The organism is Hymenobacter sediminis, from assembly GCF_003231285.1.
Lineage (GTDB): Bacteria > Bacteroidota > Bacteroidia > Cytophagales > Hymenobacteraceae > Hymenobacter > Hymenobacter sediminis.
This window is the reverse complement of the sequence record NZ_QKNS01000001.1, coordinates 455,280-569,841: the sequence shown is the minus strand read 5'-3', so window position 1 is coordinate 569,841 and position 114,562 is coordinate 455,280. Positions and strand designations below refer to the sequence as shown.

Below are 114,562 nucleotides of genomic sequence, written 5' to 3'. Positions count from 1 at the left end.
AGCAAAACACCCGCTTAAAAACCGGGCGCTTGCTGGGAAAGAAGGCTAGGTTACATAGTCGCGGTTGATCAGCAAGGGTATGAAATCCCGGATGTCTTTTTGACCGAGGGGGAACTGGGCTATGCGGGACATGCCTACGCTAGCACCTAAGTGTAGCCCCACTTCGTGCACTTTGTAGAAGTTGAGGTACCAATTGAAGTCTTCTAGCTTCAATTCCCGACCCAGTAGGCCTTCTAGCATCGACGGCTTCAGCAACTTGTCGGCGTTGACCGCGTGCTCAGTTAAACCAGTCGACTCGCCAGCCAGGGGCAACAGCAAGTCGAAAGAGTCCACCATGCAGGTGGCGGCAAGAACGGCAGCTACCATCTGGTGGGCGAAGGTGGTGTCGTTCATGGCGTTTACCAGTATGGGGGTAAAGGATTAGAAAATGCGTGAGTGGGCGCCAGTTTTGCCTATGCCTATCGAAATAGAAGGGCACAAAAAAACCGCTTCGAAAACCGAAGCGGCGAACGGGCTAAAAACCAAAAAAACGAAAGAACCAACGGAGAAAACAACCTTGCGGTCATCTCGCAGGACACCTTTATAAAAGGTCCCACGCTTCATCAGATTATGTTGTTTAGAGTGAAGCACGTCGCAAAAGTACTACTCTATTCAGGCCTAACAAGAGGCACAAGATTAACTTTATGTTACCAAAATGTTACCCCTACTTAAGTATAACGCTCAACTCATACTCTTTTTATTAATGACTATGATGCTGTTTTTCAATCTATTGCGATGTAATAAAATAGTACAGCAACTAGGCTAAATGAGCTGTTACCTTTGTCCTTTTAAATAAATTTACTTTTGCATCATAATGACTCAGAAAGTACCATTATTGGAAATATACAATTATCGGAACTATTACCTTATATATAGTGTCTTCAGCCCGACAGAAGCCTAATATTATTCTTCGGACAAAAACTTTTTTACTCTAAAAAGCTGCTTGCAGGCAATGCTTGATGCAAGTAGCCCTGTCTTAACAAAATTATAATCTATAATTCTCCCTCCTGACTTATAAACAGGCATTATCTTTGTCTCGCAGAACCTTTTTTCCTTTGAATTCTCATTTTCTTCTCTTTCTTCTATGAAAAAAGTGCTACTAGGTTTGTTGGTAAGTGGGATGTTGGCACTAGCACCCGGAGCTCAGGCACAAACAGATGCCCCAGCCCCCATAGAGTATAGCGAGCGAGTGTCTGCGGAGGGTGCTGGCAAGACTGCTCTGTACCGTCGGGCCCTGGAATGGACCCAAAATAAGTTTGCTTACGGGCCTAAGTCGGGCTTTAAAGCAGAAGAGGGGGTAGGCACCGTGCGGGTTACTGGCACGGGCAAAGCCAAGAAACTTGACGCAAAAGGCAAAGATCAGGAAGTCAGCGTTTTATTTGATTTTGTATTCCGTGCTAATGATAACGGCTATGAATATAGCGTGGGCTCTTTCCGGGTTATTCCTAACCCAGCCCAGCCCACGCAGATAGTTTCTTTCGACGACTACCGGACTGAGTTACGTGCCGACAAAAGCAACAGCCGGACTAATAACGACCGTCGTCTGACAGCGCAGATTACGTCACTGGCGAGCGAAGCAGCCATGGCCTTCCGCTCTTATATGAATAGTGCCCCAACCGATGACCATGTTGGCGTAGCAGGCAGCGAAAATTAGGCTTACAACCCTTCTATAGCAACCGGCTCCATACCTACAGGTATGGAGCCGGTTGCTCTTTAGGCTGATCTATTAAAGCTCTGCTGCTTCTAATGCGCATTGACTTCCAAGATCTTACATGAAGATACAGGATAAATAAACTGTATGCCTGCAGACAGCTTATAGATGCGAAAAGCCGCGTTGCAGCGCGGCTTTTCAATTTCTCTACCCCTCTATCCTACCTTAAGTCATTCACTCATTACAAAAGTACGCGGAATACTTAGCGCCTATCTCCTGATTTAGACTAATAACCTAAACATAAAGATGGATGGGTATTTTCACCAGGCGGGCAACCCAATAGACCGTTTCCCCTGCTGATAGGATAAAGCAGGGTTTGCTACTCAGCTGGTCGGGCCGTTATCCACGCGGGCCTCAATTACGCTTTGCACCGAGGTTGAAACCGCAGAAAGCAGGTCATAGCCAGTGGCAGCCTCAATGGCATCAACGGTAGTACGGTAAGAGCCCCAGGTAGTGCTTAGGGAGTTGTCGTTGGGGGTGTTGATGGCAATAACACGTGTGCTGCTTGTCACGCGAGAGGCATCTCCAGAGCCGTTTGGTAGTACCACAATTACTTTCCATACCCGCGCTGGCACGGTTACGCGGCCAGCATCAAGGGTAGTGGCATAGCCGTTGGAGCCGGTACCACCTTTGCCATAGCTTCCACAAATAATGTACAACTCGTTACCAGCATTGATGAGGGTGCGGCAGTAGTTTTCCAGATTCGCCCAGGTGCGTTGGTTGTTATTGGGAGCCTGCGGAATCATGTTGCTCATCAGGAAGGTAGCCGAGTTATCGGCCACGGAGCCGGTACGGTCAGCGGAAGGGCACTGGTGCCCCCGGTCGAAGCCGGATCCTGTGTAGCTGGTGCTCGTTACGCGGTACCATCCTGAGGGCAGCGAATTATCGGGAGCAAAGTTGTCTTGTCGGGCAGTGCTGCCTACCCACGCGCTGCTCAGGTGCCAACTTACCCAGTTGGGCGTGCCCCGGTCGCGGTGGTAGGACATAGCGTATTGCGGCTTCGACACTAAGTAGTTCCAGTAATTGGCTGTATTGGCAGTAGCACCGCTGGGGTTTCCCATTACTAAGTGGCTGTCGCGGGTAGCTGTTGCATCAGTGGTTTCGGAGGTAGCAGCAGGGGTAGGAGTTGGATCTACCTGCTCCTTTGAGCAGGATACAACACAGCTCGTGAGTAGAGCCAGAGCCAGTACGCGGGAAAGGGGACGGTACATGTAGACGGTGTTTGGTGGAAGGAGAGAAGGAGAAACGGAACTTCAATGCAACAAAAGTGGTGGGTGGCTGCTGCTCTAAGGTTATCGTAGTGTTATCATTATACTCGTTTTGGCATTGTATGACTCTTAGCCCGATGCAATAAATATTCCTACTATTCATCTATGCAGAATGGCCTAAAAAGAGCGAAGCCCCACTGACCTGCAACAGTGGGGCTCCTTCTCCGGTAGCAATAGAACAACAAAGGATAGAGTAGGGATAAAAAAGCGTTTAGCGACTGCTTATCACTAGGCGCTGGGTAGCGACGCGCTGCCCGTCGGCCTTGGCTAATACCACCTGATACAGGCCTGCACTCAGGCGCAGGCTAGAAAGTACTGCCGAATGCTGCGTTACTGGGAACTGGCCTACCAGCCCTCCCTGCATGTTGTACACAGCTAGGTGGTAATAGCCCTCGGGCAGGCTTGGCAGCATAGCCCGTATGTCATCGTTGGCAGTAGCGGGGTTGGGATACACAGCAAAGCTGCCAGGGGCCACGTTGAAGTTCACGACCACAACAGGCGAGAGGCTTTCGGTGCCATCCTGATCTACCTGCCGTAACCGGTAATAAAGGGTAGGAGCGGCGACGGAGCCGGCGCTGGCATCCTGCAAAGTGTAGCGCTGCACAGCAGAGGTAGTACCAGCGGCTTTTACTTGCCCGATGGGCTGAAAGCCCCCAGTGCCCTGCACTGAGCGCTCTACCACAAAATGGCTGCTATTCAGCTCGGCCGAAGTTTGCCAAACCAGTTGTACACCGCCCCCGACGGGCCGGCCAGTAAAAGAGGCCAGTTGTACCGGTAGAGGTCTGGGCACCGTGATAGAAGTAGGAAAGCCTACAGGTCGGTCTTCGGCGAAGGCACGGTAGATGCGGGTATTATCCAGCGCCGATACACCGCTGGCTATTTCAATTTCTACCCAATCAAAGTCGCGCGTGGTGAGGAAGGATACTTCGCGCTGCCCGTTGGCTAACACTTCCAGATTCAGCAACGCATTAGCTGAAGCACTTTCCACTAGCTGAGCGCCATCAGTACCGCCGTTTGTACTAGGGGTTCCGGTATAGGTATTGACCCGGATGTTAGAGAGCAGGTTAGCATCGAGCAGGCCAGTGCCTAACCCCAGGATAGCGCCGGCCACATTGCCGGCCCGGCCTGGCCCATCGAGCCGCAGCTTTAACCGGGTAGTGCCGCCAATGCCCAGCAGGCTATTCACCGTAGCATAGCTGCCTTCCGCATCCTTGTCAGCAGCGTTCTGAGGGTTGGCAATGTTGCCACTCGCTTGGTAGTTGTTGGTAGGACTTGTGAATTGGGAGAGTCGAGGAGCCTGGTCGCGGAATACCCGCGGCTCCAGGCCAAACCCATAGTACACCCGCAGGTCATTCAACGCGGTCAGCGCGGCCGTTTGGCGAATTTCTACGCGGTCGAATGACTTAGTAGTTGGGAAGCTTACGTTGTACTGGCCATTGCCCAGTAGCTCCAGATTGAGCAAGCTACTACCTGCCGCCGATTCTTGCGCTACCCCGCCTAAATAGGTAGTAACTCGCAAGCCGTCCAGAGCTTTTACATCCAGCACACTTCCACTACCTATTACAAAGCCAGCTTGGTAGCCAACCGGAGAAGTGCCTTCCAACTGAGTTTGCAAGGTAGTAGGACAGCTAACATCTACCAACGAGCCCATAGTAGCGTAGTTGTCGAGCGATGCATCTACTGCGTTCTGGGGGTTACTTACGTTGGAGTTCACGCACACACTAATACCGTTCGTGACGACCTGAGTGCTGTAAGACGCACTTGAAGGTTTCTCAAATCGGGAAACATAGCCATTAGCCGTGGTTACCACGTTAGCGTCAATGGCATAGGCATAATACACATTCAATATGTAGCCCAAGTTCAGCAAGGAGGCAGCCTCCAGTTCAACCTGGTCAAAAGGCTTGGTGGCAATAAACTCTAGGCGAGTCTTTCCCGTGTTTTGACCCAGGATGGCACCTGCCACGCTGGCATCTACAGGCAGTTGCTCCTGCATAGTGGAGCCATTAGCCGACTTGAGATACGTGCGTACAACAAGGACATTAGCTAAGTTTAAAGACAACAGGTTCAGCACGTTACTACCCCGCTCAACCACTACGCCCGCCCGGTAATTGGCCGGAGCTGGCTGCTTTAGGTCCATTCGTAACCGCAAACCACCACCTACTGCCGTTATCTGCATAGCGGCCGCGCTGTTGAAATCATCGTCGGTGGCTTGGCCAGGATTGGCAACACTACTTCCTACACAGAGCGCGCAGATCCGGCTAGTGGTAGCTCCTTGATTGCCTGTGTTCGAGTAGATAGGTGCACCAGCGGCCCAACCGTATTGTAGCCCTGCCCAGGCCCATGCTAGCGTTACCAGCAGAGACTTAGTAAAAGAAGGGAGACGAAATGGTATCATAGCAGAGACAATTAGTTGATAGTCACCGTCGTTATCAGGTGCTTATCCCTGTACCAATTCATCTGCCAATCATACCATTTTTGTTCAAAATTTTGATTATCAATAACTTAATACAAAGCCAAAAATGCTATATTGTCCCATTCCGGGATTACATTTCCTAAAATTAGATTTTTTGGTATCCCCACATTTCCCCGCTATACTCGCGTAATTCCGCGTTTTTGACCACTTCCGAGCTACTGAAAACCCACCCGCAAGAATTGAACATTCCTAATGCGTCCTCTTTCTCAAAAAAGGAGTATGTATGAGGGACAGTTCCTGTGCTTTTCCCTCCTACCCCATGAGCGTACCCTTACCTGTTTCTATCTTCATTGTCGAGGACAATGCTTGGTATGGTGAGCTACTTGAATACAAGCTGGCTCAGAACCCTGATTATACTATTCGCCGGTTTACCACCGCGCAAGCCTGCTTAGATAACTTAGGCGACAAGCCAGATATTATTACGCTGGACTACTCCTTACCCGATGGCAAAGGCGACCAAGTGCTGCGGCAGATTAAGGAGCGCCTGCCCGAGGTAGCAGTAATTGCTATTTCAGGGCAAGAAGATGTCCGTACAGCCATTGGTCTGCTACGACAGGGTGCTTTCGACTACCTGGTAAAGGATGAGGAAACTGCCGACCGCCTCTGGAACACCGTAGGCAACATCCGGAAGCAGTTAGAATTGCGCCTGGAAAACACCCGTCTGAAGGAGCAGATTGGGCAGAAATATGACCCGCAGCGGGCTATTCTGGGCGAAAGCGCCCCGATCAAGCAGTTGTATTCTCTGATTGATAAAGCAGCCCGCACCAACATCACCGTTTCTATCAGCGGAGAAACTGGCACCGGTAAGGAGCTGGTAGCTAAAGCTATTCATTTCCGCTCGGACCGCCGCGATGGAGCGTTTGTGGCCGTAAACGTGGCCGCCATTCCGCGCGACCTGCTGGAAAGCGAACTGTTTGGTCATGAAAAGGGGGCCTTCACAGGAGCCATTGTGCGTCGCATTGGGCGCTTTGAAGAAGCCCACAACGGCACTCTATTCCTCGATGAAATTTCTGAAATGGACCTAGGGCTGCAGGCCAAACTGCTGCGGATATTACAGGAAAGAGAAGTAACCCGGGTTGGTGGCAACGCCCGTATTCCCTTTGACGCCCGCCTGATGGTTGCCACCCATCGAGACCTAGCCCAGGAGGTAAAGGAAGGACGTTTCCGCGAGGACCTATATTACCGCCTGCTGGGGCTGCCCATCATGCTTTCACCGTTGCGGGAGCGGGGTGAGGACATTCTTTTACTGGCCGACGCGTTTCTGAAGGATTTCTGCAACCAGAACAACATGGCGGCCTGCTCACTCTCAAGCGCGGCCCAGCAGAAACTGTTGCACTACAACTTCCCCGGCAACGTGCGGGAGCTGAAAGCGGTAGTAGAACTGGCGGCCGTACTGGCAGAAAACGAGCAGATTCAGCCCCAGGACCTACCTCTGCGCCACGGCCCAACCGATGCTACTACCCCCGGCACTATGCCCAACGAATCGTTGCGCACCCAAATGGCCGCCATTGTGCAGCGCTACCTGGATGCTCACAACGGAAATATTTTGCAGGTAGCCGCGAAATTGCAAATCGGGAAGTCCACTATTTATCGTATGGTCCAGAACAACGAGGTCCGCATTCGCTGAGACGTCAGGAGGTAGCTGCCATACATTATGAGTCCTATTAGTACTCGTCACTTACAGCGCCAGCTGCGCCAGGCCCAGCGGGCCTGGCGGCAGGCGCAAACTGAGTGTGATGATTTCCGTCGCCAGGTAATTGAGTTGAAAGCCCGCAGTCAGGCTGCCGCCGAGCAGGCAACGGCTTTGCTGGAAACGATGAGCACGGCTATTCTGGCCGAAGATCAGAACCGGGTCATCACCCTGATTAACCAGCGCTTGTGCGACCTGTTTGGGTTGCGGAATCCACCCCGCTACTACCTGGGCACGCGCACCGAAAGCCTAGTTCAGGAAGGTCGCACTCAAGTCATCAACGAACAGGTTATGCAAGCCCGCAACCACCAGCTCCGGGAGGGCAAAGTGCGCGTGAGTGGCGAGATTCTGCAGTTGGAAAGCGGCATCATTCTGCAGCAAGACTACCTGCCGGTGGTGCAGAACGGCGTGACCATGCTGCACGTCTGGAGCTTTGAGGATGTTACGGTGCACCAGCAGGCTCAGCGGCGGGTGCAGGAGCTTTCCCGCCTGGCCGAGCAGAGTCCGCAGCCCATCATCCGGTTTAATCGCGACGCCGAGGCTCAGTATGCCAACCCTGCCGCCAGCAAGGCTCTAGAGGCCCTCTCTCAGCCAGCTGGCCTCGATAACGTGCGAGTGCTGCGTCAGGAAATTGCCTTGGCTCTTAGTACAGGCCAGCCCCGTACCGTGGAAAAGCGTCTGGGCGAGGAGTTCTACCTCTGGACAGTTGCGCCCTTGCTCCAAGAGCAGGAAGCTAACGTTTACCTCACCTCTATCACGGAGCGCCGCAGAGCCGAGGCCGAACTGGTACGCAGCCAGCTTTTTACAGCTCGCATCAACGACACAGTGCCCAACATCGTGTTTCTCTACGACATGGATGCGCGGGCCGTACTGTACAGCAACCGGCAAACGGAGCAGATGCTGGGCTATACCGAAGATGAGATTCGGCAGATGGGTTCCCAGGTGGCTCAGCTCCTGGTTCATCCCGACGATCTGGTGGCCATGGTGCACAAGCAGGAAATGCTGCATAAGCTGCAAGAGGGCCAGGTTTCTACCCTTGAGTACCGGTTTCAGCACCGCAACGGCCAATGGCGGTGGCTGAGCCTGAAAAGCACCTGCTTTACCCGCCACCCCGATGGTAGGGTGTGGCAGATGGTAGGCTCGGCAACCGACGTAACAGAGCGCCGGGCCACCGAGGAAGAACTGAGGCAGAGTCGGCTTTTTGTGGAGCGCATTACTAACACCAAGCCCAACCTGATCTACATCTATGATCTGCAGTTGGAGTCGAATGTGTACTGTAACCGCTTCGTTGAGCCCATGCTGGGCTACTCGCAGACCGAAATACAAAACATGGGGCGGGCCATGTTCACCCGAATCATGCCAGAGTCGGAGGGCCAGCGCCTGCACCAGCACTTCGAGGAAGCAGGGGGCATAGCCGATGGGCAGATTCTATACCTGGAGTTTTTCCTTTATCACCGCAACGGCTCCATTCGCTGGCTGCGTATTGGCAGCACTCCCTTTGAGCGCGACGAGCAGGGTAAGGTTCTGCGCATTGTGGGTTCGGCGGAAGATATAACCCGTTGGAAGATTGCCGACGAGCAACGACGCTCAGCCAACCGGCGGCTGGCTGAGCAAAACCGCTTGTTCCGTCAGGTAATAGACACCGTACCGAACCTGATTTACTTAAAGGACGGTAACGGCAACTACATTCTGGCCAACCAGGCCACGGCTCAGCTTTACGGGCTGAGCAATGATGCGCTGCTGCAAACACCGGCCTCGCAGCTGCAGGAAGGCTTCCCCGACCTGATCCGCCACCGCGCTCAGGATGACTTGGTTATTGAGGACAAGCAGGAGGTAGCACAGGAAGACACTTTCCTGGATGCGGAGGGGCAGGTGCGCTGGTTTCATACCATCAAGCGCCCATTTATCCTCGCCGATGGCACGGTGCAAGTGTTGGGGGTTGATAACGACATTACGGAACTGAAGCGCACGGGCCAAGCCCTGCAGCAAGCCAAGGAAGTGGCCGAGCAGAATGCCCAGGCCCGGCAAACCTTCCTGACCAACATGAGCCACGAAATCCGCACGCCCATGAACGGTATTATGGGCTTGGCGGAGCTGATGGCCAAAACTACCCTGGACCAAGAGCAACAGCAGTACCTGCACCACATCCGCCACTCGGCTGAGCATTTGCTGATTGTCATCAACGATATTCTGGATATGGCCCAGCTAGGAGCGGGCCGGGTACGCCTCGATTCGGTGCCGTTTGAGTTGACGGAAGTGCTGAAAGCCAGCTGCCAAGCCCTAATGCCAAAGGCCGCTGAGAAAGGCATCAGTTTGCGCCTGCAGCTCCCCCCAGAGCCCACTCCTATTTGGGTACAAGGCGACCCGTACCGCCTCCGGCAGGTGCTGCTGAATCTGCTCAGCAACGCCATCAAATTCACTGACAAAGGCCACGTTCTGCTGACTTGCCGCCGCATCAGTCTGCCAGCGGCCGAGCCGGAATATCAGTTTGCCGTGTTAGATACAGGCATTGGCATTTCGGAAGGGCAGCTGCAGCAGCTATTCGAGCCTTTCACCCAGGCCGAGGCCAGCACCGCCCGTGAGTACGGCGGCTCCGGGCTGGGCCTGAGCATTTCGCGCGGGTTGGTGGAGCTGCTGGGCGGAGAACTCACGGCCGAAAGCCGCCTGCATCAAGGTAGTACCTTCCGGTTCGCGCTGCGGTTTGGGGCGGCCGCGCCTCCCTCGGCCGCGCCTACCCCTACCCCCGATTTCCAACGCCTGCGGGGTAAGCGCGTGCTCCTCACCGAAGACAACCGCGTAAACCAATTACTGGTGCAGGTAATGCTACGAGGCTGGGGTATGGAGGTTGATACGGCCTCCTCGGGCCCCGAGGCCCTAGCCTTGTTTCGCCAGCACCGCTACGATGTGGTACTGATGGACATTCAGATGCCGGGCATGGATGGGGTGGCCGCTACCCGTCTGCTGCGCGAGCACCCTGACGCTGAACGAGCTGCTACCCCAGTGGTGGCCCTCACGGCGCACGCCATGTACGGCGAGGCAGAGCGCTACCAGGCCGCTGGCCTCGATGCCTACCTCTCCAAGCCCTTCAAGGAGGAAGCCTTGTTCCAGACTATAGCCGACCTGCTGCACCTGGACTACACTACGACGCCTCCTGCGGCGGCAGCCCCCCCGGAGGCCGAAGAGCCAGCCACGCCAGCTCCTACCCCCTTGCCAGCCGGCAAGCTCTACGACCTGAGCCGACTTCGGCACATGTCGAACAACGATGAAGCGTTTATCCGGCGTTTGGTCAATCTGTTCATCAGTACCACTCCTCCCATTGTTGAGGAGTTGGAAACAGCTCTGCAAGCGCGCGATCTTACCAAGCTCGGTGCTACGGCCCACCACCTGAAAAGCTCTGTTGATGGGCTGCAGATTCACGCGGTACGTAGCATCCTGCGCGACCTGGAAATGGCAGCCGAGTTGCCAGAAGCAGCTGAGTGGCCAGTGCTGACGCAGGGCGTGCAGCAGGTTCGGCAGTTGGTGGATGAAGTAATTCAGCAGCTTCGGCAAGAGTTTCCCGGCTAACAGCCACGCTCGGCCTCATTTAAGGTAGGCGTTGTATTATGCGCCATGATTTCCTCTGACGCCTTCTCTCCTACCCCCTGCCAAGCGGTGCAAACCGTGGTGGTGGGGGCTGGCCAGGCGGGCTTAGCCGCGGCCTACTACCTACGCCAGGCCGGGGCACCGTTTGTGGTGCTGGAAAGCCGGCAAGGAATAGGAGACGTCTGGGCTAACCGCTACGACTCCCTGCGCTTATTTTCTCCGGCCTGGGCCAGCAACTTACCGGGTTTTCCCTGGCCAGGGCCGCCAACCCGCTACCCCACCAAAGCTGAGGCCGCCGCTTATCTAAGTCAGTACGCCGCGCATTTTAAGTTTCCGGTTGAGACCGGGCAGCAAGTAGTGAGCGTGCAGCCAGTTTCCGGAGGCTTTCGGGTGCTTGCCGCCACGGGCCGCTGCTGGCAGGCTGAAAACGTGGTGGTGTGCACGGGTCCTTTCACTGCTCCTCGAGTGCCACCCTTTAGCCAACGCTTGCCAGCGGCAGTGCAGCAGCTTCACAGCAGCGCCTACCTACGACCAACTCAGATCCAGGGGCCCGGACCGGTTGGGGTGGTTGGCAGTGGCAACTCAGCCCTCCAAATAGCCACCGACCTGGCTTCCAGTGGCCGGTCCGTGTACCTGGCTTTTGATGAGAAAACCCCGGCCATGCCCAACAACACGGCTATGTGGGCGCTACTGCTCGGCACCCACATTATGCAGGCCAGCCGTACTTCCTGGGTTGGGCGCCTGATGCGCCGCCGACCTGAACCCGTAGTCAGCGCCGATTTGCGCCGGGTGCGCCAGTTACCAAATGTGCATCTGATAGGTCGGGCGCAGAAAGCAACAGCGGCCGCTACCCTCATCGGGCAACGGAGCGCTACCCCACCCCTGGAAGCCATTATTTGGGCCACCGGCTTCGGTCCCGATTATGAGTGGCTGCAAGTGCCCGGCGCACTTGGGCCCGATGGGCAGCCCCTACATGAGCGGGGGTTGAGCCCTGTGCAGGGGGTAGCGTTTCTGGGTTTGCCCTGGCTACACAGTCGACGCTCGGCTCTCATGGGTGGAGCCGGGCCCGATGCAGAGTACGTAATAGCCCGTCTCTTGAAAAAGACATAATTATACTGCAACTACCAAGGCTACTTTCTGGTTATACTTGTATTAACTCAGCCACAGATACTTGTTGGTAAACCTGCGGGAAGCTGAGTTTTCATTTCTCCTAATTCCTTTTTTTATGACGTTGCTGATTTTCTTCGGGATTGCGCTGGCAACTGCGTTGCTCGCCCTCGACACGGTAAACAAAGTGAAAGACATGCTGAAGCCGGTTCCGGTGCGCGCCAACAACGGCCGCTAAGCCTCCTGCTTTCGCCTTTCTATACCAAGCGCCTCTGCCTACCGCGGAGGCGCTTTTTTGTGCCTTTACCCCTACCCCTTCCCAGCAGTTCAACTATAGAGCGTTCCTAGCCTAAATGCAAAAAGCAGCCTGAGAGGCTGCTTTTGCGCAAACTAGCAGAATAGTACTAGTGGGCTGTTGCGTTAGCGAATTACGAGCTTGCGCATTTCGCTGGCGTTATCGGCCTCAAGCTTTACGTAGTAGAGGCCATTGGCAAACTTGGTCAGGTCGAGGGTTCGGGTGGCGCGGTCGTTGAGCTCGCTCAGCACCTCGCGGTACATCACTGTTCCGATAACGTTGAGCACGCGCAGTTCAACCTTGCGGCCCTCAAACCCATTAATGGCAATGTGTACAATGCCCGTGCTGGGGTTGGGGTATACCAGCAGCGCCTTTTCCTCGGAAGCGGCTGGCCGTGCGGGCGCAGGGGTTGCTGCGGGCCGGGCTGGCGCCGGCTGGGCCGTAGCGGCCGGCAGGCTGCTGCGAAGCCCGAAAGACAGTAAAACGAATAAGCCTAAATAGCGTAAGGGTTGCATCATACAGAGTGGTGGGAGCGGACAGATAGCGCCTGAGCGTGATGGTTACTAACGACAGGCGCGAGTTTAGGTTTACAAAAGTAACAGGGGTTTTTGCTACTTGGGCCAGAATATAACTCATCTTCGATAAATCCCCCGCTTCTATCTTCGTTCTCACCCTTTTACCCGATGAAATAAGTTGGACGTTGTCATTATTGGCGGAGGGCTAGGGGGCCTGTGCGCGGCCCTCGATTTGCGAGGCCGAGGCCACGCAGTAACGCTGGTGGAGCGCCGGCAGTACCCCTTCCACCGGGTGTGCGGCGAGTACGTTTCCAACGAAGTGCTACCCTACCTGCGCCGCCTGGGCGTTGACCCGGCCCCACTAGGTCCAGCCCAGATTAGCCAGTTCCAGGTCAGCTCCCCCAACGGGAGCCTGCTCACGGCCCCACTTGATTTGGGTGGGTTTGGCATCAGCCGCTACCGGCTGGATGAGTTTCTGTATGAAGCTGCGGTAGCGGCTGGGGTTGTGGTGCACCAGCAAACTACCGTCGTGGACGTTGCTTTTGATGACGCCACTGACCAGCACACCGTGCAGCTAGCAGGAGGAAGGCAATTGCAGGCGCGGGTAGTGCTGGGCACTTACGGCAAGCGCAGCAGCCTAGACCGGCAGTTGCAGCGGCCATTTTTCACGCAACGCTCGCCTTACTTGGGCGTGAAATACCACTTGCGCTACCCCTCCATGCCCCGCAACCTGATTGCGCTGCACAATTTTGCCGACGGATACGCGGGAATTTCGGCAGTGGAGGACGATACGTATTGCTTTTGCTACCTCACCACCCGCCGTAACCTGAAAGCTCAAGGCACCATTCCGCAGCTGGAGGAGCAGGTTTTGGCCCGCAACCCACATCTGCGGCATATTCTGCAGCACGCCGAGGTACTTTACCCACAGCCCGAGGTCATCAACGAAATTTCCTTCGCCCCCAAAACCTGCCTTGAAAACCACATGCTGCTGAGCGGCGACGCGGCCGGCCTGATTACGCCGCTGTGCGGCAATGGCATGGCCATGGCTATGCACGGAGCTTATCTGGCCTCCGTCCGCATTGATACTTTTCTGCGGGGTAGGCTTTCCCGCTCGGCTATGGAGGCGGCCTACCAGCACGATTGGCGCCGGCACTTTGGGCCACGGCTGGGGGTAGGGCGTGCGGTGCAACACTTATTTGGGCGGCCGCTGCTAAGCGAAGTGGCAGTAGCAGGTTTACGCCTGTGGCCGGGCGCGCTGCGGGCCCTGATGCAACGCACCCACGGGCAGCCATTTTAGTTTGGGCAGGCTACCAGCCAACCGTACAGCTCAGGTTCTGCGTACACCCCCTCAGGCCTACCCCAAAATAACGAACAGCACGGGGGAGGTATTTTGCGTAAACTGCACTGATGAGTAGCTACCTGTGTGCCATTGGCACGGCCAACCCGCCCCACCGTATTCCTCAACTTCAGATTGCCGACTTCATGGCCAGCGCGTTGCAGCTGGACGAGGCCGGCACGCGCAAACTGAGGGCACTGTACCGGGTTTCGGGCATAGGGCAGCGCTACACTGTGCTTCCTGATTACGGCCGGACCAACGGTAGCTTTGAGTTCTTCCCGAATACGCTAGGGTTGGAGCCTTTCCCCTCGGTAGGGCAGCGCATGGCCGAGTACCGGCGTCATGCCCTGCCGCTGTCAGTGCAGGCCGTGCAGGACTGCTTGGGCCAGCTGCCCGAGGTAGCCGTCAATAGCATCACCCACCTGATTACCGTCAGTTGCACGGGTATGTATGCGCCGGGGTTGGATATTGAACTGGTGGCAGCCCTGGGCCTACCCAGCCATGTGCAGCGCACCTGCGTGAACTTTATGGGCTGCTACGCGGCCGTAAATGCGCTTAAGCTCGCCGATGCCTTTTGCCGGGCCACGCCGGAGGCACGGGTGCTGGTGGTCTGCACTGAGCTGTGCACCCTGCATTTTCAGAAAAGCACTGAAGAAGACCACCTCGTTTCCAATGCATTGTTTGGAGATGGGGCCGCTGCTGTACTGGTTCAGGGAAGCCCCCGGGCAACCGGCTCCAGCCTGGCCCTCACCGCTTTTCACTGCGGATTGGAGCCCGATGGGCAGACCGACATGGCTTGGCACATCAACAACTTTGGCTTTGAGATGACGCTGTCGTCCTACGTGCCGCGCATGATTCAGCAGGGCATTGGGCAGCTCACGGCGCGGCTGCTGGCCGATTTGCCGGTGCAGCTGGCTGACATCCGAGCCTTCGCTATTCATCCGGGCGGCCGCAAAATTCTGGAGTCGATTGAGCAGGTACTGGGCCTTACTACTCATGATAACCGCTTCGCCTACCAAGTGCTGCGCGACTACGGCAACATGTCGTCGGCTACGGTGCTGTTTGTGATGCGGGAGCTGCTACGCACCCTGACCCCGGCCGATACGGGCGCACCGGTGCTTAGTTTTGCTTTCGGGCCGGGCCTTACCTTGGAAGCCATGCTCCTGACGGTAGCCTGGGGGGCGGAGCCAGTAACCAGCACGCACACATTGGCAGATCTGGAGCAGACGGCTGAAATTGTGCCTGCGTGAGCTGCTGAAGTCTGTTTCCCTACCCCCTCTGCCGCCCCAAACCATGCCTGATTTCCGCGTCCGTGCCACGGAGGAAGAGCTGATGGACGACCTCAGCTTGGCTTCCGATGAGCTGCGGCAAAACCTGGATGAACTGGAAACCATCAATACATGGCTGGGTGGCTACGCGCCCGTGCTCCATGCTTTGGACCGCCTGCGCCCGCACTTCCCGGCAGGCCGCCCCCTGCGGCTGGCCGACCTGGGCAGCGGCGGCGGCGACACGCTCCGCCAGGTGGCGCGCTGGGCACGGCGGCGGGGGGTAGCCGTAGAGCTTATTGGCATTGATGCCAACCGCTTCATGCTGGATTACGCCGCCGCGCGCAGCACTGCCTACCCCGAAATCAGCTACCAACAGGCCGATATCTTCTCCCCAGAGTTTCAGCAGCAGTCTTTTGATGTTCTGACGGCCAGTCTGTTCTGCCACCACTTCCCCGACGAGCAGCTCACGCACTTGCTGAAACAGTGGCACACCCAGGCTACCCAGGCCGTCATCATCAACGACCTGCACCGCCACCCCCTTGCTTACCACAGCATCCGGTGGCTGACGCGCCTGCTGGGTGGCTCCCGCCTGGTTCAGAATGACGCGCCGCTTTCGGTAGCCCGCGCCTTCACGCGCCGTGAGTGGCAACACTTGCTGGCCACCGCCGGCATTTCCCGCTACCAACTCCGCTGGCGCTGGGCCTTCCGCTGGCAAGTAATACTTGATAAATAGCGAAGACCTCAAACTCGCTGTTTCACTACTCCCTACCCCCACAAGTCGGCAGCAACGCGGAACGTATTGACGTGAGCATCTACGATGTCGGCGATGCGAGGGGAGTAGCCGCCGCCCATGCACACCACTACCGGCAAACCGTGCTGGCGGCAGAGGCCCAGCACATACTCGTCGCGGAGGCGGCAACCGTCGCGGCTAAGGGCCAGGTGGCCGAGTTTGTCGGTAGCCAGTACATCGACGCCGCTGAGGTAGAACACGAAATCGGGCTGGTGCTCCTCGAGAAGGCGCGGCAGGGTTTCGCGCAGCAGCGCCAGGTAGGCAGCATCTTCGGTACCATCGGGCAGGGCCAAGTCCAGGTCAGAGCGCTCTTTGCGATGGGGGTAGTTGCGGGCCCCGTGCATTGAGAAAGTAAATACGCGCGGCTCGTGCTCAAAAATGCTGGCCGTGCCGTTGCCTTGGTGCACATCCAGGTCCACAATGAGCACGCGCCGCACTCTAAGTTGCGGCTGACTTAGGAGGTAGGCAGCTGCGGCGGCTTGGTCGTTGAGCAGGCAAAACCCTTCGCCCCGATTACGGAAAGCGTGATGGGTACCACCCGCAATGTTCAGAGCTACTCCGTGTTGCAGGGCCCGGCGGGCACACTCCAGCGTACCGCCCAGAATGGTGGTTTCGCGCGCAATCAACTCGGGGCTCCACGGAAAACCGGTGGCGCGTTCTTCGGCGCGGGTTAGCTGGCCGGTACAAAGGCGCTGGTAGTACTCAGCGGCGTGCACCCACAGCACGTCTTCGTCGGGCGGAGACTGGGGTAGGAAGAAGGCGCTTTCCGGCACTACCCCCTCGCGTAGTAGCTGCTCGGGCAGCAACTCATACTTGAGCATAGGGAAGCGGTGGTTGGCCGGCAACGGGTGGGCATATAGCGGAGCCCAGGCAATGGATATCATACGCCCCGAACCTACGCAGCCAGCGCCACAATAGCCGCTGCCATGCCGGCCAGACACAAAAATAACCGCCTTCGCAAGCGGTTATCTCTGGATTCGGGGGCTTTGTCGTGGGGCGTACTGGGCTCGAACCAGTGACCCCTACCTTGTCGAGGTAGTGCTCTAAACCAACTGAGCTAACACCCCGGCAAAACCTATTGGCGGCGGCCGTAAAGGGCCAAAGGTAGGTTTTTGCAAAAGATAATCTACCTCTGAAACGTACAAAATTTTCGCTTCAGCTATCCGGGGGCTGTAACCTTCTGGGCTTTCGTAAGTATAGCGGCTTACTGATGCTTGCCAAGGCCACAGGCCGCCAGCACTTTTACTGCTAACTTCCTCTCTCCTCCCCATGAAACACCTTGCACTCCTGCTAGCCGGCTGCGCCCTGAGCGCCACCGCTATGGCCCAGACGCCTACCGAAGCTCCCCGCGTAAGCGGCCTGCGCTCCTCTACCGACTACGGCACTAACACAGGCAGCAACTCGCGCAACAATGGCTTCGGCATCAAGGGCGGCTTCACGGCGTCCAACTTCCGCGGCGACGATAAGAAGAACTTCGGCGACGAAGGCATCTACAACACCTTCCACGCGGGGGTATATGCCCAGTTTGGCTTCAACGACAAGTTTTCCCTTCAGCCCGAAGTGCTGTATAGCCGTCAGGGTTTCCAGGGCAGCAATCCCGCTAACACTGCCCAAACCGGTACCTACGATACCCGCCTCGACTACATTCAGGTGCCCGTACTGCTGGTATATAACTTCCTTGACAACGTGAGCGTGCACGTAGGACCCCAGGTTTCCTTGCTCACGAAGGTGAAGGAAGGCGACCGGGAGCGGAAAATTGCCGACGATAACAACGTGTACGGCTACAGCTATAACAGCCTCGACTACGGCCTAGCTGCTGGCGTAGAAGCCCGCGTAGGACCCGCCCGCGTGGGTGGCCGCTACACTGCTGGCTTCGCTGATATCATTCAGGACCAAGATTTGTCTAAGACCGGCGCCAAGACTGTGAGCGACATTAAGAACGGCATGTTCCAAGTGTATGTGGGCATTGGCATTTCCAACTAGCCTTACCCCTACCCTGTTGCTTTGTAAAAAAGGAAGTCTGCCAAGGCTTCCTTTTTTTGTTGCTGGAATACCGCTGACTTATCACCTTCTTCCCATGACGCCCCCTGCACTTGAAACTGCGCTGCCCGCCATCAATTACGCCCGCGAGCTGCTGGCCGAACGCGGCATGGCAGTGCTGGGGGTTTGGGCCCTACTGAACCTGATTGGCAGCGGCTACTACGTGGCCCGCACCGATGTACGCTCGGAAACCCACCATTTTCATCTGATGAACGTGGGCTGGAATGTGGTAAACGCCTTGCTAGCCGTATGGGGCATTCTGCAGGCCCACCCACAGCAGGTAGCTGGCCTTACCCTCGCCGAAAGCATAAGCGCCCAATTTTCCTTCGAGAAGATTCTGTTACTGAATGTGGGTTTGGATGTGGCCTACTTCTGCATTGGTAGCTGGTTGCGGGCCCGCGCCGCCGACCCCGCCGCAGCCCGCCCGGAACGGTTGGCGGGGTTTGGGCGCTCGTTGTGGGTACAGGGTGGCTTTTTACTACTGTTTGACGCTGCTTTCTATTTCATCTATCATCAGAAAGCCACGGAATTGCTAAACCTGCTGCCCTAAGATTAAAGGGTAGCAGGCAAGAACATTTCCTACCCCCTTCCTACCCCGGTAACTGTTGTGAAGCGAATGGAATTCAAAAGCCCCGTCAGCTACTAAGGCTGACGGGGCTTTTGAATTCTAGGAAAGGTAGAGCCGGCTACTGTTTCCCGACTAGGGCTTCCTTAATCTTGTCGTTGAAATTAGGAATATCCTGGGGGTTACGGCTGGTAATGAGGTTGCCATCTACTACCACGGTTTCATCAACCCAGTTACCGCCGGCATTTTTTACGTCGGTTTTCAGGCTCGGCCAGCTGGTAATTTGCTTGCCGCGTACGGCGTCGGCCTCAATTAGGGTCCAGGGGCCGTGGCAGATGGCGGCTACGGGCTTACCAGAGCGCACAAACTCGCCCACAAAGCTTACTACCTCCGGCTTGGTGCGCAGCACATCGGGGTTTATCTGGCCACCGGGAAGTACCAGGGCATCGTAGTCGGCTACCTTCACATCACCGATAACCTTGTCCACGTCCACGCTGTCGCCCCAGTCTTTCTCATCCCAGCCCTTAATCGAGCCGCTTTTCAGGGAAATAACGTGGGTTTCGGCGCCTTCGCCTTCCAGAAACTTCTTGGGCTTTTCCAGCTCCGATTGTTCGAATCCGTCGGTGGCGACAATAGCTATTTTCTTGCCTTTGAGGTCGTTGCTACCAAAAATACTCATTGCAGGTGCAGGTTTAGATGTAAAACAAAAGCCGGTGCTACGCAGGGTAGCTCCGGCTTTTGTTTAACGCGCTCCTAGCAGGGGCGTTGACACATCATTTTGGCATTACGGCTCAGTCATGCTCGTTTCGCTCGCGCTTGAGCTGCTTACGCAGGCGGCGCACCCGGTCATCGAAGCCGTCGGGGTCGTAGCTCACATCCTCTACATCCAGCTCTTCCAGCATATCCATCAGGTCGTTCGAGTGCTCGGTGCGGGTACCGCCGGGCACCTTCACAAAGGCCATTTCCGACCACAAAACCGATTTCAGCCGCTGGCCGTCTTCGCTCAGCATCTGCATTTCCACCACCAGGTTGGAGTTGTCGAAATGGATAAGCTGAGTGCGAATGCGAACTAGCTCGGCATGGTTGGCGGGGCGCAGGTAGGCTATGCAGTGCTTGGTAATAACCCAGCTGGCGCCGAGCTCACGCGCTACCTGCCCCAGGTTCAGGGCGTAGTGCTGCATGGTGTGCTCTTCGCGGGCATTAAGAAAATAGTCGAGGTAGCGGGCGTTGTTGAGGTGGCCCAGCATATCACAATCCTGAAACCGAATGCGGTGGGTGGTTTCAGGTGTTTTAACCAAAGAAGAAGCCATGAGGGGAAGCAAGCAGGTTTAGAAGCGCAAGGTAGGTAGCTGGGCAGTAAGATGCAGGTATACTGTTCAGCTAGCCTTGTCCGGCAGCTTCATTCCATCGGCTACCACTACATGCGAAGCTGGTTTGCGGGCATCTGTGGGGCTGTCAAATACAATCAGCACATGTTCATCATCGAGCAAGGCCATACCCTCGGCTTTGTCCTGGCCAGCGGTGGGCCCGAAGCCGTGGGGTACGTCGAACAGGCGCTCCAGCTTATCAGAGCCGATGAGGCTATCCTGCGGGCAGCGCAGAGCATCGGCCCAGCGGTACACCGCAATAGTACCGTCCAGGTACATGGTGGGGCCAGCCAGCAGAAGCAAGTCGGCACCTACCTGCCGCAGTTCGCGCACACCCATGCCGCCCAGGTCCAGAAAATGCTTTTTGTAGTACGTTTCGGTGGCCCCCGGTAGTTTGCTCAACCGTAAGCGGCTTGGCTTATCTTCCTGAGGTAGCAGCTCCAACACCATGGCCCACCCACGCAGTACCGGTCCGCGCAGGCCCACAAATACGCGCCCATCGGGTGCAACCGACAGACCCTCAATATCGAACCCATTGTCTTTACCCGGAATATTCAGGAAAGGCTTCAGGTGCGGATCTTCCGCGAGCAGGTCGCGCAGGTCGTTGCCGGAGTCGGTGAAGCGAAGCTGGGCCGAGCGCAGGGTCTGGGTAGGATCGGTAGGATGGGGAGCTTCGTGGTGCAGCTCGTAGTCGCCGGTTTTGGGGTTGAGCAGCAGAGGCACGCGCGCCAGCAGGTAGCGGTTTGCCTCCGTCTTTACTTGGGTAAGGCGGGCAATTTCCTTGGCTTGATCTTTACCATCGGGGTCGGGCTTTTTGCGAGCCAGACTATGGGAACCCACAATCCAGAGATAATGCTCGCTTTCGGCCAGCCCTTCAATGTCAATTTCCTCGGTTTTGTCGGAAGGCAGCTCCAGCAGTTCCGTCAGCTCGTAAGAGCAGTGCTCACCAAACTCATGGGGGGCGGTTAGGCGCAGCCGCTCAATGGAAGTGCGCTCATCGCAGCTCACCCACAGGTTGTTGCCGGTGCGCAACGTGGAGGAAAGTCCGTCGCGGACGTGCTTGCCGGAGGTGTTCAGGCTAAGCCTGGGGTTGAAATGGAGTGTGTAAGGCTGGCGGCGCGACATACGGAGCGGTTAAGGGCAGAAGTTTGTGGCAAACGCACCCGGCCGCGTAAGGTTAAGGCCAGCGCTATCCGCCGCACCGATGGCGCACCTGCTCCAGCTGCCGCACAATGTCACGGGCCACGGCTTCATCGGTGGTGTAGAGAGGTAGCTCGAGGGTAGTGCTGTTGGTACCAGAGCCGTCTTTGGTGGCATGCTCCCGCTTGATTTTCACCTCGTAATACCGCTGATTAGTTTTCTCGTCGTAAGTGGGAGCGTAGGTCAGGGAGGTTACCTGGCTCCACTCTACCCCTATTTTCAGCTCAAACTCCACTTTGTCGTCTGATTTCACGGCCCAGTCGGCGCCATTTTTCTGGTGGCTTACCTGAAAAGCCGTAGCCTCCTCTTTCTTTCCCTCGGGGCGGTATTTGCGGATAACCTGCGTGAAGTGGCAGCCATCCAGCACCGCACGCACTTCTGTTTCCGGCTCTTTAGGGTCGCGCATCAGCTGGTTCAGCCGCTTGGCGAGGTTAGCGTTTGACGATGTTGTTTGGGCCGAGGCTACCGAAGCCGTCAGCAGGGCAGCAGCTAGAAGAAACGTTTTCATCAGGAACCAGAAGTAAGAAAACAAACTACCCACTGACCTTCAGCAGGCTCTTACCCAACCAGATGCAGCCTGCCGCCAAAGGGTTGTCTGGCGTTGAGATGATAAGCTGGTGAGTTGGTGCGTTCACTTTGCTATCAGGGCGAAGAAGTCCAGCCGAACGTCAACCTCACTGGTTCACCAACCTCCCATTTCCCTACCCCCTGAAACAGCACAAGCCCTTGACGAATGCCATTCGTCAAGGGCTTGTTGGTTTATCAGGTTAGCTATAAGGAGAGGAAGGGCAGCATCACTATGCCTCCTCGCCATCCAAGATAGTTGACCTCTATTGCGCTTTGCGAGCTTGCATCTGGGCTTGCACCTGGCGCTGTTTAGCTTTGAGCTGCTTGTACTGCGTGACGGTAAGAATAGTCTGCAGCTCTTGGTCGGAGGCGGTATTGATGCGCTTGAGCTCCGTGAGCAGAGCCGGGCGGTTGGTACCCAGGCGCTCCTTGGCAGCATTGGCCTGCTCCGCCGTATTCGTGAAAACGGCCCGCACCTTCCGGCGCTGGTCGCCGGTCAGGTTCAGTTCTTCCGTGAGCACGTCGGTTAGGTCGCGGGCGGCGCTGGAGGCTACCACCGGAGCGGGCGCCGGGGCTACTGGCGTGGCCTTAGCGGTGGGAATATTGGCTTTGTTGCGCCGGGCGCAACCGGCCAGCAGGCTAGCTGCCAGCGCAAGAGCAAGGGGGAGACGGGAGGCGTACATACTGCGCATAGGAAAGGCGTGTGCTCTCCCTACGCGAAAAATGTGCCGATGGCTATATTCCTTCTCCTTACCCTAACGCTACCGCTTGGCGCATAGCCATTTCCGACTGTAAGCTAACCTTTAGATGCTGAGCTGTATGGTGGGCCAGGGCCATAATGGTCAGCATGGGATTTACGCCGCTGCACGCCGGAAACGCTGAGGCATCGGCCACAAACAGGTGCTGCACCTCATGTAGCTCTCCGCTCGGGCGGGTGGGGTGGGTAGCCGCATTGCCCCCCATGCGGCAGGTGCTCATCTGGTGGGCACTGTACAGACCAAATTGGTTGGATTTCCAGTTCAGCTGGGGTAGTCCGGCCAGCACCTCGGGGTTTTGCAGGTGGCCGTTTTGGGCGTAAAGGGTAGGTAGGGAGCCGTGGGGCAGCAGTACGGTGTGGGCGCCGGCCGCTACGTGCACCTCGGCAGCGGCGCGTACGCCTTGCAGCAGGTGGTGGCGGTCATATTCGCTGAGGCTGTAGCTGATGAGGGGCGCGCCGTGTTTGTCTACGGTTACCCGGCCGCCGTCCCGGTCACGCGTCAGCACGATAAAAGAGCCCAGGTGTGCGGCCTGCTGCATCAGTTCCTTATGCTGGCGGCCCGAGCGCCAGGGCAGAACCATGGCCATCAGGCCTGGGTGCGCGGGTGGCGTTTCCAGCTTCACCCCAAAGTTGCTACCCTCCATGCGGGTGAAAGCGTCGTTCACCACCGACATCATGGGACCATGCCAGGGCTCGATGCGCTGCTGGTACAAGCCAGCCACCACCACGGTAGGGTGCAAGTGCAGATGCTGCCCCAGATGAGGGTGGCGCAGACCGCTACGCAGCAGCAAAGCCGGCGTCTGGATGGAGCCACCAGCCACTACCACGCGCTTGGCCCGCACCGTTACTTGAATGGTGTGGCCATCGGGGGTAGTATGGGTCGCTTCGGCGCCCGTGGCCCGGCCATGAGCCATGGTTACGCGCGTTACGGAGGTAGTGCACAGCAAGCGGGCGCCATGCTCGAAGGCTGTTTGCAAGTAAGTATTGAGAGTACCCTGCTTGATGCCGTGCCGGTCGCCGAGGCCGCTGTAACCCAGGCCACAGAAGTGCTGTTCAGAGTCAGTAAGTCCCTTTTCGTTGCGTGGAATCAGCTTTACGTCCTGGCCCAGGGCGCGGGAACCATCCCACAAGGCTTGGTTTTGGCCGTTGTGCCGGGGGTAGTTGGTGTTCACGCTCAGGGCCTGGCTTACGGCATCCAGGCTGTGGGTAAAATCAGCACTGGTGAAGTGGGGCGCCTGGTGTTCCCGGGCCCATTCTTCCCGCACATAATCAGGAGTGCGAAAGGCCCCGGCCCAGTTCACGGTAGTCCCCCCGCCCAGGCAGGATCCGGCCAGCAGCGCAATGCCACCATCCTGGGTACTCAGCCCTCCCCGGCCCTCATACAGTGCCCCTAGCATATCTACTTCGCGCTGGGTGAAGTCAGAGCCATGGAAGTAAGGACCTTTTTCCAGCACCAGCACATCGTAGCCAGCCGCTGCCATCTCACCGGCCACTACTCCGCCACCAGCTCCGCTCCCAATTACCAACACCTCACAATCGTAGTGCACATTCTGGGTCGGTTGCAGAAGTCGGATGGGCTTTTCGGCGGCCACGGCTGGGTCCGGCGCCTGGGGGCCGGGGTAGCCGATGTGCTCCCACACAAAGTTGCCTTGCTCCGGAGTGGAGCCGCCGTAAAACAGAAACATAAACAGCTTCCGTAACGCCTGAAAACCCTTCCGCAGCTGGGGCACGTTGCTAGTAGCCCACCCTTGCAGCAGCTTCTCGCGCTGCGTTGGCGCCAAGCGCACAAACGGCCTCATCGGCCCAAACGAGGTCAGGCCCAGGGCGGGCGTATCCAGCAGTTGCAGTAGCTGCAGAAATTCCTGCCGCGCGCTTGCCGGTTGGGCCTCCAGAAGCGCCGCTGCTTTTGCTAAATCAATGCCCTCGGAGCCGCTCCGGGCCCAGTAAGCGGGTTTTGAGGCCGCATCGGGGGTAGGCAGACTGGGAATGAACGCATCGGCGAGGGCGCGGAGGATAGCGCACTGGGCTTCGGTGAACTGCATGAGAGGGTGGGAATAAACAGGTCAGGACGGCAGCTGCAGTGGGAGATAACACGGCCCTAAAAGTTCGGCATTATTTCCCAGAAATACTCGGCTTGCATACGAACTGACACTCTGCTGCTGCTATATTCTACGGCAACAGAACGGCTAATACACTATTTCACTTGCCTAGCCACTTCACCACCCTACAGCCACCTCAACAGCCAGTTTACCAACTTCTTTACCTGCGGGGTGTAGGGTGGGTAGATGGGTTTGAGGCCAGTGCGGCCCACGCGCTGCTGCAGTACCGATTTTTCGTTGCTGAAGGCTTGAAAGCCCGCCAGACCATGAGCTCGGCCCAGGCCGCTGTTGCCCAGGCCACCAAACGGCAGCTCGGGGTGGGCCAGGTGCAGAATAGTTTCGTTGACGCAGGCCCCGCCGGCCGGAATGTTCTGGAGCAGGTAGCGCTGATTTTCCTTGCGCTGAGAGAATACATATAGGGCCAGCGGGTGCGGACGCGAGTTTACTTCCGCAGCGGCTTGCTCCAGGGTCCGGAAGGTACGGATGGGGAGCAGCGGCCCGAAGATTTCCTCCTGCATGATGCGGCTTTCGGCCGGCACATCTACCAGCACCGTTGGCTCAATGAAGCGTTGCCCGGCGTCAAGCTGTCCGCCCAACACTATGGTAGCTCCCTGCTGTTGCGCCTCTGTCAGAAGGCCCGCTACCCGGGCGTAATGATGGTCGTTTACGATGCGGGCAAAGGACTTGGATGCTGCTACCCCTTCCCCCTCGGGGTTATAGTAACGCTGTACTACCCCTCTGATTTCTGCCACCAACTGCTCGCGGATGGCTTCGTGCACCAGCAGGTAATCGGGAGCCACGCAGGTTTGGCCGGCGTTGATGCCTTTGCCCCACACAATTTTCTCGGCAGTGTCACGCAAGTCGGCGGTTTCATCCACCACGGCGGGGCTTTTCCCACCCAGTTCCAGCGTCACGCTGCTCAAATGCTCAGCCGCGGCGCGCATCACCACTTTTCCTACCTGCGGACTGCCCGTGAAAAAGATGTGGTTGAAGGGCAGGGTCAGCAGTTGAGTAGCCACTTCCTTGTCGCCTTCAACCACGGTTACTTCTGTTGGGTCAAACAGCTCTTGACACATGCGACTAAGCAGCGCGGCCACCGTGGGCGTCATCTCAGAGGGCTTGATAATGCAGCAGTTACCGGCCGCCAGTGCCGACACCAGCGGGTCGAGGGCGAGGTAGAATGGGTAGTTCCAGGGAGCCATAATCAGACACACCCCCTTAGGCTCATACTGCACCCAGCCACGCGTGCCCACCAGCGAGAGGGGCGTACCTACCCGGCGCGGTTTCGCCCACTGCCGCAGGTGGCGTAGCGTGTGCTTTATTTCCGTTTGTGAAGGCCAGATTTCCGTGACATCCGTTTCGAGGATGGGCTTGCGAAAGTCAGCATATAAGGCCTGCTGAATAGCAGCCCGATTTTCCGTTATCCAGGCGCTCAACCGACGCAGACGGGTGGCACGAGCTTCCAGCTTCTCCTGCCGAAGCACCTCAGCGCGGACCTGCTGACGAGCAAACAAAGTAGCCAACGATGAAGGCTCCGTTGGTACCGCCGGGGCAGCCGACGAGGGAAAATGAGCGGAAGATGTCATGGGTGGGGCAGGTAGCAGGTGAAAGCAGGAAAGTACTAACGGGCTGAATGATTTTTCTCAACTAAAGCCTCACGGGTCCGCAAACTATCCAGGTCAAGATAAGCTGATGAGCACAGGGCGGTGCCCGGCGCTTTTCCCTTGGTTGCCGACATGGTTTTAGCCAGCTACCACCCCGGAGCTTGCCAGATGTGGAAGAAGAAAGGCACTTTTTTACGCAGAACCGACGTTAGCGGAGCTTGCCTTTCCTGCTTTCAATGTTTTTAGTACCCGCTTACCCTTCCGGCCTAACCAAGCGCTTGCGCTGGTTGCTGGCTGTCTTTTCCCTACCTCTCCTTTCGGCCCAAGCCCTTCCTCCCCGACCAGCCCTACCCCCGCTGCGGGTGAAAGCCGTGGCTCCTGATGTATTCGTGCACACATCGTACCGGCGGCTGCCTGGCTCAGCCGCGCCCGTGCCTGCCAACGGCCTGATAGTGCGCACTGCCAAAGGTGCCCTGCTGATTGATACCACCTGGGACCCCGAGCAAACCCAGCAGCTCCTGCAATGGATTGCCGATAGTCTGCACCAGCGCGTACAACTGGCCATCATCACCCACGCGCACGAAGACCGGGCCGGCGGCTTGGCGGTGCTGCAGGCCCAACGCATCAAGGTATACAGCACCCCACTCACGGCACAACGGTTTGGGATGCTTTTCCCCCGAGCCACGCCGCCTACCCCCGCTCTCAAGCCCTACACCTTAATTCGTGCCGGACGGACGCGGCTGGAGCTTTTCTTCCCCGGCGCAGCCCACGCCCCCGACAATGTGGTAGCCTGGCTGCCCCGGCAAAAGGTGCTTTTTGGCGGCTGCCTGGTGCGCGAACAGTCTGCCCCTACCCTCGGCAACCTCGATGATGCCAACCTTTCTTTGTGGCCGGCCTCGCTCCGAACCGTAACGGACCGCTACCCCCGCGCGCAGGTGGTAGTGCCCGGGCACGGCCAATGGGGCGGCCCCACCCTGCTAACGCACACGGCAGAACTGCTACGCGAAGCCAACCGGCGCAAGCCACCTACCGCCCTGCGTGAGCCGCAAGCAAACAGGTAGCACAACGCGTATTATGAGATGAATGCCCCAATAAGGGGTAGGCCAGTTGTTAAGCCGGCGACATGAGCCGGGCCGGGCACTGACGCCGGCGCACCCGTAACACCATGGGCTGCTGCTGCCGTAGGGGCCAGTCGCGGCTGGAGGTGGCCACTTCAGAATCGGTGAGCCATTCCAGGGCAGCGGGCAGCTCCGTGAAGTACTGCACCTCGTAAGGCAAATGCTCTTGCACCGAGGCCCAAAGCATACTCTCTACCACTATCATATTGTACGTGTTAGTAGGCAAGAGCAGGGCCAGGCGGCGCAGCCCACAATTACGCAAACGAGGCAGCCAGCTATTCTGCAGCCACTTCTGCATAGTTTCGTCAACGGTAGGCATTTGGCTCATGTCCAGCAGCAATTGCTGAGCTTGGTAGCGGCGGATTGTCTTTAGAACACTAATGAGCAGGGGCTGCATTTGATCCAGTAGGGCGTTTTCGGGCCACCAGAAACGCAGCATACTCAACCGGAAATTGTAGCGGAATACCAGCCGGGAGGCTTGGGCATATACCATAATGGGCAATCTAGGTGTGTTGGCAGAAGGTCGGTTTAGGGAAGATACGAAACTCTCCTACTGTCCCGATTTACCCTTTCGCCGACTTGGCCCATTTTCCCGATAAAGCCCCTACCCCTTGTCTATCAGCAAGGTCGTTTGCTCGACTAATTCCGCTACCGCTTGGCCTTGCTTGTTTTCTCCCCATTCTGAGAATCTGCTCCCACAACTGGCTTTTTCTTTTTGAGGTAAGCCCGCGCCTCGTTATATGCTTCCGATTTGCGCTCAGCTTTTTGCTGCACCTCTTTGTAGTAGCGAGTAGCCGCGGCGGCATCGTTCTGCTTGCTAGCAATGCGGCCCAGGTTCAGTAAGGCGTAGAGGTAGAACCCCTGCTTGGTGTCGTTGGTGCTTTCCGCAAAAACCACGCAGCGTTGGTAATACTCCTTGGCTTTGTTCAGGTCCTTGTACTGATTTTGCATCAGGCTGCCCAGGAAATACGTGGCATAGCGGCCACTGATGCCCTCATAACCAGGCATGCCGCGGTTAATCTTGTCCAGAATGTCGCGGCTGACCCGCTCGCACTCGTTCAGGTCGCCTACCTGGTAGCTCATTAGGGCGTAAAAACGCTGGAAATAGCCGTTATCGGGGTAAGTAGTAGCCATAATACGAGCCAGGGCCAGGGCTTCGTCGGGCTTGTTTTCCTGATTTTGTAGAATCTTCATCAAGAATACCCGTGCCTCCGGAGCGGTGTAGAAGCCGTTGGCGGCCACACTGCGCAACTGCGAGAGGCCTAGCTGCTTGTTGCCTTTGGGGAAGAACAGCAGCACCGGCCGCAGCAGCGGGTAGGTGTCCGAAATCCAAGGGGCGTAGTAATTAATCAGGGCCTGCCCGAACAGGAACTCCGGGCTGAGACCGTTGGCTTCCTGGCTTTTTTCGAGGTAGTTGAGGGCGTTCTTACTGTGCACGGTGGCCTTGCGCCAGTTGTGCCGCTCGGCGTTCAGGCGGGCTGAAAACCCATAAGCAGCCGACAGAAAAAAGCAGGCTTCGTAGTTTTTCTTGTCGCGCTTGTACAGATCCTCCCCCCGGGTAATGGCCGTATCCATGTAAGCCAGAAATACTTTGTCGTACTGCTGGGAGGTGATATTGGAGGGCATGATTTTCCACCACGTCGTCAGGCCCAGCAGGAAGTAGGGCATGGGGTGGTTGGGGTAGCGGCGGCGCAGGCTGCGGAACTGCCGCTCGGCCCTATCGTGCTTGAAGTTGTAGATGTTCTGCACAGCCCCTTCCAGCTCAGTCTGGATGTCTTTATCCAGCAGCAGCCAACCCGAAATATCCACGGCGTTAGGGGCCACATCTACGTTGGCAAGGTTAATCTGGCCGGCCGGGCGGGCCGTATCGGGCCGCTGCGCCCACGCCCCGAGGGAGAGTAGCAGCAGGCAGCCAAGCAAGTATAGGCGCATAAAGGACAACTTGGAATCCTAAAGTATAGGAAAAAGACCGGACCCGTAGTGCTGAGTGGCCGCTTCCGGCAACCTCATACGTGCATAAGCAAAAAAAAGAGGCTGAAGCTCCCACAGCCTCAACCTCTTTTTGCGTTTACCGGGCTCCAAAGGTGCCTGGGAAACGGCCAGCGGCTAAAATTCCCACCCAAAGCCGCTGGATGTCTGTGCCGCCGGACCCGAGGGTCGCTTGCGGGCTGGGGCCTACGCTCCAGCTTTATTTTTCCACTGCTAGGCACATATAATCCAAGCAGCTTGAATTTCAGATGATTAGTCCTGCGCCCCTGCCGGGCTACAGGCCCTACGCTAAACTCCGCAGGGATAATTATGCTTATAGCCTTGGCTTAAGCAAGTCACAAAATTACTGCCAATTTATTTTCTAACCACGCTTTATTATGCGCTGGCGGCGTTTTTATTTATCGCCGCGAAACTTGGTAATGCAATTTCAGCATTAAATTCCGCATGAAGCTACTGCTTCATTAACGCCTTTTGATGCTATGTTGACTAAGTGCATTAATTTTACATTACCACCCAGCCACTAGAGCACCATTCCGCCGTGAAGTTACAGTTTGAACCCATTCATCCAACCGTTGACAGCTCTTTTACCTTGCTGCACTACACCGAAGTAGGCAAGGCCGAGCTGCTCTGGCACTACCACCCTGAGTACGAACTGGTTTATATCCCCCAAGGGCATGGCCGGCGCCATATTGGGCAACACATTTCCCGGTTTGAGGACGGAGAACTGGTGCTTATTGGCCCCGATTTGCCCCACCTTACCTTCAGCTACGGCCACCCAGCGGGCACGCCGTTCGAGGAAATTGTGGTGCAGCTGCGCGGCGACTTTCTGGGTACCGATTTTTGGGATAAGCCTGAAATGGCGGCTATCCGACAACTGCTGGCCCGCTCCCACGAAGGGCTTTCGTTTGGGGGTAGTACCCGCACCGCGGTTGGGCCTGTGCTGCGCCAGCTGCTTAATGCACCACCCTTTATGCGCCTGTTGCTGTTGCTGCAGGTGCTGCAGCAGCTGGCTCAAGCCCCTTCTAACGACTGCCTACCTCTGCATGCCGGAGCCGGTGGCCAAGGCCTAAGCGGTAAGGAGCAGCAGCGCCTGAGCCGGGTGTATCAGTTTGTGGAGCAACACTACCAGCGCGCTAGCCTCTCAGTGCAAGAGGTAGCCGATGTGGCCCACCTTTCGGTGCCGGCTTTCTGCCGCTACTTCAAGAAGATGACCCGCCACACCCTCACCGATTTCCTGCAGGAATACCGCGTAGGCCAAGCCTGCCGCCTGCTGCTCGACGATGACCTGGCCGTAACGGAAGTGTGCTACGCCTGCGGCTTCAACAACCTCTCCCACTTCAACAAAACCTTCCGCAAATACACCGGCCAAAGCCCCACTGAGTACCGCCGCCAACGCATGGGAAAATAGGTTAGATAGCGAGACGGTGAAATGCTGTGTTGGATGCTCTACTGGTTCCGACGAATAGACCTAATGGGTCTTTAGGCCAGCCGGACGACAAAGTCATTATTTCACCATCCCACTATCTCACATCCGGGAACGGGCAAGGGGTAGGAAATGTCTGGCAGATGAATGTCTGCTATGATGAAAGCCTTGTATTTCCGCCGGGCTAGCTGGGGATTCTGGTGGGGGCTGTTGCTCTCCGGACTGCTGATGGCAGCCGGACGGCCTGCAGCTGAACAACCCCTTATCCTACAGCCTGCTACCCCTGCTTTTACCTCCAACCTATTTACCATTAAGCAAGTGCGCGATGAGCGGCCCGGCCGCCCGGCCGTAGCGTGGCTGCTGCCTACCCCTCCGGCTGCGGCCAACGTTGCGCGGGCGGTGGAGCTGCAGGGCGGTACTGAGGCTGCTCTGCGCCAGTTTGTGACGCGCACTTTGCCGGCCCGGCCGGCTCGCTACGGCGTAACCATGCGGGTGCGCGAGTGTCGGGTGCAGGAAACGGCCGCCGCAAACGGTCAGGCGGCCGGCCAGATTACGGTGCAGCTGGCTTTCGACTGGGTGAATACGGAAGGCCGCACAATCACCCTTACCGAGTATCGCGGCGGGGCCCGCTACCTGCGCCCCCTCGCCAACCGCGCCGTAGTAGAGCCCACGCTTCGGCAGGCGTTGCTGGGCGGGCTTACGTACTTTAATACCTGGCTGGCGCGGGCGGCTGCCCACGATGTGCGCTTGGCTACGGCCGTGCACCCCACCTTCCGCTACCATACCGCTCAAACCGAAGCTGACACAGTATTCTACGACCCGGCCCGGCCCTTGGTGTGGTCTGATTTTACGGGTCAGCCCCGGCCTAAAGGGGGCCGCTACGCGGCGGCCGTGTTCCCCAGCTTTGCTTACCAGGGCCGCCCCCGCGTAGTAAACGGGGTAGTGGAACTGGAGATGATTATGAAGGTTTTTGTAGTGCGCAGCTCATCCTGGGTTGATCCTGGCCAACAAACCGCCGAGCACCTCAACCACGAGCAGCGCCACTTCGACATCGTGCGGCTGGTGGCCGAACGGTTTCGCCGCAAAGCCACCCCCGACAGCCTAACGGTGGAAGACTACAATAGCATTCTGCAGTTGCAGTACCTGAAGTCGTTTACTGAGATGAACCACCTGCAGGAACAATACGATGCCGAAACCCACGGCAGCCCCCTGGCCCAGGAACGTTGGAACCACCGCATCGACGAGGAGCTGCGCCAGTACGGCATCAAGAAGTAATCCTCATCATCTGCCACAAAAAAGCCCGCTTCCGGTTCAGGAAGCGGGCTTTTTTGCGTGCAAAGGGGTAGGCGCTTAGCGCTTTACTTTTACTTCCCCATCATCGGCGTCGCGCTTTACTTTGGTGCCGTTGGGGTATTCTACTTTGGTGTCGCCGTCCTTGTCGCGCTTCACGACTTTGCCGTTGGCGTACACGATTTTCAGTTCGCCGTTTTTCTTTTTCTCGTATTTCACCACGGCCGGGCCACGGCGGGCCGGGCGGGCGGGCTCACGCACCACCACTACCGTGTAGGGGGTGCCTTCGTAGTACGAGCCGCGGTTGGCGGTGTAGGTATTGTATTGCGGCTCCGTCACGATGGTTTTCACGGAACGGTCCGTCTCGTCATTCACGGAACGTAGGGCAGCATAGCGGCCCGTGGTATCGGTGGTGTAGCGGCTGTTTACCTGGTTGAGGCGGCGGCCCCGGCTATAGTACGTCTGGCCGATGCGGCTCACAGTGGTGGTGTCGGTCAGCTCCAGGTCGTTGGTGATGCGGTTTACCACTTCATCAGCATCAGAGCGGTAGGCCAGTGTGTCGGAGGTAGCATCGGCGTTGGCCATGCTGGCGTCGTTCACGACTACGGCCGTATCGGCTGAAGGTGTGGTGGCGGCCTCGGTAGCAGCCTTCTGATCCTGATTGCAGGCAGCAACGGCCAAGGTGGAGGCCGCCGAGAGTAAGAGCAAGGACTTATTCATGATGGAGAGAGTTCGGTCAGAGAAATACCCCAGTGGTACCCGGGGATGGTGGCGCTTACGCAGCCCAGCGTCCCGATGTTTCCGGCCCGTTACGGGCAAGTTGGTGCGCCAGAACGGGGTAGCAGATCAGTATATTTCTGATATTGAGAGAAAAGCAGAAGCCTGGGCAACGGTTTGGGCTGGCTCTGCATCTGACCTGCTGCCTACCCTCTTTCTTCACCTTAACCCCACAAGCCATGGAAACGACTACTTTCTTCCGGACCCTAGCTACGGCCGCCATCCTGGGGGCCAGCGCCCTAACCGCCGCCGCTCAGCAAACCCGCACGGTTAGCTCTTTTCAGACTATAAAAGCCAGCGGGGCTATCAATCTGTTCCTGAAGCAGGGCGCCACTACCGAAGTGAAGGTCGATGCTCCGGCCGACGTGCTGGCACGCGTCAAAACCGAAGTGCAAGGCAATACCCTGGCCATCTACCGTGAGAAGGGCTCCATGCTGTCCTGGGGCAATGAGAAAGTGAATGTGTACATCACCTGCCCTACCCTCACGGGCTTGGAGGTAAGCGGAGCTTCCGACGTGAAAAGCGACACGCCCTTCACGGCTGATGCCTTCACTATCCGGGCCAGCGGTGCTTCGGATGTAACAATGGCCCTGAACGCTAAGAGCCTGACCGCCCATGCCTCCGGAGCCAGCGACGTGCGTCTGACCGGCCGTGTAGAGCGCCAGCAGGTGCATATCAGCGGCAGCAGCGACTACCAAGCCTACAACCTGCAGAGCCGCACCGCCGCCGTAGAAGCCAGCGGCGCCTCCGATGCCTATGTGGCCGTCAGCGAGGAACTATCGTCGCGCACCAGCGGCTCCAGCGACATTCACTACAAAGGCAAGCCGCGGGTAACGAAGTAAGAGTAACAGGCTACATACCTATAAAGTAAGCGGCGTCAGCTCCCGGAAGCTGACGCCGCTTGTATGATTCACGAAGAATAAAGCACTTCGATAGGACACCTAAATAAGAGGTTGGCTTAGCGCAGCGGGGTAGCAGCCGTGCCCTGGCGCACGAAGAGCATGGCATCGTAGGTGACTCCGAGTTGGGTGTCGGCGTAGTAGTCCTCGCCTCCAACTGTTTGGCCCACTAAGCGGTGCGGGCGTTTCAGGTCCTGGGCTCCCAGCTGGTGGGTATCGAAGAAGAAGAGCGGGCTGCTCACCTGGCTCATAGCGGCTTCCCAGGAGCCAGCTTTGGGCGCCGAGAGAGGGTAGGACCCCATAAGGCTGGCCGGAGAAATGAACACATCCTTGGTGGCCGCGAAGGTACCGGCGCCGGTAGCCGTAGCCAGCACGAAATATTGGCCGGGGAACATGCGCTCAATGTAGTCGCCGGTACCGCCGCCGTTGCTGCGGTCGTCGGCAGCGGCCACAGTGCGGCCCACGTGGGCGTCGTGGGCCCAGATAATCACTTTGTGGTTGCCGCTGGCAATGAACTTGGTCATTTCGGCAAAGGCGCTGTCGCGGGAGGAGTTGCGCTTGAATTTCTCGTACTGGTAGAAGACATCGAAGCCCAGGTGGGCGTTTTTGGCGGCGCCGGCCAGCACTTCCCGCTGCTTGCGGGGGAGCTTGGTAGTGGGCAGGAGCTGCACTAGCTTCTCGGCGGCCAGGTAGCCCGCGTAGCCGCTGCTGAGCCACTCGGCGCGGTTGCGCTTGAACGTCTTGTCGCTCATCTTATAGTAATAGTTATCGTTGTACTGGGCGCTTTTCAGGAGTTGCACTACCGCGGTCTGCACTTCGGGGTTTTTCGCCTTGGCTAGGCCCTGCAGCAGCAGCTGCGCGTCGGCGGTGGCAAACATGATGTCGATGCCTGTGAGCTCAACTTGGCGGCGCTGGGTGCGGTTGCGGGCTTGCATCCAGGTGAGCAGCTCCTCCATCTCTCGGTTTTGCCACATACTGATCAGGTGTTTCTGCATCAGGGGTTTGAGGTCGGTAGCGGTGGTGCGCTGCTGCAGGGCCTGGTTGAGCAGGTAGGTGTCGCCGTAGGTGTTTTCTAGGGCCAGGCGGTCGAAGCCGTACTCTTCCATCAGGATGCGCGTCAGCCAGAACCGCAGCTTGTAGAACTCCGCAGTACCGTGGGTGCCTTCCCCCATGGCCACCACCTTTTTGCCGGCCATCTGCTTTACCAGGGGCTGCACGGCGGTGCGGAAGGCCTCGAAGCTCTGCATACTCACAGGGTTGATCAGGCGAGGGTCCAGCGTGATGCGAGCCGTATCGGCAGCGGCAGTAGCGGGGGCGCTGGGTTGGGCCTGGACCGTGAGGGTAGCAGTGGTGAACAGGGCCGAGGCGAGCAGGGAGCGGAAGAAGGTTTTCATGGGAAAGAGGGGGTAGGGAGTGTCAGAGGAAAGCCGGCCGTTCAGCGACTGGCAACGACACAAAGGAATGGCCCTCAGAAGCTGGAATGAAGCTTTATTAGACCAAGCCCGCCCCGCATCCGACCAAACCGGAGGCCCCGTTTTTTGGTCGAAAAAACACCCCGCTTAGTCGAAATAGCCGCTGGCCGGAGCACCAGCCCGCCGGGAAATCTGCCAACTTGCCCCCATGCAACACAACGCCCCCGACCGGCCCAGCCGCTTCCCCCTCATCTTCGAAATCTTGGTTTGGGGCCTGTACGTGGGCATGTACAAGTACGCCGTGTACATGGAGAGCGTGCCCGTGCAGCCTACTGGCGGGGCCAATTTTCCCTATCCGCAGCTAATCCTGTTTGCCTTGGCGGCTACCCTCTACATCATCCCGTACTACCGTTGGCTGGTGCCCACGCTGCTACGCCGCCGGCGCTACGCACTGCTGGGGGTAGCCTCAGTGCTGTACTTGTGGTGGGGCATTAAGGTGAATGTGGCCGCCGCGCACTGGGCCTTTCAGGGGGTAGCAAGTCCGCCCCTGCTGCGCGGGTTTTACCAGCAGGGGTTTGCCGAGGCGGCGGCTCAGGTGCTGGCTTTACGCAACACCTACATCAGTTTACTGTTCACCGATTTGCTGGCCTTTAGCTGCGTGGCCTTTGTGCGCTATGCCTTCGAGAATGAGTACCGGCGGCGCCACCTAGAGAAGGACCATTTGGCCCTGCAGCTGGAGCAGCTCAAAAGCCAGCTGCAGCCCCACTTCCTGTTTAACACGCTCAACAGCATTTACGGCCTAAGCCTGGCGGGCTCGCCGGAAACGCCGCGCTTTATTCTGCTGCTCTCGGAGCTGATGCGCTACGTGCTCTACGACAGCGGCAAGGAGTACATTGGCCTGCCCGAGGAGGTAGCGTTTCTGGAAAACTACTTCGAGATGGAGCAACGCAAGTACCCCGGCGCCCAGATTCAGCTCACCACCCAGGGCCCAACGGCCGGGGTGCAGGTGCCTCCGCTACTGCTGCTGCCCCTGGTAGAAAACAGCTTCAAGCACGGCCGCCACCACTTCTCTGACCAGGCCAGCGTGCAGGCTACCCTCAGCAGCCAGCCCGGCCGCCTGCACTTCCGCATCGAAAACGACATGCTGCCCGAAGCGCCGACTCCGGCCACTAAACGCAGCGGCGGCATCGGGCTGGTCAACATCCGGCAGCGCCTGCAGCTCTACTACCCCGGCGCCCACGAGCTACACCTCATGGAGCACAATGGCCGCTACCGCGCCGAGCTGACGCTTACCCTGTAATACTTCCCGCTACCTATCTTCCTACCCCTATTCCTTTCGCTGATGACTACTACCCCTGCTCCGGTCCGGTGCCTGATTGTGGACGATGAGCCGCTGGCCCACCAAGTACTCACGCAGTTTATCGGCCAGACGCCCGGCCTCACCCTCACGGGCAAGTGCCGCAACGCCATGGAAGCCTACGAGCACTTGGCCCAGCAGCCGGTGGATTTGCTGTTTCTGGATATTGAAATGCCCCTGATGACGGGCCTCGATTTCTTGCGCAACCTGCGCCAGCCGCCCAAAACCGTCCTGACCACGGCCTACCGCGAGTACGCCTACGAAGGCTACGAGCTGGATGTGCTCGACTACCTGCTCAAGCCGTTTTCCTACGAGCGGTTCATGAAGGCCATCAGCCGCTTGCCCGCCCTGCAGCCGGCCCCGCCCGCCGAGGAAACCGCGGAAAAATACCTACTGGTGAAGGAGCGCCAGGGCCTGCTGAAAGTCCCGCACCGCGACATTATTTATGTGGAAGGCTGCAAGGACTACGTGAAGCTGATGACGGCCACCAAAACCTACCTGCTCCACCAAACCATGAAGGAAATGGTGGAAATTCTGGGTCCCAGCTACCTGCGCGTGCACCGCTCGTTCATCGTGGCCGCCGCCCACATCAAGCTCCTGCAGCCCGACACAGTGCAACTGCTGGATGCTACCCTAATTCCCATCGGCAACTCCTACAAAGCCGACCTGCTGGCCTTTTTCAAGAAGTAGCCGCATTACGGAGCAAGCGCCCCCGTTTTCGTCTCAAGTCGGTCAGTGAGTTATAGCGTAGCTCAGCCCCTACCCCCGTCAGCTCAACATAACCCTACCCCACTAGGCGGCCGTAGCTCCCCGTAGTTGCGGCCGTTTTGGCGCCTGAAGGTTCAGGGCCGGTTGTAGCTTTGGCCCAAACCAAGGGGTAGCAGCAACACATGATACAGGTAGTAGAGGAAGACGTTACGCCCCGACAGGCGCGGTGGGCCATTGCGCTGTTTTTCTTTGTCTCGGGGTTTGGGTTTTCCACCTGGGCTTCGCGCATTCCCACTATTCAGCAGCAGCTACACCTAAGCGAGGCCGAGCTGGGCGGGGTGCTGTTTGCCCTACCGGCGGGCCTGATGCTCACGTTGCCCGTCACGGGGTGGCTTTTGCAGCGCTTCAGCAGCCGGCAGGTGATGCTGGTGGGCGCCATTCTGTATAACCTGGCCCTGGCTTTGTTGGGACTGGTGGAGCACACCTGGCAGCTGGTGGGGCTGCTGTTTTGCTTTGGCTCCTCGCGCAACCTGCTCAATATCTCCATGAATGCGCAGTCGGTGGGGGTACAGGCGCGCTACGAGCAGTCCATTATTGCCAGCTTTCATGGGGTGTGGAGCGTGGCGGGCTTCGCGGCCGCAGCTGTGGGCACCCTACTGATTGGGCAGCGCGTGCCTACCTCCACCCACTTTGCCGCAGTAGCGGTGGTGCTTACTGGGGTAGCGCTCTACAACTACTGTCACAGCCTGGTGCTGCCGCCCGCGCCCGAAGCCAAACGCAGCGGTTTCCGCTGGCCCGATAAAGCCCTGCTGAAGTTCGGTCTGATTGCCTTTGCCTCCATGGCCTGCGAGGGCACTATGTACGATTGGAGCGCTATTTACTTCCAAAAAGCCGTGCTGGTGCCCAAGGAAACCGCCGCTCTGGGCTTCACGGTGTACATGGTAGCCATGACGGCCGGGCGCTTCAGTGGCGACCCGCTGGCCAACCGCTTCGGCGTGAAGCCTATTTTGCACTACAGCGGCGTGCTGCTGCTGGCGGGCTTGCTGCTGGCTGCGCTGTTTCCGGTGCCGCTACTGGCGGGGCTGGGATTTGTGCTGGTGGGGCTGGGCGTGTCGTGCGTGATACCCATGGTGTTTGGCATGGTGGGGCGCACGGCAGCGCTCAGCTCCGGCTCGGCTATTGCGGCGGTTTCTACGGTGGGTTACTTCGGGTTTCTGCTGGTGCCACCGGTAGTGGGCTTTATTGCCGAGGCGGCTAGCCTGCAGTGGTCGTTCGGGCTGATGGCGCTGCTGGGCGGGGTAGTAGTACTGTTGGTGCGCCGGCTGCCGGAGTAGAGAACTGGCGGCAGGGGTAGAAACGCAAGGTGGCGTTATAGGTATAATCCAGATTCCAGTGTTGGCCGGAATAGCAGACCATCCGCTTGATTTACCAGCGTATGCAACTCAATTTCACCGGCATTCTGCGTACCTTAGAGGTTCGGCGGCCGGGCCCGGGTGGGCCCAACGCATAGCCGAACCTGTTGATGAAATACATTCTTGTGCTGTTGGCCTGGTGCTTGCCTTTGCTGCTGCGCGCCGCCGTGCCGCTGCAGCCCCTGCAGATTGCCGAGCAGTTTGTAGCCAAAACCGGCTGGCCCAACATGCGCGACTACCTCAGCGGGGAAGCCGCCGGCCAGGCCCGCCGCCAAAGCTTAGGCCAGCAGATTCCGGCTACCCTGCAGCGTCATTGCCAACTGTTGCACCAGGGCACTGCCACGGCTGTGGTAACCGTAGAGCTGCGCGACTCGGTGAGCCGCAGCGACATTTACCTGCACTTTCGTCGCGACTCCGCTACTGCTACCACTCCCTGGAAGCTGGCCGCGGTGCGCAGCCTGGCCATGACCCAGCTCGGGCCACCTATGCTGAAGATCTTGGCCGACATGCCTCCGGCTGAAATCACGCAGTACAACCAGAAACACCCCGAGGCCAGCCATGCCTTTATGCTCGGCAACATCCGCCTCTGGATTGGCTCCGATGCGGAAATTGTAGAACACTTCAACCGCCATCAGCCCCAGTTTCAACAAGCGGTGCGCCTGATTCAGAGTCGCCAGTTTTTCACCGCTCCCCTCGACTCAACCCTGTCCGGCGAGCAGGCCGCCAACGCCGATGCGGAGGTTCTGGCGCTGCTGCGGCCCTTGTACATCAGTCGGGTTACGCAGCGAACTTTGGGCTCGCCCGCCGGGCTGGAGTTTATCATTGGAGGCGTTACTAACAACACCGTGGGCCTGCTCTACCAGCCAGATGTTACGCAAGTACCGCCCATGAGCCCCGACCGCGTAATCGTAATGAAACCGCTGGGCCACGGTTGGTATCTGTATAAAACCACGTAGTGGCTTCCGCAGCGCCGTTTTACGGCTCTTTTCTTTCTCACGCAAACTCAAGGTGTCTGCCCCATTTCGGGGACCAGTAACGGAAGCTTCGCGTTAGTGCCTAGCTTTGCACCCAGTTTCCTGCCCCCTACCCCGCCTACATGCCCCAACGCCACTTCCTGCTCTACAAACCCTACGGCTACCTTAGCCAGTTTACCAGCGAGTTTGAGCGGGAGCAGCGGAAGAAGCGTTTTTTGGGCGAGCTGCACGATTTTCCAGTAGGCACCATGGCCATAGGCCGCCTCGATGAGCACAGCGAAGGTTTGCTCCTGCTCACCACCGATGGCCAGACCAGCGCTCAGGTGCGCAGCAAAGACATCGAGAAGGAGTACTACGCGCAGGTAGATGGCCTGATTACTGACGAGGCAGTGGCCCAACTGCAGGAAGGCGTGGAAATCGGCCTGCGGGACGTGCGCTACCAGACTTTGCCTTGCCAAGTACGTCGCCTCGTGGAAGCACCGGCCCTACCCCCTCGGGGCCGCAGCATCCGCTCTGACCGCCACGGGCCTACCAGTTGGGTGTCTATTATCGTGACGGAGGGGAAGTTTCGGCAGGTGCGCAAAATGACGGCCGCCGCGGGTTTCCCCACCCTACGCCTAGTACGCGTCCGCATCGGTGAAATCACCCTGTCCGATTTGCAGCCCGGCGAGGTGCGGGAAGTCTCCGAGCTACTACCCGCAGCTGCATTAGCAGAGTAGCCTTGTTCAGCCGCTTTTAGCGGTATCCGCTGCTTAGCATTTGAGAGGCCGTATACCCGTCAAACAGACCCGCGGCGGCTGATCCTCTTATGTTTCAACGGCTTATCCTATCTCATTGAGTCGTATATCCAGAATTACCTATACCTTTTCTTACAACATGAAATTTATTAGTCGCGCTGCTAGTTATTAGTTGCTACCCCATGTCCCGGCACCGGGTAGCTGCGTCGCTATTTCTATCTGATACTACCGTACGCACTGCATCACTGAATACTTCATCCCTAACGATAAATAGGCCATGGCCAGATCACAAGCCACTTTTGGAAAGAAAGAAAATGAGAAGAAGCGCCTGAAAAAGCGCATGGATAAGGCTGAGCGCAAAGAAGAGCGCCAAGCCAACGCGAAGAATGGCGGCAACCTCGACGAGATGCTTGCCTACGTAGATGAGGATGGCAACATCACCTCTACCCCGCCCGATCCATCGCGCAAGAAGAAAGAAATCAAGATAGAGGACATTACGCTGGGCGCCCGCAAGCAGGAAGAGGAAGATCCCGCCGACCTGATCCGCCAAGGCACTGTGTCATTCTTCAACGAGTCGAAGGGCTACGGCTTCATCAAAGACCAGAAAACCGGCGAAAGCATCTTCGTGCACGCCAACGGCCTCATCAATCAGGTAAAGGAGAACAACAAAGTGACCTTTGAGATTGAGATGGGCCAGAAAGGACCCAACGCCGTGCGCGTGCGCTTGGCCGTGTAACTACAACCGCGCCCGGATGCAGCTACCGGTACATACTTTGCCTGCCGCAAGCCCTGCTTAAGCGCTTTGCAGAGGTAGGCTTTCCTGATAGGCACATGCTAAACGCCCAGCGCCAGCGCTTCCATTCCAGAAGCTGCTGCCGCTGGGCGTTGCCGTATCCGAAGGGGGTAGGGAGACGTTGAAATACTACGATATCTCCCTACCCCTGATGCCTAGGCCAGCTTGGTATAATGCTCTACTCTTTGGCTAGAGCAGCAGCACATCAATGCGGTGGGCGTGTACCATTTGCAGCGTCACCGACCAGGCAAACAAGGTAAAGAAGCCATCCTGTGAGGCCACCAGGGCCAGGGCGTCGCGCTGATCGTGCACGAACTGCGCGGCAGCCAAGTGGCGGGTGCCGCCATTTTGAGCTGGGTGCAGGTAGCGAGCAGGGCTATCCACAACGGGCTCGGTTAGCACCATTTTATCAACGGGTACGCTGGACTCGGCCCGGGCTACCTTGGCCCCGAAGGCCAGCAGGTGGTAGTCGCGGGTGATAATAGTCGCCCCATCTACGGCCGTGAAGCCGCCCACAATGCCAATGCTGCGCTGAATTTCCTCCAGCCACTTCCGCTTCGAGAGGCCCTGCTGCACCTGCGCAATGCCGGTGTAGGCTGGGTGCACGGGGTAGGTCATGGGCTGCACAATAGATTCCTGCCAGGCCGTGGAGCCGGGCGGCACCACCAGCACCAGTCCGCCGCGGCCGTGGGCCCGCATAGAAGCGGCCAACTCTACCAGCACATTGTCTATTTCGCCAGTGCCGGTAGGCAAGGATTCGCTGGGCAGAAATAGTTGCAGGGCTGGGCAGTCGTTCACGGCGGCATTTTCGGCATCTACCAGCTGGAGCTGGTCGCCGCGCAGAATGGCTACGTTTACAAATTTGCCGAAGCCATCGGCCCGGCGGTGTTTCACTACCAACAAGCCGGGCTCCACTACCTCCAGCACAAAGCACAGAGGCGGAATTTCGGTAGCTGTGCCCCACACGTATAGTCCTTCCTCATCGTACCACACGCCCAGATGAATACCAGGCTGCTCCACGGCCGGGGCCAGTTTCAGGAGATTATAGGGCGTAAGGCGGCGCTTGCCGAATACTACTGGCTGGCCGGCCTGCTCAGGCCGTAGCAACGTCAGGGAAATGCGTGGCGGGTGCCCTTCTTCCCGCCGCAGACTAGCCCAGAAGGCAGCATCCACAATAACCTCTACCCACTGCATGGGTGGAGGCTCGGCCAAGCCGGTGAGGGCCTGCGCGGCGGCTGCGGCATGATGGCGGGCAAAGTGCGTTTCTATCATGGGGGCTACCATGCGGGCCGCCAGGTAGGTGGGTTCGGAAAGCATAGGGGTAAGTACGGAGCTTTTAAAATAGAATGCCAACGGGCGGCACACGGCGGGGCGAAGCTTACTACAGCCGCAAACCGCCGTGCTAGGCCGGCACAACAGCCCAAAGGCCCTAGCGGTTTGCGGAGAGCCTTCGCCGAGGACTCCGTATTTCGTACCAGTTGGCTTCCGTATAAATGCTGAATAAGCGGCAAAAGCTGGGCTTGGAGTAGCCAGAGGCTAATCGGGGCCGTAAGGACAGCCAAGTGCTTTGTGCGCTTTTGCCCTACCTCTTTCTACTACCCCACTATGAAACAACTACTTACCACTGGCCTGGCCGCGCTTCTGCTACTAGGCGGCTGCACCAGCAACGACGACGACGATGTAGCCGCGCCGACCCTGACCAACCTCAACCTGGCCCTGGCCCCCGTGGCTACCTCCACCGTGCAATGGACAGGTGTAGCCGTGACCCAACAGGGGCGGGTGTTTGCCAACTTTCCGCGCATGGAAACCGACACCATTCCGTATTCGGTGGCGGAGGTGAGCGGCACCCAGGCTACCCCCTTCCCCGACGCCGAGTGGAACACCTGGAACCGGACGCTGCCGCCCCAGAACCGCTTTGTGTGCGTGCAGAGTGTCTATGTTGATGCCAATAACTTTTTGTGGGTGCTCGATGCCGCTTCGCCTAAAATGCAGGGGGTAGTGCCCGGCGGGGCGAAGCTGCTCAAGTTCGATCCGACCACCCGCCAGCTGGTGCAGCGCTTCGATTTCGATGAAACGGTGGCCTTCCCCACCAGCTACCTCAACGATGTGCGCGTGGATACCCAAAACAACTTTGCCTATATCACCGACTCTGGAGCGGGGGCGCTGATTGTGGTGAACCTGGCCACGAAAAAGGCCCGCCGCCTGCTAGGCAACCACCCGTCCACTAAATCGGAAAACCTGATTCTGACGGTAGAAGGCCGGGTGTGGCGCAACGCCAGCGGCGAGCTGCCTTCCATTGATTCCGATGGTATTGCCCTGTCGCCCGACCGCGCCTACCTCTACTACCACGCCCTAACCGGCCGGCCCCTATACCGCATTGCTACTCAGTACCTGCGCGACGAGAATCTGCCGCCAACCCAACTGCCCCAGCGCATTGAGTTGCTCGGCAATACCAACCCGCCCGATGGCATGATCTTCGACCCGGCCGGCAACCTCTACCTCACCGATATCCAGAATAACGCCGTTACGCGCATTACTCCCTCCGGCGAGTTGCAGCTGGTAGCCCAGGACAACCAGCTCAAGTGGCCCGACAGCTTCTCGGTAGGCCCCGACAACTCGCTCTACGTCACTACCTCGCAGCTTCACATTCCGCGCAAGGAGCGCACCGAGCCTTACCGGATTTTGAAAATGACGTTGCCGCAGCCATAGCCCGGCTTGGCTTTCCTACCCTCTCTTGCATTACGAAACCCCTTGGCTGAAACTCTATTGAAGAGTTTCGACCAAGGGGTTTGTTGTTCTTGGCCCGCTAAGCCGAACGAGTAACGTTATAATAAACAGAGGATGATGGTACTTATATCAGGTTACCGCTATATTGCCTCGGGGAACGATGCGGGCACCGGTACGCAGGCTTCAAGAAGCCGCGCCACGCTGCATCGGGCCTTGGTGGAGCCCAGAACCCACCGAAAAAAACGGGGCGTAGCCGAAAAGCCTCACGAGTAGGGAGCTTTCAACCTCAATAGTGCATGAATTACTTTTTACACGTACTACGAAACTACGCCGTATTTCAGGGCCGTGCCCGGCGCAAGGAGTACTGGATGTTTGTGTTGTTTAATATCATCTTCGCCGTGGCCATCCTGATGGTGGATGGCGCGATAATGGCTACCGGGCTCCTGAGCTTCAGCCCTCTCTACATTCTTTATACTCTGGCTATTATAGTACCCAGCCTGTCGGTAGTGGTGCGCCGCCTCCACGACCAGAACAAAACCGGCTGGTGGTTCTTAATCGGTTTTGTGCCGGTAGTAGGCGGTATTTGGCTGCTGGTGCTGCTGTGCACCGAGGGCACTGCCGGCCCCAACCAATATGGCCCCGACCCCAAGGCTGAGCCTGCCTTGGCTTACTAAGTTGTCGCGTCATGTTCAGGGGAAGGGCAGCCAAGCTTGGCTGCCCTTTTTCTATGCCCGCTGCCTACCCCTCCGCCTGCCGCCGGCGCTGGGCATGCCGCCGCTTCCACATCCGCAGGGCCAGCCGAAACACCACCAGCCCAAACACCACCATCAGCAACAGCCCCACTACCAGCACTACATCCAGGGGGAAGGCAACGGGAGCCAGCCCCAGCCGCTGCCCCAGCCCCACGGCTACGCGCAGAATGCGAAAGGAAGTGAACTGCATATATGCCAGGAAGGCTACGCACAGCCCGAAAGCGGTTAGCACTACCCCCCGCCGCCGCACAAACATGGCGGCCAGCACCATCAGAATGCCATAGAGCCCAGCACCCACCAGTACGCCTCCCAGCCCCCCTACTAGCAGGAACACGTACTTTTCTTCCTGCTCGCCGGCATAGGCAAGCATAGGCAAGCAAAGTCCTGCCCCGAGCAGCGTACCGCGCATCAGCTTCTTCATTAGCGAAAGATAAAACCGCCCACAAGCCGCATCCAAGCTGCGCAGGGCCTTTTCTGTACAGAACTCCTACCCCCTCTGGTTTCTCAAACCCTTTGCGCGGCCGCTTCTGCTGCACCAGGGGCCGTGGGGTATATATCAGAGCCGTGAACAGGCAAGGGTTTTCAGAGACTACCCTATTATCCGGAGCAAATTTCAGCCTCTATGCAGAGTGTCTGTTGGGTGCGATGAGCTTCAAAAACGGCCATGAGCACTTGCTGATACGTTTTTGGCTTTTGCGCTTATCACCTAGTGAGTGCTCCCCTAGCCCTATGGTTTATGCGTCCTCTATTAAGCTAGGCAGGCATTCTGCATAGTCGGCATATTACTAGACACTTAAGACAAAAAATAGTTATCCGTCTTTATAGGAAAATTCTTTTATTTGCTTCTGTTCCCCGCATACCTTCCTGCTAGCGCAGCCTGCACTTTCCCCAGAAGTCGGCTGCTTTATTCAGCATCGGTTTGGACTCTCTGAGCCTGCCAGCGCCACGCTTTCCTGGTGGTAGCGGCTGGCTTGGTAGTTCATTTCCTGCTGTTCTTCTAGGTAAGCCTAATCTGGTTTGCATACTCCCCAGGTACGCGCCCAGCCTTGCCTACCTCTCTGCCCGCCGCAAGCCGGCCTGGGCCCATTTGCTCCTGTGCCTCTACCAATTCCCACATTTATGCTCCTACTTCTACTTTCCTTATCCGCCGCCCCAACCCCAAACGCCGCCATGCCCTCCGGAGGAAATTTTCCGGCCGTGGCGGCAGCTCCTGCTAGCCGCCCAATTGCTACTATGGTAGCGGGCCGCGTAACCACCGATGCCGGCGTGCCCTTGCCGGGCGTGGTAGTGGGTGTGCAGGGCTCTACTCAAGCTACCAGCACCAACTCTTCCGGCGAGTTTCTGCTGCAGCTCACCAACGACAAATCAGTGCTGCTTTTCCGCTACCAGGGCTACCGCGACCAAAACCTGGAAGTAGTGGCCGGCGAGCCGCTGATGGTGAAAATGTACCCCGTCACCAGCTCCCTCTCCACCGCTACCTCCTCAGTCCAGCCGGAAGTGCTGAACCACTCCGAGGAGCTACCTGCCTTCCCCGGCGGCGACGCGGCCTACAGTGCCTTCATCAGGCAGAACGCAGTGTTTCCCAAAGAAGCCCTAGCCCGGCGTATATCGGGTACCGTGTACGTAAGCTTCGTGGTGGATGAGCAGGGCCGCATCACCGATGCCCGCGTGATAAAAGGCTGCGGCGGTGGCCTCGACGAAGAAGCCCTCCGCCTGGTCCGGATTATGCCCTGGTGGACTCCGGGCAAAGAAGGTGGCAAACCCGTGCGGGTGGCCCGCACTATTCCGGTTCCGTTCCTCTACAAGCAATAGGCCCCTCGCGTTAAGAACAGGCTGGGTAAGCACTCCCCTGCTCGACTCGTAGCCCGTTACTTCTGCTACCATCTGCATACCCGGCTGAAGCTCTTGGACCTGATAGCTTCAGCCGGGTATATTTTGTGCTATTGGAAGCTCCTGGGGGTAACTCATTTAGCCGCCTTTAACAGCTCCAGCGCTTTTTCCAAGGTAATATCCCTGCTCTCTTCTGATAGGGGAATGCGCTGAGCAGGCACAAAATTCTCGCGAGGCGTGCCGTTTATGTGATAGAGACGCTCGAAGGGAATAGCAAAGCCGATACCTGAGTTTGGCAGCTTATAGGAACCAATACCACCGTTAAGGCGCGCCATTTCAGTGCCCATAATGGTAGCCCACTGCAAGGCATCAAATCCAACGGTAGTTCCTTCGCCCATGCTACTAGTCCAGCGGCCTACCAGTATCACCAGCGGCCGGGTGTAGGGCCGTGGCCGCGGCGATACCAGCTCGACCCAGCTGCGCTTAATGCCATACCGCTGCTCTTCGGCTGTTAGCTCGTGGCGTTGGTAGAACTGCTCTTTAGTAGTGAACCGGCCGAGGATAGCGCGTCCCACCGTGGAGTTGCCGCCGTTGGGCGTTTCGCGCAGATCCAAGATTAGGCCAGAGGTAGCAGACAGAGCATCGAGGGTGCTGTCGAAGGCTGCTATAAGGCCGTTATTTCCTAGGCTGTTATTAATTCGGATATAGCCAATGGTGCCCAACTGCCGGCTTTCCAGCAGGCGCGGGTAGCGAATGTTCTCGAGCTGCGCAGTTGGCTTGTCAGGGTAGAAAGTTAGCGTGCGGCCCTGGCTCCGCACTGTTAGCTTGCGCGAAGTATTGTGGGTGCCGGCCAGGGCCTGGTTGAGGGCGACTTCTCGAGCTGCCTCGTCTGGAGTTTTTAGGGTTAGGGGTAGCAGCGGGGGTAGGGCCTGGGCAATGGGCACTTCATTCACCGCCACGATTTCCATTCCCGGCCGCACCCCTACCCGCTCGGCCCCGAAACCGGCCCGAACTGCTACCACCACTGGTTTGCCCTGCTGGAACTGCGCCCACACATCGGAGCCAGAAGGGAGCAGGCGGCGCGAATCGGGGAGGTTGGTAGAGAGGGAAGCGTGGTTGTCGTAGAGTTCATTAAGGGCATTTTCCAGCAGGCGGATGAACTGCGCCTTGGTAGTGATGCCTGGCAGCTGGGCCGCGTAGAGGGTGCGCACCTTGGCCCAATCCGTCTGCTTCTTATCAAAGTAGCAGTAGTTTTCACTGATGGTCGTCCAGAAATACGTGAAATCCTGCTCGTACTGAACTGGGGTTAGTGGGGTTTGGGCACGGAGGGTAGCAGGCTGAAGCAGCAGTAAGCCGATATAGGCCGCGCGGCGGCAGGCAAAGTGTAGCACAGGATCAGATGGGGCCTAGAGGTATGATGGCGTAGCTAGTTACAAAAAGCCAGGCAGGCAACTTTATATAGCAGCCCCTTCTGTAGGCCTAAGAGGCCGCGAAGACCAAAGCACTCAGGCAATAATTCTGCTGGCTGCGCTTTCGGCCTCTGCTTTAAACACCCATTCCTAGCATTCTAAGTCAGGTAAAAATTCGAGTTCTGTCGTGTAGCTTTAGCCGTAGGTACTTTAACTCGATGTATGCGCTTTACTATTCTCTTTCTGCTCGCTCTGCTGCTAGCCGCTACCAGTCAGGCCCAGACCAAGCCCGCTGATTTGCTGCTGATTGGCACTTTCCACTTCGACAATCCTGGCCTCGACGTATCCAAGATTAACACCATGGATGTGCAGGCCCCCAAAGTGCAGGCCGAACTGGAAACCATGGCCACCCGCATAGCCGCCTTTCAGCCAGATAAAGTTTTTGTGGAATGGGAGGCCGCTGACCAAAAAGGCCTCGACGACCTCTATGCGGCCTACCTCGGCCCCGACTACGCCGGGTACGTGCAAACCAAGTTCTCTCAGCGGACCCATGGCTTTTACACCCGCAGTGAAATCGTTCAGCTGGCGTTTCGGGCGGCCAAGAAGGCTAAGCTTACCAAGGTGTACGCCATGGATTACCGAAAAACCCAGTTCCCCTACGACAGCGTGATGAGCGCCATGAAGAGCGCCCACCAGGATGATCTGCTGCAAGGAATACAAGCCTACGTGAAATCGTACGAGGAAAACATGAACAAGAAGCTGGCAACCAACTCCATCACCCAGCTCCTGCTCGACGAAAACACCAAAACCAACCTCGATTTCAACAAGGGCTTCTACCTCAACAGAGTCAACCGGGCAGGTACCACCACCAATTTCAGCGGCCCCTTCCTGGTGTCGGAGTGGTACCGCCGCAACCTCTACATGTACTCCATCATTCAGAAAACCGTGGCCCCTACCGACGATAAAGTGGTGGTGCTGGTAGGCTCGGGCCACGCCGCCATGATGCGCGAGTTCCTCAGCTTCGACAGCGGCTTCCGCCTGAAGGAACTGAAGGACGTGCTGAAAAAGTAAGCCCAGGCAGCTCTGCCCTGGAGCCAAAGCGTAGGGTTCAGCCTTCCGGCGGGGGTAGGCAAGCTGCTTTGTACTACCCCGATAGTAGGCCTTTGGCTTGCCTAGCGGCGGGCACATTTCGGAGGCTGGTCCGTAGTAACTGTTCCGTTCATCCATCCTTATCCTACTTTATATGACCGAGCAAGAGCACGATTCAGAACAGGAAATGTCGCCATCCGGGGCGCCGGTGTACCGCTATGATGGCGTAGAGCCCGCCGAGTTCAGCCTGGCCTCCGGCGACGACGAGACTATTGAGGCCATATCCAACCACATTGAGCGCCACATTGGCCCGGTGAGCGGGGTATTCCACGAAATCATTTCCGATAAGGTGCACATTGATGTGCATTTCGTGGAGCCTAGCGCCGATTTTCCGTTCAAGGTGCTGGTCACCTCCGGCATGAGCGACCTACCCATGACGGTGCCCGAAGGTGCCGAGGAGTGGCGCTACGCCGAGCTGTGCATCTTACTGCCCAGCACTTGGGAGTTCCCACAGCTGGGTCCCGAGGCTAACCACGAGGACGAGGATATCGAAGATCAGTACTGGCCCATCCGGTGGCTGAAATACCTGGCCCGCTTCCCCCACGAGTACCGCACCTGGCTGGGCTCCGGCCACACCATCCCGAACGGGGAAAATGCCGAGCCTTTCGCCTCCAATACCAAGCTGGGCTGCATGATGCTGCTGCCCTCTTTCAGTTTGCCGGAAGAGTTCATGGAGCTAAAAATCAGCGAGGGGAAAACCATCTATTTCTACTCCCTCTACGCCATTTACAAGGAAGAAATGGACTTGAAGATGCGCAAAGGCGTGGAGGCCCTCATCGACAAGTTCGAGGAGCACGGCATCACCGACGTAGTAGACCTGGACCGCCCCAACGTAGCCGCCAAAAAAGGCTTCCTGGGTTTATGGTAGCCAAAACAGCAAGGTGCTACCCCGCAAAAGCGGCTGAAGCTCTGGTAGCTTCAGCCGCTTTTGCGTTGCTGAATTCTGCATCAATAAGTAGCCTAACGCCTACAGGCAGCAGCTATACCCACTTACTCTACTATGCTATGCTGCTGTAAATCGAATAGAAGAACGGTCATGTCGAGCGCAGTCGAGACATCCCGCGTGCTGACGTTGCCAGAGTAACCCAACGATTCGAGCAAGATGTCTCGACCAGCTCGACATGACCGTTTTTACAGCACCTATTTTCCTACCCCTTCTACTTAAACGAGTGCACATCCGAGCAAACCCGTATTTTGCACTCTCTTGTGTTTGCTATCTTATTACATGTCCTGCGTATCATTTCGGGCTTTTCTCTGTGGCATTATTCTGTTGCTGGCCACCAGCGCTGCGCGTGCCCAATCTCCTACCCCTGAGGCGGAGCTGAACACCTTCTACGACCAGCTGAACGCCTACCGCACCGAGCGGTACTACCCCCTGCCAGAGCTGGAAGCCCTGCGGCTGCCCTCTACCTTTTCCGGCGCCGACTTACGCGCCCTGCACCTGCAGGACCGCCACATCGTGCGCGTTGATTTGGTGTACACCGCTTTCCGCCTGAACCCGGCCTTCAATCAGCGCCAACTCAACCTCAGCCGCATCCGCAACCTGGCGGCGGGCGTGCCGGGCTTGCTCCAGGATGAGTCCGTGACCTGGACCCTAGTAGAGCAAACCGGCTGCAACAGCCCCGCCGAGTGCCAGCCGTTTTTCCATGGGTTTGTGGTGTACGTGGCCCGACACGCCACTGCCGCTACCAGCCGCGCCGACCTCGACAGCCTCACGCGCAAGCTGCGCATCCTGGAAAAGAAGCGGCCCAAAGCCGCCAAGAAAACCCAGGGCCGGCAGGTAGCCTGCAACCTACCTTCCAGCCGGTTCAGCAGCCGGGATATGGCCCGCAACCTGCGCCGAAACTACAAATGCCCTCAGCGGGAGCCCCAAATCGTGCGGTTTCAGCTGACGGTAGATGCCCGCGGCACTACCCAAAGCGTGCAGGTGCGGCCCACCGGCAAGGCCCTCTGCACCGCAGAACTGGAGGAGGCCATCCGGAAAAGCGTGGTGTTCAACTCGGGCTTTCCCGTTGACCGCCGCATGTTTCCGTTTATCGTGAAGGGGGCCGTGCGCCTGCCGCTGGGGCCGCTGCAGCTGGTGGGCAAGCCCGATCTGGCCCTCACCAGCTTCGCCCTCCCCGATTCGGTGGCCCGGCTCTACCGCGTTTTCCTGAAAAAGAAGAACGCCCAGCACAAGCACGACTACTGCGAGGCGCGCATCACCAAGAAAGGCGAGCTGCTGGCCGCGGCCGATACTACCACCGAAACCCTACCTCTCCCGCCCGATGCCAATGTGGTAACCCGCGTGATGCAGCGCCACCCCGAGTGGAGCAAGGAGGTAGTAGTGACGGACGCCACCGGCAGCATGTTCCCCTACACCTACGACCTGCTGGCCTGGCTGCAGCTCAGCGCCCTCGAAGACCCCAAAACCTTTGTGTTCTTCAACGACGGCAACGACCAGCCCGACAAAGACAAGCGCGTGGGCAAAACCGGCGGCTTCCACCACGTAAAAACCGACAGCTACGAGGCCATTAAAAACAAGCTGATTGAAACCATGAAGGCCGGCGGCGGCGGCGACGCGCCCGAAAACGACGCCGAAGCCTTGCTCTACGCCCAGCAGCTCGCCGGCCCCGACGCCTCCCCCGACCTCATCCTGATTGCCGACAACTACACCTTCCCCCGCGACGCCAAGCTCCTCAAAAACACCACGGCCCAGGTCCGCATCATCCTCTGCGGGGTGCGCGACTACATAAACCCCAAGTACCTCGCCCTGGCCCGCCAGCACGGCTTCACCCTACACACCATCGAGGGCGACATCGAGAACCTAAGCAAGCTGCTGGAAGGCGAAACCATTACCATCCAGGGCCAGCAGTACCAAGTGACAAAGGACGGGTTTAAGCTGGTGCAGAAAACGTAGAGTCTAGACTATCTTTCTACTGTTTCGCACCAAAAACAGCATTGATAAGATACTCTTTACTTCAACAAGAAATTTATTCAACTTCATATTAACCTACATACCCCAGAAGAATATGAGTGAAATGTCAAAAAAATGGAAAGCGCGGTTACTCTCATCAAGTCTCCCTTTAGAACATGAGGTATCCAAGATACTTTCCAAGTACAATTTTTTTACATCTTATGACTATAGCTATTCAAGAAAAGAAAACGCAACTAATAAAGACTTTTCCGTCGATATACTTGGATCAGCATATGCCCCATTTAATAACTCCAACAAACTAATAGCCAGTTTAAACGTTCTTGCCGAATGCAAATTCAGAGAAGAAGGTAAAATATGGGCTTTTTTACCTGCATTACCTGATGCAAATGATGTTGAATTTACATTAGGAGCAACTATTAAGTCTCTTAACCATTTCTCTACAAGAAAAGTAGATGCAGAAGACATTTATGACTTTGAATCACTATTCCCTTTCTCTCTAAAGGGCACAGAAATCAGTATATCGTCAGGTGAAGTTTTCGACAAGGATATACGACATGGAATTTTGCAATTGAAATATGCATTACCATACTTAATTAAAGATTCAATAGAAAGTAATTGCTATGGCCATTTAGAAGACACGGAACCTGATTTTATTGTTCCTGTATTGATCACTAATGCTGATTTATACATATTCAATCAGGAATTTTCTATTGATAATGTTAAAGAAGCAAACAATATCGATGACATTGCAATAAAAACACCCTACTTAATATTAAAAAACACCTCAAGTCCAGATTTTATTCAACACCATAAAACCGTATTCAAAAATTTTAGCAAAATACGATCTTCTACTAACATAAACGAATTCGAAGCAAAACAAAGACTGTTCAAGGATAAAAAATACAACATTTATGAATCACCTTTAAAGGAAGTAGAAGACTTAGAAAGATCCCCTACATATATTTCTAACAAATACTATTCTCAGTTTTTTATATGCCATTTGAACAGCTTCGATGAATTTATAAACACGCTCCAGATAACAATAAATAAATCGCTAAAAAGAAAATTAAACAAAAAAACACAATAACTATTTTCATCATTTACATAACAAAAAAGAGGCTGCAACTCCTGGGAGCTGCAGCCTCTTTTACTTTTAAACCGCAAGCGCAGAATTACATGTGAATAGCCCGATTCTCGGTGGCGGCGAGGCAGGCTTCCTTCATGGCTTCGGCGTAGGTGGGGTGGGCGTGGCTCATGCGGGCTACATCCTCAGCGGAGGCGCGGAACTCCATGGCCGTTACGGCTTCGGCAATCAGGCACATATGCCTCAGAGTTCTATCTGCTTTGAGTGGTATCTTCTATATTGAGAGGCTTTTACATGTTATCCTGATTTTTATTCAACTTCTATGGCGACTACGCCTGAGCTGGTTTCCTGGATCTTTAATGGGCGCACGTATAAGGTGCTATAAGGACATTACGGCTTTCACCAAGGCATTGACTATGTAGGACGACCCAGCACCACGGTTCGGCCGCAGGTGGTTACGCTTACCCTCGACGCCTCCGACGAGGACGCCCGTCTGAGCTGCTACATGCTTGACCCCTATCAGCGAGCTAGCAGCCACTTAGAGCAGTATCGCCCCGATGGGTCCCGGCTACACCGCCTGCACATTCAGGCGGCACACTGCGTAGGGTTGCGCAGCTACTTCGCGCCCGGGGACCCAGCAGGCTGGCCCGGCGAAACCATTACGCTCCGCCTGACGGCCGCTGCCCTAACCTTGGATGGTATGACTATCGAATCGCACAGTGTGCTGCCCTGGGATGCACCAGAAGAGGTGCGCCGCCGCGCCCGCATCCTCGGCGACGAAACCAACCTTGCTGCCGCTCGCGCCTTGGCTAAACCTACCGGCCAACTGGCCAAAGTGCAGGCTCCAACGCTAAGCAACGTACCCAGGCTGACTGACAATTCGGAAAAGGGTGTGTATGGGGAGCACATTTCCGATACATACATGCGTGGGCAGGGCCATATCAAGCTTAATGATGGCGGCTTAGTAACGCCCCCTCCACCCGGTGGCACGGCCCGCGGCAACGGCATCGACGGGGTGTGGAAGCACGGTAATCCACCGCCCGACTACATTATAACGGAAGCCAAGTTTGGTAAGAGCCGCCTGGGCAAGACCCAGGACGGACCGCAAATGAGTGACCAATGGATTCGCGGAAGTGGACGACTGGAGAAAGCAACAAATAAAAGAGAGGCCGCTGCTATCAGACGCGCACTGTTCACCGGTAACGTAGAAAAACGACTCCATAAAGTTGACTCGACGGGTCAGCTTGAAGAAACTATTTTGCTCTAACACCCTCCTACCATGCAAAAAAGAGAGCCACTACTTACAGAATACTTTTTTGATGAAACAATCAATATAAATCAGGAAGAAGTAGCTTTTTATGAAACCGCTCTGCTTCACCCTGAAGAGGATATGAAAATCGAGCTAGGCTACTCTATTCTGTTTGGGTTGCGTTATGAGAACGCCTCTCTAAAATACTCTCGTGGCTACCCCGTCGAAGAAGTAAAACAGGAGATGTTGGCTGCCATCGATGCCTTGATCCTCTACATGCAGCATCCGAAGGCGGAAAACTTTTTTTTCAACGGGGAGCAGGACGAGTATATGCAGGCCGTAGGATTAGTGTCTCTGGCCCTACTGCTGCATGTTGACATAGATGTGTTCCTTCGCCTGGCAGACGCCATCGGGGCTAAGGACCAATACTACGTGCTGGGATGGCTTATCAGCCGCCGTCTGCCTGAGCGTCAGCCTACCACTACGCAACTGCTCTTCCCTAAGACTTACGCCCGCCTGCGCGATGCTATCCAAGCCCCACCGGACCTGCAGACGCAGCTTTTGCGCAGCTTCCTGGCTAGTTGGTACGAGAGCCTCAATACAACCTGGTACAACATCCACGCCCACCGCCTTGATGCCGCCGGCTTCACGGGATACTGGTGTTGGGAAGCAGCGGCCGCGGCCTATAGCTTGGGCTTGGATGACTTAGAGCTGCAAACCATGCGCTACTATCCCAAAGACCTAGCAGACTACGCCTTCAGCCGTAAGCCAACTCTAGCCTAACGTAAAGCACACGAGCCCCCTCTGCGAAAGAGGGGGCTCGTGTGCTTTACCGCAAATGCGAAAGTAGAAATTACATATGAATAGCCCGGTTCTCGGTGGCGGCGAGGCAGGCTTCCTTCATGGCTTCGGCGTAGGTAGGGTGGGCGTGGCTCATGCGGGCTACGTCCTCGGCGGAGGCGCGGAACTCCATGGCCGTTACGGCTTCGGCAATGAGGTCGGCGATGCGCGGGCCGATCATGTGCACACCCAGGATTTCGTCGGTTTCCTTGTCGGCCAGCACTTTCACGAAGCCGTCGAGGTCCATGGAGGCGCGGGCGCGGCCCGAGGCACGGAAGGGGAACGAGCCGGTTTTGTAAGCCTTGCCCTGCTCCTTCAGCTGCTCTTCGGTGTAGCCTACCCCAGCCACTTCCGGCCAGGTGTACACCACGCCGGGGATGAGCAGGTAGTTTACGTGCGGCTTCTGGCCTACAATGGTTTCGGCCACAAACACGCCTTCTTCCTCGGCCTTGTGCGCCAGCATAGCCCCCCGCACCACGTCGCCGATGGCGTAGATGCCGGGCACGTTGGTTTGCAGGTGCTCATCTACCTTAATGCGGCCGCGCTCTTCCATTTCTACGCCGGCGGCTTCCAGGTTCAGACCCGCGGTGTAGGGCACGCGGCCCACGGCTACCAGGCAGTAGTCGCCTTCAAACTTCACTTCCTCGCCCTTGGGGTTGGTAGCGGTTACGGTCACGGCGTCGCCCTCGCGGGTAGCGCCGGTTACTTTGTGGCTCAGGAAGAACTCGATGCCAATTTTGCCCAGGATGCGCTTTAGCTCTTTGCCCAGAGCGCGGTCCATGGTGGGGATGAGCGAGTCCATGAACTCAATCACCGATACTTTCGCGCCAAGGCGAGCGTACACCGAGGCCATTTCCAGCCCGATTACGCCGCCGCCAATCACAATCATGTGCTTGGGCACCTCCCGGATATTCAGGGCCTCGGTGCTGGTGATGATGCGCTGCTTGTCCTGCTGAATGAAGGGCAGCACGGTGGGCTTGGAGCCAGTCGCAATGATGACGTTTTTCGTCTCGATCTGCTGCTCCTCACCGCCCGCGGTGGGCTGAATTTTGATGTGATTTTTATCCACGAACGAACCGACGCCGTGCAGCACGTCGATTTTGTTCTTCTTCATCAGGAACTGGATGCCGTCGGTATTGGCCTTCACCACCCCGTTCTTCCGGTCGATGAGCTGGTTCATGTTGATCTGCAAGTCGCTCAGCTCAATGCCGTGCTCCTTGAAGGTGTGGCCGGCATTGTGGAAGTGCTCCGTCGAGTCGAGGAGGGCTTTGCTGGGGATGCAGCCTACATTGAGGCAGGTGCCGCCCAGGGTGTCGTACTTCTCAATCAGGGCAGTTTTGAGGCCTAGCTGGGAGCAGCGGATGGCCGCCACATAACCGCCCGGCCCGGAGCCGATGACGGTAACGTCGTATTGGTTCATATTCAACGAGTGAATTCGGTGGAAATCAACAGGGCAAAGGTAGGCAAGCCGAAGTTGTGAGGTAGGGAAATTGTGAGGTGATGCATTCCTAGTAGCCGTTTCATATGTTTAGCCGATTTCAACCGTTATAACACTGTTACCATGGGAATGGACTATTACCTCATACCAGACCAGGAAACCGACTGCGAAAATGAGTTTCCCGAGAGGCTTTCAAACTTTTTTGAACAGGTTGGAGGCTATGATGAACACGCAGAGGTATCCCAAGTAAGCCGCATCCTGCAAATTGACCTTTCCATATTTCAGCAGGTAAGCTGGGAAGACGACGGTTTAGAAGACGGAGAGGGAGCCGACGAACCAAGCACTATATGGCACAACCTCGACACAGTTACAGCTGTTGTAGACAGCTTTATTGCCAAGATACAGCAGCACCCTGACTACTTTACGCAGGTGGTACACAACCCAAACCGGGAAAATGACCTCAATAGGCTGCACCATATCCTCTCCAACGCCCCGGATGAGGCTGCTGCTATTAAGGACGCTGAGGAAGTTATAACCCAGCCTTTCTACCTATATCCCCCTGATCGCGGTTACTTAAGCCAAGGTGGATTGAGAGAAGATTTGCATACCCTGCGGCATACACTGCAGCGCTACAAGAATTGTGGCATAGCCAGAGTTCAGTTTCTATATATGTAAGCAGGCAAGCTAATTTATTAGCTATTGATAGAACTAGTACCTGACGCGTTGTAGAGGACATGCAAACGCTAAGGGGCCCTGCTACAACTTCGGAGCAGGGCCCCTTAGCGTTTGTAAACTGCAATAAGCACTTACCTGGCTGCAGGTTGCAGCTTCCCTACGCCGACCATGACGGTGAGTAGCAAAATAGTCATAGTTATAAGGCGCAGTTATTTCCTGACTCTACCGAAGATGAGTCGGCGGCAGTTACTGCAGCCTCACAGCTGCTGGTCCATTCGCTGAGGCTTTTGAGGATGGGTAGCAGCCGCAATCCGTTTTCAGTGAGGGAATAGTCTACGCGGGGAGGCACCTCATTGAAGGCTTCGCGCCGGATCAGGCCAGATTCTTCCAGCTCCTTGAGCTGCTCGGCCAGAACTTTACGTGATATCAACGGTATATGCGCCGCCAGTTGCCCGAACCGGATGCGGCGCTGGCCTATGCCCCAAATAATGAGAGGCTTCCATTTCCCGCCAAGCAGACCCATGGTGCGCGTCATGGAGCAGGATGAGCTTAGCATCTGGTCATTTTTCATGATAGTTACCTTGAGGTTACTAGTAACGTGCTTGTAACTAGTTTCTTCGCAAACTTACTATCCATTAGTAACTAATACACACTATCAGCAGTTCCTTTGCGTAACAAACGCACTCAAGCTGCTAGCAACCCCTGCTCTGTTTGCCGCAGAAAGCCGACCTGATCAGCGGCTGACTGCGGATGGATGGTTACGCCACCCGCTTTTATTCCCTGCGGAAATTAAGCCCGCGGGTTACCAAACTCCCAGATCATTTCCTCATTCCTGAGGACACCTACATGAAAAAGCTAGAAGGAAAAGTTGCTGTTATCACGGGCGGAAACAGCGGTATTGGCTTGGCTACGGCCAAACGGTTTGTAGAAGAAGGTGCCTACGTGTTCATTACCGGCCGCCGCCAGCAGGAGCTGGACGCCGCCGTGCAGCACATTGGCCGCAACGTAACCGGCGTGCAAGGCGACGTAGCTAACCTCGCCGACCTCGACCGGCTATTTGCCACTGTACAGGCCGAGAAGGGCACGCTTGATATTGTGTTTGCTAATGCCGGAGGCGGCGAGTTCGTACCCCTAGGTGCCATTACGGAAGAGCATTACGACAAGACCTTCAACAGCAACGTAAAAGGGCTGGTGTTTACAGTGCAGAAAGCGTTGCCATTGCTCAAGGATGGCAGCTCCATTATTCTGAATGCCTCCATCACCTCCATCAAGGGTAGCGAGGCCTTCAGCGTGTACAGCGCCACCAAGGCAGCCGTCCGCTCCTTTGCCCGCACCTGGACAACGGACCTGAAGCAGCGTAAGATTCGAGTGAATGCTCTCAGCCCCGGCCCTATTGCTACCCCTGCCTTAGATGGTCTCGTCAGCCCAGAGGAGACAGAGCAGCTCAAAGCCAACCTGGCAAGTACCGTACCCCTCGGCCGCCTCGGCGACCCCGACGAAATAGCCAAAGCCGCTTCCTTCCTCGCCTCCGACGAGAGCAGCTTCATCACGGGCATTGAGTTGTTCGTGGATGGAGGCGCGGCCCAAATCTAGCAGCGGTTAGGCCACTATTTTGGTATCTGGTAGCCAACATATTAGGAGTAAAATCTTAGCAAAGAAGCTGGTTCTCTTCCTCATTCGAGGAAGAGAACCAGCTTCTTTGCTAAGATCTATTCTTCCAGAGCACCTTCTACTCCATCAGTACCCCGGTGTAGTAGTTTTCCGTGTCTACTTCCAGATTGGTACGGGTTAGTCCGGGTAGGTTCAGGGGCTGAAAGGAGGTAGTGAGCGGCACCGTACGATACTGGCCGCCAGTGACACGCACACGCACAGGTAAGTTGAACTCGGGTACATTGGCAATCCACCGGGCCAGGGGCTTCCCCTGGGCATCGAAGCGCACCTCCAGGGTAGGAAGGCCCGCGTGACGCAGGTATTGGTCGAAGATGGGGGTAAGGTCGTGGCCGAGTTGCTGGTTGAAGTAGCCTACTACCTGCGCCGTGGTTACGGTTTGGTGGTAGAACGTGCGCGAAAGGCCACGCAGCAGTTCCCGCCATCGGGCATCATCGGGTACGTAGGCAGTCCGGATAAGGTGAAGCAGGTTGCTCCCTTTATCATACATGTCGGAGGAGCCTTCCTTATTCACCTCATAAGGCCCGATGATAGGCCCGTCGTTCTGAATGTTGCGGCGCTGCCCGTGGATGTACTGCCGGGCCGCATCCTTCCCAAACTGGCTTTCTACGAACAGGGCTTCGGAATAAGTGGTAAAGCTTTCGTGAATCCACATATCGGCAATGTCCCGGCTGGTGATGTTGTTACCAAACCACTCGTGCCCGCTTTCGTGAATAATGATAAAGTCCCACTTCATGCCCCAGCCGGTCTCCGAGCGGTCTTTGCCCAGGTAGCCGTTCTGGTACTTATTGCCATAAGCTACGGCGCTTTGGTGCTCCATGCCCAGGTGAGGCGTTTCCACCAGCTTGAATCCGTCTTCATAGAAGGGGTAGGGCCCGAACCAGCTTTCCATGGACTTAAGCATGGGCTTCACGTTGGCTGTAAACTGGGTTTTGGCTTTGGCCAGGTTTTCCGGCAGCACCCAGTAATCGAGCGTGAGCTTGCCTTTCTCACCGGCGTATTCGTCCGCAAAATGGGTGTAGTCGCCTATGTTAAGCGCCACATCATAGTTGTTGATGGGGTTGCTTACAAACCAGTCGAAGCGGGTGGCGCCACCCTTAAGCGGGGTAGTTTTACGCAGGCGTCCGTTCGAAATGTCCTTTAGCCCTTTGGGCACCGTCACACTGATAAGCATGGAGTCCGGCTCATCAGACTGGTGGTCTTTGGTGGGCCACCAAATGCTGGCTCCTACCCCCTGACAGGCCGTGGCTACCCATGGTTTGCCTTTGCTGTCTTGGGTGAACACGAGGCCACCGTCCCAGGGGGCTTGCTTGGCCTCGGTAGGCTGGCCGGAGTAGTACACTGTAAACTCGGCGCGGTTTCCCTGCCGGATGGGGGTAGGAAACGTGACAAATACAGCATTAGCCTCACGGGTAAACGGCACCGGCTTGCCCTGGTATTCCACCTTCTCTACTTTAAGGTTAGCAAAGAGGTCAAACTGCAGGCGGCTGAAATCCTGGGTGGCCGTGAAGCGGAATAGGTTGGAACCACGGATGGCCTTTTTAGCCACATCCAGCTGCACATCGAGGTGGTAGTAGTTAACGTCGTAGCAGGCGCGCAGGGGCGAAAGGTGGCCCCGCAACGAATCGGCGCGAGTAAACAACGACTTCGGCTGCATGAGCTGCGCCGAGGCGACAGAGGCCACACCGAGCAAACCGGCCGTAAGCAAAGCAGAAAAGAAACGCACAGGCAAATAGTGAGGGTCGAGAGACTAAAGAACGGTATTCTGGAGAAAGCGCTGCGTGCTGCCGGGCGCGGCGGCGGTAGCCGTGCTTGATTAGCTTCGAATTTGAGGCTCAGCTTGGTTTCCTACCCCAACACGGAAGCCGAAGCTTCTGCATACTTCGCGTAGGTTTACGGCTAGCTTCACCTTGCTCTATACATATGAATACTGCTACCCCCTCGCGCGCTTCCCTGCTGCTGGCGTTTGCCGCCGTTTATGTCATCTGGGGCTCTACGTACCTGGGCATCCGGTTCGCTATTGAGTCGATGCCGCCGCTGCTGATGGCGGGTAGCCGCTATGCTCTGGCCGGGGCTGCGCTCTATGGGTTCATGCGGCTGCGCGGCGAGCCCGCTCCCACTTGGCGGGGCTGGGGTGTGGCGCTGGTTATCGGCATCTGTTTGCTGGCTTTCGGCAACGGCGGCGTGACCCTGGGCGAACAGTACATCCCCTCGGGGCTGGCGTCGCTGCTGGCCGCCACAGTGCCTATGTTTCTGGCAGTATTGGGCTGGTGGAGTGGGGTAGCTCAGCGGCCTACCCCGGCCGTAGCCTTGGGCCTAGTTTGCGGCCTGGGGGGCGTGTACCTGCTGGCCCGCACACCGGGTGCCAGCCACGTAGCCTTGCCCGGCCACGAAGCTCTGGGCATGGGACTGGTACTCACGGCCGCGTTGGTGTGGGCCATTGGCTCCCTGTATTCGAAAAGGCATCAGCCCAGCCCTTCGCCTTTCCTGTCGGGCGGGATGCAGATGCTGTGCGGCGGGCTGGTTATGTTGGTGGTTGGACTGATACGCGGAGAGGCGAATGGCTTCGAGCTAGCTCAAGTAACAACTAAGTCGTGGGTGGCTTACGGCTACCTGGTTACGTTCGGGTCGATTGTAGCCTTCACGGCCTACATCTGGCTGCTGCGGGCTGTGGAGCCAGCCCTTGCCGGCACGTACGCCTTCGTAAACCCAGTGGTGGCAGTATTGCTGGGCTGGGCCTTTGCTGGGGAAGCTTTGAACGCGGGCATGCTGGGTGGGGCAGGCCTGATTGTGCTGGCCGTGGCCCTGGTGGTGCTGGGCGGCCGTCGTCCCGCGAAAACTACCTGAGCGGGCAAATTTCCTACCCCCTCGCCTTCGCTCAAACCCTACTAACCGGCCCCGGGCTGCCGCCTGACTTTTACCCCAAGGCTTCTCTTCGATACCAACATTTGAGCAGCCCCAGATAGGCCTTTTTCGTTAGAAGTACCATGTCTGAAAACCTGCCCGATATTCAAACCGAAGACGACATTCGGCTCTTGGTTGATGCCTTCTACAGCCGCGTCCAGACGGACGACCTTATAGGGCCCATCTTTGAGGCGGTAGTGCAAGGCCACTGGCCGCGCCACCTGGCTACCATGTACGACTTCTGGAGCAGCTTATTACTGAGCACTAGCCGTTACCGGGGCCGGCCCTTCCCCAAGCACTTAGCCCTACCTGTGGACAGCCGCCACTTCCAGCGCTGGCTAAATTTATTTGTGGAAACTGTTGAGGCTCACTTCGATGGCCCCAAGGCCGATGAAGCATTATACAAAGCAGGTAACCTTGCCTCCATTTTTCAGTATCGTATCGAGCAGGCGCGAAATCCGCTCAACCTGCTATGAAAATTTTTACTGGTAAAGTACATTTGCAGGCTACTCGCCCGTGCGGAGGAATATAATTTCAAGGAATTTGAAAAATTTTCTTTCCGCTTAGCGAATATCACACAACCTGCGTAAATTCGCTCCGTATTCATCAGTCCTACCACAACCCGTATGGCTACTACCCCTACCCTCCCCGATCTGCGCACCGAAGGTGACATCAAGACGCTGGTGGATACCGCTTTTGGCAAAGCAAATGAAGATGAGCTGCTGGCTCCTTTGTGCAACGCCGTAGCGCGCGTGCACTGGCCCCGCCACCTTACCTCTATGTACGATTACTGGAGCACGGCGCTGCTGGGCACTACCCGCTATCAGGAAGGCGAAATGGTACCGCTGCACTCAGCATTGCCAGCTCAGGGTCCGCTTTTCCAGCGTTGGGTTTCCTTGCTGAAGCGTACCGTTGACGAAAAGTTTGCTGGCTCGAAAGCCGAGGAAGCTAAGCACAAAGTGGCTACTCTGGCTTCTTCATCCCGCGCTGCTTAACCCTACTACCCCGCTTTTTTATCCATCCCGTTTCCCACTCCTTTCCTCACTTCCCACCCATCCCACCCACCGAAAAGCCCACTGGTTTATGCCAGAGGGCTTTTTTGCTTTATAGGTATTAAACACAGCTTCTTCTTTGAGGACTAGTATAGCTCAATTGCCCTTTTTCAAATGCTTCCTCCAAAGCATCCCAACCATTGGCAATCTTATAGTCGCGTTCCTTTTTAGTTATCGGGATGAGCCACAGATTATGCAGCTGAGACTTCTGAAAGTTGAAAATCTCCAGCGCTTCGCCATCAAGGTAGGGTAGCGAGATGTAACCAAAGGAGCAGTGAGAAGCTTTTTGCCAGGGCATGCCAAAATTCACAGTGTGGTGTATCCCCAGTGGCAAGTCGTTGCGGTGGTAAGAGGCAATTACTGCTAGCAGTTCTACTAAGCCTCTATTTTGCTCATTGGAGAATATGTGAATTTCAATAGCATTATTGGGCCGGTTCAGCGACATGCCTAGTGTGGAATAGATCCACATGGCATGTACCGCTCCGGGAGCAAATTCAAGTACCCGAAAAGCTACGTCTAGTTTTTCTGTAGGCCCCACCGACCACGATAGGCGCTCCGCTTGTACTTGCCAATGCTGTTCTAGGTGAGCCTGTAATTGAGCAAGATTGTACATCTGCCTATCTGTTCTGCAACAACCATAAAATAGAATTTGCCGCCCTCCTTTTGCGCTAAAGCAAACAGGAGGGCGGCAAATTACTGAAGACAGGCTACCTAGCGCTTACACGCCTAGGAGCAGGCGGGTTGGGTCTTCAAGCAGCTCTTTCACGCGCACTAGGAACGATACCGACTCGCGGCCATCAATGATGCGGTGGTCGTAGCTCAGGGCCAGGTACATCATCGGGCGGATTACTACCTGTCCGTTTTCAGCTACGGGGCGCTGCACAATGTTGTGCATGCCCAGAATGGCCGACTGCGGAGCATTAATAATCGGGGTGCTCATCATGGAGCCGAACACACCGCCGTTGGTGATGGTGAACGTACCACCCGTCATCTGCTCAATGGTGAGCTTGTTGTCGCGGGCCAGGGTAGCCAGACGCACAATTTCTTTCTCGATACCGTCGAATGACAATTCCTCGGCGTTGCGGATTACCGGCACCACCAGCCCTTTCGGGGCCGATACGGCAATGCTGATGTCGCAGAAGTCGTTGTACACGATGTCAGTACCATCAATCTGAGCATTCACGGCGGGCCATTCTTTCAGGGCCACACACACGGCCTTGGTGAAGAACGACATGAAGCCGAGGCCTACCGAGTGCTTCTCCTTGAACTTGTCCTTGAACTTGTTGCGCAGGTCCATGATGGGCTGCATGTTCACCTCGTTGAAGGTGGTCAGCATAGCCGTCTCATTCTTCACTGACACTAGGCGGCGCGACACGGTTTTGCGCAGGTTGCTCATCCGCTCGCGGCGCTGGTTGCGGTTGCCACTGGCTGCCGGAGCCGCCTGGGCAGGGGCTACAGGAGCTTTGGCTGGCGCGGCAGGGGTAGCAGCCGGAGCCGGGGCAGCTGGCTTAGCCTGGGCATTCTGGGCGTCTTCCTTCGTGATGCGGCCATCCCGACCGGAGCCTTGTACGTCGGCGGGGTTGATGCCTTTCTCACCCAGGATTTTGCCAGCCGCCGGCGAAGGCGTGCCGGTAGCGTAGCTCGTAGCGCTGGAGGTAGCCGGAGCCGACGAAGCAGCCTGGCTAGTGGCAGCAGGTGCAGCGGCCGGGGCCGAAGCAGCCGGAGCAGCACCGCTACCTCCTTCAATGCGGGCAATGGTAGCCCCAATACCAATAGTTTCGCCTTCCTTGGCGGCGTGGCGCAGGGTACCGCTACCCTCGGCAGGCAACTCAAACGTAGCCTTATCCGATTCCAGCTCAGCAATAATTTCGTCGCGCTGTACCTGGGCGCCGTCTTCCTTCAGCCACTTGGCTACGGTTACTTCCGTAATGGACTCGCCCACGGCCGGAATCTTCATTTCCACCGTAGCACCACCCGAAGTTGCGCCACCAGCGGCCGGAGCAGCGGCCGTAGCCGTATCAGCCGAACCAGCCTGCGAGCCGCCGTAGCCGCTTTGGTTGCTGGCTTGGGGGTTTTGCTCGCCTTGGGTAACGGGGTCAGCGCTGCTTTGGGCAGGTGCACTGGCTGCCGGCGCGGCCGGGGCGCTAGCAGCACCATCGCCGCCAATTTCAGCAATGGTAGTCCCAATGCCAATGGTTTCACCTTCCGCCACGCGGATTTGCAATACGCCATCAGCTTCGGCGGGCAGTTCGAAGGTAGCCTTATCCGACTCCAGCTCGGCAATAATTTCGTCGCGCTTTACCGTATCGCCATCGGCTTTCAGCCATTTGGCAATAGTAACTTCGGTGATAGACTCGCCGACGGCGGGGATTTTAATTTCCAGACCCATAGGTGGGAATTTTGAAGGGTTTCGGTGGGTAGTAGCGCAAGCTAGGCAGCTTACGTTCCTGAACGACTATCGACTCTGCGCTGCCTGCCGGCCAGATTAGCATACGCCTCTGGGGCCGGCAGGCTGCCTGCTTAGTCGGTTTTTTGCGCGTTGGCGGCGGTTTCCTTGATAACGGTATCAGCTACCTCCTCGCGGGGCTTGTCGAAGGCGCGGGCCACGAGGTCCTTCTGCTCCTTTACGTGCACCTTGTTGTAGCCGGTAGCGGGCGAGGCCGAGGGCTTGCGCGAAATCACATCTTCCAGCTCGCGGCGCATAAAGCGCAGCAGGTAGTTCCAGTAGCCCATATTTTCGGGCTCCTCTTGTACCCAGTACACCTTCGCTTTAGGATACTTCGCCAGTTCGGCGTCCAACTGCTTTTTGGGGAAGGGGTGCAGTTGCTCCAGGCGCACGATGGCGACATCCTTACGCTGCGACTTCTGCTGCTCTTCCAGCAAATCGAAATATACCTTGCCCGAGCACAGCAATACGCGCTTCACTTTCTTGTCTTCGGCGTACACGTCGCCGAGCACTTCGCGGAACGAGCCGGAGGTAAACTCCTCAACCGGCGACACGCACAGCGGGTGACGCAGCATCGACTTAGGCGACATCACCACCAGCGGCTTGCGGAACCCCCAGGTCAGCTGACGGCGCAGGGCGTGGAAGAAGTTGGCCGGCGTGGTCATGTTGGCTACGATGATGTTGTTTTCAGCCGCCAACTGCAGGAACCGCTCGGGGCGGGCGTTGGAGTGCTCCGGGCCCTGGCCTTCATAGCCGTGGGGCAGGAGCATCACCAAGCCGTTCATGCGCTGCCACTTGCTTTCCGACGACACCACGAACTGGTCAATCATGGTCTGGGCACCGTTGGCGAAGTCGCCGAATTGAGCTTCCCAAATCACAAGGGCCGTGGGGTTGGCCATGGCGTAGCCGAACTCAAAACCCAACACCCCATACTCACTCAGCAGCGAGTTGTAGATGTTCAGCTTCTCCTGGCCCTCCTCGATGTAGTTCAAAGAGTTGTAAGGCGCGGAGGTTTCGGCGTCGTGCAGGACGGCGTGGCGGTGCGAGAACGTGCCGCGCTGCACATCCTGGCCGCTTAGGCGCACAATGTGCTTTTCAGCCAGCAACGAACCATAAGCCAGCAGCTCGCCAGCGGCCCAGTTGAGGACGCGCGTTTCGAAGAACATCTTCTTACGCTCCTTCATCAGGTTGTCAATCTGCTTCAGGGGTTTGAAGCCCTCGGGCAGGGTAGTAAGCGCCGTGCCTACCTTCTGCACCAGCTCCTCACTGATACCGGTAGCCGGCGATTGGTCGAAGTCCTCGGGCTTGGAGCGGCGCAGGCTGCGCCATTCGTTTTCGAGGGCTTGGTAGTTGTAGGGCAGCGGCTTCTGCTTCACCATGTCCAGGCGGGCCTGGAGCAGGTCGCGGAACTCGCGGTCCATCTGGTTGGCCAGCTCCTTGTCCACGTCGCCGCGCTCTACCAGCATAGCATTGTACACCTCGCGGGGGTTCTGGTGCTTGCTGATGAGGTTGTAGAGGGTAGGTTGGGTGAACTTAGGCTCGTCCGACTCGTTATGGCCGTGGCGGCGGTAGCACACCATATCAATAAAGATATCGGCGTGGAACTGCTGGCGGTACTCAGTGGCGAGCTGCACGGCAAACACTACAGCTTCAGGGTCGTCGCCGTTCACGTGCACCACCGGCGCGTCAATAATCTTCGCTAGGTCGGTGCTGTAGATAGACGATCGGGCGTCTTCGAAGTCGGTGGTAAAGCCTACCTGGTTGTTAATCACGAAGTGCACGGTGCCGCCGGTCTTGTAGCCTTCCAGCTGCGACATCTGCGTCACCTCGTAGCCAATGCCCTGGCCCGCCACGGCGGCGTCGCCGTGAATCAGGATGGGCAACACCTTATTATAGTCGTTCTGGTAGCCGTGGTCGAGCTTGGCGCGCACGAAGCCTTCTACTACCGGATTCACCGCCTCCAAGTGCGAGGGGTTGGGGGCCAGTTTCAGGTTAACGCTGCGGCCACCGGCATCTACCTGGCTGCTGTAGCCCATGTGGTACTTCACGTCGCCGTCGCCCATGGTCAGGTCCGGTACGGCAGTGCCCTCGAACTCCGAGAAGATCTGCTCGTAGGTTTTGCCCATGATGTTGGCCAGCACGTTCAGGCGGCCGCGGTGGGCCATGCCAATCATCACTTCCTCCACGCCCAGCTCAGCACCCTTCCGGATGATGGCGTCGAGGGCGGGAATGGTGGTTTCGCCGCCTTCCAGCGAGAAGCGTTTCTGACCCAGAAACTTGGTATGCAGGAAGTTTTCGAATACAACGGCTTCGTTGAGCTTGCTCAGGATGCGCTTCTTGTACTCTACGCCGGGGTTAAAGCTTAGCGAGTCCTTCTCCACTTTCTCGCGGAACCAGTCGAGCACCTGCGGGTCGCGGATGTACATGTACTCGAACCCGATTGTGCGCGTGTAAATCTTCTGCAGCGCCGATACAATGTCGCGCAGGGTGGCTTCCGTGCCTAGGCCCAGCACTTCGCCGTTCTTGAACTTGGTGTCTAGGTCGGCGTCGCTCAGGCCGAAGTCCTGCAGATTCAGGCGAGCTTTGCGGTCTTTGCGCTCACGCACCGGGTTGGTGCGGGCCACCAGGTGGCCGCGGCTGCGGTAGGCATGAATCAGGTTGCGGACCTGCGTTTCCTTGTCGGCGGCTACCGTATCCACGGCCCGGATGGCTCCGGCCTGGTTGGTACTAGCCGTAGTGGCCAATACGCCTTCGCCATCGGGCTGCCCTACCCCACCTTCGGGATATTGCTGCGCAAAGTCGAAGCCTTCAAAGAATTTCTGCCAGCTTACGTCAACCGATTGCGGATCGGCTTTATAGGACTGGTAGAGTTGGTCAATGTATTCGCCATGTGCATTGGCGATGTAAGAGTAAGCGTCCATGCGGTGGGAGCTGGTGGTTCAGAAGCAAATGTAAATAGGTTGATTAGAAAGCTAAAACTGATATTCGCATGTTCAAATAAACCTCTTTATCAACCACATGATTGGAAGTATGGTTTTCGACTGAGTTGAAGCGTCCAATCTAGGAATAAAAAGAAAAGCCGTCCCTATTTATCCGGAACGGCTTTTCATAAGATTTAGGGGTAGCACTATTTGGAAAGAGCCATCTTGAAGATGTGGTAAGGTTGATCCTGCTTACCAATGCCTTTGTTCCAGGTAGGCGTTTTGTGAATGGCTGAGTTGGTGATGTAGAGCGTTTTACCGTCGCCGGAAAAAGCAAACGTATCGGGCCATTCCAGGCGGGGGTCCTGCACTACAGTTTCTACCTTACCGTCTGGGGTGCGGCGCTTAATGGAATGATCTTCGAAGGCTGTCAGATACACATTGTTGGCCGCATCGATTTCCATTCCGTCGCAGGCAGGCACTTTTCCTAAGTCCTCAATCTGCTGGGCCAGTTGGGCATCCGACAGAGCCGGGTTGCGCAAAGCTTCGGTTTTGATGCGGTAGAGTTTGTAGCTGGTCAGGGGTTTCCAATAGAGGTACTGCATATCCTGGCTCAGGGCAATACCATCGGCGTTGAAGCGGGCCTTGTTACCGCTGGGGTCAATCAGCTCTTTGCCGTCAGCCTTGATGTTGAGGGTAGTATCGGCCATCATGGAGGTGTGCTGGGCCAGCAGCTTACGCGCCTTCCCCGACTTCAGATCCACCACCACCAAGCTCCCTACCCCCGATTCGGTGATGTAAGCGTACTGGTTCTGGGTATCGATGCGCACGTCGTTGAGATAGGATTTGCGCGAGGCTACGCTTTCGGGGATGCTGATGTTCTGCACCACCTTGTCCGTTTCAGGGTCGATTTTGACCAGCTTAGGTCCGCCGGGTACGGTGCCTTTAATGCCGGGCGAGGCGGGGTCGAGCACCCATAGCATCCCGGTTTTGTCGGCATGTACGCTTTGGGGACAAATCCAGTGCTTTTGCGGCTCGTTGCGAACCGTTTCGTTCCAGAGGCACCAGTTGGCATCGGGGTAGCCTTTCACGGAGCCATCAGGCATGATTTCGGCCACCGGGTTTACCGGGTTATTGTCCCAGCGCGGAAAGTCGCCGAATACCCGGCCATCGGGCGTCACGGCTACGCCTACAATCTGCGGTTCCCGAAACTGAGCCACTACCTGCAAGGGAGAGTTGGCGGGTGCTATCGGGGCGGCCGTAGCAGTAGAGTCGGAGGAGCCAGAAGTTGTCGCAGCATCTCCGGTGGGTTTTTCAGGCGAAGAGCAGGCACCCAGAAGCAGGCCAGCCATCATGCTCAGGCACAAGGCAGGAGTAGCAGAATGGCGCAAGGAATGATACAGCATGAATAGTGAGGGTTGGTTGGAGGAAGAGAGCAAACCAGAAGCTGTTGCGCTTCCGGTATCATCCATACGGCTTCACCCTAAGCAAGTTCCTACCCCAGCCATAACCCTGAACCGGCAACCCTCGTAAGCGGCCAAACTATATCCGGCTTAAGTGATATTATTTTACTAAACTTCTTAGCAACGACTGAAAACCCGATTTAAAAAAAAGTCCTTACCTTTGAGCCCTTCAAAATAACAACATTTTGTAAGTACAAATAATTATTATAATTATCTATATTTAACTCCGTTTCATTTCTCATTTAACTTGTTTTCGGCTCTTAAAGCCGCTTGCTATACACATAAAAGCGTTTTTCTTCTGCTAATCCAGATGGCGCTTTACCCTTAGCCGAGTCGGGCCGGCCGTCCATCCTCTCCGGACCAAAGTGAGAGTCCACGAACCCAACTATCATGTCCATTGCGTTATTCCTACTGACCTTCCTATTCCCCCCCCGCACTGTTTCTGTCCCTGGCTTGGCCCTACCTTCTACGGTAGCTACGCTTAGCCCCCGTCCGGTAGCCATTGCGCTGCCGGTGATGCCCGCAAAAAAGGCACCCAAGACGCTGTCGTACCGCGTTACGGCTACCACCTACTGGCCCGAACCGGACCAGACCGATGACAACCCGATGGAAACCGCCGACGGCTCCATCATCCCAGAGCGCCACTCCAGCAAAACCCGCTGGCTGGCTGTTTCCCGCGACCTGCTTGACAAGTGGGGCGGCCCCTTCCGCTACGGCGAAAAGGTACGTGTCCGCGGTATTTCCGACGCCTTAGATGGCGTCTACATCATTCACGACACGATGAACCGCCGCCACCGCCACGCTGTGGATGTGCTGGTGAGTGAGCGGGAATGCAAGAAAAAAACCGGCTTCGAAGGACGCTGGACCAACATCAAGCTTACCAAGTACGCCGAAGAACCCACCTGGCAACCGGGTTAGGCTACGCTTTCTTTTTTCCTACCCGGCCTTCTGCGGGAAGTGCTCCAGCACCTGGGGCTGCCCGTCCGCATCATACAGGAAGGTGAGCGGCTCGGCCGGGTTGCGCAGAATTTCCTCTAACGGAATCTGCCACCGTTTCCACATTTCCAGCAACGATTGTCCGTAGGCGCTATTTTCCCAAGGGTTGAAAATAGAGGTCGTTACGTCGTCTATCAGCGTGTCCATCACGACTTCCGTATCACCCGGCCGCACGGCGCGGGGGTAGTAGTCGGGGATGACGTTGAGGATGTACGCGGCATAGTACACCCGGGCCTTGAACTCCGCAATCTGCACGGGGTGCAGGGGGCGGTAGGCATCCTGGTAAACCCGGCGCATGGCCTGCTGAATAATACCGTTATCGACAAGGCAGGCTACCAGCACGGCATTTCCGAGCTTGATGCTGAACCCCATGGTACTCAGGTCGTCATCATACTCAAAGGGCATGGTGTCCTCGCGCGGGTCGGCTTCCAGAACAAAGATGGAAGCGGGCGTGAAATCATCGTACTCCATGGGCACCCGCAAGGCCTGCAAGGGCTGAAAGAACGCCTGGAAGCGCCTCAGCAGCAGAGCGTTTTCGGCCAGCGGATACTGCGGCTTAGCCAACGGATCGAGCTCTGTGAGCAGCTCCGTGACCAGAATACCGTAGAACATTTTTCCCAGCCACAGAAACAGCGTCTGCTCATCCACCTCCCGAAAACCGGCTACCCCTTTCTCGGCCGCAACCTCCATCCGAGCTTCTAGTGGCTCGACGTGCTGGGTTCGGCACTTGGGGCAGCAGGCAATCCGCAGATCCTGATACTGCACAATACTCATGTCCAACAACTTAATCTGCCGCTCCTGCAGATTATAGCGCGTCATCAGCCAATCGGCGAAAACTGGTATGGTGTCCTGCGGGGGGGTAGTGGGCGTACCGCACAGGAAGCAGCGGTGCATGCTAAAACGCATCCCTTCGAAGGGGTCGTACAGTGTGAGGTCGTCGAGAGGCTGAATTTCAGACATAGGTACTGGAATGAGGCTGCAAAAGTACGGCGCACCCGCCGGAAGCAGTGAATACCTTTCGCCTACCCTATTGTTTGGCCTAAACCCAAAAAGCCCTGACTGTGCAAGTCAGGGCTTTTTGGGTTGTCAGGTTTCAGCGAAGAGCGGCTTAGCGCGAGAGGCTGGAACCGAGCTTGATAAGCAGTTTGCCTAACTGAGCTAGCGGGGCACTGTAGCCATCCGAGGTTTCGTCGGCTACTTTAGAAGTTTCAGCGCCCAGGGTGGCCAGCGTTTCGGCTATGTCGTGGGCCTCGGCATCGGAAGAGCTGAGCTGCTCGCGCAGGATAGTTAGCTCCTGAATAATTTTGGCCAGACCAGGGCGCTCAGAGGCGCGCAGCACTTCCGCCCACCGGTCAATTTCGGCCAAGCCTTTTTCCCCAGCTTTGTCAGGGGCACCGGCATTGAGCAGGTTCAGGGTATCCTCCAGCAGGGCCGAATTTTGCTGATCAGTAACGTCGAGCGGTACGGAAGGCGTAGCCGGAGTTTGGGGAGTTGAGGCGGTGGAATCCATAATAAAGAGGAAATCTACGGTTGAGGGAGAGGTAAACGTCTATACTTGCCCCGGCACGGAAAAGTTGGCACACCCCAATCGGAAAACGGCCGTACAACCCGGCGCGGCCAGTTATGACCGCGTTATTGCGCTCCTTCTATTACCCTATGCTGCACACCTACCAATCGGCTCCTTTTTCCTCTCCCTCCCGACAGCAGCAGTTTGAGGCGGTAGCTGCCGCCCTGCGCGCCGAGGCCGGAGCGCCGTACACGGTGCTGCTGGGCAACATAGCCCCCGATGCGGCCCGCCCCGACTACCGGCTGGATGCCGTGGTGGTGCGCCCGCGCAGCATCACAGTTCTGCAGCTGATACCTGCGGGCGGCCTGCTCCACATTCCGGATTTACGCACGGGTACGTGGCTGCTCGATGGTGCCCCGCTGGAGCTTCCCGACGATGCCGAAAACCCGTTCAACCGCTTCGAGCAGCAGCGGGCGGCTTTGGCTGCCTACCTCACGCCGCACCTCCCACCCGAGGCCGCCAACCTGCAGTTTACTACCGGGCTGGTGCTGTTTGGCGCCCCCGTGCGGTTTGGGCCGGAAGTAGAAGCGCGCATGGCCGCCGTGCCCGCCGCTTCTACCTTCCATTTGCTTCCTGACCCGGCCCGCTTCACTCGCCGCCTGGCCCAGTTGGCTTCCCCCGAAATCGACCTTACGCCCACTGATCTGGAACAGCTGTGTCAGAACTTGGGGTTTGCTTTGGATAACGAGGTAGCACCGGTTGACAGCCCCCTACCCCCTACCGCCTCGCCAGCTGAGGTGGCAGGACCCGCAACGTTGTTTCGGCAGAAGGCGGGGCAGTTGTGGCGGTGGCTGGGGGCCGAAGATGTGGATGAGCTGGACCGGCGCACCACAGGCTATGAGGTAGACCTGGAGGCACGCAGCCAGGAAAAGCAGGAGCTAGAGCAACTGCGCACTAGCCTGCAGGCCGACCTCAGCCAGCAGCTACAGGCCATGGAAACCCGTGAAACCGAGCGGGAGCAGCGCATTGCCCAACTGCAGCAGCAGCTGGCCGCTACCCCCGTAGCCGCCACCGAAGCCCCCGACCTGCAGCAACAACTGGCCGCCGAAAAACGCGAGAAAGCCGCGCTTGAATCATCCATTCAGGCTTATCGACAGGAGTTGGAGCGTCGCAACCAGGAGCTGGGCAGCAAGATTCAACAGCTGGAAAACCTAATTGAACGCCTCTCCTCAGCCCCGACAGTATTACCGCCAGGCAGCACGGCAATTCCGCCTACCCCTACCCTCCCCCCTGAGCCAGCCGCAACCCCGACACCGGCACCGCCTGCTGCGGAGCCTGCTGCCAGTGCTACCCCCATTAGCCCGGCCAACCCTACCGGTACGGCAGCACCGCCCCGTCGCCCTCAGTTTGGGCGGCCCGCCGAAGCGCGGCAGCAGTTTCTGGCTGGTCTCAACCGGTGGCGGCCCGCCCTGCGCCGGGTAAGCAGCGGCATAAAGCCTTGGTTAGCTCAGGTACGCCGCCAGCCGCGCCAGCTTGCATACATAGCAGGTGGCGGCCTGATGACCTTGCTACTGGCCGTGGGCATTACCCGTTGCGGAGCGCCAGAAGCACCAGTACCTTTTCAGCAGCAAGGCCGCTACGGATTGCTGACACCCGATGGCGACACCCTGTTACCCGCCCGCTACGCCCGCATTGATACCTTTCACCAGGGGAAGGCAGTAGTGGAGCTGAACGGCGTGTTTGGCTTCGTGCAGGATGATGGCACGGAAATCATCAAGCCCGCGTACGATGCCCTGTACCCCTACTCCGGCAGTTTCGCGCGGGCCAGGGTTGGCAAAGCCTACACCTTTATTGACACGGGGGGTGAGGAGTTCGGCGCCTATTACTATGCTGCCCGCGACTTTTCCCAGGGCTATGCCGCCGTGCTCGACTACCGGGGCTGGCACTACATCAGTGGCCCCGATGAGCCGGCTTCGGCCCCGGTCATCTTTCAGGAAGCCTATTCGTTTGATCAGGACCTGGCCCGGGTAAAAACCAAAGGCTACTTCACCTTTATCCGGCCCGAATACCTAGCAGATACGACGGTGGGCATGGCTCCTTTTGGGCGCTACGCCAGCGCCACTGATTTTGATGCTCAGGGCCGAGCCCGCGTAACGCAGCAAGGGCGCACGTTTTTCATTGATCGGGACGGCGACGAAGTGAAAGACTGACCTACCGCCAGGGCTCAATCATCGTCGTGTTTGTGCTTATGCTTAAACTTCTCGTGGCCTTTGCCTCTGCCTCGGCCCTTGCCTTTTCCCCTACCCTCCAGCCAGCGCCAAACAGCCTCTGAGTAGCTGACAGGGGCTGCCGGAGCGGCAGGGCGCGGGGCCACACTGGTGGCCAATAGCAGCCGGCCATCGGGCTGCGGACGGATAGCGACCGGCTCACCGAGCAGCGTGCAGCCTTGCCCGTCCTTCAGTTCGGTACGCTTTCCGTCGCGGGCTACCACAAATCCGTCGCGGGTGATGAGGCGGCCATTGGGTAGGCGCACGTCGCGGGTCATGGGCCGGGTTTCTCCGTTGCGAATCAGGTACATGCTTCCATCGCGCCGCTGAAAGCCGTCGTTGGCCTGGGCCACCGCCAGATGGGTAGCGAAGAGCAGGCAAGCCAGCAAAGGAAGTCGGAAAAGCATAGAAGCGGATTCAGGAAGAGAAAAGGGGTAGGCGGCAGTACGCGCGAGCAGTTCAGAAGTTGAGGGCACAAAGCACGGAAGAAAACTTTCACTATGGTTCGGGTTACCTTCCTAAGAGGCGGCTATTAAGCATTATACAACGCTAGCTGTTGTGCTTCACACCCTTTACCTTATTCTACACACGCCCATGAAAACCCTCTTCAAGTCCCTGTTCGTTGCTGCCGCCGTTGCTTTCTCCGCTACCTCTTGCACTCAAGAAGGCAAACAAAATGCTGAAGCCGCCGGTGAGCACACCGAAGCTGCCGCTGAAAACGTAGGCGACGCTGCCTCGGCCGAAGCTACTAACGCCGCTAACGAAACCGAAGCTGCCGCCGAAAAAACCGGTGACGCCATTGAAAACGCTGCCGACAAAGCCGAAGCCAAAACCGATGCCGCCGCTGCTGAAGTGAAAGCCGAATCCAAAGAGGCTGCCGCCGACGCCAAAGCTGAAATCAACGCTGCTACCAAGAACGACTAGTTCTGCTTCAGAGTAAAATGAAAAGCCCCGGCTACTACTAGCCGAGGCTTTTCGCGTTCTTAAGGGGTAGGCAAACGGTGAAGAACGTCCTGTCTCGCCCCGCGAGACATCTCGCTCGAATCGTTGGAGTAGCCTAGCAACGTTAGCACGCAAGATGTCTCGCGGGGCTCGACATGACGTTCAAGCGAAGTAGTTTGGGACCGATCAGCACCGCCTGAGGTGGACAGGGTGGCTACCCCGCTGGCACCGCTTCAGTGGCGCCGGCCAGTTCCAGCAGTACCTCATAATAAGGCCGGGACTGAATGCGGGCTTCGAGCCAGCTGTAGAAGCTCAGGGCCTGTAAGTCTTCTTGTTCCAAGGGCACAAAGGCCGGAATCTGAGCGGCCCGCTCGGCGAAGGCTGGTGTGCGGGCCAGCTCTGGCTCATCCACAATGTCGCGCACTAGCTGCAGGTAGTAGAGCACAGCCGCGTAGCCACCGCCATCGGGTCCGAACCGTTCTTTAATCAGCCGCTCAATAGCGCGCAGGCGGTTCAGGGCCAGATCGGGGTTGCCAAGTTCTAGCTGGGTCAGCATCTCACCCATATTGCGGTTGAGCACCCACTCTACCCCCATTTCCTGCTCGCACCAGTGGTCGGTGCGGCCGATGCCTAGCAAGGCCTGGTTGGTTTTCTGAAACTGTCCTTCGGCGAAGTAGTGAAAGCCCAACCCCAGCCGGGCCGTCAGTTGGTCGCGGGGTGAGAGGGGAGTGCGCAGAATGTCTTCCAGCAGCCGAATGCTGTCGGCGTTGCGGCGCAGGAAAGCATAGTTGGCAGCCAGCAGGAAGGTGTAGCGCGCCCGCAGCCCCGTCGATTCCAGCTTGGGTCCGCTTTCCAGCACCGCCCGCAGCCGCTCCAAATACTCCACCGATTCGCGGAAGCGGCGGGTACGGTACAAGGAATGCGCAATCATGTAGAGCAACCCTAACTGGGCCTCGCGGTGAGCCGGTTGAAAGCCGTGGCGCTTCTCCATGAGGTGGTAGCAGCGCATCACGAAGGGCGCAAACGAGAGGTAGTCGCGCCGTACCAACATGGCCGCTCGGGCAATCGACATGAGCCGGTAGAGCAAGGCCGGGCGCCGGGCAAAGGCTTCCTGCAGATCATACTCGCGCAGCACGTCCTGCAGAATGGTATCGAACGACTCTCCGGCCCGGCCTTTCACCCGCGCCTGCCGCAGCCGCTGCCGAATGAGGCTATCGGCAATGTTGGCGCGCTCCTCCTCGTCGGCGGCTTTTTTGTTGAGGTTGCGGCGCTGAATAATGTCCAGCAGGTCGTCGGCGTACTTGCTGCCGGCCTGGGCAATCTGGAGGTTATATACGGTGTTCAGCAGCTCATACTGCTCGTTCTGGCAGGCCAGCTTCTCGGCTTTGCGCACCGTGCTCCAGGCCAGGCGCGGCACGCCTACCTCAAACAGGTACTGGGCCAGAGTAAGGAGCCCGCGCACCGAGGATGCTGCCGTGGGGTCCTGCTGGCGCTGGCGCAGCAGCAGATAGTCGGTCAGGTGGCGCATAAGGCGCTTACGCAGGGCGTAGTAGGCCACCGCGTTGGGCTCCTCGGGGTAGAGCCGGGTCAGCAGTTCCTCGGTGGTGTATTCCTTCTGGTGCAGCAGCAAGTCGCAGAGGCGCACGTCCATCCGGCCTTTCTGCTTGCGCCGCTGCCGCTGAATAAACTGCCGAAACTCCTTGCACTCATCAGCCGAAAAGGTACTCAGGGTAGTTCTTAAATCATCCATCGGAATAAGGGGTCCACAAGCAATAATCAATGATACTCAATGCGGGGCATATTCCTGCTGAGCCAGACGCGGTTTTTGCTACCCCCTGCGCAATCCGCAACCTGATGAGCAGTTGCCACAGCCTGCACCGTCGGCGGCAAGCCAGAATCTTTTTATCTGTTGATAATTAATAGGTTAAATATCAGTAACACCACTCCACTCCGTTACTAGCAAAAGAATGTCGTACTGATGCCTACCCTAGTGCTACACAGCCAGCTTCTGGGCCCTTTAGCATGCTGCTTACTTCTCACTGTCCTTTCTCCAAACCCCCTAACCAAATAGCTATTGCTCACAATTATATAACTAATTAAATAATATCTATAACTTAATGCCAGACAGGGTGTTATGAGGACGTCGGCGGATGAACTTCGGATGGTAGGGAATACGGCGCTGCTGCGGTTGCCGAAAACGGCGCTGTTGTGCTCCCGCCAGTATCCGGTCAGCATTGAGCGCACTACCTACCTATGGGCCATGGAGCAACGCCAGCTGGGCTATTGCGTGGTATCGGGCTTCAACTCCCGAATGGAGCAGTCGGTGTTTCGGTTCTTGCGGCAGGATGTGTTGCAGCCCATTGTGTACGTGCTGGGCCGAGGCATTCAGCCCACGGTGCAGTTTGAGTATGAGCGGGATATTCAGTTGGGCCGACTGCTATTTGTATCACCCTTCGAACCCAATGTCAGCACCGTAACTCAGGAAACCTCCGACATCCGCGACTTACTTCTGGCCGACTTGGCCGACCGTTTTTTCGTCCCGTTTGTCAGGCCCGGCGGCAACCTAGACCGTCTGCTGCAGAGCGAGGCGGCCCGCAACAAACCCATCGTGACCCTCGACCTGCCCGAAAATGCGGCTCTTATCCGGCGGGGCGCCCGTATTTACCAGCCCCCGGGGCTGCTGGCGCACTCCGCTGCGGCGCAAACTAACCCTAGCTGAGCTTTCATGCGTAGAGTTGGCTGTACTTCATCCAACCTTGCTATTCCATGACTGCTTCTAACACTATTCTTTCCGCCGTCCCGACGTCGCCTTCCTCGGGCATTCGGGCGCTGGCCCGCTTTGGCTTCGCGGCCAAAGGCATTGTGTACCTGTTAATGGGCTTACTGGCGCTGCTGGCCGCCTCGGGCCAGAAAGGTGGCCAGACCGCCGATAAAAAAGAGGCGGTCCAGACCTTGCAAGACCTGCCTGGCGGACAAGTGCTGCTAGGTTTGGTGGCCTTCGGACTGGTAGGCTACATCGTGTGGCGCTTTACGCAGGCCCTGCTGGACACGGAAGACAAGGGCTCCGGCGCGAAGGGCATTGGCCGACGCCTGGGCTACGCGGGTAGCGGCTTACTTTATGCCAGCTTGGCTTGGTTTGCGGCCCAGTTGGCCATGAACGGCACCGCCAGTTCTGGCAGCAACGGTCAGCAAACCTTCACGGCCAAAGTGCTTAGCTGGCCCGGCGGCGAGTGGATTATCATGGCGCTCGGCCTGGCTATCATCGGAGGCGGCATCTACCAGATCTATCGGGCTTACTCCGGCAAGTTTCATAAGCACGTGAATGCCAGCGGCCTGCCGGCCAATCAGCAGCGCGTGGTGTACCGTACCGGGCAGGTAGGCTACACAGCCCGCGGCATTGTAATGGGTATTATCGGCTATTTCTTTGTGCAGGCGGGCCAACAGTCGCGCGCTGAGGCCGTGGGCACCACCGACGAAGCCTTCGACCTGTTAGCCTCCATGGGTCCGGTAGTGCTGGCTGTGGTAGCTCTGGGCCTGATGGCCTACGGCCTATATATGCTGGTGCAGGCCCGCTTCCCGGTGCTGCGCATCTGATCCTCATTCTCGATAAGGGCAACCAAGAGAGTACAGAGCTGCACACATTCTCTTACCCCCTACCCCTTGTATATGCCATGAACCCTTACCTCCATATGGGAAGTAAGGGTTCATGGCATATACAAGGGGTAGTAATATGAACCGCTTCTACGGTTTTCTTACTCAGATAACTCAGCCACGTAATCGGACAGATACTGATACCGCTCGGTAAGCTGGCCGTTGCGCGCAATGGTGGCGCGTTCTACTACCTCATCTGCGCCGCCTTCATGCACTAGGTGGGGTAGCACATTATCGATGAGTTGGCGGCCAAAGTCGCGGCTGGCATTGCGGGGCAGCTCGCAAGGAAGGTTGTCCACAGCCATGACGGTAATATTGCCGGAACGAGAATACGCCGGCTCCAGCTCTCGGGTCTGACAGTTGTAATCGAAGGCAGGCTCCTTGATACTGCTGGCCCGCTTCGTCGTCGGGATGGAGCCGTTTACATCGCAGGTGACGTCGGCAATGGTATTGATGCGGAAGCCGGGCTGGCAGATGTCGTCTTCGGTGAACAGCCGCGGGGCCGCGGGGTGCCAGTAGGCGCAAGCAATCAGCAGATGGGTAACGGGCAAGAAGTTCTGAAAAGTCGATTCATACTCGTGCGGGTTGCGGTGGAAATCGGGCGTATCCCACACGCGGCCGTCGCGGCGGCGGTTGTAGTCGGAGCTGCGCAGTTGGGTGTACACCGGCTCGTTGAACTCCAGATAGAGGTAGTCATACACGCTCACGCGCCGGATGCGCATCATATTTAGCACCTCCACGGCGCCTTGTGCTACCCTACCCGAGCCAGTTACCGCAATTTTGATGGGTGGCAGGCGCTTCACCTTGAAGAACTCTTCCTGCATATCCTCCATGTCTACGCACTGGTAAGCGGGCTTCAGCTGGAAGAGGTTGTGCTTGCGGCCGTAAGTAAGCAGGCCGTTGTAGGCCCCCACTATGCCGGCCCAGCGCCCAAACGCCACAATTCGCTCCCCCTGTTCGTTGGTGAGCATTTCGTAGTCAATCAGGGTAATGTTCTTGGCCAGCACCTGGCGTAGCAACTCCTGGTTCGCGGGCTGTTTCTTAACGGTGTGCGAAAAGAAGAGGTAGGTTTTGTTGGGAATGAGCTGTGCTACGGGCACTTCCTTCACACCCATCAGGATGTCGCAGTCTGATACATCGGGGCGCACTTCAATACCCAGGTCGCGGTACTCCTGGTCGGAAAAGCAACGAATGGGACTTTCCTGCACTACAATTTTCAACCCCGGAAAGCGAGCCTCAGCTTCGGCGCATTTCTTGGGGGTAAGCGGTACCCGCTTGTCGGGTGGAACTTTGCCTTCGCAGATCAGGCCAACGGTGAGGTGACGCATAAGGGTAGGAATGGGTGGGTATCGGGCCTAAATCTGCGGAAAATACTTGAGCCTCTGATGAGGTAGGGTTACGGCGGGCAGGCGGGGTGGGCCTTCTTCAGGTCTGTCGGAACAACCTCAAACTTTTGCTGGTTTTAGGACGGAAGCGTGAAAGCTTTTCGCGCTACCTTTGTATGGGCTCTGCCTAGGGGCCTGCTCTGTTGCCACCCTCACCCTTGTTTTTATGTTGCTTCAACCCAAGCCCGCCGATGTATTCGTGGACCGCCATAATGGCCCCGACGAAGCTGCGGTAGCTGAAATGCTGCGCACCATTGGCGTGGCGTCGATTGACCAGCTCATCGACGAAACTGTGCCGGCCGCCATTCGCCTGAAGAAGCCGCTGAACCTGCCCGCTGCCCTCACGGAGCGGGCTTTTTTGGCGAAGTTCAAGCGTATTGCCGGCCAGAATAAGCTGTTCAAAAACTACATCGGTCTGGGTTACCATGATACCCAGCTGCCGGCCGTAATCCAGCGCAACATCCTGGAAAACCCGGGCTGGTATACAGCCTACACCCCCTACCAGGCCGAAATAGCCCAAGGCCGTCTTGAAGCCCTTATCAACTACCAGACCATGGTAATTGACCTGACGGGCCTGGAAATTGCCAACGCTTCCCTGCTCGACGAAGGCACCGCCGCCGCCGAGACGCTGCACATGTTCCATTCCCTGACCAAGAAGAAGAATGCTACCCGCTACTTCGTTTCGGATCAGGTGCTACCCCAAACCATTGACGTGCTGCGCACCCGCGCCACGCCCCTGGGCATTGAGCTGGTGGTAGGCGACCACCGCACGGTTGACCTCACCGATGAGTCGCTGTTCGGAGCCATCCTGCAATACCCGGCCGCCGATGGTGCCGTGTACGACTACACCGACTTCATCTCGAAAGCCCACGACAACAACCTGTTCGTCACCGTAGCCGCCGATCTGCTGGCCCTCACGCTGCTTACGCCTCCCGGCGAAATGGGTGCTGATGCCGTGGTAGGTAACTCCCAGCGCTTTGGGGTACCCATGGGCTACGGCGGACCGCACGCCGGTTTCCTGGCTACCAAAGATGCCTTCAAGCGCGTAATTCCGGGCCGTATTATTGGCCAAAGCATTGATGCGGCCGGCAATAAGGCCTACCGCATGGCCCTGCAAACCCGCGAGCAGCACATCCGCCGCGAAAAGGCTACCTCTAACATTTGCACGGCCCAGGTGCTGCTGTCGGTGCTGGCTGGTATGTACGCCGTGTACCACGGTCCGCAGCGCCTCCGTCAGTTCGCTGCCAATGTACACGCCCTGACCCAAACGCTGAATGGCGCCCTCACTGGCATAGGCCTGGAGCAAACCAACGAGCACTATTTCGACACGCTGGATATCCAGTTGGAAAGTGCCGAATTGCAGCAGGCCATCCGCCAGGAAGCTGAAGCTGCAGGCATCAACTTCCGCTATTTCGGTGAAAACCAGGTAGGCATTTCCCTGCACCAGAACACCGAAATTGAGGATGTGCAGGACATCGTGGCTGTGTTTGCCAAGGTGTTAGGTAAAGACGCGCCCCAGGTTTCCCTACCCGCTGAGGTGTCGGTAAACTGGACGGACGAGCTGATCCGTAAGAGTGAGTACCTGACTCACCCCATCTTCAACTCGCACCACTCCGAGCACGAGATGCTGCGCTACATGAAGCAGCTGGAAAACAAGGACCTGAGCCTGGCTCACTCCATGATTCCGCTGGGCTCGTGCACCATGAAGCTCAACGCCACCGCCGAAATGATTCCGGTAACCTGGCCGGAAATCGGTGGCTTGCACCCCTTTGCTCCGCGTGAGCAAGCCCAGGGCTACGCCGAAATCTTCCGTGACCTGGAAGCGTGGCTGTGCGAGGTAACCGGCTTCGCTGCCGTGTCGCTGCAGCCTAACTCTGGGGCACAGGGTGAGTATGCTGGTCTGCTGGCCATCAAAGGCTACCATGATGCCCGCGGCGACCAGCACCGTAACGTGGCCCTGATTCCGGCCTCGGCTCACGGCACCAACCCCGCTTCGGCTGTTATGGCCGGTATGCAGGTAGTGGTAGTAAAGAGCACCGAGGAAGGTAACATCGATGTGGAGGACCTGAAGGCCAAAGCTGCGCAGTACGCCGACAAGCTTAGCTGCCTGATGGTGACTTACCCCAGCACGCACGGCGTGTACGAGGAAACCATCATCGACATCTGCCAGACCATTCATAACCACGGCGGCCGCGTGTACATGGACGGCGCCAACATGAATGCCCAGGTAGGTCTTACCTCGCCTGCCACCATTGGCGCCGACGTGTGCCACCTGAACCTGCACAAAACCTTCTGCATCCCGCACGGCGGCGGCGGACCTGGCGTGGGCCCCATTGGCGTAGTAGCCGACTTGGCTCCCTACCTGCCCGGTCACGTGTTAGTAGATGCCGATGGCCGCACATACGGAGCGGTTACTTCGGCTCCCTGGGGTTCGGCCAGCATTCTGCCTATCAGCTACGCCTACATTTCGATGATGGGCGGCGAAGGGCTAACCCAGGCTACCCGCACCGCTATTCTGAATGCCAACTACATCAAGGCCCGTCTGGAAGCACACTACCCCGTGCTGTACACCGGAGCCAACGGCCGTTGCGCTCACGAAATGATTCTGGACTGCCGCCAGTTCAAGAAGGCCGGCATTGAGGTAGAAGACATTGCCAAGCGCCTGATGGACTATGGTTTCCACGCGCCCACCGTATCGTTCCCGGTAGCGGGCACGCTGATGGTGGAGCCCACGGAGTCAGAAAGCAAGGAGGAGCTGGACCGCTTCATTGAGGCCATGATTGGCATCCGTAAGGAAATTGCCGCCGTGGAAGAAGGCCGCGCCGATCAGAAGGACAACCTGCTGAAGCATGCGCCGCACACCGCTGCGGCTGTGCTCACCGCCGACTGGAACCGCCCCTATACTCGCGAAGAGGCCGTGTACCCCACCGAGTACGTGCGCGCTGCCAAGTTCTGGCCCACCGTGGCCCGCATCGACTCTGCCTACGGCGACCGGAACCTCATCTGCGCTTGCACCCCCGTGGAGCAGTACGCCGATGCCGAGGAGAAGCTGGTAGAAACTGATAAAGGCCCTTCGTACTAACGCACGGACCACCACACGAAAAAAGGCCCGGAACCACTGGTTCCGGGCCTTTCCGTTTTCCGATAAGTGTGTGAAGAGCTCTACCTAGTGGTGGCTATTTTTGTGCGAAACAGGTGCGGTACATATAGCCGTTCTGGGTTTTACCGTCGGCCGTTACGCGCACTTTTACAAAATAGGCATCCACCGTATCCATCACTTGCACTTCGTTGCCTGAGGTGATGGTAGTGAGCTGCTGGGAAGTTTTGGTCATGCCATCATATAGTACACATTCCACAACCGTGTTGTGAGCTACTGGGCCGCTCGAAGCCCGATTAGAGCGGGAATCGGCGCTGGTGGCGCTGCAGGAGGCTAGTAAGGCAGAAGCGCCCAGGCAAAGTAGAGTTTTCTTCATAAGAGAATTAACGTGGAAAAGGCTTCCCAAAAGATAGGGATATTTTAAGCTGAAAAGGAATTATCCAAGTCAGATTCCTCGCGCAATTATTCTGCAAGCAGCCTACTTCAGCGGGAACGACCAGTACGCTGCAGCTGTTTATTGAGCAGACCCGGTTCGGGAGCCAGATTTCTGCCGCACCCACGGGTTTTCATTCCTACTGATTTCTTCCTATGAACCGCATTCCCAAATTCTTGACCCGTCCACTGGCGCTGTCGGTGCTGGGTTTAACCCTGCTGCTGGGCGCCAGCGGCTGCGCTACTACCGCGCGCGTGGGCGTGACCTCTGACTTCGACCATTCAGTGAACTTCCGCGCTTACAAAACCTGGGCTTGGTATCCGCAGCAGCCCACCGATACGGAAGGCGGCCCAGCCAAAGGCTACGAGTCGTTCCTCGACAAACGCATCCGTACGGCTGTAGAGCAGCAGCTCAACGCTAAAGGTCTGTCGCAGGTTGACAAAAACCCTGACGTATATGTGGCTTACAGTGCCCGCGTGGAAGACAAGCAGCGCAGCACCGGTGGCTACGGCCCCTACGGCTACCCCTATTGGTACGGCTATGGCTTCTATAACCGTGGCTTTAACCAGGGCGTTATTGATTACAAAGCAGGCACGGTTATCCTCGATTTTGTGGATGCTCGCCGCAAGGAGCTAGCCTGGCGCGGCCAGGGCCAAGCCCAAGTAGATAATCAGACCATCTCTGAGCCGGAAGTACAGCGTATTGTAACCAGCATTCTGGGCAACTACCCTCCCGGAGCTGAGCAAGCCCGCCGCTAATCTGTCGGTAAGCTCTCGGAAACCTGTTTCGCGTGGCGCGAGACAGGTTTTTTTATGCCCTCACTAAACTACAAGGCCTACCCCCTGAAGAGGAGGTAGGCCTTGTAGTTTGTAACTATGACAGAGCTTAGATGGGCACGTTTACGTGGCGCTCGGCGTGGTAGCTAGAGCGTACCAGCGGGCCGCTTTCTACGTATTTGAGGCCGCGCTTCAGTCCTTCTTCCCGGTAATGGGCAAAGAGGTCGGGGTGGATAAACTCGGCTACCTCAATGTGGCGCTTGGTAGGCTGCAGGTATTGGCCCAGAGTCAGGATGTCCAAGCCATTAGCAGCCAAGTCGTCCATGGCCTGGTACATCTCGTCCTTGGTTTCGCCCAGGCCCAGCATAATACCCGACTTAGTACGCTTGCCAGCCTCCTTCGTACGCCGAATTTGCTCCAGGCTACGGTTGTACTTGGCTTGGGGCCGCACGAGGCGGTAGAGGCTGCCTACCGTTTCCATATTGTGCGACACTACCTCCTGGCCGCCGGCAATCATAGTAGCTAAGGCATCCCAATTGGCCTTCACGTCCGGAATCAGGGTCTCGATGGTAGTAGTGGGGCTGAGCAGCTTAGTTTGCACTACAGTTTCGTACCACACGCTGGCACCACGATCCTTCAGCTCATCGCGGTTCACAGAGGTAATTACCGCGTGCTTCACACCCATGAGCTGAATAGCCTCGGCTACCCGGCGGGGCTCGTCGAGGTCATACTCGGTGGGGCGGCCGGTGGCTACGGCACAAAACGAGCAGGAGCGCGTGCACACGTTGCCCAGAATCATGAAGGTAGCCGTACCCGCGCCCCAGCACTCGCCCATATTGGGGCAATTGCCGCTTTCGCAGATGGTATGCAGTTTATGTTCATCCACCAAACGGCGGACATTAGCGTAGGCAGGACCCACCGGCAGCTTCACGCGCAGCCAATCGGGCTTGCGTGGCTTGGCGGGCGCTACGGGCGCAGCCGCCTCGGGCTGAATGATGGGCAGGGTCAGCAACAGTTCATCCATGCTGCAAAGGTAAGGGGGAATAGGTTGCGGGTACTCAGCCTCTAAGACAATTCCGCCTGCCTTGTGGTTTCGTGAGTTTCCTGGAAAAGCCAACGGCCCCCGCAGCAGTGCTACGGGGGCCGTTTTTCACTTTGTTAATTTCGGCTGCCTAAGTAAAGCGTCAGATAAACAGAGGGCAGAAATTGGTCGTTCAGGTCTTTATCGGGGGTGTCAGCTACACGAATGATAACGGGGTCTTTGGTGTAGGCTTCAAGCAAAAAGCCTACCTCTACGCCTGCCACGGCATCCCGATACCGGCCGTACTCGAAGCTTAGTGCGCCCCGCAGGTGTGCCCCAATAAGCGGTTTTGTTTCGCCAGCCCCTGAAAACAGCGGCGCACGGTCCACGATCCGGTCGGGCACGTTATGAATGTTAGGGTCATACTGCTCATTTCGAATATCAGATGCCGCAATTGACTGGCCAGGGGTAATACCGTAGTCGTAACTTATATAATATGGCATGAGCAATCCGATGGAAGGTCCAGCTGATGCTAGCACATTCACCTGTACCCCCGATTCGGGTGCTTTACGGAATACTACGCGTTGCAGACCTACCGAGGGCCTAAGGGCAAAAAAATAGTTGCTTTTGCCAACTACTGTTGTGCCGCCATAACGACGAGTTAGTTCCTTCTGCTCCTTAGGGTGCTTGATTTCAACGCCCTCTATGCTCCAGAAGCGCGACCAGTCTTGGTTAAGCACGCGGGTAGAACGCACGCTTACGCCCCCAATCAGGCCGCCTCGGGTGTTGAAGTTGACGCCGTACGTAAACTCTTTCTGGTAGGAGGGCTCGTCGTTACGGGAGGAAACAGCCAGACCTTGCTGGGCCTGCGCGGCCGGAGCGGCAGCCAATGCCGCCAGTAGCAAACCGCAGCCTAGGACAAATGATGTACGCACGGGAAGGAACAGAGAGGGGCGATGAAAGAATGACAGGCCAGCCGGCACCTGACCGTCAAGCCTACCGAAAGTACGTAAATTTACCCGCATACACTTGCCTACATTTCAATTTCCTATGAGCACTGCCACTGCCCGTTACGCCGGCAACTTACGCACCGAAGCTACCCACGTAGCTTCCGGCAATACCATCCTCACCGACGCTCCCGTGGACAACCATGGCCGGGGCGAAGCCTTTTCTCCTACCGACTTAGTTAGTGCCGCCCTAGGCTCGTGCATGATGACGATCATGGGCATTGTAGCTGAGCGGCACCAACTGGATTTGACCGGTGTACGCTGGGAGGTGACCAAACACATGGCAGCCGAGCCCCGTCGCATTGGCCAGATTGACCTTACGTTTCACCTGCCGGCTACCCTCTCAGAAAAGGAGCAAGCCATTTTGGAAAACGCAGCCCGCACCTGCCCAGTAGCCCTCAGTCTGCATCCCGACATCCGCCAGGAAGTACAGTTCGTGTATGAGTAACAAGGTGAGGAGGTGACAGGCAATAGGTGACGGATGAACAGAATTCATACCCAGCCACTCTTTACCTGTCACCTCACCACTATTTTACCATTTGGGCTACTTCGCTGAGGCGGATGCCCATGTGGGAGGCATCGTAGCTGCACTCGCCGTTCTGGATTAGCAGCAGTTGGGGCGACTCGTGGCGGACGCCGAACTTCTCGGCAATTTCGTTGGAAATGGGGCGGTAGCGCAGCAAATCCAGGTAGTAGAGTTTGGCGTTGGTCAGGCCCGCGTCATCCCACTGGCGCTCTACTTTGCCTTTGGCGGCAGCGCTGATGGAGCAGGAGGTGCTGTGCTTAAAGATGATAACCGGGTGCTCGAACGATTCACGAACGATATCGGTGAGCTGCTCGGCTTCGGTCAGGGGTTGCCAGGAGGTCATGGGGGTAGGAATTACTGAGAACTGGAATCTTTCTTTTTCCGCAGACGCAAACTAACGCGCGTTGGTTCGCTTACGCGGGGCGTACCCGTGCGGTCAAACTGATACGCAGCCTGGGTGCCTGTGGGTTTAATGGTAGCCTGCTTGCCAGCCCCACCGTGCTTCAGCTCGGCCTTGGTCACGGTCAGGTGCGACTCTTTGTATTCTGCTTTGAACCGCTCCGCCTCCCGCAGCGCCCGGCGGTTGGCCGCCCGCTGCTGGGCTGGGCTCGTTGATTCCAGCTGGGCCCGGGCCTCGGTGGCAGTCATCAGGCCCGCCGATACCAAAGCTCCAATAAAGAGGTAGCGCCGCATAGTGGTAGAAATAGAAAGTGATGATACCTAGTGAAGAAACAAAGAAAGAGCACGGAAGGTCACAGGCCCCTACCCCTACGCAAGGCCGTAAACCCCGGTCAACTCAAAGCCAATTAGTTTGTCAGCGGCCTGTTCGCCAGCCGAATTTACTGTAGAAACTCAGGCAGCATGATACCCAGAATCTTGCGCTGTCCCACTTTGCGCTTAACCTTACGACGCTCGTATTTCGGCTTTTTCAGAAGGCCGTTTTTATCGTAGCTGTTCTTCTGGGTTTTTACGGCTTCCTTTTCCACGTCCAGCGCCCGCCCGTCGGCCGATTGGTTATCGACGTTCTTGCCCTTCTTGACCTTGGGCTGGGGTGGTCCAGTAGGGCTAGGGATGCGGTACGGACGGCAGGCCGAAGCCACTGCCAGCGCCCCTACTAGCAGCAGCAGGGGTAGGCGGCGCGGCCCGGGAGCGGTAAATCGTTTCATCAGCGGGCTAGTCAGCTTCTTGCCAAGGAGAAAGAAGACACAAATTACGGATTTCAGGCCTAGTAGCTCCGCAGTTTCGCTACCGTTTCGCGCAGGCGCTGCTGGGGCAGAAACACTTTCTCTAGCGGCGGCGCGAAGGGCACGGCTGTATCCAGGGAAGCTACGCGGTGCACGGGCGCATCGAGGTGGCGGAAGCAGTGCTCAGCAATCCAGGCCGCAATTTCACCACCTAGGCCGCCTATCAGGGTGTCTTCGTGCAGAATAATCACACGGCCGGTTTTCTCCACGGTCTGGCGCACGGCCTCGGTGTCCCAGGGCAGTAGGGTACGCAGGTCCAGAATGTCGGCCGAAAGCCCTACCTCATCTGCTAGCGCCAACGCCCAGTGCACGCCGGCTCCGTAGGTGATAATGCTCATTTCGTCGCCCTCGCGCACCAACGCGGCCTTTCCGATAGGCGTGGTGTAGTAGGCATCGGGGACCGGCGCCGTAATGCTGCGGTAAAGCAGCTTGTGCTCGAAGAACATAACCGGGTTTGGGTCCTCGAAGGCAGCGCAGAGGAGGCCCTTGGCATCCACAGGGTTGCTTGGAAACACCACTTTCAGGCCGGGTGTATGCGTGAACCAGGCCTCGTTGCTTTGGCTATGAAAGGGCCCGGCGGCCGTACCCGCGCCAGTGGGCATGCGCACTACTACATCGGCATTCTGGCCCCAGCGGTAGTGGCTTTTGGCGAGGTTGTTTACAATCTGGTTGAACCCGCAGGTCACGAAGTCAGCGAACTGCATTTCTACCATGGACTTTTTGCCCTTGATGCTTAGGCCCAGCCCCGCGCCCACAATAGCCGACTCGCAGAGAGGCGTGTTGCGCACCCGGCCCTTGCCAAATTGCTGCACAAAGCCTTCGGTAATCTTGAAAACGCCACCGTAATCGGCAATATCCTGACCCATCAGCACTAACTCGGGGTAGCGCTCCATGCTCTGGCGCAGCCCGTCAGATATGGCATCGACGTAGCGCTTTTCGGTGGCCGGTTGTGAGTTGCCAGTTGCCAGATTGAGGGAAGCATCAGGCTCAAAGGGCTGGTACATATCGGCTAGCTCCTGCTGGGGGTTGGCGGTGGGCATGGGGGTAGCATCGGCAACGCGCAGGCCTTCCTCAATTTCGCGCTTAATGGTTTCACGGTAGCGCATGCGAGCTTCTTCGTCCAGAATGCCTTCCTGCAACAGCCACTTTTCGTAGTTTTCTACCGGGTCTTTTTGGGCCCACTGCTCAAACAGCTCTTGAGGCACATACTTGGTTCCGCTGGCTTCCTCGTGGCCACGCATGCGGAATGTGAGAGCCTCCAACAGCACCGGCCGGGGATTCTGGCGCAGGTCCTGGGCTAGGCGGTGCACAGTGTCGTATACTTCCAGTACGTTGTTGCCATCTACCTGCACAGCTTCCATGCCATAGGCAGGACCTTTATCAATAAACTGCTTAAAGCGAAACTGCTCGTTGGAAGGCGTGCTGAGGCCATAGCCGTTGTTTTCGATAATGAAAATGACCGGCAGCTGCCACACAGCCGCCACGTTCAGGGCTTCGTGGAAGTCGCCCTCTGAAGCGCCACCGTCGCCGCTATAAGTCACCGTTACCTTAGGCTTGTCATCCAGCTTATCGGCCAAAGCAATGCCGCCCGCCACAGCCAGCTGTGGACCCAGGTGCGAAATCATGCCCACAATGTGGTGCTCGTTGGTGCCGAAGTGAAACGACCGGTCGCGCCCCTTGGTAAAGCCGGTGGTTTTGCCCTGCCACTGCGCAAACAGCCGGTCGAGGGGCACGTTGCGGCCCGTGAACACCCCCAGGTTACGGTGCAGAGGCAGGATATACTCGTCGGACTCCAGAGCCAGGGTGCTACCCACCGAAATTGCTTCCTGCCCAATGCCCGAAAACCACTTGCTGACTTTGCCCTGGCGCAGCAGAATGAGCATTTTTTCCTCAATCATGCGGGGTTTCAGCAAGCCGTGGTAGAGGTGCAGCAGCGTATCGTTAGAGTAATCTTTCCGGTCGAAGTTCATCAGGAGTCAGCAGGAAGTGATGGGTAGGGCCAAAAGTACGGGTTTGGCGGGGAAGCGGAATTATTAGCTGGGCTTTATAGAATCGGTTGCTGTTGAGCATCTACACTTCGGGGCTGCTTTCCCTCCTACCTATCTTTTGTGTCCTAACCATTATCCCTTGGTCAACTACTTCCACTTTCCATTGCCGCACATATTTTCCTCTTACCCCCTCAGCCGCCTGAAACTTCTGTTTTGGGCGGCTGGTTGTTTATCTTACTGCCCCGTTGGGGCCTACTCCCCTGCTGACTTTCTATGATTCATTTCGAAGAATTTACCCTCGCCAACGGCCTGCGCTGCATCGTGCACGAAGACCATACTACCCCTATGGCCGTGCTCAACGTGCTCTACAACGTAGGCTCCCGCGACGAGGATCCGGCACATACCGGCTTTGCTCACCTGTTTGAACACCTGATGTTTTCGGGCTCCGTGAACATCCCTAGCTACGACGAGCCTCTGCAGTTGGTAGGCGGCGAAAACAACGCCTTCACCTCCCCCGACATTACTAACTATTACCTCACCCTACCCGCCGCCAACCTCGAAACCGGCTTTTGGCTGGAGTCGGACCGGATGCTGAGCTTGGCTTTCTCGGAAAATGGCTTGGAGGTGCAGCGCAAAGTGGTGGTGGAAGAGTTTAAGCAGAACTACCTAAACCAGCCCTACGGCGACGTATGGCTGAAACTGCGTCCCCTAGCCTACCAAAATCACCCTTACCAGTGGGCTACCATTGGGAAAGAAGTTAGCCACATTGAAGACGCGACCATGCAGCAGGTGCGCGACTTCTTTGCCAAGCACTACTCGCCCGCCAACGCCATTCTGGTAGTAGCCGGCGACGTGACCGTGGCCGAAGCCCAACGACTCGCCGAAAAGTGGTTCGGCCCCATTCCTAGCGGTACGCGCTACGAGCGGCGCCTACCCCAGGAGCCGCGCCAAACCGAAGCCCGCTTCCTGGAAGTACAGGCCGATGTACCACTGTCGGCTCTCTATAAAGTGTACCACATGCCCGGCCGCTCCGCCGATGGCTATTATGACACCGATCTGCTAGGTGATGTACTCGGCCGGGGCAAATCGTCGCGCCTGTATCAGCGGCTGGTGAAGGAGACGCCGCTGTTCAACTCTATTTCAGCCTCCGCAACGGGTTCCTTTGAGCCGGGCTTGCTAGTAGTGAGCGGAAAGCTGAACGCGGGCGTAACGCTGGAAGAGGCTGATGCTGCAGTAGAGGCTGTAATAGCCGAGTTCCGTGCAGCCGAAGTACCGGCCGAGGAACTCGAAAAGGTAAAGAATCAGGCAGAAGCCAGCATTGTATTCAGTGAGATTGAGCTTCTGCACCGCGCTATGAACCTTGCCTTCAGCAAACTGCTAGGCAGCGCCGACCTGGTAAATCAGGAAAGCGCCAAGGTGCAGGCCGTAACGCCCGCCAGCGTGCTGGCCGCCGCGCGCGAGGTGCTGCGCCCCGAGAATTGCAGCACGCTTTACTACCGGGCCCTACCCTCTGCCCAAGCCCCAACCGAGGCGACACTGGCCCAGATGGAAGAATAAGCAGCCCCTCGAAAATCAACCCAAACAGAAAAGCCCACCCGATATTCCGGGTGGGCTTTTTAATTGATAGAACGTAAAGCGCGCGAAGTTGGCTTACCAACCACTGCCGCCACTGCCCCAGCCATCGTCTGCTTTCTTCTTAGGAGCAGCTTTCTTTACTGGGGCAACCGTTTTCTTGGTAGTAGAGGTAGCTCCACCACTTTTTGTAGCAGAGGAAGCACCAGCGGCGCTGGACTTAGGAGCCGCAGCCGGGGCAGGGGTAGCAGCTACGGGGGCGGGCTCTGGCTCAACAACCGGAATGATAGGAGCCGGTGCCGGCGCCGTAGGTACCGGGTCGTTAGCACGCACAGTACGGCGCACATAAGGTTTCAGGGGACGGCCACGGTAGTCGGTGGTTACCCGGCGGGAAGGAGCAGCCGAAAAGCCTGGTGCCAAGCTGGCACCAATAGGCTGCATTTCGGCAGCGGGCGCCGACGAAGCGGAGGCACCGCCAGCAGCGCCGCCCCAGTCGCCGCTACCCGAAGCGGGTGCAGCGGTAGCCGTTGGAGCCGGAGCGGCGGCAGGTTCAGCAGCCGGAGCAGTGGCAGCTGCCTTAGGAGCAGCCGTCTTCTTGGCAGCTGGAGCTACTGATTTTTTAGCCGGAGCTCCCCAGCCATCAGAAGAGGTATCCCAGCCGTCCGACGACTTCTTTTGGGCAACTGCCGGCGCGGCCAGCAATACACCACCAATCAGCAACAGTGGGAAGAATTGACGAGTCATAAAAAAAGTAAAAGCAGATTCTTACCGCAAAGGTACGGCACCCCGCGCGGGCCCGAAACCCCCGCCTCATTTTTTGCCCTAACGTGACGTATTTCAGGAAGTTCCCGGCAGCAGTAGATTTGAAAAGATTTCGTTTCAGTCGTAATTCTCTAACCTCAACCGTAATAACACCCGAAACTAGGGTAACGACTACGGCTTGCTAACTACTTTTCGGCTTCCGTCGGCTGATATAGTAGTAGGGCCTGTTGGCTGCTTGGCCGGCTTCTTTTTTAGCGGGCGGCCCATGTAATCGGTAGTCGGCGGGCTGGGCATATTCAACCGTAAACCGGGAGCCAGTTTCAAGTTTTCCTCATCACGACGGCCCGAGCGGTCGTAGCGGGCATAGGCCCCAGCGCGCGACTTAGACCGCGCGTTTGAGGTCCGGTGGTAAGCAGCTTTGGTACGGGTAGCTGGTTTGGTCTGGGCCTGGGCAGGCGCCTCCACCAATAAGTAGGCTAGGCCGAGCAAGGCAAGCGGTAGCAGTCGGAGTTTCATAGCAAGAAGCAGTAAGAGGTTCAACGATTTACCACAAACTCTCTTACATACGGCAACAGCCCGGCAACGGCTAAACCGTCCGGGCTGTATGCGCTAACGTGCTGCAAAAACGAGTAAACTACCACCCAGCGGCCATGGGCTCTTCGGCCACATCTGCTTGCGACGATACCGTAGTACTGGCTACCTGTTTGCGTGCGATAGGCCGGCCGTTGTAGTCAGTGCTAGTACCACGATATGGGGCAGTATTCATGCCTGGCGCCAGCATCACCCCGGAAGACTGCATCATGGGGTCATCTTGGGTTACGTCCACGGAGCGGGGCCGCTTTGATTTGGCTTTGGCTACTGGGCGGCCGTTGTAGTCGGTGCTGGTTCCCCGGTAGGGCGAGGAACTCATGCCTGGTGCTATCATTACGCCTGAGGAGCGCATCATTGGGTCTGCCTCGTCAGTAGCTGCAGTTTCCCAGCCATTGCTGGCAGCAGAGGGGGTAGCCGGCTCGCTCCAGGTTTCGAGGGCGGGCCACTCGGGCTCAACGGCGGGGGCTACGCTGGTATTAGCCAGTTTACCGGATTTGGATTTGGTTTGGGCCTGTGCTTCGGACGCACCGAGGAAGGCCACTGCTACGGCAGCGGAGAGCAGAAAACGTTTCATTGGGAAAGGCAGATCAGGAGGTGAATACCACACCCGGCTCCGGCCGGGCTTGCAGCCAGCTGGCTAACGGGTGGCGCCCCACGTTCAGCCTCAGTTGCCGCTTGTGCTTAGGGTATTTGCAGCAACCGTACCAGTTTTCATACTGGCGCTCAATGGAATCAGGCAAGAAGAGAAATTTCGCGTTTTACAAATCATATATAACTGATAAACAGAAACATAATTTCAAACCTTTGTAATCCATCAGCATCTAGCCTCATTCAAGTTACCTTTGCTGTATGATGCAGGATAACATCGCGCGGCTGCGAGCCGAAATTGAAGCCTACGACCTTTCCAGCGCGGAACAACTCGACCAGTTCCGCATTGCCTATACTGGCCGCAAAGGCCAACTGGCCGACCTGTTCGACCAACTGAAAACTGTCCCGCAGGAAGACCGCCGGGCAGTTGGTCAAGAGTTGAACCAGTTGAAACAACTGGCGCTGGCCCGCTTCGAGCAGCGCCAGCAGGAGGTGGAAGCGGCCGCAGCCAACGCACCAGCCGACCCAACCTTTGATTACACCCTGCCTACCATCCCGAACGCACTGGGTACGCGCCATCCGCTGAGCTTGGTGCGCGAGGAAATCGTGCGGATTCTGGCCCGTATTGGCTTTAATGTAGAGGAAGGTCCGGAAATTGAGGATGACTGGCACAACTTCACGGCCCTCAACTTCCCCGAGAACCACCCGGCCCGCGACATGCAGGACACATTCTTCGTGCGCCGTACGCCCGGCGAGCAGGAGTGGGTACTACGCACGCACACCAGTCCGGTGCAAGTGCGCGTGATGCAAACGCAGAAGCCGCCCATCCGTAGCATCATGCCCGGCCGCGTGTACCGCAATGAGGCCATTTCGGCCCGCGCCCACATGATGTTCCACCAAGTAGAGGCGCTGTTTGTGGACGAGAATGTGAGCTTCGCTGACCTTAAACAAACAGTATACTACTTCGTGCAGGAGCTGTTTGGACAAGATATGCAGGTGCGGTTCCGGCCTTCGTTCTTCCCCTTCACCGAGCCCAGCGCCGAAATTGATATCACCTGCCTGATCTGCAAAGGCTCCGGCTGCAACATTTGTAAGCACACTGGCTGGGTTGAAATCGGTGGTTGCGGCATGGTAGACCCAGCCGTACTGGAGCAGTCGGGCATCGACCCGGAGCGTTACTCAGGCTACGCCTGGGGCATGGGCATTGAGCGCATCACCATGCTCAAATACCAGATTAAAGACTTGCGTTTGTTCACTGAGAATGACGCGCGCTTCCTACGTCAGTTTGAAAGCGCCCAATAGCTGTCCTACCCACAATAGCATTCCAACTCCCATTTGCGTAGCCACGCAGGTGGGAGTTGACGTTTATAGCAACCACAGGAAACTACTGTGCCACCAATTATTTTCTTGCTCGTAGCTGCCTCACGTTGGTAAGCTATACTAGCACCCCCAGATTACACGTTTCCTACCCCCTGCTTCTGCCTCAATCCTATGCGCTTTTCCTTTGTACTCGGCCTAGTGTTGCTTTGCGGCGTAGTTGCTACCCTGCTTACAGGCTGTAATTCCTCCTCTAATGATGGGCAGCCGCAGATTCCTTTGGCAGCAGTTAATGAAATTCTGTTCCTCACCGATCAGCAGAACAGCAACCTGCGTTTCGATAATGGGGCTGTTTACCACAAGGGAGGGGTTCGTGGCCTGATTATCGTTCGGCAGAATGCCAGCAGCTACCTTGCTTTCGACCGAAACTGCCCCTACCAACCGCTTGACACCTGCGCCCGACTTAAAATTGATCCATTTCTGCGGCTCTATGATCCGTGCTGCCAGTCGCAGTTTAGCTTGCAGGGGCAGCCGCAAGCCGGTCCGGCTACCCGTCCGCTCCGCCAGTACAACGCGGCCCTTTCCGGCAATACCCTGACAATCACGAACTAATTATTTTTTCTAAATTTTTTCGAAAACCATGTTTGGAGCTTCGAAAACTTTGCCCTAATATTGCACCAGCAACGGCGAAAAAGACGCCGCCATAACCGCTTCCTTAGCTCAGCCGGTTAGAGCATCTGACTGTTAATCAGAGGGTCCCTGGTTCGAGCCCAGGAGGGAGCGCCACTCAATCATAATACCCGCCGATATCCGGCGGGTATTTTTGTTTTAGCCCTATTCAGTAGGATTGCCATATTGCTTCAAATGGCTATGGCAGGCAATAGCGACACACAAACTGGTATAGGAACCGGTATGACTGTCCGTATGCAGCGCAAGACAGCTTACAAGCGGAAGAATTAACATCTATTCCGTCTGACGCCACAGTTGGTTTCCTTTATGCGTTATCGTGCGCTAGCATGGGAAAAACCATGCATTTTAATACTAATGAGAGAATTCTACTTCAGAAACTGAGGGTCCATTTCACACCAAGACATTGGCGTTATATATGCTCGGCGACATCCGCGGTGGCAAGGCTATTCATATTCTTACGGTCACGCTCAACAACAGAATGCAGGTTGTTACGGCACTAACCAGTGCGCCGGTTGGCATCCGGAGATGTGAAACTGAGAGCAATTACTTTGATTATGAAAGCACTAGTGCACCCTTTCTATAAGGTCAGACAAATGACGGACGCTAACGGTCAAGTGATGTTTACTAGTTTCTTTTCAAACTGGTATAACGGACGCGTTATCTAAATTCACATGCACATTTAGGACTGACGGTACATTCTTCAAAGTGACACCAATTGCTTTGCTCGAGATAAGGCAGCGCGGTAGTCACCGTAAATGTCTACATCAAAGGCATGAATGGACACACTACCAGCGCATAGGATAATATATTAAGCGATAGGGCATCTCTTGAACTGGCCACTGGCTTTGTACTGAGTATCAAACCGAACTTGTCGGCGCAGGGCTTTTTTGTCGATCCATTATCCATTGGATCTTATATCTGAGCTTTCTGCTGGCAAACTCTTTCTAGCTGACCAGCACGGAGTGCTTGAAACGGTCGAGCTCCGGCATATATGTACCTTCTATTTTGGAGCATACATGCACTAACACAAGCAGACGTTCGGACACCTACTGGTCCTCAACGAGGAAATGTGGGCGAATAGGCCCACATTTCACTGCCCACGTCCGTCACCACTTATGCAATGGTGCTGCCTATTATGGGGCAGTGGGGCCCGACGCATCCTGAGATAAATGGATGGAAGATGTTGTCTTGGCATGGCCCCGACTTATCAGCGTACAAGGCAAAACGCAAGCTCATGACAGGCTTGTTCAGGGTCTATTGAACTCTTTTACGGGACTCGCACCAGCGGGCGTGCTTACCAGGGAATGGTGGCAGGCGCTGGGAAGTACTCCTCGCTGAAATACTGACCCGTAGGACCGTCCGGGCCAATAAGCGCGTACTTGACGATGCGCTGCCCAGCCTGCTCTACCGTGCTAGTGCCCTGGTGGCCGGTGAAATCGGTTTGGGTGTAGCCAGGGCACACAGCATTAACCTTGAAAGCCGTGTCGCGCAGCTCGTGGGCTAGCTGAATGGTGTACATGTTCAGGGCCGCCTTCGAGGATTGGTACACTGGCAAGCGGTAGGTCAGGGTGGGGTTGGCTAAGTCGGCGAACATGGTCAAGGAAGCCATGGCGGTGGTTACGTTCACGATGCGCGGCTGCGAGGCCTGCTCTAGCAGGTCGAGGAAGGCCTGGGTGACGCTGGCCACGCCGAAAACATTGGTGGCGAAAACTTCCTGAAACTGCTCCGGCGTGGCCTCGCGGATGGACTGCGGCGTGCCGCCCGAAATGCCGGCATTGTTGATAAGCACGTCGAGCACGGCTGTCTTCGCGCCGATGGCCGCCCGCGCCGCCCGGATGGATTCGGGCCGCGTTACGTCTAGCTCGAGGGCTTCGACGCTGGGGAGGCCCGCGACGTGGAGCTGCTGGGCGGCCGCCTGTCCGGCGGCCAGATTGCGGCTGCCGAGGTACACGAAAAAGCCCTGCTGGGCGAGCAAGCGGGCGACTTCCAGGCCAATGCCTTTGTTGGAGCCCGTTACGAGTGCGGTTTTCATAATAAAATGGGTAAAATAATGAGCGTGAAAGGCCCAGCGCAGCTGCACACCAGCCGGACCGGTAAGGGCACAGCGGCCCTAGGTGCCCCGGGACGAGGGCACGATGGGCGGTTTGGATGCGAGCGGGCGTTGGGTTAGGCGGCCACCGGCTGCGGGGCGGCCGGACGTAGGGCGGCCGCGCGGGGTGGGTAACCGAATTGCTTTTTAAAAGCAGTGGAGAAGTGGGCCAGGTTTTCGAAGCCCACTTCCAAGTAGAGGTCCACGGGTTTACGACCTTTTTCCTGAAGCAAGTAGTGCGCTAGTTCCAACCGTTTCTGCGTGAGCCAACGCTGTGGGCTGCTGTGAAACGCCTGGCGAAAGTCGCGCTTGAAGCTGGTCAGGCTGCGCCCGGTCAGATAGCTGAACTTGGCCAGGGGCATGTTGAAGCGGAAGTTGGTTTCCATGAACGCCACTAGGTCCAGCTTGCCCAGCGCCGGGTGGTCGGCCAGCACGGCGTCGGTGTGGGGGTTGAGGCTGCGCAGCACTTCCACCACTTCGGTCAGCTTGCCGGTCAGCAAATTCGTGGGCAGCGGGTGCTGCAGCTCCAGGTACGGGAGCAAGGACGCAAACACGCTCTGCAGCAGCGGGCTGGCAGCAAATACCAGCGGCTCGGCCGCGGCGGGCAGCAGCGGGTGCGGCGGCTGGTGAGCGTAATAGTCGCGCACCAGGGCCGTCGGCAGCTTCAGTATCACGGCCTGAAAACTCATACCGGCCTTGGGCAGCTTCACGAGGGTAGCGGGCTGCCGCCGGGGTAGCAGCAAGGCGTCGCCCGCCTCGCAGGTGTGGATGTGGTGGGCTTGCACTACGCGCAGTTCCCCCGCTAGCACCCCAATCAGCAGGCAGTCTTCCTCCGCTACCTCACCTCGGTAGCGCCGGTCGCCGTGGCAGCTGGCCAGCACGTCGACGAAAGGATTCAGCTGTTTGTCGTTCATTGGAAAGATGGTTACGCCAGTCGGAAGGCTTTACCCGTAACGGTTTATCTGCAACAAAGGTAGCGACCAGCCAAGCGGGCCACTTTGCTCAGAAGGCCAAAAATGCTTTGCCTAGCGGACCACCTACCCTTCCGTGTCAAGCCGCTGGTTGCAGGATAGCCGTATTCCACGCGGTTGTCTACCTCGGCGCTTGACGTTGATCTTCGGCGGGCTTCCGAAAGTATCGGATAGGTAGTCAGACGGCGCCATAGAGGAGTTATTGGCCAGCACAGAAAAGTTAGGTTGATTTGTTGCCGAGCGCCTGACTCTATTAGTGTTGGTGGTCGACGGTGCCAGCGGAGGTCGCGCCGCCAGACCAAGGCTGCTTGCACTTGTTTCAACCGTTAATCTTCGTCCAAAGCACCAAACCTGCCAAGTTTAGGTGAGCAAAGGCCCCCTATGCTTTCTTGCTACCCTCTATCCGACGACACCTACTTAGCTTATTCCCCGGCATGACCTTCCGTTTCGTTGCGACGCCCGATTTCGACTTTGTTACGCAGTTTGCGCAGCACTTGCAAGTGCCTGTGCACGACGGCCTGGTTTCCTTGCCCGAGCACCTGGGCCGGGGCTACGTCCGTAAGCTGCAGTTTGGCGTCGATTTCAAGCTCACCACGCACCGCTACGAACTGCACGAAGACCTCGTCATCCAGCGCCAGGCGGCCGGCGCGAGCAGCGAGCAGATTACCATTTTCTTCTACAACAACGAGCAGCCGCTGGACATTGCCTTCGCCAACCACCCGCAGGTGCGGTTTTCCCAGCGCGATGAGTCGGCCGTGCAGCTCACATCCAACGACCTGAGCTCCACCATCCGGTTTCCGGCCCGGCACGCTGTGCACTACCTAGTGGTGGCCCTCAAAACGCCGCGGCTGAAGGCCCTGCTGGCCGGCAACGAGCCCCACGCGGTGCTCAGCGCCCTGACAGCCGAGGGCGGTTCCTTTCTGTTCTTTGAAAGCCTGTCGGCCGAGGCCAAGCTGCTGCTCAAGAACATCACCGACGTTAACCAGCACGACGGGCTGAGTCATTTCTACATCCAGGTGAAGGTGCAAGAGCTGCTCTATCTGGTGTTTCGCAAGCTGATGCTGCGCGAATCGGCCCCGCACCAACCCATCAACAGCGCCGACGCGGAGCGGCTGCTGCAGGTGCACGAGCAGTTGCTCACCGACCTGAGCACGCCGCCGGTGCTGCGGGAGCTGGCCCAGCAGGCGGCCATGAGTGAAACCAAGCTCAAGCAGCTTTTCAAGCAGACCTTCGGCAGCTCGGTGTACACCTACTTCCAGCAGGCCCGCATGAAGGAAGCCGCTTTTCTGCTGAAGCAGGGCCAGCGCTCCGTGGCCGAGGTGGGCTACGCGCTGGGCTTCTCCAACCTGAGCCACTTTAGCCGGCTGTTTGAGAAGCACTACGGCCTCAACCCCAAGCGCTACGCGCAGTCGTGAGGGTGCGCTAGCCGAGGTAGTTCGGCGGAAACACCTGCTGTCCGTACTCCTGAGCCAGGGCCTGGATGCGCTTAATGGCTTCTGGGTCCAGCACGGGCGGCGGCAGAAACTGGCCCACGGCTACCGGCTGGCCAATGTGCTGAAAAAACTCTTCCAGTCCCGCCGGCACCACCGTGCATAGCAGCCGGGCCGGCCGTTGGCTCTTGTTTTTAAAGCCGTGCACTACGCCGCCCTTCGGAATGCGGATGAAGGCGCCGGCGGTGGCCACGTAGGTGCCGAACTCGGACTTGACCTCTACTTCGCCTTCTACTACGAAGAAGGTTTCCTCAATATCGGCGTGGGCGTGGGGGCCGGGGCCACCGCCGGGCGGCACCAGCATATCGATGGTGGCGTAGGCGCCGGCCGTATCCTTGCCTGCAGCCAGGATGCGGTAATTGCTGCCCATCACGGCCAGCGTTGGCCCATCCTGGGGCCCCAGGATGGTAGGAGCTTGTTTGTGCGTGTCCATGTTGTTGGTCTGAAAGTGTGTAGCAAAGGTGGAATGCTGCTCCCCTCGTCGCCACTCCAGAACGGCGCAAAAACAGTCCGATCAGGCAGCTGAGCCCGGTTGCCTGATCGGACTGTTTTTGCGCCGTTTTGCGCTACCTCCCGCGGTGGTTCCTACTCCACCTTTGCAAGGCAATAGCAACACGGTGGCAGCCAATTACTGGCTTGCCACTACGGACAAAGCGCGAGCCTAGCTTATTGCAGCCTTCACTAAAACCAATAGCCCCATGCGTAAAGTATTATATGACCGTTTCGGTGACGAACAGGTCCTGGCGGTGCGCGAGCAGCCTACCCCCACCATTGACCCAAATCAGCTGCTAATTCAGGTTAAAGCCGCTTCTATCAACCCTCTGGATTGGAAGATTTACCGTGGCGAGATGAAGCTCCTATCTGGCTCGAAGTTTCCGAAAGGCGTCGGTATTGATTTTGCCGGCATCGTGGCGCAGGTGGGAACCAGCATCACAAGTTACCGGCCTGGCGACGCGGTATTCGGTTTCCTGGATGTCTTCAAGGGCGGAGCCCTCGCCGAGTACGTGGTGGTCACTGAGGCAGCCATTGCCCTTAAGCCGGCCAGCATTTCGTTTGACCAGGCCGCCGCCCTGCCGGTTACCGGCTTAGCGGCTCTACAGATTGTCGACCAACTGGCAGCCGTGGGCCCCGGCCAGGAGGTGCTCATCAACGGTGCCAGTGGCGGCGTGGGCCTGTTTGCCATCCAGCTAGCCAAAAAGCATGGCGCCCGCGTCACGGCCGTAGCCGGCCCTGCGGGTGTGCACCGGGCCACCCAACTGGGGGCCGATGCGGTGGTGGACTACACCAAGCAGCGCCTCAGCCAGCTGACGCAGCGGTTTGACACCATCATCGACCTGTCGGACAAGCTGAATTTCAGCGCGGCCCAACAGCTGATGAAGCCCCGGGCCACCTTTGTCAGCATGCTGCCTTCACCGCTGGGGCTGGTGAGGTCGTTTTTCCATAACCTATTCTCGGGCCAGAAACACCGCATTCTCATCCTGAAGCCCACCGCTGCGGGGCTCAATGTTCTGGCCTCCCTGGCCCAGCAGCAACTGCAAATTCCGGTGGAGAAGATATATGAACTGGCTAACGTTCGGCAGGCCTACCAGGAAACCAGCCAGGGCAAGGTGAAGGGCAAGGCCGTGGTGGTACTCAATTAAGCAAGTAAGGACACTCTCGTGTCCAATAGCGCAGTTCTTTTATACCTGAAAATGGTCAATTTCTCAGGGCAACGCATTTAATTGAATTTAATATTGAGCGAAAGGACTAATTAGATAGGGAAAAGCACAGAGTATAAGTGAATGAGCCAGGACAACACTACAGGAATGGTCTGTATGCAGGATGCGTACAAGCTAAGCGGTCCGTGCATTTATTCTCACAACTGCTCCTAGCTGCGTAAGACGCACCTACGTATCTCCCACTACTGCATCCAACGCCTTTATCATGTCACTGGGCTTGCCACCACCCGACTTGTTGCTCGTCTTTAACGCTCTGCCTGGTGCTAACCTCTTGCTTTCTCCAGAGTGGTACATCGTGGCGGCCAGCGACGACTACCTAGCCGCTACCCTCACGCAGCGGGCTACTATTGTGGGGCAATTTATCTTTGACGCCTTTCCGGAAAATCCGCACGTACCGGAAGCCAATGCTGTATCCAACGTGCGCGATGCGCTCGAGCAGGTACTGGCCACCGGCCGGCCCCACCAGATGCCCCCGCAGCACTACGACGTACCCGACCGCACGCAGCCGGGCCGGTTCGTGGAGCGCCACTGGCTACCGCGCCACACGCCCGTGCTCGACGCAGCCGGGCAGGTGCAGTTCATCATCCAATCCGTCCAGGACATCACAGCTAGCCGCATGGCCCAGCGCCAGCTGCACGAAAGCCAAGCCAGCGAGCGGGCTGCCCGCGCCGATGAGCAAGTTGCCCGCGCCGACGCCCGGCAGCAGCGCGCCGATTTTCAATACTTCATCGAGCAGGCACCGGTGGCTGTAGCCGTATACCACGGGCCGGAGTTTCGCATCGAAATGGCCAATGCCACGACGCTGGCCATCTGGGGCCGCCCGCTAGAGGCTGTGCTGCATCGGCCTGTGTTCGAGGCACTGCCCGAAGCGGCCACGCCCGACGTGATGGCCCTGTTCGAGCGGGTGTTTACCACGGGTATCACACACACATCTTACGAGCAGCCTACCATCATTGACCGCCATGGTCAGCGGGAGACTGTGTACTGGAACTTTGTATTTGAACCCCAGCGCGATGCCAGCGGCCGCGTCAGCGGCATCTTCACCGTCGGCACGGAAGTTACCGCGCAGGTGCTGGCCCGCCAACAAGTCGAGCAGCTCAACCAGGAGCTTGAAACCCGCGTGCAGGAGCGCACCCAAACCGCGCTGGGGTTGCAGGCCGAGTTACTGGCGGCGGCGCAGCAGCAGGCCGACCAACGGGCACTGCTCTACCAGGTATTTGAGGAAACTCCTGCTGCCATCTGTATTCAGCGTGGGCCAGAGCACCACTATGAGTATGTGAATGCGGCGTATCAGGCCTTCTTCCCCGGCCGGGAGTTTATTGGCCGCCCAGTGGCGGAAGTCCTACCCGAAACCGTGGATAGCGGCGTGGTGGGCCTGCTGGACCACGTTTACCAAACCGGCGAAACGTATTACGGCTATGAGTTGCCGCTGCTTATTGCCCAGCCCGACGGGCCGCCGAAGCAGATGTACTTCACCTTCACTTACCAGGCCTACCGCGAAAATGGTCAGATTGTGGGCATCTCCACCTTCGCGTATAATGTAGCCGCGCAGGTGCTGGTGCGCCAGCAACAGCAAGAGCAGCAACAAAAGCTGCACGCGCTGTTCGAGCAGGCCCCCGTCGGTATTGCTATCCAGACCGGGCCCAACTTAGTGTATGAGTATACTAACGCCGCCTACCAGCGGCTGGTCCCCAACCGTCAGTTATTAGGCCGGCCGTTTTTTGAGGTTTTCTCTGAAATGGCCGGTACCAACGTGGAAACCCTGCTCCGCCACGTTTACGAAACGGGCGAAACCCAACAGGAGCAAAACCTGCTTATTCCCGTGGCCCGCGCCGACGGCAGCTCCGAGTTGGATGACCGCTACTTTACGCTCGTCTATCAGGCCCAGCGCGACGAGCACGGCCACGTCAATGGGGTGCTGGCCTTTGTTGTAGAAGTAACCGAGCAGGTGCACGCCGGCCAGCGCGAGGAAGAAAGCCGCCAGGAGCTTAAGCAAGCCAACGAGCAGCTGCGGCGGACTAATGTAGACCTGGACAACTTTATCTACACAGCCTCGCACGACTTGAAGCAACCCATTGCCAACATCGAAGGCCTGCTACACGCCCTTCAGTACGCCCTACCCCCCGAAGGTAGGGTAGGCGAGGTGCCGACGATGCTAGACTTGATGCAGGCAGCTATTGAGCGTTTTGGCCGCACCATTGCTCACCTCACCGACATCTCCCGCTTGCAGCAGGAGCACAACCAGCCGTCTTCTTTAGTGCTCTTGGCCCGGGTAGTGCACGAGGTAAAGCTGGACCTGGCCCCCCTGCAGGAGAAAACCCAGGCCCAGGTAGACATCCATATTCCCGCAGACGTTACACTGCGCTTTTCGGAAAAGAACCTGCGCTCAGTGGTGTACAACCTGCTCAGCAATGCACTTAAGTACCACCATCCTGACCGGGCTCCAGTGGTAACTATCACGCACACTCTGTTGGCAGCGGAGCACCTGCTGGAAGTGCGCGACAACGGTTTGGGGCTGGATGTGGCCCAGGACCAAGGAAAACTGTTTGGCATGTTTCAGCGGCTGCACCCCCACATAGAAGGCTCCGGGGTAGGCCTCTACATGGTCAAGAAGATAGTCGAAAATGCTGGGGGCCGTATAGAGGTCGAAAGTGAGCTGCATCAAGGCTCCTCTTTCCGGGTGTATTTTCCCCGATAACGCCTTCTTTAGAACCTCCGGCAGCCTTCCCGGCTTGCTTATTCAGTATGCCTCAGCTTAAAAGTATCCTTCTGGTCGATGATGATTCAACGACCAATTATTTAAACAAAATGCTGCTGACCCGCCTGGGCGTAGCCGAGCAGTTGCTGGTGGTGGAGAATGGCCGCGAGGCGCTGGCTACCCTGAACCACCTATGCGCGGAACCGGTGCCAGACTGCCCTACCCTGATTCTGCTGGACATTAATATGCCCGTGATGAATGGCATTGAGTTTTTGGAAGCGTACCAGCAGTTGGCTCACCCTCAGCACCACTCTACTATCATTGTGCTCCTGACTACCTCCGTTAACCCGCTCGAACTGGCTCGGGTGCAGCAACTGCCCGTAGCCGCTACCCTTACCAAGCCCCTTACAGCCGAGAAAATCCAGCTTATCCTCCAAGAGCACTTCAATGTTCAGCAGCGCAAGGACCCATCGGAGGAGTAATTGCAGGCGAAATGCGGACAGCATAGTAACCGTTTCGTACTGCACGACAAGAGGGTCCGGCTACTTATAAGGGGTAGGCTAGCTTCAAGCGTTTAGTTCTTCTGTGGTACGGGCAGAGGAGATTTAGGGCATCGAAGTAATCAAGGCATGCTTTCGTCTCATCGATTCGTATGAGCGCGCCACGTTACAGTTGTGCTTCGTGTTGCGCTAGCACTGGGGGCCTACGACCACCCGTAAGCAGAACCCTACCCTAGCCCATACCGAAAAGGCATTGCTAAGGCAGGGTGCTATACCATCAACAGGCTATGTCAGGTGGGCTATGAGTACCATGGCCGCTTGGAAAGCGCAGGTTCTGCACCTGCTTCAGCAACCATGCAAGCAACTAGCTGATTGACAGGTTAATTAGACCGGAAAAGATTTCTATTACTGATTGGGTTGTACCTTGACGCTGCATCGCTGTCGATACACGTCGACAGATAAACTCGTGTGCCGCGCTTCTCCCGCTACAGGAGTACCAACTATTCCAGTGCCTCTTCATGAATTTCGATTCCTCTGTGAGTGGAGCCGCTGACGCCCCGCTGCTACCAAACAAAGGGTTGCCCCCGCTGCTGCTCGGATCATTGCTGGAGACCATGCCCTGGGGTGTGCTGTATCTGGCACCCGACGGCTGTATTGTGTGGCTGAATGCCGAAGCGGAAGCGCTGTGGGGCGTACCGGCCGCCGTGGTAGCGGGTCATCGGCCCGATACGGTTCAGCCTGCGGTACTACCTCCGGCATTGGTGCAGGCGCTGCAGCTCCTTTCGGCAGCACCTGCTGATTACTGGCTCCCGCTCACCCAACAGTGGATCAGTCTGCGCACAGCACCTGCGCCGGAAGGCCACTGGTGGGCCTTTTGGGATAACGTCACGGCACGCAAAGAGGCCGAGGCAGCGCAGCAGCGCAGCCGTAAACTGCTACTGGCCGTGGAAGACGTGGCCCATTCGGGTTCCTATGAGGCTGATCTGGCCACAATGGGCTTCTATTTCTCGGATGGGATGTACCGACTCTTCGACGAGTCACCATCATCGTTTGTGCCGAGCCTGGCTTCTATCGATGCACGCTCCCACCCCGATGATGCAGCCAAGATTCAACGAATACTCGACCAAGCCATTGCCACCCGGCAACCTTATACCTACCGCCGCCGCATCTACTGGCCATCGGGCGAGGAACACATCCTTGAAGCCCACGGCACCGTTGTGTGCAGCGAAACTGGTGAGGCAATAAAACTGCAGGGACTGGTGCAAGACGTCACGGCGCGCGTACATGCTGAGCAGCAGGTGTTGACCTTGGAGCAGGAGTTGGCCCGGCAAGCCACCGATAAGTACCTGACCTTGTTCAACACCATCGACGAGGCTGTTGCCCTTTGTGAAATCCTCGCTGACGAACACGGCAACCCCATCGATTATCGGCTGCTGGAGCTGAACCCGACCTTTGAGCAAGTGATGGGGGTAGTCGCCGGTGACGCCCGGGGTAGGACCGCACGCGAAGTCCTGCCAGCCTTCGAGCCATGGTGGGTTGAGGCATACGCCCAGGTAGCCTTTGGCGGCGAAACGATTCGCTTCGAGAGCCGACTAGCTAAGCCTGAGGAGTGGTTTGAAGTCTGCGTAGCTCCCTGGCCGAGCGCACCTGGACGCTTCATGCTCATCTACAATAATATATCGGCCCGCAAACGGGTAGAGCAGGAGCTTCGCCGCTCGGAAGCGCAGTTCCGAACCGTAGCGAATCTGGTGCCCGACCTGTTGTGGTGCAATGAGGCCCAAGGAGGACCTGACTGGTACAACCAGCGGTGGCTAGATTATACCGGGCAAACCTTGGCAGAAGTCGGGTCTTCCGACTGGCAGTCCAGGGTACACCCGCAGGACCAAGCGGCGTTGCGGCGTGAATTGCATACGGCAGGGTTGGTTAGTCAGCCCCTGCGCCAGGAGTACCGCATTCGTTCGGCCACGGGCGAGTACCGCTGGTTCTTGGTACAGACTCAAGCTGTGTACGGCGTTGACGGTCAGATTGCGACGTGGTACCGGGCGGCTACCGATATCCATGACCGAAAAATCACGGAAGCGCGCTTGCAAGCCAGCGAAGCCGAGTTCCGAACCCTGATCAATGCCGCGCCTGCCTTGGTGTGGATTGGCGCGCCCACGGGCGAGATTACCTACTTCAACCACCGCTGGTATGAGTACACCGGCCAGTCTAACACGGAGGCCATAGGCTATGGCTGGACGGAAGCCACACATGCGGAGGACTGGGAACAGCTGGCACCTTCCTGGGAACATAGCCAACGCACCGGCCAGGTATATGAAGGCGAAGTGCGCTACCGCCGCCACGACGGACAATACCGCTGGCACACATTCCGTGCCCTACCTCGGCTGGGGATTGATGGCCAGATAGCCGCGTGGTATGGCTTGAGCTTTGATGTTCATGAGGCGAAACTGGTGGAACAAGCCGTGCATGAGCAGACCTTGCTCCGCATGCGCCTGGAGCAGCAACAGCAGTTATTCAACGCCGTGCTTGAAGCGCAGGAAACTGAACGCTACCGCATTGCCGAAGGCCTGCACAACGGCGTTGGCCAGCTACTGTATGCCACCAAGCTACAGCTAGAGCAGCTACCACTGCAGAAGACTGACGCTGCCACCCGGGCATATGAGCTGCTTACCGACGCTATTCGTCAAACGCGCGCTGTATCGCACGAACTGGTGCCGCTGGTACTCCACGAGTTTGGGTTGGAAGCTGCCTTGCGGGACATTTGCCGCAAACTAAGTAGCCGTAAACTGCGGTTCGAGTATCATATTGACCTACAAGAACTGAGGCAGCCCTTGCCTAAGCCCTTGCAAATAGCATTGTACCGCATAGCGCAAGAGCTGGCACAGAATATTGTGAAGCACGCCGGTGCCAGCGAGGCCAGCCTGGCGCTGGAAGCGGTGCCGGGCTTTGTGTTGCTGCGCGTTGAAGATAATGGCGTTGGTTTCCCTACCCCTCAGTTAGCAACAAGTGGCTTAGGACTGCGCAGCATCCGCGACCGGGTGGACTTGCTTAACGGGCGCTTTGAAACAGGTTCCTCCCCGAGCATTGGTACGTTCGTGCGCATTCGCTTACCACTGCCTCCCTCAACCTGATGGTGACAGCTTCGCTAGAACAGGGCTGCTGTCGAAGCACAGCCTATACTCTTTTCTCTTGCTTAGCCTGTTCGTGCTGCTGACAGCTGCGCAGCCATTCTTCGGCTTCCGTTACCTGCTCAAATAACTGTAGCTCCAGCTCCCCTTCCAGGGGTTCCGCAAACGTGCGAGTCATGATGTCGGCGCCCGTATCTGCTTGCACTACATGGGCCACGTAACGCAGCCCAAGGCGTTGGGCATGAGGCAGCCACGTTTGGGCCAGCCATTCCAATGAATCAAACCATGGCCCGTGTAAAGCTGCGTTGTCATTGAGCAGGTAGAGACAGGGAAACGAGGCCGCATGGTCCAGGTAGTTCTGGGCCCCGCGCATGGCCTCCATAGGGTCGACAAAGCCACGCCAAGTGGCGCGCAGCCAGTTGTTTTCTGCGTCGAAAGAGAGCGTGCACCGGCTACCATCTAGGTCCGGCAAAGAATTAATCAGCATAACGTACGCTAGAAAACAAAAGCAAGGGGGCAATACTACACATCCTATTCTCCTCCCACAAGCACAAGCGTATCACCAAGCCATGCAGCATTGCACATTAGGCAGACCCTTTGCACGAAGCTGAGCGCCTTTAAGCATCAGGGCTAGTTCCTTATAAAAGTCTGGGCCTAGCACGCGCCTGGTAGTTTGCATTCCACGCCCTGAGACTATTAACCTTTCTCCGTGTCCCTTGTTGCCGTTACCCTGGGCCAAATGTCCCTTATATAGCTCTATCCCGTATCTATGCCTATGTCATCTTCTGCTAAAAGTCCGCTGTGCGTCAACCAAGAAGCCTTGTCATTGCTGGTCCTCACCGACCTGCCCCTGGAAGCCCCAATTCTGGACCTAGGGGCTGGCATCTCTACTTTTCTGGATGCACTCCTGATACAAGGCTACACCAACCTGATTGCAGCCGATGTTAGCGCGGCAGCCTTAGACGCGCATCGCCGACAACTCTCGGCCAAACAGGTCGAGCACGTACTCTGGCTGGTAGATGATGTTACCCATGCCGATGAGTTACGCACGCTGAGTCCAATTCTGCTCTGGCACGACCGGGCTATGCTCCCATTGCTGTGCCTACCCCAGCAACAACGCGCCTACTGCGAAGTGCTTGATCATATGGTAGAGCCCGGCAAAGGCTGGGTACTGCTGAGTGTGGATTTACCTGGCGAACAAGCTTCTCCGGGTGACTTACCCCGGCAGCCTTATACGCTGGCTGATCTAGTCGCCTTACTAGGTAGTGACTACGTCCTGCACGAGCAGCGAGAGTATGTACAGGAGTTGGCAAACGGGGTGCAGCTGCCCGGCATCTATGCCCTCTTCAGGCGGCGGGAGCAAACCAGTAAACCATTTCGCCAGAGTGCCTCAAGCCCGTCCTAGACTGGCCAAAATTCCAAAAACAACGGTCTGTATAAGCCAAGCCTAGCCAATGTGGCCTACCCATATCAGCTAGCAATTATGCTCCCGAACCAGCTATCAGTAACGCCCGGGTCAGGCTGGCCTTGTTGGCCCTGTGCCAGGTAGGGATAGGCTATAGGCTGAAGAAGAACACGACAAAAGAACCAAGAAAGCACCAGCCGAATGGTCGGGACTTTCCTGGGTTTGGGCATAATCTACACAAGGGGTTGACGGCGGTGCAAAAAGCGCTGCTTAAGCCATAAGAAGGGGGCTCCCAGTACCAAAATAAAGCCCCAATCTGCCCCAAATCTTTGTAGCCCCTCCCAGGCCAGGTCTGGCCGCCCTACTGCCAGCCCGGCTCCTACCAGTGCAGCTGCCGGAATAAAGGCCATGGCAATCAGGGGACCGGCCTGAAAGCTGCGCCGAAAGGCAGCCAGCATTACTACCCCGGCCAGAGCGCCTGCCGCGGCCACTAGCAGCTCCATCCACCGCGGGTGCGCTAAATGCTGCACTTCCGCGTTACCGGCCAGCATCTGCGCGTCCATTTCTCCTACCCCTACCAAGAGCGCGGACGTAGCAGCCGCGGCCAACATCAGGGCAGCGTAGCCAGCGCCGGCTGAGGCCAGGGCGCGCCCTAGCAAATCCCAACGGCGTAGCACCAGGGCCAGGGCAACGGTAGTCATGGAGTCAAAGCCCGGAGCAATAATGGCCGAGGCGACAAAGGCTACAGCCTGCGGTACTGGCTCGGATACCAGGCCCACGGCCGCAATTACCCCGCCCAGCGCCATAAGCAGCAAGTAGTTCACCGTGATGCGCCCCTGATGACGCAGCCCGCTTTCCATTTCCTCCCAAATTGCTTCGTCACGGTCCCCTCGTATGACATGGTGCGAATCCGGTGAGATGAAGCTGGTGGCCTCGCTGGTAACCGCACTCAACTCTGCTTTAGGTACAGCCGTCTGCACACGCCGTAAGACTTCATCGGCACCCCGGTTCAGCACATGCACAATCAGCACGTCGCCTGCTGGTTTAAGGGAAGCCCCTCGTTGCAGGGTTAAGCCAATCACTTCTTCCAAAGACGTGAGCTCGGCCTGCAGAGAATCTGTAAGGTGAGGGGGAATGGTAAGTTCGATGGTGCGGTGCATGGGCTGGTCGTAAGTACCCTCTGCAACGGTCAACTCGACCAGGGGTTACTCAGCTGGTATTCATATAACCTATGCAGCTAGCCCTACCCCTGCTGTTAGTGACAAGCCTATGCCGGCGGAAAGTGCCAGGAAGAGGGCGCAAATTACCCGCGCAAAACCAGCCCTGGCCTCAATACATAGTGGCTTACTCTTCTGACTATCTCGCCTATTGCCCTTGTGGCAGCTGCCAGCTGCATACCAGGCACGCTGGATGAGCCGTTGCACGGATGGTAGTGTTGCCTACCCCCAATTTGTGCATCTACAACTGGCCTACTCTTCCTACAAAAGCACAGCGCAAGCACAAACCAATCACAGCTCGACGGTATAATATTTTGGGTAGTTTATTTTCCGGGTCGGGAACGGTTCCTGTAGCCAGTAGCTTTGAGGCTACGATCCTTCTGGTTACGTCCGATGCCTGCTGATATATCCCTGTTCCGCTCCCTGCTCACGCGCACTTCTACCGTTTACTTTTCCTACCACCTGCCGGACCGGCGCTTGGTATACGTGAGCCCAGCCTATGAACAAGTAACGGGGCAGCCGGTAGAGCAGGCCCAGCAGGAGGTTCCGACTTGGCTGGCTGGCCTTCACCCCGATGATGCGCGTCTGCTGCGCCACGCCCTGCGCCAGGCCCTGCGGGGAGAGATGGTGGAAGGCATTGAGTTGCGCCGCCCACTAGCAGGGGCGCGGGAGCAGTGGCTGTGCCTGAGCGTGTGCCGGGAGCGAGATGCCGCTGGGCAGTCGTACCTGAGTGGCAGCGTAGAGGACATTACCCGCGCCAAGAACACTAGCCTCCACGCCCAGCAGTTCAACACCAAAAAGGATGCTACGCTGGAGATTCTCTCCCATGACCTGGCCGCTCCGCTGGTGCTCTTGCAGCAGCTTACCCAGCACCTGCGAGCAGAAACGGACTCTCCCAGCGCGCTAACCCAGCAGTTGCTGGCGCTAATGGAGCGCACCTGCACCGATGGAGTGAGCTTAATTCGGGACTTTGTGGATGGCGAGTTCATGGCCTCCGTCAACGTAGACCTCAAGCGGGAACGGGCCGACCTGGTGGCCTGGCTCCGAACCATGATGACGGAATACCAGCAGTCCCAGTGGCATACGCACCTACAGTTCGCGTTTGAAGCTCCGGCTACACCTCTCTACGTGAGCTTCGACATCAACAAGCTCCAGCAAGTGTTCAACAACCTCATTTCCAATGCTATTAAGTTCACCCCCGATGGCGGGCGCATCAGCGTGACCATCGGGCATAAGGGCGAGCAAGCACTGGTCACGGTGGCCGACACGGGGGTAGGCATTCCAGCGCAGTGGCAGGCGGTTCTATTCGACAAGTTTACCAAGGCGCGGCGGACAGGCCTGCGAGGAGAAAAGACCAACGGCCTGGGCATGTCCATCATCAAAACCATTGTCGAACTGCACGAGGGACGCATCTTCTTTCAGACTGCCGAAGGGGTAGGCACCACGTTTAGCATCGAGTTACCTGCCCTACCGGCCTGAGGCCAGCATCTATTAAGATAGCCCATGTGACCGCTCGGAGGAAAAACTAGCCAGCAGGTCACGGATTAGCTCATCTTGACTTCCTTGTAAGGCTTGGTGGAAGGTTTCGCTTTGCGGATCAATGTAGCCAGCCAACTGCCCAAACGCCTCCGTACTCAGCACCTGAAAGCCCATCAGCCAAGAGCTAAACGCGCGCGCCGGAATAGGGCCATCGGCTAAAATGAGCAGGTCCCGGTGACGATGGTCCTGTTGAATCAGTTTAAACAAGCGGCGTAACGGTTCTTCCTCTCCCTCAATCAGCTGCATAAAACGCTGCTCCTGTTCACTGTAGAGCAATACTCCGGTGATGCCGTCACGTTCATTGTTCTGGCGCCACTGGCGCAGGTAGGTCTGTAAGTCGGCCTCGGTCACGGGAAGCGTGGCCGCACTAATGTATACAATATGCTGCATGCAGACGGAAATAGGGCCTCAAGTATACCTCTTACCAGAAGCTGAGTCAAGCTCAACAGGACCGCCAACGGCCTCAACCGTTAGCCTACTCCCGTACGCGAACTAAGTAACCGAGGGAGAAGCACACCTAGGTAGCGCACGGTCAAGTTGCCAGCCGCTACTGTTAAGTGCATTGTGGTACATCAGGCAAACCCTTTCGGCTAGCACTGCCCGTATATAAGCGCGTGGAACAGCATCTTACCCCCTCGCAGCGCCAGGAGGCGCTGCTTCGTCTGGCGGCCTGCACAGCCGATCTGCCCCTACCCCTACTAGCGCACCGCATTCGTAAAACAGGCGGCGCATCACATACACCTTCGGCTTCCTGTGGACCTGCCGGGGACCCACTCCAACAATTGGTCTATCGGAGCAGGGCGCGCCACCCTTTTGCTGAAGAGCAGTTAGTTTCCTTGCTAGAGCAAGCCCGCACCCACAATGAATACCACGGGCTGACGGGGCTCCTCTTTTACTACCAGGGCCAGTTTATTCAATTTCTGGAGGGCTGCACACCGGAGGTAGAACCGCTTTACGCGCGTATTCAACAGGACCCACGCCACGGGCAAGTGACAACCTTGTATCAAGGAACCAGTACGCAGCGCGTATTTACCGGGTGGAGTATGGGCTTTGCCGAGCCAGGAGCAGAGGAGTTCTACTGGCTACTTGACTATCTGGAAACTCAGCAGCACCGCTTGTTACTGCCGAAGATTCCTATTCCCGAACCCGACCTGCAAAGGCTGCTCGCCCCTTGGGTAAGTGAAGCTTAGCGTAATTCTATTTGCGGCCGTTTGCCTTTGTTCCTTTTCGCGCTAAGCCTGGCAATCGGGCCCAAAGCTGCTCCGTCAGTTCCGTGTGCGGCCGCACTATCTGCCATGAACGGTATGCTGCCTGTGCAGCCGCTAGCAGGATTTAGGAAGCCTTCTTTTCCAGGAAGGCTATAATTTCCGGGTAAAACGCCTCTAAGGATGGGTAGCGTTTGCGATGAGCAGTGTATTGATTTAACAAAGCATATAACTCGGGCGCCTGTCGGTAGTGGGTAGCCTGAGCCGTTATTTCTTCTTGCCCGCGGGCTGCCCCATGCTGAACTGCCAGAATGTGTGCCACGCAGGTGCGTACCAGCAGTTCGTCCACTTCGTTTTGCCAGTCAGCTCGTAAGCAGCAGCAGAAGCACACGGTGACGGCCGTGAAAAGCACTTACAGCCTGCCGTAAAACGCGCTCCGGTAGGCATCCCCCACGGGAATAACCATGGGGGCTGCTCCCCGGATGAAAATTCGGCTGCGCTCTACGGTATGTATGTGAGCCAGCGAAACGATAAATGACTTGTGCACGCGTACAAA

At 57.2% G+C, this 114,562-nt stretch carries 100 protein-coding genes, 2 tRNA genes and 2 pseudogenes (1 of these 104 running past the window's edge); 53 read left to right on the top strand and 51 right to left on the bottom strand.

Annotated features, from left to right (window positions below; all coding sequences use genetic code 11):
• Positions 1–45: 45 nt before the first annotated feature.
• Complete coding sequence (locus DNI29_RS02435) at positions 46–393, bottom strand: amino acid--tRNA ligase-related protein (protein WP_110976473.1); 348 nt, start codon at positions 391–393, stop codon at positions 46–48.
• Between the two features lie 730 nt (positions 394–1,123).
• On the opposite strand from DNI29_RS02435, the gene DNI29_RS02430 reads away from it, so the two are divergent.
• On the top strand, positions 1,124–1,693 hold the full coding sequence (locus DNI29_RS02430; protein ID WP_110976472.1) for a DUF4468 domain-containing protein: 570 nt from the start codon (positions 1,124–1,126) through the stop codon (positions 1,691–1,693).
• Positions 1,694–2,073: 380 nt separating this feature from the next.
• On the opposite strand, the gene DNI29_RS02425 is transcribed toward DNI29_RS02430, so the two are convergent.
• Positions 2,074–2,961 carry a DNA/RNA non-specific endonuclease gene (locus DNI29_RS02425; RefSeq protein WP_110976471.1) on the bottom strand — a complete coding sequence of 296 codons (888 nt, stop codon included), beginning with the start codon at positions 2,959–2,961 and terminating at the stop codon, positions 2,074–2,076.
• A gap of 268 nt (positions 2,962–3,229) precedes the next feature.
• Positions 3,230–5,413 (bottom strand): T9SS type A sorting domain-containing protein, encoded by a 2,184-nt coding sequence (locus DNI29_RS02420; protein WP_110976470.1) that lies wholly within the window; start codon positions 5,411–5,413, stop codon positions 3,230–3,232.
• A gap of 337 nt (positions 5,414–5,750) precedes the next feature.
• Here DNI29_RS02420 and DNI29_RS02415 point away from each other — a divergent pair, with 337 nt between their 5' ends.
• The 3 genes from DNI29_RS02415 to DNI29_RS02405 are packed head-to-tail and all read left to right on the top strand — an operon-like array spanning position 5,751 to position 11,873.
• On the top strand, positions 5,751–7,118 hold the full coding sequence (locus DNI29_RS02415; protein ID WP_110976469.1) for a sigma-54-dependent transcriptional regulator: 1,368 nt from the start codon (positions 5,751–5,753) through the stop codon (positions 7,116–7,118).
• 27 nt (positions 7,119–7,145) lie between these two features.
• On the top strand, positions 7,146–10,745 hold the full coding sequence (locus DNI29_RS02410) for a PAS domain S-box protein (RefSeq protein ID WP_110976468.1): 3,600 nt from the start codon (positions 7,146–7,148) through the stop codon (positions 10,743–10,745).
• A 45-nt stretch (positions 10,746–10,790) separates the two neighbouring features.
• Entirely contained in the window at positions 10,791–11,873 is a 1,083-nt protein-coding gene (locus DNI29_RS02405; RefSeq protein ID WP_110976467.1) for a flavin-containing monooxygenase, read from the top strand.
• 417 nt (positions 11,874–12,290) lie between these two features.
• Here the strand turns inward: DNI29_RS02405 and DNI29_RS02400 are convergent, their stop codons facing one another.
• Positions 12,291–12,683 carry a T9SS type A sorting domain-containing protein gene (locus DNI29_RS02400; protein WP_110976466.1) on the bottom strand — a complete coding sequence of 131 codons (393 nt, stop codon included), beginning with the start codon at positions 12,681–12,683 and terminating at the stop codon, positions 12,291–12,293.
• 175 nt (positions 12,684–12,858) lie between these two features.
• On the opposite strand from DNI29_RS02400, the gene DNI29_RS02395 reads away from it, so the two are divergent.
• The 3 genes from DNI29_RS02395 (at position 12,859) to DNI29_RS02385 (ending at position 16,017) form a co-directional block, all read left to right on the top strand.
• On the top strand, positions 12,859–13,977 hold the full coding sequence (locus DNI29_RS02395) for an NAD(P)/FAD-dependent oxidoreductase (RefSeq protein ID WP_110976465.1): 1,119 nt from the start codon (positions 12,859–12,861) through the stop codon (positions 13,975–13,977).
• A 110-nt stretch (positions 13,978–14,087) separates the two neighbouring features.
• A complete protein-coding gene (locus DNI29_RS02390; protein ID WP_110976464.1) occupies positions 14,088–15,266 on the top strand; it encodes a type III polyketide synthase in 1,179 nt (392 codons plus the stop codon).
• A 43-nt stretch (positions 15,267–15,309) separates the two neighbouring features.
• Entirely contained in the window at positions 15,310–16,017 is a 708-nt protein-coding gene (locus tag DNI29_RS02385) for a methyltransferase domain-containing protein (RefSeq protein ID WP_110976463.1), read from the top strand.
• A 32-nt stretch (positions 16,018–16,049) separates the two neighbouring features.
• Here DNI29_RS02385 and DNI29_RS02380 read toward each other — a convergent pair whose 3' ends face one another.
• Both DNI29_RS02380 and DNI29_RS02375 read right to left on the bottom strand, forming a co-directional pair.
• Complete coding sequence (locus DNI29_RS02380; protein WP_110976462.1) at positions 16,050–16,958, bottom strand: histone deacetylase family protein; 909 nt, start codon at positions 16,956–16,958, stop codon at positions 16,050–16,052.
• 108 nt (positions 16,959–17,066) lie between these two features.
• Positions 17,067–17,141 (bottom strand) — tRNA-Val (locus tag DNI29_RS02375).
• Positions 17,142–17,343: 202 nt separating this feature from the next.
• Between DNI29_RS02375 and DNI29_RS02370 the strand changes: the two genes are divergently transcribed.
• Together DNI29_RS02370 and DNI29_RS02365 are read left to right on the top strand one after the other, a co-directional pair.
• On the top strand, positions 17,344–18,057 hold the full coding sequence (locus tag DNI29_RS02370) for a porin family protein (RefSeq protein ID WP_110976461.1): 714 nt from the start codon (positions 17,344–17,346) through the stop codon (positions 18,055–18,057).
• 94 nt (positions 18,058–18,151) lie between these two features.
• Positions 18,152–18,664, top strand: coding sequence for a DUF6992 family protein (locus DNI29_RS02365; protein ID WP_110976460.1), 513 nt, complete (start codon positions 18,152–18,154; stop codon positions 18,662–18,664).
• Between the two features lie 136 nt (positions 18,665–18,800).
• On the opposite strand, the gene DNI29_RS02360 is transcribed toward DNI29_RS02365, so the two are convergent.
• From DNI29_RS02360 to DNI29_RS02330, 7 genes are all read right to left on the bottom strand, one after another.
• Positions 18,801–19,358: a type 1 glutamine amidotransferase domain-containing protein gene (locus tag DNI29_RS02360; RefSeq protein WP_110976459.1), complete on the bottom strand. Its 558-nt coding sequence runs from the start codon at positions 19,356–19,358 to the stop codon at positions 18,801–18,803.
• Positions 19,359–19,470: 112 nt separating this feature from the next.
• Positions 19,471–19,989, bottom strand: coding sequence for an acyl-CoA thioesterase (locus DNI29_RS02355; RefSeq protein WP_110976458.1), 519 nt, complete (start codon positions 19,987–19,989; stop codon positions 19,471–19,473).
• Positions 19,990–20,055: 66 nt separating this feature from the next.
• On the bottom strand, positions 20,056–21,171 hold the full coding sequence (locus DNI29_RS02350) for a DUF3616 domain-containing protein (RefSeq protein ID WP_110976457.1): 1,116 nt from the start codon (positions 21,169–21,171) through the stop codon (positions 20,056–20,058).
• A gap of 64 nt (positions 21,172–21,235) precedes the next feature.
• Positions 21,236–21,754 (bottom strand): hypothetical protein, encoded by a 519-nt coding sequence (locus DNI29_RS02345; protein WP_110976456.1) that lies wholly within the window; start codon positions 21,752–21,754, stop codon positions 21,236–21,238.
• A gap of 322 nt (positions 21,755–22,076) precedes the next feature.
• Entirely contained in the window at positions 22,077–22,496 is a 420-nt protein-coding gene (locus DNI29_RS02340) for a hypothetical protein (RefSeq protein WP_123823040.1), read from the bottom strand.
• 67 nt (positions 22,497–22,563) lie between these two features.
• Positions 22,564–24,612: an FAD-dependent oxidoreductase gene (locus DNI29_RS02335; protein ID WP_110976454.1), complete on the bottom strand. Its 2,049-nt coding sequence runs from the start codon at positions 24,610–24,612 to the stop codon at positions 22,564–22,566.
• Positions 24,613–24,794: 182 nt separating this feature from the next.
• Complete coding sequence (locus DNI29_RS02330; protein WP_110976453.1) at positions 24,795–26,255, bottom strand: aldehyde dehydrogenase family protein; 1,461 nt, start codon at positions 26,253–26,255, stop codon at positions 24,795–24,797.
• A 254-nt stretch (positions 26,256–26,509) separates the two neighbouring features.
• Between DNI29_RS02330 and bla the strand changes: the two genes are divergently transcribed.
• Entirely contained in the window at positions 26,510–27,334 is an 825-nt protein-coding gene (gene bla, locus DNI29_RS02325) for a subclass B1 metallo-beta-lactamase (RefSeq protein WP_110976452.1), read from the top strand.
• Positions 27,335–27,383: 49 nt separating this feature from the next.
• Here the strand turns inward: bla and DNI29_RS02320 are convergent, their stop codons facing one another.
• Both DNI29_RS02320 and DNI29_RS02315 read right to left on the bottom strand, forming a co-directional pair.
• Positions 27,384–27,884 (bottom strand): hypothetical protein, encoded by a 501-nt coding sequence (locus tag DNI29_RS02320; protein ID WP_110976451.1) that lies wholly within the window; start codon positions 27,882–27,884, stop codon positions 27,384–27,386.
• Between the two features lie 155 nt (positions 27,885–28,039).
• Positions 28,040–29,323: a tetratricopeptide repeat protein gene (locus DNI29_RS02315; protein ID WP_110976450.1), complete on the bottom strand. Its 1,284-nt coding sequence runs from the start codon at positions 29,321–29,323 to the stop codon at positions 28,040–28,042.
• A gap of 595 nt (positions 29,324–29,918) precedes the next feature.
• Between DNI29_RS02315 and DNI29_RS02310 the strand changes: the two genes are divergently transcribed.
• Both DNI29_RS02310 and DNI29_RS02305 read left to right on the top strand, forming a co-directional pair.
• The gene (locus DNI29_RS02310) at positions 29,919–30,788 is read left to right on the top strand and encodes a helix-turn-helix domain-containing protein (RefSeq protein WP_110976449.1); all 870 of its coding nucleotides are present in this window, start codon (positions 29,919–29,921) and stop codon (positions 30,786–30,788) included.
• A 171-nt stretch (positions 30,789–30,959) separates the two neighbouring features.
• Entirely contained in the window at positions 30,960–32,078 is a 1,119-nt protein-coding gene (locus tag DNI29_RS02305; RefSeq protein WP_123823039.1) for a hypothetical protein, read from the top strand.
• 75 nt (positions 32,079–32,153) lie between these two features.
• Here the strand turns inward: DNI29_RS02305 and DNI29_RS02300 are convergent, their stop codons facing one another.
• A complete protein-coding gene (locus DNI29_RS02300; protein ID WP_110976447.1) occupies positions 32,154–32,813 on the bottom strand; it encodes a T-complex 10 C-terminal domain-containing protein in 660 nt (219 codons plus the stop codon).
• Between the two features lie 236 nt (positions 32,814–33,049).
• Between DNI29_RS02300 and DNI29_RS02295 the strand changes: the two genes are divergently transcribed.
• Complete coding sequence (locus DNI29_RS02295) at positions 33,050–33,712, top strand: head GIN domain-containing protein (RefSeq protein WP_110976446.1); 663 nt, start codon at positions 33,050–33,052, stop codon at positions 33,710–33,712.
• Positions 33,713–33,828: 116 nt separating this feature from the next.
• Here DNI29_RS02295 and DNI29_RS02290 read toward each other — a convergent pair whose 3' ends face one another.
• Complete coding sequence (locus tag DNI29_RS02290; protein WP_110976445.1) at positions 33,829–35,163, bottom strand: erythromycin esterase family protein; 1,335 nt, start codon at positions 35,161–35,163, stop codon at positions 33,829–33,831.
• Positions 35,164–35,389: 226 nt separating this feature from the next.
• Here DNI29_RS02290 and DNI29_RS02285 point away from each other — a divergent pair, with 226 nt between their 5' ends.
• The 6 genes from DNI29_RS02285 (at position 35,390) to DNI29_RS02260 (ending at position 41,105) form a co-directional block, all read left to right on the top strand.
• The gene (locus DNI29_RS02285) at positions 35,390–36,481 is read left to right on the top strand and encodes a sensor histidine kinase (protein WP_110976444.1); all 1,092 of its coding nucleotides are present in this window, start codon (positions 35,390–35,392) and stop codon (positions 36,479–36,481) included.
• 42 nt (positions 36,482–36,523) lie between these two features.
• Complete coding sequence (locus DNI29_RS02280) at positions 36,524–37,228, top strand: LytR/AlgR family response regulator transcription factor (RefSeq protein ID WP_110976443.1); 705 nt, start codon at positions 36,524–36,526, stop codon at positions 37,226–37,228.
• A gap of 200 nt (positions 37,229–37,428) precedes the next feature.
• A complete protein-coding gene (locus DNI29_RS02275) occupies positions 37,429–38,580 on the top strand; it encodes an MFS transporter (protein ID WP_110976442.1) in 1,152 nt (383 codons plus the stop codon).
• Positions 38,581–38,768: 188 nt separating this feature from the next.
• Entirely contained in the window at positions 38,769–39,614 is an 846-nt protein-coding gene (locus DNI29_RS02270) for a hypothetical protein (protein ID WP_110976441.1), read from the top strand.
• A 140-nt stretch (positions 39,615–39,754) separates the two neighbouring features.
• A complete protein-coding gene (locus DNI29_RS02265; RefSeq protein ID WP_110976440.1) occupies positions 39,755–40,351 on the top strand; it encodes a pseudouridine synthase in 597 nt (198 codons plus the stop codon).
• A gap of 295 nt (positions 40,352–40,646) precedes the next feature.
• Entirely contained in the window at positions 40,647–41,105 is a 459-nt protein-coding gene (locus DNI29_RS02260; protein WP_110976439.1) for a cold-shock protein, read from the top strand.
• A gap of 246 nt (positions 41,106–41,351) precedes the next feature.
• On the opposite strand, the gene DNI29_RS02255 is transcribed toward DNI29_RS02260, so the two are convergent.
• A complete protein-coding gene (locus DNI29_RS02255; protein WP_110976438.1) occupies positions 41,352–42,479 on the bottom strand; it encodes a putative sensor domain DACNV-containing protein in 1,128 nt (375 codons plus the stop codon).
• Positions 42,480–42,767: 288 nt separating this feature from the next.
• Between DNI29_RS02255 and DNI29_RS02250 the strand changes: the two genes are divergently transcribed.
• Both DNI29_RS02250 and DNI29_RS02245 read left to right on the top strand, forming a co-directional pair.
• Positions 42,768–43,871, top strand: coding sequence for an L-dopachrome tautomerase-related protein (locus DNI29_RS02250; RefSeq protein ID WP_110976437.1), 1,104 nt, complete (start codon positions 42,768–42,770; stop codon positions 43,869–43,871).
• 314 nt (positions 43,872–44,185) lie between these two features.
• Positions 44,186–44,563, top strand: a complete 378-nt coding sequence (locus DNI29_RS02245) for a DUF805 domain-containing protein (RefSeq protein WP_110976436.1) — start codon at positions 44,186–44,188, stop codon at positions 44,561–44,563.
• A gap of 64 nt (positions 44,564–44,627) precedes the next feature.
• Here the strand turns inward: DNI29_RS02245 and DNI29_RS02240 are convergent, their stop codons facing one another.
• Positions 44,628–45,062 carry a hypothetical protein gene (locus DNI29_RS02240; protein WP_110976435.1) on the bottom strand — a complete coding sequence of 145 codons (435 nt, stop codon included), beginning with the start codon at positions 45,060–45,062 and terminating at the stop codon, positions 44,628–44,630.
• A gap of 698 nt (positions 45,063–45,760) precedes the next feature.
• Between DNI29_RS02240 and DNI29_RS02235 the strand changes: the two genes are divergently transcribed.
• A complete protein-coding gene (locus tag DNI29_RS02235; protein ID WP_110976434.1) occupies positions 45,761–46,453 on the top strand; it encodes a TonB family protein in 693 nt (230 codons plus the stop codon).
• A gap of 152 nt (positions 46,454–46,605) precedes the next feature.
• Here DNI29_RS02235 and DNI29_RS02230 read toward each other — a convergent pair whose 3' ends face one another.
• Complete coding sequence (locus tag DNI29_RS02230) at positions 46,606–47,862, bottom strand: S41 family peptidase (protein ID WP_110976433.1); 1,257 nt, start codon at positions 47,860–47,862, stop codon at positions 46,606–46,608.
• Between the two features lie 240 nt (positions 47,863–48,102).
• Between DNI29_RS02230 and DNI29_RS02225 the strand changes: the two genes are divergently transcribed.
• The 4 genes from DNI29_RS02225 (at position 48,103) to DNI29_RS02210 (ending at position 53,033) form a co-directional block, all read left to right on the top strand.
• A complete protein-coding gene (locus DNI29_RS02225) occupies positions 48,103–48,951 on the top strand; it encodes a DUF5694 domain-containing protein (RefSeq protein WP_110976432.1) in 849 nt (282 codons plus the stop codon).
• A gap of 172 nt (positions 48,952–49,123) precedes the next feature.
• On the top strand, positions 49,124–49,897 hold the full coding sequence (locus DNI29_RS02220; protein WP_110976431.1) for a suppressor of fused domain protein: 774 nt from the start codon (positions 49,124–49,126) through the stop codon (positions 49,895–49,897).
• A gap of 357 nt (positions 49,898–50,254) precedes the next feature.
• Positions 50,255–51,928 carry a vWA domain-containing protein gene (locus DNI29_RS02215; RefSeq protein WP_110976430.1) on the top strand — a complete coding sequence of 558 codons (1,674 nt, stop codon included), beginning with the start codon at positions 50,255–50,257 and terminating at the stop codon, positions 51,926–51,928.
• Between the two features lie 112 nt (positions 51,929–52,040).
• Entirely contained in the window at positions 52,041–53,033 is a 993-nt protein-coding gene (locus DNI29_RS02210) for a hypothetical protein (protein WP_110976429.1), read from the top strand.
• Between the two features lie 85 nt (positions 53,034–53,118).
• Here DNI29_RS02210 and DNI29_RS02205 read toward each other — a convergent pair.
• Positions 53,119–53,262 (bottom strand): annotated as a pseudogene (locus tag DNI29_RS02205) (oxidoreductase dimerization domain-containing protein); the annotation flags it as partial.
• 168 nt (positions 53,263–53,430) lie between these two features.
• Here DNI29_RS02205 and tssD point away from each other — a divergent pair.
• Positions 53,431–54,297: pseudogene (gene tssD / locus DNI29_RS02200) on the top strand (type VI secretion system tube protein TssD); the annotation flags it as partial.
• 12 nt (positions 54,298–54,309) lie between these two features.
• Positions 54,310–55,062 carry a PoNe immunity protein domain-containing protein gene (locus DNI29_RS02195; protein ID WP_110976427.1) on the top strand — a complete coding sequence of 251 codons (753 nt, stop codon included), beginning with the start codon at positions 54,310–54,312 and terminating at the stop codon, positions 55,060–55,062.
• Between the two features lie 70 nt (positions 55,063–55,132).
• Here DNI29_RS02195 and lpdA read toward each other — a convergent pair whose 3' ends face one another.
• A complete protein-coding gene (gene lpdA, locus DNI29_RS02190; protein ID WP_110976426.1) occupies positions 55,133–56,539 on the bottom strand; it encodes a dihydrolipoyl dehydrogenase in 1,407 nt (468 codons plus the stop codon).
• Positions 56,540–56,686: 147 nt separating this feature from the next.
• Between lpdA and DNI29_RS02185 the strand changes: the two genes are divergently transcribed.
• Positions 56,687–57,232 (top strand): hypothetical protein, encoded by a 546-nt coding sequence (locus tag DNI29_RS02185; RefSeq protein WP_123823037.1) that lies wholly within the window; start codon positions 56,687–56,689, stop codon positions 57,230–57,232.
• Positions 57,233–57,428: 196 nt separating this feature from the next.
• On the opposite strand, the gene DNI29_RS02180 is transcribed toward DNI29_RS02185, so the two are convergent.
• Positions 57,429–57,803, bottom strand: a complete 375-nt coding sequence (locus DNI29_RS02180) for a winged helix-turn-helix transcriptional regulator (protein ID WP_110976424.1) — start codon at positions 57,801–57,803, stop codon at positions 57,429–57,431.
• Between the two features lie 275 nt (positions 57,804–58,078).
• On the opposite strand from DNI29_RS02180, the gene DNI29_RS02175 reads away from it, so the two are divergent.
• A complete protein-coding gene (locus tag DNI29_RS02175; protein WP_110977266.1) occupies positions 58,079–58,825 on the top strand; it encodes a glucose 1-dehydrogenase in 747 nt (248 codons plus the stop codon).
• Positions 58,826–58,961: 136 nt separating this feature from the next.
• Here DNI29_RS02175 and DNI29_RS02170 read toward each other — a convergent pair whose 3' ends face one another.
• Positions 58,962–60,626: a M1 family metallopeptidase gene (locus DNI29_RS02170; protein WP_238387979.1), complete on the bottom strand. Its 1,665-nt coding sequence runs from the start codon at positions 60,624–60,626 to the stop codon at positions 58,962–58,964.
• Between the two features lie 197 nt (positions 60,627–60,823).
• Between DNI29_RS02170 and DNI29_RS02165 the strand changes: the two genes are divergently transcribed.
• The 3 genes from DNI29_RS02165 to DNI29_RS02155 all read left to right on the top strand — a co-directional run bounded on the left by DNI29_RS02165 (position 60,824) and on the right by DNI29_RS02155 (position 62,799).
• On the top strand, positions 60,824–61,747 hold the full coding sequence (locus DNI29_RS02165; RefSeq protein ID WP_110976423.1) for an EamA family transporter: 924 nt from the start codon (positions 60,824–60,826) through the stop codon (positions 61,745–61,747).
• 140 nt (positions 61,748–61,887) lie between these two features.
• Positions 61,888–62,280: a group III truncated hemoglobin gene (locus DNI29_RS02160; protein ID WP_110976422.1), complete on the top strand. Its 393-nt coding sequence runs from the start codon at positions 61,888–61,890 to the stop codon at positions 62,278–62,280.
• Positions 62,281–62,430: 150 nt separating this feature from the next.
• A complete protein-coding gene (locus DNI29_RS02155) occupies positions 62,431–62,799 on the top strand; it encodes a group III truncated hemoglobin (RefSeq protein ID WP_110976421.1) in 369 nt (122 codons plus the stop codon).
• A 118-nt stretch (positions 62,800–62,917) separates the two neighbouring features.
• Here DNI29_RS02155 and DNI29_RS02150 read toward each other — a convergent pair whose 3' ends face one another.
• From DNI29_RS02150 to DNI29_RS02135, 4 genes are all read right to left on the bottom strand, one after another.
• Positions 62,918–63,469 carry a suppressor of fused domain protein gene (locus DNI29_RS02150; protein ID WP_110976420.1) on the bottom strand — a complete coding sequence of 184 codons (552 nt, stop codon included), beginning with the start codon at positions 63,467–63,469 and terminating at the stop codon, positions 62,918–62,920.
• A gap of 105 nt (positions 63,470–63,574) precedes the next feature.
• Positions 63,575–65,245 carry a 2-oxoglutarate dehydrogenase complex dihydrolipoyllysine-residue succinyltransferase gene (gene odhB / locus DNI29_RS02145; RefSeq protein WP_110976419.1) on the bottom strand — a complete coding sequence of 557 codons (1,671 nt, stop codon included), beginning with the start codon at positions 65,243–65,245 and terminating at the stop codon, positions 63,575–63,577.
• 131 nt (positions 65,246–65,376) lie between these two features.
• Positions 65,377–68,223, bottom strand: a complete 2,847-nt coding sequence (locus DNI29_RS02140; RefSeq protein ID WP_110976418.1) for a 2-oxoglutarate dehydrogenase E1 component — start codon at positions 68,221–68,223, stop codon at positions 65,377–65,379.
• Between the two features lie 206 nt (positions 68,224–68,429).
• Complete coding sequence (locus tag DNI29_RS02135) at positions 68,430–69,629, bottom strand: SMP-30/gluconolactonase/LRE family protein (RefSeq protein ID WP_162303477.1); 1,200 nt, start codon at positions 69,627–69,629, stop codon at positions 68,430–68,432.
• Positions 69,630–70,076: 447 nt separating this feature from the next.
• On the opposite strand from DNI29_RS02135, the gene DNI29_RS02130 reads away from it, so the two are divergent.
• On the top strand, positions 70,077–70,604 hold the full coding sequence (locus DNI29_RS02130) for an RlpA-like double-psi beta-barrel domain-containing protein (protein ID WP_123823036.1): 528 nt from the start codon (positions 70,077–70,079) through the stop codon (positions 70,602–70,604).
• An 18-nt stretch (positions 70,605–70,622) separates the two neighbouring features.
• Here the strand turns inward: DNI29_RS02130 and DNI29_RS02125 are convergent, their stop codons facing one another.
• Positions 70,623–71,642 carry a hypothetical protein gene (locus DNI29_RS02125; RefSeq protein ID WP_110976415.1) on the bottom strand — a complete coding sequence of 340 codons (1,020 nt, stop codon included), beginning with the start codon at positions 71,640–71,642 and terminating at the stop codon, positions 70,623–70,625.
• 148 nt (positions 71,643–71,790) lie between these two features.
• Entirely contained in the window at positions 71,791–72,192 is a 402-nt protein-coding gene (locus DNI29_RS02120; protein ID WP_110976414.1) for a hypothetical protein, read from the bottom strand.
• Positions 72,193–72,338: 146 nt separating this feature from the next.
• On the opposite strand from DNI29_RS02120, the gene DNI29_RS02115 reads away from it, so the two are divergent.
• Positions 72,339–74,399, top strand: a complete 2,061-nt coding sequence (locus DNI29_RS02115; protein WP_110976413.1) for a WG repeat-containing protein — start codon at positions 72,339–72,341, stop codon at positions 74,397–74,399.
• Between the two features lie 14 nt (positions 74,400–74,413).
• Here the strand turns inward: DNI29_RS02115 and DNI29_RS02110 are convergent, their stop codons facing one another.
• Entirely contained in the window at positions 74,414–74,863 is a 450-nt protein-coding gene (locus DNI29_RS02110) for a DUF6799 domain-containing protein (protein WP_123823035.1), read from the bottom strand.
• Between the two features lie 187 nt (positions 74,864–75,050).
• On the opposite strand from DNI29_RS02110, the gene DNI29_RS02105 reads away from it, so the two are divergent.
• Positions 75,051–75,380: a hypothetical protein gene (locus tag DNI29_RS02105; RefSeq protein ID WP_110976411.1), complete on the top strand. Its 330-nt coding sequence runs from the start codon at positions 75,051–75,053 to the stop codon at positions 75,378–75,380.
• Between the two features lie 232 nt (positions 75,381–75,612).
• Here the strand turns inward: DNI29_RS02105 and DNI29_RS02100 are convergent, their stop codons facing one another.
• On the bottom strand, positions 75,613–77,148 hold the full coding sequence (locus tag DNI29_RS02100) for a hypothetical protein (protein WP_110976410.1): 1,536 nt from the start codon (positions 77,146–77,148) through the stop codon (positions 75,613–75,615).
• 384 nt (positions 77,149–77,532) lie between these two features.
• Between DNI29_RS02100 and DNI29_RS02095 the strand changes: the two genes are divergently transcribed.
• Entirely contained in the window at positions 77,533–78,117 is a 585-nt protein-coding gene (locus DNI29_RS02095; protein ID WP_123823034.1) for a DNA-binding protein, read from the top strand.
• A gap of 47 nt (positions 78,118–78,164) precedes the next feature.
• Positions 78,165–78,992 (top strand): DUF1206 domain-containing protein, encoded by an 828-nt coding sequence (locus DNI29_RS02090; RefSeq protein ID WP_110976408.1) that lies wholly within the window; start codon positions 78,165–78,167, stop codon positions 78,990–78,992.
• 158 nt (positions 78,993–79,150) lie between these two features.
• On the opposite strand, the gene DNI29_RS02085 is transcribed toward DNI29_RS02090, so the two are convergent.
• A complete protein-coding gene (locus DNI29_RS02085) occupies positions 79,151–80,377 on the bottom strand; it encodes an NAD(P)-dependent oxidoreductase (protein WP_110976407.1) in 1,227 nt (408 codons plus the stop codon).
• Positions 80,378–80,600: 223 nt separating this feature from the next.
• On the opposite strand from DNI29_RS02085, the gene gcvP reads away from it, so the two are divergent.
• Positions 80,601–83,516 carry an aminomethyl-transferring glycine dehydrogenase gene (gene gcvP, locus DNI29_RS02080; protein WP_110976406.1) on the top strand — a complete coding sequence of 972 codons (2,916 nt, stop codon included), beginning with the start codon at positions 80,601–80,603 and terminating at the stop codon, positions 83,514–83,516.
• 94 nt (positions 83,517–83,610) lie between these two features.
• On the opposite strand, the gene DNI29_RS02075 is transcribed toward gcvP, so the two are convergent.
• Positions 83,611–83,907: an SH3 domain-containing protein gene (locus DNI29_RS02075; protein ID WP_110976405.1), complete on the bottom strand. Its 297-nt coding sequence runs from the start codon at positions 83,905–83,907 to the stop codon at positions 83,611–83,613.
• A 212-nt stretch (positions 83,908–84,119) separates the two neighbouring features.
• Between DNI29_RS02075 and DNI29_RS02070 the strand changes: the two genes are divergently transcribed.
• Positions 84,120–84,722 (top strand): DUF4136 domain-containing protein, encoded by a 603-nt coding sequence (locus DNI29_RS02070; RefSeq protein WP_110976404.1) that lies wholly within the window; start codon positions 84,120–84,122, stop codon positions 84,720–84,722.
• A gap of 127 nt (positions 84,723–84,849) precedes the next feature.
• Here the strand turns inward: DNI29_RS02070 and lipA are convergent, their stop codons facing one another.
• Both lipA and DNI29_RS02060 read right to left on the bottom strand, forming a co-directional pair.
• The gene (lipA, locus tag DNI29_RS02065; RefSeq protein ID WP_202910377.1) at positions 84,850–85,752 is read right to left on the bottom strand and encodes a lipoyl synthase; all 903 of its coding nucleotides are present in this window, start codon (positions 85,750–85,752) and stop codon (positions 84,850–84,852) included.
• A gap of 146 nt (positions 85,753–85,898) precedes the next feature.
• A complete protein-coding gene (locus tag DNI29_RS02060; protein ID WP_123823033.1) occupies positions 85,899–86,696 on the bottom strand; it encodes a hypothetical protein in 798 nt (265 codons plus the stop codon).
• Positions 86,697–86,811: 115 nt separating this feature from the next.
• Here DNI29_RS02060 and DNI29_RS02055 point away from each other — a divergent pair, with 115 nt between their 5' ends.
• A complete protein-coding gene (locus tag DNI29_RS02055) occupies positions 86,812–87,216 on the top strand; it encodes an OsmC family protein (RefSeq protein WP_110976402.1) in 405 nt (134 codons plus the stop codon).
• A 79-nt stretch (positions 87,217–87,295) separates the two neighbouring features.
• On the opposite strand, the gene ytxJ is transcribed toward DNI29_RS02055, so the two are convergent.
• The 4 genes from ytxJ to DNI29_RS02035 all read right to left on the bottom strand — a co-directional run bounded on the left by ytxJ (position 87,296) and on the right by DNI29_RS02035 (position 90,508).
• Complete coding sequence (ytxJ, locus tag DNI29_RS02050; protein WP_110976401.1) at positions 87,296–87,637, bottom strand: bacillithiol system redox-active protein YtxJ; 342 nt, start codon at positions 87,635–87,637, stop codon at positions 87,296–87,298.
• Between the two features lie 11 nt (positions 87,638–87,648).
• On the bottom strand, positions 87,649–87,987 hold the full coding sequence (locus DNI29_RS02045; protein ID WP_110976400.1) for a hypothetical protein: 339 nt from the start codon (positions 87,985–87,987) through the stop codon (positions 87,649–87,651).
• Between the two features lie 146 nt (positions 87,988–88,133).
• Positions 88,134–88,460, bottom strand: coding sequence for a hypothetical protein (locus tag DNI29_RS02040; RefSeq protein WP_110976399.1), 327 nt, complete (start codon positions 88,458–88,460; stop codon positions 88,134–88,136).
• Between the two features lie 59 nt (positions 88,461–88,519).
• On the bottom strand, positions 88,520–90,508 hold the full coding sequence (locus tag DNI29_RS02035; RefSeq protein WP_110976398.1) for an alpha-ketoacid dehydrogenase subunit alpha/beta: 1,989 nt from the start codon (positions 90,506–90,508) through the stop codon (positions 88,520–88,522).
• A gap of 291 nt (positions 90,509–90,799) precedes the next feature.
• Between DNI29_RS02035 and DNI29_RS02030 the strand changes: the two genes are divergently transcribed.
• Positions 90,800–92,083, top strand: a complete 1,284-nt coding sequence (locus DNI29_RS02030) for a M16 family metallopeptidase (protein ID WP_110976397.1) — start codon at positions 90,800–90,802, stop codon at positions 92,081–92,083.
• Between the two features lie 93 nt (positions 92,084–92,176).
• On the opposite strand, the gene DNI29_RS02025 is transcribed toward DNI29_RS02030, so the two are convergent.
• The 3 genes from DNI29_RS02025 to DNI29_RS02015 all read right to left on the bottom strand — a co-directional run bounded on the left by DNI29_RS02025 (position 92,177) and on the right by DNI29_RS02015 (position 94,025).
• On the bottom strand, positions 92,177–92,842 hold the full coding sequence (locus tag DNI29_RS02025; protein ID WP_110976396.1) for a hypothetical protein: 666 nt from the start codon (positions 92,840–92,842) through the stop codon (positions 92,177–92,179).
• 189 nt (positions 92,843–93,031) lie between these two features.
• Positions 93,032–93,376: a hypothetical protein gene (locus DNI29_RS02020; protein WP_110976395.1), complete on the bottom strand. Its 345-nt coding sequence runs from the start codon at positions 93,374–93,376 to the stop codon at positions 93,032–93,034.
• 118 nt (positions 93,377–93,494) lie between these two features.
• Positions 93,495–94,025: a hypothetical protein gene (locus DNI29_RS02015; protein WP_110976394.1), complete on the bottom strand. Its 531-nt coding sequence runs from the start codon at positions 94,023–94,025 to the stop codon at positions 93,495–93,497.
• A 278-nt stretch (positions 94,026–94,303) separates the two neighbouring features.
• On the opposite strand from DNI29_RS02015, the gene pheS reads away from it, so the two are divergent.
• The 3 genes from pheS to DNI29_RS02000 all read left to right on the top strand — a co-directional run bounded on the left by pheS (position 94,304) and on the right by DNI29_RS02000 (position 96,142).
• On the top strand, positions 94,304–95,341 hold the full coding sequence (pheS, locus tag DNI29_RS02010) for a phenylalanine--tRNA ligase subunit alpha (RefSeq protein WP_110977263.1): 1,038 nt from the start codon (positions 94,304–94,306) through the stop codon (positions 95,339–95,341).
• A gap of 189 nt (positions 95,342–95,530) precedes the next feature.
• The gene (locus DNI29_RS02005) at positions 95,531–95,968 is read left to right on the top strand and encodes a hypothetical protein (protein WP_110976393.1); all 438 of its coding nucleotides are present in this window, start codon (positions 95,531–95,533) and stop codon (positions 95,966–95,968) included.
• A 97-nt stretch (positions 95,969–96,065) separates the two neighbouring features.
• Positions 96,066–96,142: transfer RNA gene (locus DNI29_RS02000), tRNA-Asn, on the top strand.
• A gap of 1,198 nt (positions 96,143–97,340) precedes the next feature.
• On the opposite strand, the gene DNI29_RS01995 is transcribed toward DNI29_RS02000, so the two are convergent.
• The gene (locus DNI29_RS01995) at positions 97,341–98,078 is read right to left on the bottom strand and encodes an SDR family NAD(P)-dependent oxidoreductase (RefSeq protein ID WP_110977262.1); all 738 of its coding nucleotides are present in this window, start codon (positions 98,076–98,078) and stop codon (positions 97,341–97,343) included.
• A 134-nt stretch (positions 98,079–98,212) separates the two neighbouring features.
• The gene (locus tag DNI29_RS01990) at positions 98,213–99,049 is read right to left on the bottom strand and encodes a helix-turn-helix domain-containing protein (RefSeq protein ID WP_110976392.1); all 837 of its coding nucleotides are present in this window, start codon (positions 99,047–99,049) and stop codon (positions 98,213–98,215) included.
• A 491-nt stretch (positions 99,050–99,540) separates the two neighbouring features.
• Here DNI29_RS01990 and DNI29_RS01985 point away from each other — a divergent pair, with 491 nt between their 5' ends.
• The gene (locus tag DNI29_RS01985) at positions 99,541–100,521 is read left to right on the top strand and encodes a helix-turn-helix transcriptional regulator (protein ID WP_110976391.1); all 981 of its coding nucleotides are present in this window, start codon (positions 99,541–99,543) and stop codon (positions 100,519–100,521) included.
• 7 nt (positions 100,522–100,528) lie between these two features.
• Here the strand turns inward: DNI29_RS01985 and DNI29_RS01980 are convergent, their stop codons facing one another.
• The gene (locus tag DNI29_RS01980) at positions 100,529–101,029 is read right to left on the bottom strand and encodes a cupin domain-containing protein (protein WP_110976390.1); all 501 of its coding nucleotides are present in this window, start codon (positions 101,027–101,029) and stop codon (positions 100,529–100,531) included.
• A 265-nt stretch (positions 101,030–101,294) separates the two neighbouring features.
• Between DNI29_RS01980 and DNI29_RS01975 the strand changes: the two genes are divergently transcribed.
• From DNI29_RS01975 to DNI29_RS01960, 4 genes are all read left to right on the top strand, one after another.
• The gene (locus DNI29_RS01975; protein ID WP_110976389.1) at positions 101,295–102,236 is read left to right on the top strand and encodes an NAD(P)-dependent alcohol dehydrogenase; all 942 of its coding nucleotides are present in this window, start codon (positions 101,295–101,297) and stop codon (positions 102,234–102,236) included.
• Between the two features lie 283 nt (positions 102,237–102,519).
• Entirely contained in the window at positions 102,520–105,012 is a 2,493-nt protein-coding gene (locus DNI29_RS01970; RefSeq protein WP_110976388.1) for a PAS domain-containing sensor histidine kinase, read from the top strand.
• A 47-nt stretch (positions 105,013–105,059) separates the two neighbouring features.
• Positions 105,060–105,494 (top strand): response regulator, encoded by a 435-nt coding sequence (locus DNI29_RS01965; protein ID WP_110976387.1) that lies wholly within the window; start codon positions 105,060–105,062, stop codon positions 105,492–105,494.
• A 536-nt stretch (positions 105,495–106,030) separates the two neighbouring features.
• Positions 106,031–108,643: a PAS domain-containing sensor histidine kinase gene (locus DNI29_RS01960; protein ID WP_110976386.1), complete on the top strand. Its 2,613-nt coding sequence runs from the start codon at positions 106,031–106,033 to the stop codon at positions 108,641–108,643.
• A gap of 43 nt (positions 108,644–108,686) precedes the next feature.
• Here DNI29_RS01960 and DNI29_RS01955 read toward each other — a convergent pair whose 3' ends face one another.
• Positions 108,687–109,127, bottom strand: coding sequence for a hypothetical protein (locus tag DNI29_RS01955; protein WP_110976385.1), 441 nt, complete (start codon positions 109,125–109,127; stop codon positions 108,687–108,689).
• A gap of 288 nt (positions 109,128–109,415) precedes the next feature.
• Between DNI29_RS01955 and DNI29_RS01950 the strand changes: the two genes are divergently transcribed.
• Complete coding sequence (locus DNI29_RS01950; RefSeq protein WP_123823032.1) at positions 109,416–110,045, top strand: class I SAM-dependent methyltransferase; 630 nt, start codon at positions 109,416–109,418, stop codon at positions 110,043–110,045.
• A 233-nt stretch (positions 110,046–110,278) separates the two neighbouring features.
• Here the strand turns inward: DNI29_RS01950 and DNI29_RS01945 are convergent, their stop codons facing one another.
• Positions 110,279–111,238 carry a DUF389 domain-containing protein gene (locus DNI29_RS01945; RefSeq protein ID WP_110976383.1) on the bottom strand — a complete coding sequence of 320 codons (960 nt, stop codon included), beginning with the start codon at positions 111,236–111,238 and terminating at the stop codon, positions 110,279–110,281.
• A 417-nt stretch (positions 111,239–111,655) separates the two neighbouring features.
• Here DNI29_RS01945 and DNI29_RS01940 point away from each other — a divergent pair, with 417 nt between their 5' ends.
• Positions 111,656–112,741, top strand: coding sequence for a PAS domain-containing sensor histidine kinase (locus DNI29_RS01940; RefSeq protein ID WP_110976382.1), 1,086 nt, complete (start codon positions 111,656–111,658; stop codon positions 112,739–112,741).
• A gap of 12 nt (positions 112,742–112,753) precedes the next feature.
• On the opposite strand, the gene DNI29_RS01935 is transcribed toward DNI29_RS01940, so the two are convergent.
• Positions 112,754–113,191 (bottom strand): BLUF domain-containing protein, encoded by a 438-nt coding sequence (locus DNI29_RS01935; protein ID WP_110976381.1) that lies wholly within the window; start codon positions 113,189–113,191, stop codon positions 112,754–112,756.
• Between the two features lie 224 nt (positions 113,192–113,415).
• On the opposite strand from DNI29_RS01935, the gene DNI29_RS01930 reads away from it, so the two are divergent.
• Positions 113,416–113,991, top strand: coding sequence for a BLUF domain-containing protein (locus DNI29_RS01930; protein ID WP_162303476.1), 576 nt, complete (start codon positions 113,416–113,418; stop codon positions 113,989–113,991).
• 142 nt (positions 113,992–114,133) lie between these two features.
• Here DNI29_RS01930 and DNI29_RS25300 read toward each other — a convergent pair whose 3' ends face one another.
• Together DNI29_RS25300 and DNI29_RS01920 are read right to left on the bottom strand one after the other, a co-directional pair.
• Positions 114,134–114,397, bottom strand: a complete 264-nt coding sequence (locus DNI29_RS25300) for a DUF4932 domain-containing protein (RefSeq protein ID WP_369073967.1) — start codon at positions 114,395–114,397, stop codon at positions 114,134–114,136.
• Between the two features lie 21 nt (positions 114,398–114,418).
• On the bottom strand, positions 114,419–114,562 hold the end of the coding sequence (locus tag DNI29_RS01920; protein WP_110976378.1) for a LytR/AlgR family response regulator transcription factor. The gene runs 552 nt beyond the window's last position; the window shows 144 of its 696 coding nt (coding positions 553–696); its start codon lies off the right edge, out of view; it ends in the stop codon at positions 114,419–114,421.

Coding starts and splice junctions, on each gene's coding strand:
- bla (WP_110976452.1), top strand. CDS start 26,510: ATGTTTTTAGTACCCGCTTACCCTTCCGGCCTAACCAAGCGCTTGCGC.
- DNI29_RS01970 (WP_110976388.1), top strand. CDS start 102,520: ATGTCACTGGGCTTGCCACCACCCGACTTGTTGCTCGTCTTTAACGCT.
- DNI29_RS02300 (WP_110976447.1), bottom strand. CDS start 32,813: ATGAATAAGTCCTTGCTCTTACTCTCGGCGGCCTCCACCTTGGCCGTT.
- DNI29_RS02155 (WP_110976421.1), top strand. CDS start 62,431: ATGGCTACTACCCCTACCCTCCCCGATCTGCGCACCGAAGGTGACATC.
- DNI29_RS02195 (WP_110976427.1), top strand. CDS start 54,310: ATGCAAAAAAGAGAGCCACTACTTACAGAATACTTTTTTGATGAAACA.
- DNI29_RS02015 (WP_110976394.1), bottom strand. CDS start 94,025: ATGAAACGTTTTCTGCTCTCCGCTGCCGTAGCAGTGGCCTTCCTCGGT.
- DNI29_RS02210 (WP_110976429.1), top strand. CDS start 52,041: ATGAGTGAAATGTCAAAAAAATGGAAAGCGCGGTTACTCTCATCAAGT.
- DNI29_RS02425 (WP_110976471.1), bottom strand. CDS start 2,961: ATGTACCGTCCCCTTTCCCGCGTACTGGCTCTGGCTCTACTCACGAGC.
- DNI29_RS02320 (WP_110976451.1), bottom strand. CDS start 27,884: ATGGTATATGCCCAAGCCTCCCGGCTGGTATTCCGCTACAATTTCCGG.
- DNI29_RS02430 (WP_110976472.1), top strand. CDS start 1,124: ATGAAAAAAGTGCTACTAGGTTTGTTGGTAAGTGGGATGTTGGCACTA.
- odhB (WP_110976419.1), bottom strand. CDS start 65,245: ATGGGTCTGGAAATTAAAATCCCCGCCGTCGGCGAGTCTATCACCGAA.
- DNI29_RS02035 (WP_110976398.1), bottom strand. CDS start 90,508: ATGAACTTCGACCGGAAAGATTACTCTAACGATACGCTGCTGCACCTC.
- DNI29_RS02075 (WP_110976405.1), bottom strand. CDS start 83,907: ATGAAGAAAACTCTACTTTGCCTGGGCGCTTCTGCCTTACTAGCCTCC.
- DNI29_RS02130 (WP_123823036.1), top strand. CDS start 70,077: ATGTCCATTGCGTTATTCCTACTGACCTTCCTATTCCCCCCCCGCACT.
- DNI29_RS01965 (WP_110976387.1), top strand. CDS start 105,060: ATGCCTCAGCTTAAAAGTATCCTTCTGGTCGATGATGATTCAACGACC.
- DNI29_RS01995 (WP_110977262.1), bottom strand. CDS start 98,078: ATGAAAACCGCACTCGTAACGGGCTCCAACAAAGGCATTGGCCTGGAA.
- DNI29_RS02305 (WP_123823039.1), top strand. CDS start 30,960: ATGATGAAAGCCTTGTATTTCCGCCGGGCTAGCTGGGGATTCTGGTGG.
- DNI29_RS02290 (WP_110976445.1), bottom strand. CDS start 35,163: ATGAAAACCTTCTTCCGCTCCCTGCTCGCCTCGGCCCTGTTCACCACT.
- DNI29_RS02040 (WP_110976399.1), bottom strand. CDS start 88,460: ATGAAACGATTTACCGCTCCCGGGCCGCGCCGCCTACCCCTGCTGCTG.
- DNI29_RS02385 (WP_110976463.1), top strand. CDS start 15,310: ATGCCTGATTTCCGCGTCCGTGCCACGGAGGAAGAGCTGATGGACGAC.
- DNI29_RS02180 (WP_110976424.1), bottom strand. CDS start 57,803: ATGAAAAATGACCAGATGCTAAGCTCATCCTGCTCCATGACGCGCACC.
- DNI29_RS02405 (WP_110976467.1), top strand. CDS start 10,791: ATGATTTCCTCTGACGCCTTCTCTCCTACCCCCTGCCAAGCGGTGCAA.
- DNI29_RS02280 (WP_110976443.1), top strand. CDS start 36,524: ATGACTACTACCCCTGCTCCGGTCCGGTGCCTGATTGTGGACGATGAG.
- DNI29_RS02295 (WP_110976446.1), top strand. CDS start 33,050: ATGGAAACGACTACTTTCTTCCGGACCCTAGCTACGGCCGCCATCCTG.
- DNI29_RS01960 (WP_110976386.1), top strand. CDS start 106,031: ATGAATTTCGATTCCTCTGTGAGTGGAGCCGCTGACGCCCCGCTGCTA.
- DNI29_RS02380 (WP_110976462.1), bottom strand. CDS start 16,958: ATGATATCCATTGCCTGGGCTCCGCTATATGCCCACCCGTTGCCGGCC.
- DNI29_RS02110 (WP_123823035.1), bottom strand. CDS start 74,863: ATGCTTTTCCGACTTCCTTTGCTGGCTTGCCTGCTCTTCGCTACCCAT.
- DNI29_RS02275 (WP_110976442.1), top strand. CDS start 37,429: ATGATACAGGTAGTAGAGGAAGACGTTACGCCCCGACAGGCGCGGTGG.
- DNI29_RS02410 (WP_110976468.1), top strand. CDS start 7,146: ATGAGTCCTATTAGTACTCGTCACTTACAGCGCCAGCTGCGCCAGGCC.
- DNI29_RS02085 (WP_110976407.1), bottom strand. CDS start 80,377: ATGCGTCACCTCACCGTTGGCCTGATCTGCGAAGGCAAAGTTCCACCC.
- DNI29_RS02070 (WP_110976404.1), top strand. CDS start 84,120: ATGAACCGCATTCCCAAATTCTTGACCCGTCCACTGGCGCTGTCGGTG.
- DNI29_RS02150 (WP_110976420.1), bottom strand. CDS start 63,469: ATGTACAATCTTGCTCAATTACAGGCTCACCTAGAACAGCATTGGCAA.
- DNI29_RS02400 (WP_110976466.1), bottom strand. CDS start 12,683: ATGATGCAACCCTTACGCTATTTAGGCTTATTCGTTTTACTGTCTTTC.
- pheS (WP_110977263.1), top strand. CDS start 94,304: ATGCAGGATAACATCGCGCGGCTGCGAGCCGAAATTGAAGCCTACGAC.
- DNI29_RS02285 (WP_110976444.1), top strand. CDS start 35,390: ATGCAACACAACGCCCCCGACCGGCCCAGCCGCTTCCCCCTCATCTTC.
- DNI29_RS01940 (WP_110976382.1), top strand. CDS start 111,656: ATGCCTGCTGATATATCCCTGTTCCGCTCCCTGCTCACGCGCACTTCT.
- DNI29_RS02345 (WP_110976456.1), bottom strand. CDS start 21,754: ATGAAAACGTTTCTTCTAGCTGCTGCCCTGCTGACGGCTTCGGTAGCC.
- DNI29_RS02265 (WP_110976440.1), top strand. CDS start 39,755: ATGCCCCAACGCCACTTCCTGCTCTACAAACCCTACGGCTACCTTAGC.
- DNI29_RS02340 (WP_123823040.1), bottom strand. CDS start 22,496: ATGTACGCCTCCCGTCTCCCCCTTGCTCTTGCGCTGGCAGCTAGCCTG.
- DNI29_RS02250 (WP_110976437.1), top strand. CDS start 42,768: ATGAAACAACTACTTACCACTGGCCTGGCCGCGCTTCTGCTACTAGGC.
- DNI29_RS02225 (WP_110976432.1), top strand. CDS start 48,103: ATGCGCTTTACTATTCTCTTTCTGCTCGCTCTGCTGCTAGCCGCTACC.
- DNI29_RS02235 (WP_110976434.1), top strand. CDS start 45,761: ATGCTCCTACTTCTACTTTCCTTATCCGCCGCCCCAACCCCAAACGCC.
- DNI29_RS02030 (WP_110976397.1), top strand. CDS start 90,800: ATGATTCATTTCGAAGAATTTACCCTCGCCAACGGCCTGCGCTGCATC.
- DNI29_RS02045 (WP_110976400.1), bottom strand. CDS start 87,987: ATGCGGCGCTACCTCTTTATTGGAGCTTTGGTATCGGCGGGCCTGATG.
- DNI29_RS02415 (WP_110976469.1), top strand. CDS start 5,751: ATGAGCGTACCCTTACCTGTTTCTATCTTCATTGTCGAGGACAATGCT.
- DNI29_RS01955 (WP_110976385.1), bottom strand. CDS start 109,127: ATGCTGATTAATTCTTTGCCGGACCTAGATGGTAGCCGGTGCACGCTC.
- DNI29_RS01980 (WP_110976390.1), bottom strand. CDS start 101,029: ATGGACACGCACAAACAAGCTCCTACCATCCTGGGGCCCCAGGATGGG.
- DNI29_RS02245 (WP_110976436.1), top strand. CDS start 44,186: ATGAATTACTTTTTACACGTACTACGAAACTACGCCGTATTTCAGGGC.
- DNI29_RS02270 (WP_110976441.1), top strand. CDS start 38,769: ATGAAATACATTCTTGTGCTGTTGGCCTGGTGCTTGCCTTTGCTGCTG.
- DNI29_RS02390 (WP_110976464.1), top strand. CDS start 14,088: ATGAGTAGCTACCTGTGTGCCATTGGCACGGCCAACCCGCCCCACCGT.
- DNI29_RS02115 (WP_110976413.1), top strand. CDS start 72,339: ATGCTGCACACCTACCAATCGGCTCCTTTTTCCTCTCCCTCCCGACAG.
- DNI29_RS02125 (WP_110976415.1), bottom strand. CDS start 71,642: ATGTCTGAAATTCAGCCTCTCGACGACCTCACACTGTACGACCCCTTC.
- DNI29_RS02165 (WP_110976423.1), top strand. CDS start 60,824: ATGAATACTGCTACCCCCTCGCGCGCTTCCCTGCTGCTGGCGTTTGCC.
- DNI29_RS02185 (WP_123823037.1), top strand. CDS start 56,687: ATGGACTATTACCTCATACCAGACCAGGAAACCGACTGCGAAAATGAG.
- DNI29_RS02020 (WP_110976395.1), bottom strand. CDS start 93,376: ATGAAACTCCGACTGCTACCGCTTGCCTTGCTCGGCCTAGCCTACTTA.
- DNI29_RS02315 (WP_110976450.1), bottom strand. CDS start 29,323: ATGCGCCTATACTTGCTTGGCTGCCTGCTGCTACTCTCCCTCGGGGCG.
- DNI29_RS02355 (WP_110976458.1), bottom strand. CDS start 19,989: ATGGCTTCTTCTTTGGTTAAAACACCTGAAACCACCCACCGCATTCGG.
- DNI29_RS01975 (WP_110976389.1), top strand. CDS start 101,295: ATGCGTAAAGTATTATATGACCGTTTCGGTGACGAACAGGTCCTGGCG.
- DNI29_RS01985 (WP_110976391.1), top strand. CDS start 99,541: ATGACCTTCCGTTTCGTTGCGACGCCCGATTTCGACTTTGTTACGCAG.
- DNI29_RS02135 (WP_162303477.1), bottom strand. CDS start 69,629: ATGCTGTATCATTCCTTGCGCCATTCTGCTACTCCTGCCTTGTGCCTG.
- DNI29_RS02120 (WP_110976414.1), bottom strand. CDS start 72,192: ATGGATTCCACCGCCTCAACTCCCCAAACTCCGGCTACGCCTTCCGTA.
- DNI29_RS02365 (WP_110976460.1), top strand. CDS start 18,152: ATGACGCCCCCTGCACTTGAAACTGCGCTGCCCGCCATCAATTACGCC.
- DNI29_RS01935 (WP_110976381.1), bottom strand. CDS start 113,191: ATGCAGCATATTGTATACATTAGTGCGGCCACGCTTCCCGTGACCGAG.
- DNI29_RS02220 (WP_110976431.1), top strand. CDS start 49,124: ATGACCGAGCAAGAGCACGATTCAGAACAGGAAATGTCGCCATCCGGG.
- DNI29_RS02335 (WP_110976454.1), bottom strand. CDS start 24,612: ATGCAGTTCACCGAAGCCCAGTGCGCTATCCTCCGCGCCCTCGCCGAT.
- DNI29_RS02215 (WP_110976430.1), top strand. CDS start 50,255: ATGTCCTGCGTATCATTTCGGGCTTTTCTCTGTGGCATTATTCTGTTG.
- DNI29_RS02350 (WP_110976457.1), bottom strand. CDS start 21,171: ATGTCGCGCCGCCAGCCTTACACACTCCATTTCAACCCCAGGCTTAGC.
- DNI29_RS02255 (WP_110976438.1), bottom strand. CDS start 42,479: ATGCTTTCCGAACCCACCTACCTGGCGGCCCGCATGGTAGCCCCCATG.
- DNI29_RS02055 (WP_110976402.1), top strand. CDS start 86,812: ATGAGCACTGCCACTGCCCGTTACGCCGGCAACTTACGCACCGAAGCT.
- DNI29_RS02105 (WP_110976411.1), top strand. CDS start 75,051: ATGAAAACCCTCTTCAAGTCCCTGTTCGTTGCTGCCGCCGTTGCTTTC.
- DNI29_RS02095 (WP_123823034.1), top strand. CDS start 77,533: ATGAGGACGTCGGCGGATGAACTTCGGATGGTAGGGAATACGGCGCTG.
- DNI29_RS02370 (WP_110976461.1), top strand. CDS start 17,344: ATGAAACACCTTGCACTCCTGCTAGCCGGCTGCGCCCTGAGCGCCACC.
- lpdA (WP_110976426.1), bottom strand. CDS start 56,539: ATGAACCAATACGACGTTACCGTCATCGGCTCCGGGCCGGGCGGTTAT.
- DNI29_RS02140 (WP_110976418.1), bottom strand. CDS start 68,223: ATGGACGCTTACTCTTACATCGCCAATGCACATGGCGAATACATTGAC.
- gcvP (WP_110976406.1), top strand. CDS start 80,601: ATGTTGCTTCAACCCAAGCCCGCCGATGTATTCGTGGACCGCCATAAT.
- DNI29_RS02175 (WP_110977266.1), top strand. CDS start 58,079: ATGAAAAAGCTAGAAGGAAAAGTTGCTGTTATCACGGGCGGAAACAGC.
- DNI29_RS01990 (WP_110976392.1), bottom strand. CDS start 99,049: ATGAACGACAAACAGCTGAATCCTTTCGTCGACGTGCTGGCCAGCTGC.
- DNI29_RS01950 (WP_123823032.1), top strand. CDS start 109,416: ATGTCATCTTCTGCTAAAAGTCCGCTGTGCGTCAACCAAGAAGCCTTG.
- DNI29_RS02160 (WP_110976422.1), top strand. CDS start 61,888: ATGTCTGAAAACCTGCCCGATATTCAAACCGAAGACGACATTCGGCTC.
- DNI29_RS02420 (WP_110976470.1), bottom strand. CDS start 5,413: ATGATACCATTTCGTCTCCCTTCTTTTACTAAGTCTCTGCTGGTAACG.
- DNI29_RS02025 (WP_110976396.1), bottom strand. CDS start 92,842: ATGACTCGTCAATTCTTCCCACTGTTGCTGATTGGTGGTGTATTGCTG.
- DNI29_RS02100 (WP_110976410.1), bottom strand. CDS start 77,148: ATGGATGATTTAAGAACTACCCTGAGTACCTTTTCGGCTGATGAGTGC.
- DNI29_RS02005 (WP_110976393.1), top strand. CDS start 95,531: ATGCGCTTTTCCTTTGTACTCGGCCTAGTGTTGCTTTGCGGCGTAGTT.
- DNI29_RS02090 (WP_110976408.1), top strand. CDS start 78,165: ATGACTGCTTCTAACACTATTCTTTCCGCCGTCCCGACGTCGCCTTCC.
- DNI29_RS02260 (WP_110976439.1), top strand. CDS start 40,647: ATGGCCAGATCACAAGCCACTTTTGGAAAGAAAGAAAATGAGAAGAAG.
- DNI29_RS02240 (WP_110976435.1), bottom strand. CDS start 45,062: ATGAAGAAGCTGATGCGCGGTACGCTGCTCGGGGCAGGACTTTGCTTG.
- ytxJ (WP_110976401.1), bottom strand. CDS start 87,637: ATGACCTCCTGGCAACCCCTGACCGAAGCCGAGCAGCTCACCGATATC.
- DNI29_RS02360 (WP_110976459.1), bottom strand. CDS start 19,358: ATGAGTATTTTTGGTAGCAACGACCTCAAAGGCAAGAAAATAGCTATT.
- DNI29_RS02330 (WP_110976453.1), bottom strand. CDS start 26,255: ATGACATCTTCCGCTCATTTTCCCTCGTCGGCTGCCCCGGCGGTACCA.
- DNI29_RS02435 (WP_110976473.1), bottom strand. CDS start 393: ATGAACGACACCACCTTCGCCCACCAGATGGTAGCTGCCGTTCTTGCC.